General features: G+C 68.5%; 99 protein-coding genes (1 of these 99 cut by a window edge). 54 read left to right on the plus strand and 45 right to left on the minus strand.

Features of this window, described 5'->3' with window-relative positions:
• The first annotated feature begins 219 nt into the window (after positions 1 to 219).
• Together DTA15_RS22845 and DTA15_RS22850 are read left to right on the plus strand one after the other, a co-directional pair.
• On the plus strand, positions 220 to 1,893 hold the full coding sequence (locus DTA15_RS22845) for a phospholipase C (protein WP_006481710.1): 1,674 nt from the start codon (positions 220 to 222) through the stop codon (positions 1,891 to 1,893).
• Positions 1,894 to 1,988: 95 nt separating this feature from the next.
• Positions 1,989 to 3,407, plus strand: coding sequence for a cytochrome-c peroxidase (locus DTA15_RS22850; protein ID WP_006481708.1), 1,419 nt, complete (start codon positions 1,989 to 1,991; stop codon positions 3,405 to 3,407).
• Between the two features lie 53 nt (positions 3,408 to 3,460).
• Here the strand turns inward: DTA15_RS22850 and DTA15_RS22855 are convergent, their stop codons facing one another.
• From DTA15_RS22855 to DTA15_RS22875, 5 genes are all read right to left on the minus strand, one after another.
• Positions 3,461 to 4,729 carry a glycosyltransferase gene (locus DTA15_RS22855; protein WP_006481696.1) on the minus strand — a complete coding sequence of 423 codons (1,269 nt, stop codon included), beginning with the start codon at positions 4,727 to 4,729 and terminating at the stop codon, positions 3,461 to 3,463.
• Positions 4,730 to 4,948: 219 nt separating this feature from the next.
• Positions 4,949 to 6,259, minus strand: coding sequence for an NAD(P)/FAD-dependent oxidoreductase (locus DTA15_RS22860; RefSeq protein WP_012493322.1), 1,311 nt, complete (start codon positions 6,257 to 6,259; stop codon positions 4,949 to 4,951).
• A complete protein-coding gene (locus tag DTA15_RS22865) occupies positions 6,256 to 7,011 on the minus strand; it encodes an amino acid ABC transporter ATP-binding protein (protein WP_006482849.1) in 756 nt (251 codons plus the stop codon). Before DTA15_RS22865 ends, DTA15_RS22860 begins: the two co-directional genes overlap by 4 nt.
• Positions 7,008 to 7,664: an amino acid ABC transporter permease gene (locus DTA15_RS22870; RefSeq protein WP_006482843.1), complete on the minus strand. Its 657-nt coding sequence runs from the start codon at positions 7,662 to 7,664 to the stop codon at positions 7,008 to 7,010. Before DTA15_RS22870 ends, DTA15_RS22865 begins: the two co-directional genes overlap by 4 nt.
• Positions 7,665 to 7,752: 88 nt before the next feature.
• A complete protein-coding gene (locus DTA15_RS22875; RefSeq protein WP_006482855.1) occupies positions 7,753 to 8,529 on the minus strand; it encodes an ABC transporter substrate-binding protein in 777 nt (258 codons plus the stop codon).
• 159 nt (positions 8,530 to 8,688) lie between these two features.
• Between DTA15_RS22875 and DTA15_RS22880 the strand changes: the two genes are divergently transcribed.
• A complete protein-coding gene (locus tag DTA15_RS22880; protein WP_006482854.1) occupies positions 8,689 to 9,480 on the plus strand; it encodes an IclR family transcriptional regulator in 792 nt (263 codons plus the stop codon).
• A gap of 54 nt (positions 9,481 to 9,534) precedes the next feature.
• On the opposite strand, the gene DTA15_RS22885 is transcribed toward DTA15_RS22880, so the two are convergent.
• Positions 9,535 to 9,987: a type VI secretion system amidase immunity protein Tai4 gene (locus DTA15_RS22885; RefSeq protein WP_012493321.1), complete on the minus strand. Its 453-nt coding sequence runs from the start codon at positions 9,985 to 9,987 to the stop codon at positions 9,535 to 9,537.
• Positions 9,984 to 10,577: a type VI secretion system amidase effector protein Tae4 gene (locus tag DTA15_RS22890; protein ID WP_227743155.1), complete on the minus strand. Its 594-nt coding sequence runs from the start codon at positions 10,575 to 10,577 to the stop codon at positions 9,984 to 9,986. Before DTA15_RS22890 ends, DTA15_RS22885 begins: the two co-directional genes overlap by 4 nt.
• Positions 10,578 to 10,770: 193 nt before the next feature.
• Here DTA15_RS22890 and DTA15_RS22895 point away from each other — a divergent pair, with 193 nt between their 5' ends.
• The 4 genes from DTA15_RS22895 to DTA15_RS22910 all read left to right on the plus strand — a co-directional run bounded on the left by DTA15_RS22895 (position 10,771) and on the right by DTA15_RS22910 (position 14,881).
• Positions 10,771 to 11,481 (plus strand): GntR family transcriptional regulator, encoded by a 711-nt coding sequence (locus DTA15_RS22895; RefSeq protein WP_006482853.1) that lies wholly within the window; start codon positions 10,771 to 10,773, stop codon positions 11,479 to 11,481.
• 73 nt (positions 11,482 to 11,554) lie between these two features.
• Positions 11,555 to 12,361, plus strand: a complete 807-nt coding sequence (locus tag DTA15_RS22900) for an SDR family oxidoreductase (protein WP_006482840.1) — start codon at positions 11,555 to 11,557, stop codon at positions 12,359 to 12,361.
• A gap of 35 nt (positions 12,362 to 12,396) precedes the next feature.
• Positions 12,397 to 13,329 carry a 3,5-dioxohexanoate:acetyl-CoA acetone transferase gene (kce, locus tag DTA15_RS22905; RefSeq protein WP_006482842.1) on the plus strand — a complete coding sequence of 311 codons (933 nt, stop codon included), beginning with the start codon at positions 12,397 to 12,399 and terminating at the stop codon, positions 13,327 to 13,329.
• 223 nt (positions 13,330 to 13,552) lie between these two features.
• On the plus strand, positions 13,553 to 14,881 hold the full coding sequence (locus DTA15_RS22910; protein WP_006482829.1) for an MFS transporter: 1,329 nt from the start codon (positions 13,553 to 13,555) through the stop codon (positions 14,879 to 14,881).
• A gap of 64 nt (positions 14,882 to 14,945) precedes the next feature.
• Here the strand turns inward: DTA15_RS22910 and DTA15_RS22915 are convergent, their stop codons facing one another.
• The 4 genes from DTA15_RS22915 to DTA15_RS22930 all read right to left on the minus strand — a co-directional run bounded on the left by DTA15_RS22915 (position 14,946) and on the right by DTA15_RS22930 (position 19,545).
• Positions 14,946 to 16,268, minus strand: a complete 1,323-nt coding sequence (locus tag DTA15_RS22915; protein WP_012493319.1) for a TIGR00366 family protein — start codon at positions 16,266 to 16,268, stop codon at positions 14,946 to 14,948.
• Between the two features lie 218 nt (positions 16,269 to 16,486).
• On the minus strand, positions 16,487 to 17,812 hold the full coding sequence (locus DTA15_RS22920) for a chloride channel protein (RefSeq protein WP_006482850.1): 1,326 nt from the start codon (positions 17,810 to 17,812) through the stop codon (positions 16,487 to 16,489).
• A gap of 165 nt (positions 17,813 to 17,977) precedes the next feature.
• Positions 17,978 to 19,219 (minus strand): cytosine deaminase, encoded by a 1,242-nt coding sequence (gene codA, locus DTA15_RS22925; protein WP_006482832.1) that lies wholly within the window; start codon positions 19,217 to 19,219, stop codon positions 17,978 to 17,980.
• Entirely contained in the window at positions 19,216 to 19,545 is a 330-nt protein-coding gene (locus DTA15_RS22930) for a hypothetical protein (protein WP_227743154.1), read from the minus strand. The genes codA and DTA15_RS22930 overlap by 4 nt, the downstream gene beginning before the upstream one ends.
• Positions 19,546 to 19,559: 14 nt before the next feature.
• On the opposite strand from DTA15_RS22930, the gene DTA15_RS22935 reads away from it, so the two are divergent.
• On the plus strand, positions 19,560 to 20,702 hold the full coding sequence (locus tag DTA15_RS22935) for a porin (protein WP_006482831.1): 1,143 nt from the start codon (positions 19,560 to 19,562) through the stop codon (positions 20,700 to 20,702).
• Positions 20,703 to 20,932: 230 nt separating this feature from the next.
• Positions 20,933 to 21,235 carry a DUF4148 domain-containing protein gene (locus tag DTA15_RS22940; RefSeq protein ID WP_006482838.1) on the plus strand — a complete coding sequence of 101 codons (303 nt, stop codon included), beginning with the start codon at positions 20,933 to 20,935 and terminating at the stop codon, positions 21,233 to 21,235.
• A gap of 110 nt (positions 21,236 to 21,345) precedes the next feature.
• Here the strand turns inward: DTA15_RS22940 and DTA15_RS22945 are convergent, their stop codons facing one another.
• The gene (locus DTA15_RS22945) at positions 21,346 to 22,293 is read right to left on the minus strand and encodes a LysR family transcriptional regulator (RefSeq protein ID WP_012493318.1); all 948 of its coding nucleotides are present in this window, start codon (positions 22,291 to 22,293) and stop codon (positions 21,346 to 21,348) included.
• A 188-nt stretch (positions 22,294 to 22,481) separates the two neighbouring features.
• On the opposite strand from DTA15_RS22945, the gene DTA15_RS22950 reads away from it, so the two are divergent.
• Both DTA15_RS22950 and DTA15_RS22955 read left to right on the plus strand, forming a co-directional pair.
• On the plus strand, positions 22,482 to 24,665 hold the full coding sequence (locus tag DTA15_RS22950) for an FUSC family protein (RefSeq protein ID WP_006482844.1): 2,184 nt from the start codon (positions 22,482 to 22,484) through the stop codon (positions 24,663 to 24,665).
• Positions 24,666 to 24,801: 136 nt separating this feature from the next.
• The gene (locus tag DTA15_RS22955) at positions 24,802 to 25,014 is read left to right on the plus strand and encodes a hypothetical protein (protein WP_006482828.1); all 213 of its coding nucleotides are present in this window, start codon (positions 24,802 to 24,804) and stop codon (positions 25,012 to 25,014) included.
• Between the two features lie 138 nt (positions 25,015 to 25,152).
• Here the strand turns inward: DTA15_RS22955 and DTA15_RS22960 are convergent, their stop codons facing one another.
• Both DTA15_RS22960 and DTA15_RS22965 read right to left on the minus strand, forming a co-directional pair.
• Entirely contained in the window at positions 25,153 to 26,262 is a 1,110-nt protein-coding gene (locus DTA15_RS22960; protein ID WP_006482834.1) for a P1 family peptidase, read from the minus strand.
• 64 nt (positions 26,263 to 26,326) lie between these two features.
• A complete protein-coding gene (locus DTA15_RS22965; RefSeq protein ID WP_006482833.1) occupies positions 26,327 to 27,733 on the minus strand; it encodes an APC family permease in 1,407 nt (468 codons plus the stop codon).
• Between the two features lie 130 nt (positions 27,734 to 27,863).
• On the opposite strand from DTA15_RS22965, the gene DTA15_RS22970 reads away from it, so the two are divergent.
• Complete coding sequence (locus tag DTA15_RS22970) at positions 27,864 to 28,664, plus strand: helix-turn-helix transcriptional regulator (RefSeq protein ID WP_006482848.1); 801 nt, start codon at positions 27,864 to 27,866, stop codon at positions 28,662 to 28,664.
• A gap of 24 nt (positions 28,665 to 28,688) precedes the next feature.
• Here the strand turns inward: DTA15_RS22970 and DTA15_RS22975 are convergent, their stop codons facing one another.
• Complete coding sequence (locus tag DTA15_RS22975; protein WP_006482852.1) at positions 28,689 to 29,066, minus strand: nuclear transport factor 2 family protein; 378 nt, start codon at positions 29,064 to 29,066, stop codon at positions 28,689 to 28,691.
• A gap of 375 nt (positions 29,067 to 29,441) precedes the next feature.
• Between DTA15_RS22975 and DTA15_RS22980 the strand changes: the two genes are divergently transcribed.
• The 4 genes from DTA15_RS22980 to DTA15_RS22995 all read left to right on the plus strand — a co-directional run bounded on the left by DTA15_RS22980 (position 29,442) and on the right by DTA15_RS22995 (position 33,151).
• Positions 29,442 to 30,326: a LysR family transcriptional regulator gene (locus tag DTA15_RS22980; RefSeq protein ID WP_012493317.1), complete on the plus strand. Its 885-nt coding sequence runs from the start codon at positions 29,442 to 29,444 to the stop codon at positions 30,324 to 30,326.
• Positions 30,327 to 30,499: 173 nt separating this feature from the next.
• Positions 30,500 to 31,432, plus strand: a complete 933-nt coding sequence (locus DTA15_RS22985; RefSeq protein WP_195765983.1) for an AEC family transporter — start codon at positions 30,500 to 30,502, stop codon at positions 31,430 to 31,432.
• A gap of 128 nt (positions 31,433 to 31,560) precedes the next feature.
• On the plus strand, positions 31,561 to 32,493 hold the full coding sequence (locus DTA15_RS22990) for a DMT family transporter (protein ID WP_012493316.1): 933 nt from the start codon (positions 31,561 to 31,563) through the stop codon (positions 32,491 to 32,493).
• Between the two features lie 283 nt (positions 32,494 to 32,776).
• Entirely contained in the window at positions 32,777 to 33,151 is a 375-nt protein-coding gene (locus DTA15_RS22995) for a COG4315 family predicted lipoprotein (RefSeq protein WP_006479101.1), read from the plus strand.
• 128 nt (positions 33,152 to 33,279) lie between these two features.
• Here the strand turns inward: DTA15_RS22995 and DTA15_RS23000 are convergent, their stop codons facing one another.
• Together DTA15_RS23000 and aptA are read right to left on the minus strand one after the other, a co-directional pair.
• Positions 33,280 to 34,797, minus strand: a complete 1,518-nt coding sequence (locus DTA15_RS23000) for a CoA-acylating methylmalonate-semialdehyde dehydrogenase (protein WP_006482837.1) — start codon at positions 34,795 to 34,797, stop codon at positions 33,280 to 33,282.
• A gap of 49 nt (positions 34,798 to 34,846) precedes the next feature.
• On the minus strand, positions 34,847 to 36,202 hold the full coding sequence (gene aptA, locus DTA15_RS23005; protein WP_012493315.1) for an omega-aminotransferase AptA: 1,356 nt from the start codon (positions 36,200 to 36,202) through the stop codon (positions 34,847 to 34,849).
• Between the two features lie 105 nt (positions 36,203 to 36,307).
• Here aptA and DTA15_RS23010 point away from each other — a divergent pair, with 105 nt between their 5' ends.
• Positions 36,308 to 37,258 carry a LysR family transcriptional regulator gene (locus tag DTA15_RS23010; protein ID WP_006482841.1) on the plus strand — a complete coding sequence of 317 codons (951 nt, stop codon included), beginning with the start codon at positions 36,308 to 36,310 and terminating at the stop codon, positions 37,256 to 37,258.
• An 18-nt stretch (positions 37,259 to 37,276) separates the two neighbouring features.
• On the opposite strand, the gene DTA15_RS23015 is transcribed toward DTA15_RS23010, so the two are convergent.
• From DTA15_RS23015 to DTA15_RS23025, 3 genes are read right to left on the minus strand one after another with little or no spacing between them, the layout of a single operon-like run.
• On the minus strand, positions 37,277 to 38,518 hold the full coding sequence (locus DTA15_RS23015) for an MFS transporter (RefSeq protein WP_006493691.1): 1,242 nt from the start codon (positions 38,516 to 38,518) through the stop codon (positions 37,277 to 37,279).
• A complete protein-coding gene (locus DTA15_RS23020) occupies positions 38,515 to 38,850 on the minus strand; it encodes a hypothetical protein (protein WP_006482655.1) in 336 nt (111 codons plus the stop codon). Before DTA15_RS23020 ends, DTA15_RS23015 begins: the two co-directional genes overlap by 4 nt.
• A gap of 37 nt (positions 38,851 to 38,887) precedes the next feature.
• Positions 38,888 to 39,376, minus strand: a complete 489-nt coding sequence (locus DTA15_RS23025) for a MarR family winged helix-turn-helix transcriptional regulator (RefSeq protein WP_006482659.1) — start codon at positions 39,374 to 39,376, stop codon at positions 38,888 to 38,890.
• Between the two features lie 153 nt (positions 39,377 to 39,529).
• On the opposite strand from DTA15_RS23025, the gene DTA15_RS23030 reads away from it, so the two are divergent.
• Positions 39,530 to 40,021, plus strand: coding sequence for a 2,4'-dihydroxyacetophenone dioxygenase family protein (locus DTA15_RS23030; protein WP_006482651.1), 492 nt, complete (start codon positions 39,530 to 39,532; stop codon positions 40,019 to 40,021).
• A gap of 108 nt (positions 40,022 to 40,129) precedes the next feature.
• Here DTA15_RS23030 and DTA15_RS23035 read toward each other — a convergent pair whose 3' ends face one another.
• Together DTA15_RS23035 and DTA15_RS23040 are read right to left on the minus strand one after the other, a co-directional pair.
• Positions 40,130 to 41,278, minus strand: coding sequence for an epoxide hydrolase family protein (locus DTA15_RS23035; protein WP_006482661.1), 1,149 nt, complete (start codon positions 41,276 to 41,278; stop codon positions 40,130 to 40,132).
• A gap of 78 nt (positions 41,279 to 41,356) precedes the next feature.
• Positions 41,357 to 42,316: a GlxA family transcriptional regulator gene (locus DTA15_RS23040; RefSeq protein WP_006482657.1), complete on the minus strand. Its 960-nt coding sequence runs from the start codon at positions 42,314 to 42,316 to the stop codon at positions 41,357 to 41,359.
• A 132-nt stretch (positions 42,317 to 42,448) separates the two neighbouring features.
• On the opposite strand from DTA15_RS23040, the gene DTA15_RS23045 reads away from it, so the two are divergent.
• A complete protein-coding gene (locus DTA15_RS23045) occupies positions 42,449 to 43,249 on the plus strand; it encodes an SDR family NAD(P)-dependent oxidoreductase (RefSeq protein WP_006494925.1) in 801 nt (266 codons plus the stop codon).
• Here the strand turns inward: DTA15_RS23045 and DTA15_RS23050 are convergent.
• The 3 genes from DTA15_RS23050 to DTA15_RS23060 form a co-directional block, all read right to left on the minus strand.
• Positions 43,231 to 44,595: an MFS transporter gene (locus DTA15_RS23050; protein WP_006482653.1), complete on the minus strand. Its 1,365-nt coding sequence runs from the start codon at positions 44,593 to 44,595 to the stop codon at positions 43,231 to 43,233. The genes DTA15_RS23045 and DTA15_RS23050 overlap by 19 nt on opposite strands.
• A gap of 94 nt (positions 44,596 to 44,689) precedes the next feature.
• Entirely contained in the window at positions 44,690 to 46,042 is a 1,353-nt protein-coding gene (locus DTA15_RS23055) for an MFS transporter (protein WP_006482652.1), read from the minus strand.
• Positions 46,043 to 46,228: 186 nt separating this feature from the next.
• Entirely contained in the window at positions 46,229 to 47,188 is a 960-nt protein-coding gene (locus DTA15_RS23060) for an MBL fold metallo-hydrolase (RefSeq protein ID WP_006482658.1), read from the minus strand.
• Positions 47,189 to 47,365: 177 nt separating this feature from the next.
• Between DTA15_RS23060 and DTA15_RS23065 the strand changes: the two genes are divergently transcribed.
• Positions 47,366 to 49,021, plus strand: coding sequence for an IclR family transcriptional regulator (locus tag DTA15_RS23065; RefSeq protein WP_012493312.1), 1,656 nt, complete (start codon positions 47,366 to 47,368; stop codon positions 49,019 to 49,021).
• 797 nt (positions 49,022 to 49,818) lie between these two features.
• Here the strand turns inward: DTA15_RS23065 and DTA15_RS23075 are convergent.
• On the minus strand, positions 49,819 to 50,301 hold the full coding sequence (locus DTA15_RS23075; protein WP_006479115.1) for an Lrp/AsnC family transcriptional regulator: 483 nt from the start codon (positions 50,299 to 50,301) through the stop codon (positions 49,819 to 49,821).
• A gap of 284 nt (positions 50,302 to 50,585) precedes the next feature.
• On the opposite strand from DTA15_RS23075, the gene DTA15_RS23080 reads away from it, so the two are divergent.
• From DTA15_RS23080 to DTA15_RS23095, 4 genes are all read left to right on the plus strand, one after another.
• Positions 50,586 to 51,242: a LysE family translocator gene (locus DTA15_RS23080; RefSeq protein ID WP_006481932.1), complete on the plus strand. Its 657-nt coding sequence runs from the start codon at positions 50,586 to 50,588 to the stop codon at positions 51,240 to 51,242.
• Between the two features lie 116 nt (positions 51,243 to 51,358).
• Complete coding sequence (gene kch, locus DTA15_RS23085) at positions 51,359 to 52,534, plus strand: voltage-gated potassium channel protein (RefSeq protein WP_006481934.1); 1,176 nt, start codon at positions 51,359 to 51,361, stop codon at positions 52,532 to 52,534.
• A 61-nt stretch (positions 52,535 to 52,595) separates the two neighbouring features.
• Positions 52,596 to 53,027 (plus strand): YqaA family protein, encoded by a 432-nt coding sequence (locus DTA15_RS23090; RefSeq protein WP_006481928.1) that lies wholly within the window; start codon positions 52,596 to 52,598, stop codon positions 53,025 to 53,027.
• 139 nt (positions 53,028 to 53,166) lie between these two features.
• Positions 53,167 to 55,152 carry a methyl-accepting chemotaxis protein gene (locus tag DTA15_RS23095; RefSeq protein ID WP_012493311.1) on the plus strand — a complete coding sequence of 662 codons (1,986 nt, stop codon included), beginning with the start codon at positions 53,167 to 53,169 and terminating at the stop codon, positions 55,150 to 55,152.
• A gap of 35 nt (positions 55,153 to 55,187) precedes the next feature.
• Here DTA15_RS23095 and DTA15_RS23100 read toward each other — a convergent pair whose 3' ends face one another.
• Positions 55,188 to 56,840, minus strand: coding sequence for an acyl-CoA synthetase (locus DTA15_RS23100; RefSeq protein ID WP_012493310.1), 1,653 nt, complete (start codon positions 56,838 to 56,840; stop codon positions 55,188 to 55,190).
• Between the two features lie 168 nt (positions 56,841 to 57,008).
• Here DTA15_RS23100 and DTA15_RS23105 point away from each other — a divergent pair, with 168 nt between their 5' ends.
• The 7 genes from DTA15_RS23105 (at position 57,009) to DTA15_RS23135 (ending at position 66,778) form a co-directional block, all read left to right on the plus strand.
• The gene (locus DTA15_RS23105) at positions 57,009 to 57,752 is read left to right on the plus strand and encodes a Crp/Fnr family transcriptional regulator (protein ID WP_006481933.1); all 744 of its coding nucleotides are present in this window, start codon (positions 57,009 to 57,011) and stop codon (positions 57,750 to 57,752) included.
• 185 nt (positions 57,753 to 57,937) lie between these two features.
• A complete protein-coding gene (locus tag DTA15_RS23110) occupies positions 57,938 to 61,105 on the plus strand; it encodes an efflux RND transporter permease subunit (protein ID WP_006481929.1) in 3,168 nt (1,055 codons plus the stop codon).
• Positions 61,106 to 61,141: 36 nt separating this feature from the next.
• A complete protein-coding gene (locus tag DTA15_RS23115) occupies positions 61,142 to 62,371 on the plus strand; it encodes an efflux RND transporter periplasmic adaptor subunit (RefSeq protein ID WP_006492925.1) in 1,230 nt (409 codons plus the stop codon).
• Between the two features lie 5 nt (positions 62,372 to 62,376).
• On the plus strand, positions 62,377 to 63,882 hold the full coding sequence (locus DTA15_RS23120) for an efflux transporter outer membrane subunit (protein WP_012493308.1): 1,506 nt from the start codon (positions 62,377 to 62,379) through the stop codon (positions 63,880 to 63,882).
• A 32-nt stretch (positions 63,883 to 63,914) separates the two neighbouring features.
• Entirely contained in the window at positions 63,915 to 64,610 is a 696-nt protein-coding gene (locus DTA15_RS23125; protein WP_006485649.1) for a heavy metal response regulator transcription factor, read from the plus strand.
• Positions 64,607 to 66,091 (plus strand): heavy metal sensor histidine kinase, encoded by a 1,485-nt coding sequence (locus tag DTA15_RS23130; RefSeq protein WP_006485652.1) that lies wholly within the window; start codon positions 64,607 to 64,609, stop codon positions 66,089 to 66,091. The genes DTA15_RS23125 and DTA15_RS23130 overlap by 4 nt, the downstream gene beginning before the upstream one ends.
• A 99-nt stretch (positions 66,092 to 66,190) precedes the next feature.
• Positions 66,191 to 66,778, plus strand: coding sequence for a LysE family translocator (locus DTA15_RS23135; RefSeq protein ID WP_006485658.1), 588 nt, complete (start codon positions 66,191 to 66,193; stop codon positions 66,776 to 66,778).
• A gap of 12 nt (positions 66,779 to 66,790) precedes the next feature.
• On the opposite strand, the gene DTA15_RS23140 is transcribed toward DTA15_RS23135, so the two are convergent.
• Positions 66,791 to 67,636, minus strand: a complete 846-nt coding sequence (locus tag DTA15_RS23140) for a helix-turn-helix domain-containing protein (RefSeq protein WP_006485655.1) — start codon at positions 67,634 to 67,636, stop codon at positions 66,791 to 66,793.
• Positions 67,637 to 67,868: 232 nt separating this feature from the next.
• Complete coding sequence (locus DTA15_RS23145) at positions 67,869 to 68,426, minus strand: inclusion body family protein (protein WP_006485654.1); 558 nt, start codon at positions 68,424 to 68,426, stop codon at positions 67,869 to 67,871.
• A gap of 363 nt (positions 68,427 to 68,789) precedes the next feature.
• Between DTA15_RS23145 and DTA15_RS23150 the strand changes: the two genes are divergently transcribed.
• The 3 genes from DTA15_RS23150 (at position 68,790) to DTA15_RS23160 (ending at position 71,219) form a co-directional block, all read left to right on the plus strand.
• Entirely contained in the window at positions 68,790 to 69,344 is a 555-nt protein-coding gene (locus tag DTA15_RS23150; protein WP_006485650.1) for an AidA/PixA family protein, read from the plus strand.
• 122 nt (positions 69,345 to 69,466) lie between these two features.
• Positions 69,467 to 70,021 (plus strand): inclusion body family protein, encoded by a 555-nt coding sequence (locus tag DTA15_RS23155; RefSeq protein WP_006485653.1) that lies wholly within the window; start codon positions 69,467 to 69,469, stop codon positions 70,019 to 70,021.
• A 403-nt stretch (positions 70,022 to 70,424) separates the two neighbouring features.
• Positions 70,425 to 71,219, plus strand: coding sequence for an SDR family NAD(P)-dependent oxidoreductase (locus DTA15_RS23160; protein WP_006485656.1), 795 nt, complete (start codon positions 70,425 to 70,427; stop codon positions 71,217 to 71,219).
• Between the two features lie 38 nt (positions 71,220 to 71,257).
• On the opposite strand, the gene DTA15_RS23165 is transcribed toward DTA15_RS23160, so the two are convergent.
• The 5 genes from DTA15_RS23165 to DTA15_RS23185 all read right to left on the minus strand — a co-directional run bounded on the left by DTA15_RS23165 (position 71,258) and on the right by DTA15_RS23185 (position 76,370).
• Positions 71,258 to 71,632, minus strand: coding sequence for a hypothetical protein (locus tag DTA15_RS23165; RefSeq protein ID WP_006494939.1), 375 nt, complete (start codon positions 71,630 to 71,632; stop codon positions 71,258 to 71,260).
• 222 nt (positions 71,633 to 71,854) lie between these two features.
• Entirely contained in the window at positions 71,855 to 72,925 is a 1,071-nt protein-coding gene (locus DTA15_RS23170) for an AI-2E family transporter (RefSeq protein WP_006485660.1), read from the minus strand.
• A 138-nt stretch (positions 72,926 to 73,063) separates the two neighbouring features.
• Positions 73,064 to 74,173 (minus strand): NADH:flavin oxidoreductase/NADH oxidase, encoded by a 1,110-nt coding sequence (locus DTA15_RS23175; protein WP_006485651.1) that lies wholly within the window; start codon positions 74,171 to 74,173, stop codon positions 73,064 to 73,066.
• 141 nt (positions 74,174 to 74,314) lie between these two features.
• Positions 74,315 to 75,001 (minus strand): type 1 glutamine amidotransferase domain-containing protein, encoded by a 687-nt coding sequence (locus DTA15_RS23180; RefSeq protein WP_006481723.1) that lies wholly within the window; start codon positions 74,999 to 75,001, stop codon positions 74,315 to 74,317.
• A gap of 340 nt (positions 75,002 to 75,341) precedes the next feature.
• Positions 75,342 to 76,370: a substrate-binding domain-containing protein gene (locus tag DTA15_RS23185; protein WP_034178270.1), complete on the minus strand. Its 1,029-nt coding sequence runs from the start codon at positions 76,368 to 76,370 to the stop codon at positions 75,342 to 75,344.
• A 187-nt stretch (positions 76,371 to 76,557) separates the two neighbouring features.
• Between DTA15_RS23185 and DTA15_RS23190 the strand changes: the two genes are divergently transcribed.
• Together DTA15_RS23190 and DTA15_RS23195 are read left to right on the plus strand one after the other, a co-directional pair.
• Positions 76,558 to 78,120, plus strand: a complete 1,563-nt coding sequence (locus DTA15_RS23190) for a glycoside hydrolase family 68 protein (RefSeq protein WP_006481721.1) — start codon at positions 76,558 to 76,560, stop codon at positions 78,118 to 78,120.
• Between the two features lie 202 nt (positions 78,121 to 78,322).
• Positions 78,323 to 79,960 carry a glycoside hydrolase family 32 protein gene (locus tag DTA15_RS23195; protein ID WP_012493306.1) on the plus strand — a complete coding sequence of 546 codons (1,638 nt, stop codon included), beginning with the start codon at positions 78,323 to 78,325 and terminating at the stop codon, positions 79,958 to 79,960.
• A 64-nt stretch (positions 79,961 to 80,024) separates the two neighbouring features.
• Here DTA15_RS23195 and DTA15_RS23200 read toward each other — a convergent pair whose 3' ends face one another.
• Together DTA15_RS23200 and DTA15_RS23205 are read right to left on the minus strand one after the other, a co-directional pair.
• Complete coding sequence (locus DTA15_RS23200) at positions 80,025 to 80,774, minus strand: SDR family oxidoreductase (protein WP_006481722.1); 750 nt, start codon at positions 80,772 to 80,774, stop codon at positions 80,025 to 80,027.
• A 122-nt stretch (positions 80,775 to 80,896) separates the two neighbouring features.
• Complete coding sequence (locus DTA15_RS23205) at positions 80,897 to 81,811, minus strand: LysR family transcriptional regulator (RefSeq protein WP_006493277.1); 915 nt, start codon at positions 81,809 to 81,811, stop codon at positions 80,897 to 80,899.
• 165 nt (positions 81,812 to 81,976) lie between these two features.
• Here DTA15_RS23205 and pdxR (DTA15_RS23210) point away from each other — a divergent pair, with 165 nt between their 5' ends.
• From pdxR (DTA15_RS23210) to DTA15_RS23220, 3 genes are all read left to right on the plus strand, one after another.
• On the plus strand, positions 81,977 to 83,461 hold the full coding sequence (pdxR, locus tag DTA15_RS23210) for a MocR-like pyridoxine biosynthesis transcription factor PdxR (protein WP_006485811.1): 1,485 nt from the start codon (positions 81,977 to 81,979) through the stop codon (positions 83,459 to 83,461).
• Between the two features lie 95 nt (positions 83,462 to 83,556).
• Positions 83,557 to 83,994 carry a carboxymuconolactone decarboxylase family protein gene (locus DTA15_RS23215; RefSeq protein WP_006479143.1) on the plus strand — a complete coding sequence of 146 codons (438 nt, stop codon included), beginning with the start codon at positions 83,557 to 83,559 and terminating at the stop codon, positions 83,992 to 83,994.
• A gap of 10 nt (positions 83,995 to 84,004) precedes the next feature.
• Entirely contained in the window at positions 84,005 to 84,424 is a 420-nt protein-coding gene (locus DTA15_RS23220) for a cupin domain-containing protein (RefSeq protein ID WP_006485809.1), read from the plus strand.
• Positions 84,425 to 84,533: 109 nt separating this feature from the next.
• Here DTA15_RS23220 and DTA15_RS23225 read toward each other — a convergent pair whose 3' ends face one another.
• Complete coding sequence (locus tag DTA15_RS23225) at positions 84,534 to 85,733, minus strand: porin (RefSeq protein ID WP_006485807.1); 1,200 nt, start codon at positions 85,731 to 85,733, stop codon at positions 84,534 to 84,536.
• A gap of 479 nt (positions 85,734 to 86,212) precedes the next feature.
• Positions 86,213 to 87,280 carry a phytoene/squalene synthase family protein gene (locus DTA15_RS23230; RefSeq protein ID WP_006493278.1) on the minus strand — a complete coding sequence of 356 codons (1,068 nt, stop codon included), beginning with the start codon at positions 87,278 to 87,280 and terminating at the stop codon, positions 86,213 to 86,215.
• Positions 87,281 to 87,650: 370 nt separating this feature from the next.
• Between DTA15_RS23230 and DTA15_RS23235 the strand changes: the two genes are divergently transcribed.
• Positions 87,651 to 88,796, plus strand: a complete 1,146-nt coding sequence (locus DTA15_RS23235) for a glycerophosphodiester phosphodiesterase (protein ID WP_006490020.1) — start codon at positions 87,651 to 87,653, stop codon at positions 88,794 to 88,796.
• A gap of 70 nt (positions 88,797 to 88,866) precedes the next feature.
• Here the strand turns inward: DTA15_RS23235 and DTA15_RS23240 are convergent, their stop codons facing one another.
• On the minus strand, positions 88,867 to 90,492 hold the full coding sequence (locus DTA15_RS23240) for a rhodanese-related sulfurtransferase (RefSeq protein ID WP_012493305.1): 1,626 nt from the start codon (positions 90,490 to 90,492) through the stop codon (positions 88,867 to 88,869).
• A gap of 105 nt (positions 90,493 to 90,597) precedes the next feature.
• Entirely contained in the window at positions 90,598 to 91,164 is a 567-nt protein-coding gene (locus DTA15_RS23245) for a cysteine dioxygenase family protein (protein WP_006482085.1), read from the minus strand.
• 17 nt (positions 91,165 to 91,181) lie between these two features.
• Between DTA15_RS23245 and DTA15_RS23250 the strand changes: the two genes are divergently transcribed.
• A complete protein-coding gene (locus DTA15_RS23250) occupies positions 91,182 to 92,156 on the plus strand; it encodes a LysR family transcriptional regulator (protein WP_006482083.1) in 975 nt (324 codons plus the stop codon).
• Between the two features lie 61 nt (positions 92,157 to 92,217).
• On the opposite strand, the gene DTA15_RS23255 is transcribed toward DTA15_RS23250, so the two are convergent.
• Complete coding sequence (locus DTA15_RS23255; protein ID WP_006493077.1) at positions 92,218 to 93,558, minus strand: acyl-CoA dehydrogenase family protein; 1,341 nt, start codon at positions 93,556 to 93,558, stop codon at positions 92,218 to 92,220.
• A gap of 226 nt (positions 93,559 to 93,784) precedes the next feature.
• On the opposite strand from DTA15_RS23255, the gene DTA15_RS23260 reads away from it, so the two are divergent.
• The 8 genes from DTA15_RS23260 (at position 93,785) to DTA15_RS23295 (ending at position 101,897) form a co-directional block, all read left to right on the plus strand.
• Positions 93,785 to 94,870 carry an LLM class flavin-dependent oxidoreductase gene (locus DTA15_RS23260; RefSeq protein ID WP_006493076.1) on the plus strand — a complete coding sequence of 362 codons (1,086 nt, stop codon included), beginning with the start codon at positions 93,785 to 93,787 and terminating at the stop codon, positions 94,868 to 94,870.
• A gap of 23 nt (positions 94,871 to 94,893) precedes the next feature.
• On the plus strand, positions 94,894 to 95,733 hold the full coding sequence (locus tag DTA15_RS23265) for a class II aldolase/adducin family protein (protein ID WP_006482666.1): 840 nt from the start codon (positions 94,894 to 94,896) through the stop codon (positions 95,731 to 95,733).
• A 31-nt stretch (positions 95,734 to 95,764) separates the two neighbouring features.
• Positions 95,765 to 96,799 carry an ABC transporter substrate-binding protein gene (locus DTA15_RS23270; protein ID WP_006494956.1) on the plus strand — a complete coding sequence of 345 codons (1,035 nt, stop codon included), beginning with the start codon at positions 95,765 to 95,767 and terminating at the stop codon, positions 96,797 to 96,799.
• Between the two features lie 4 nt (positions 96,800 to 96,803).
• Complete coding sequence (locus DTA15_RS23275; RefSeq protein ID WP_006488659.1) at positions 96,804 to 97,901, plus strand: ABC transporter permease; 1,098 nt, start codon at positions 96,804 to 96,806, stop codon at positions 97,899 to 97,901.
• A complete protein-coding gene (locus DTA15_RS23280) occupies positions 97,895 to 98,716 on the plus strand; it encodes an ABC transporter ATP-binding protein (RefSeq protein ID WP_006488658.1) in 822 nt (273 codons plus the stop codon). Before DTA15_RS23275 ends, DTA15_RS23280 begins: the two co-directional genes overlap by 7 nt.
• Before the next feature lie 50 nt (positions 98,717 to 98,766).
• On the plus strand, positions 98,767 to 99,948 hold the full coding sequence (locus DTA15_RS23285) for a c-type cytochrome (RefSeq protein ID WP_012493303.1): 1,182 nt from the start codon (positions 98,767 to 98,769) through the stop codon (positions 99,946 to 99,948).
• Positions 99,949 to 99,981: 33 nt separating this feature from the next.
• Positions 99,982 to 100,935, plus strand: coding sequence for an ABC transporter substrate-binding protein (locus DTA15_RS23290; protein WP_006484257.1), 954 nt, complete (start codon positions 99,982 to 99,984; stop codon positions 100,933 to 100,935).
• A gap of 95 nt (positions 100,936 to 101,030) precedes the next feature.
• The gene (locus tag DTA15_RS23295; RefSeq protein WP_006484261.1) at positions 101,031 to 101,897 is read left to right on the plus strand and encodes an MOSC domain-containing protein; all 867 of its coding nucleotides are present in this window, start codon (positions 101,031 to 101,033) and stop codon (positions 101,895 to 101,897) included.
• Positions 101,898 to 101,921: 24 nt separating this feature from the next.
• On the opposite strand, the gene DTA15_RS23300 is transcribed toward DTA15_RS23295, so the two are convergent.
• From DTA15_RS23300 to DTA15_RS23310, 3 genes are all read right to left on the minus strand, one after another.
• Positions 101,922 to 103,343: a sensor histidine kinase gene (locus DTA15_RS23300; protein ID WP_034178471.1), complete on the minus strand. Its 1,422-nt coding sequence runs from the start codon at positions 103,341 to 103,343 to the stop codon at positions 101,922 to 101,924.
• Between the two features lie 79 nt (positions 103,344 to 103,422).
• A complete protein-coding gene (locus tag DTA15_RS23305; RefSeq protein ID WP_006484260.1) occupies positions 103,423 to 104,103 on the minus strand; it encodes a response regulator in 681 nt (226 codons plus the stop codon).
• A 127-nt stretch (positions 104,104 to 104,230) separates the two neighbouring features.
• The gene (locus DTA15_RS23310) at positions 104,231 to 105,466 is read right to left on the minus strand and encodes a multidrug effflux MFS transporter (protein ID WP_012493302.1); all 1,236 of its coding nucleotides are present in this window, start codon (positions 105,464 to 105,466) and stop codon (positions 104,231 to 104,233) included.
• Positions 105,467 to 105,567: 101 nt separating this feature from the next.
• Between DTA15_RS23310 and pdxR (DTA15_RS23315) the strand changes: the two genes are divergently transcribed.
• From pdxR (DTA15_RS23315) to DTA15_RS23335, 5 genes are all read left to right on the plus strand, one after another.
• The gene (pdxR, locus tag DTA15_RS23315; protein WP_012493301.1) at positions 105,568 to 107,046 is read left to right on the plus strand and encodes a MocR-like pyridoxine biosynthesis transcription factor PdxR; all 1,479 of its coding nucleotides are present in this window, start codon (positions 105,568 to 105,570) and stop codon (positions 107,044 to 107,046) included.
• 196 nt (positions 107,047 to 107,242) lie between these two features.
• Complete coding sequence (locus DTA15_RS23320; RefSeq protein WP_006490712.1) at positions 107,243 to 108,343, plus strand: ABC transporter substrate-binding protein; 1,101 nt, start codon at positions 107,243 to 107,245, stop codon at positions 108,341 to 108,343.
• Positions 108,344 to 108,450: 107 nt separating this feature from the next.
• Positions 108,451 to 110,223: an ABC transporter permease gene (locus DTA15_RS23325; RefSeq protein WP_006490713.1), complete on the plus strand. Its 1,773-nt coding sequence runs from the start codon at positions 108,451 to 108,453 to the stop codon at positions 110,221 to 110,223.
• Positions 110,216 to 111,283 (plus strand): ABC transporter ATP-binding protein, encoded by a 1,068-nt coding sequence (locus DTA15_RS23330; RefSeq protein WP_006490708.1) that lies wholly within the window; start codon positions 110,216 to 110,218, stop codon positions 111,281 to 111,283. Before DTA15_RS23325 ends, DTA15_RS23330 begins: the two co-directional genes overlap by 8 nt.
• A 154-nt stretch (positions 111,284 to 111,437) precedes the next feature.
• Positions 111,438 to 112,529: a porin gene (locus DTA15_RS23335; protein WP_006490700.1), complete on the plus strand. Its 1,092-nt coding sequence runs from the start codon at positions 111,438 to 111,440 to the stop codon at positions 112,527 to 112,529.
• A 144-nt stretch (positions 112,530 to 112,673) separates the two neighbouring features.
• On the opposite strand, the gene DTA15_RS23340 is transcribed toward DTA15_RS23335, so the two are convergent.
• Positions 112,674 to 112,752 carry the end of a quinone oxidoreductase family protein gene (locus DTA15_RS23340; RefSeq protein WP_006490703.1) on the minus strand. Its footprint extends 884 nt past the window's final position, so the window shows 79 of its 963 coding nt (coding positions 885-963); the start codon falls outside the window, past its right edge; its stop codon occupies positions 112,674 to 112,676.

The raw sequence follows: 112,752 nt of genomic DNA on the forward strand, positions 1-112,752 counted from the left end.
GTGGAGATTGCACACGGTCCGCCCCTTTCCGTTCTCTTTCGCATCGCCCTGCGTCGTAATGAAACCGATACCGGAGCGCAACCATCGCGAAATCACTCCGTCCCCATATCTTCATACGCGGCTGGTCCAATGCGCGTGCTCCCTCACGAGCTTCGCGCCGAACCGACACGGCGACGGGGCCGTTCTCCACCATCGAAGACCTTACCCTGGAGTTTCCCGATGTTCCGTCAAGCCTTGCTCGTCACTGCCTGCGCAGCCGCAGCGCTGGCGCTGTTCGCCTGCGGCGGCAGCGACGATTCCACGCCGACGCCCGCCGTGTCGTCGCAGGATGCGCTGCAGACCGCCACGCCGATCAAGCACGTCGTCGTGATCTACGGCGAAAACATCTCGTTCGACCACTACTTCGGCACCTACCCGAACGCGACGAACCCGTCGGGCGAACCGGCGTTCACCGCGAAATCCGGCACGCCGACGCCGAACGGCCTGACGGGCACGCTGCTGACCGCGAACCCGAACTTCACGAACACGGCCAACGGCACCGACGCCGCGAACCCGTTCCGCCTCGACCGCACGCAGGCCGCGACCGCCGACCAGAACCACGCGTACACGGCCGAAGAGCAGGCCGAGGACAACGGTCTGGCGGACCTGTTCCCGAAGTACACGGGCAAGGGCTCGTCCGGCGGCGCCGGCGCGTTCGGCACGAAGGGCCAGGTGATGGGCTACTTCGACGGCAACACGGTGACCGCGCTGTGGAACTACGCGCAGCGCTTCGCGATGAGCGACAACACGTTCACGACGTCGTACGGCCCGTCGACGCCGGGCGCGCTGAACGTCGTGTCGGGGCAGACCAACGGGATGCAGATCGTCAAGACGTCGAAGCAGCCGTCGACGCTCGCCGCCAGCTCGTACTACATCAATGACGGCCAGGGCGGCTTCACGATGATCAACGACGTCGACCCGGGCTTCGACGTGTGTTCCAGCCCGACCGACCAGGCGATGATGACCGGCAAGAACATCGGCGACCTGCTGAACGGCGCGAACATCACGTGGGGCGGCTTCATGGGCGGCTTCAACCTGTCGACGACCAACGGCAACGGCACGACGGGCTGCGCGCGCAGCACGGTCGCCACCGCCGTGAACGCCGCGACGGCCGACTACATCCCGCACCACAACTGGTTCCAGTACTACGCGTCGACCGCGAACCCGCAGCACACGCGCCCGAGCTCGATCGCGGCGATCGGTTCGAGCGTCGAGACCGACGGCAAGACTCCCGAACCGGCGAACCACCAGTACGACACGGACGACTTCTTCGCCGCCGTGAAGGCCGGCAACTTCCCGTCGGTCAGCTACCTGAAGGCGCCGGCCGCGCAGGACGGTCACGCGGGCTATTCGGATCCGCTCGACGAGCAGGCGTTCGTGACCAAGGTCGTCAACTTCCTGCAGCAGCAGCCGGACTGGCAGAACACCGCGGTGATCGTCACCTATGACGACTCGGACGGCTGGTACGACCACGTGTACACGGCGCCGACGCGCGCATCGTCGGACCCGGTCGATCAGCTCAACGGCGCCGGCAAGTGCGGCACGGGCGGCACCACCGGCGTGAACGGCGCGACCGTGAACGGCCGCTGCGGCCCGGGCGTGCGCATTCCGCTGGTCGTGATCTCGCCGTATGCGAAGCAGAACTACGTCGATCACACGATGCTCGACCAGTCGTCCGTCGTGCGCTTCATCGAGGACAACTGGCTCGGCGGCCAGCGTATCGGCGGCGGTTCGTTCGATGCGACGGCGGGCGACCTGCGCAACCTGTTCGACTTCACGTCGAAGCCGAACACGACGCCGCTGTATCTCGACCCGACGCTCGGCACCGTATTGAGCGCCGCACCGTCGATCTGACCGTGACGGCATGACCGCAAGGCCGGCGCGTCACGCGCCGGCCGTTTCCGTTTCAACGCGCCGCTTCGCGCGACGCCCGATTTTCGACCGACAGCATGACAGCTCGCCCCGCATTTCCGTCTCCCGATGCCGCCGGCACGCCCGCGCCGCGCCCCCCTTCCCGCCTGCTGCGCCGCGCGGCGTTCGTGCTCGGCGCGGCCGTGATCGGCTATGGCGCGTTCGCGATCGCGTTTCCCGCGCAGGTGCCGGCGGCGATCGGCACCGTGGTCGCCGACTGGACCGGCGCGAACCCGCATCCGGTCGTGCTGCAGCGGCCCGCCGCGCAGCCGCTGTCGGCGGTCGCGCAGCTCGGGCGCGCGCTGTTCCACGATCCGTCGCTGTCGGCGTCGGGCAAGCAGTCGTGCGCGTCGTGTCACAGCCCCGATCACGCGTACGGCCCGCCGAATGCGCTCGACGTGCAGCCGGGCGGCCTCGCGATGACGCAGCAGGGCTATCGTCCACCGCCGTCGCTGATGTACCTGTACCGCCAGCCGAACTTCAGCATCGGCCCCGACGCCGGCGAAAACGACGCCGCGCCGAGCGTCGCGCAGCAGGCCGCGGCGGCGGCCGGCGTCGTCAAGGCGCAGAAGGTGGCCGGCACGTCGGCCGCGCCGCAGCTCGTGCCGCAGGGCGGGATGTTCTGGGACGGCCGCGCCGATACGCTGCAGCAACAGGCGTTCGGCCCGCTGCTGAATCCGGTCGAGATGGCGAACGCGAGCGTCGACGACGTCGCGCACAAGCTCGCGCAATCGTCGCATCGTGCGCAACTGGAGCAGGTATTCGGCGCGCGCGTGTTCGACCGCCCGCAGCTCGCGGTATCGGAAGCGATGTTCGCGATCGCGCGCTATCAGGTCGAGGATCCGTCGTTCCATCCGTACGACAGCAAGTACGATCGCTGGCTCGAGGGCCGCGCCCGCCTGACGCAGGCCGAACTGCGCGGGCTGCGCCTGTTCAACGATCCGGACAAGGCGAATTGCGCGGGCTGCCACTTGTCGAAACCCGGCAAGGACGGGCTGCCGCCGATGTTTACCGATTACCAGTACGAGGCGCTGGGCGCGCCGCGCAATCGAGCGCTCGTGCAGAACCGCAATCCGGCGTTCTACGATCTCGGCGTGTGCGGGCCGTTCCGCGACGACCTGAAGGACCAGACACAGTATTGCGGAATGTTTCTGACGCCGACGCTGCGCAACGCGGCGACGCGCCACGTGTTCTTCCACAACGGCGTGTTCCACACGCTCGATCAGGTGATGGCGTTCTACAACGAACGCAGCATCTCGCCGCAGAAGTTCTACTCGCGCGGCGCGGACGGCAAGGTCGACGAATACGACGACATTCCGCCGAAATATCGCGCGAACGTGGACGTGACCGACGCGCCGTTCGATCGCAAGCCCGGCGACAAGCCCGCGATGACCGCGCAGGACATCAAGGACATCGAGGCGTTCCTGAATACGCTTACCGACCCGGCTGCGCGGTAAACGACACGCGCCCCGCCGAAGCGGGGCGCGTCACGCCGCCAGGACATCGGCCGTCAGCCGGCGCGCTGCATGCCCTCGCGCGATGGCGCCCGACACCGGCTTGCGCGTTTCACGCGAATCGCCTCGATGCACGCATCGAGCCGCCGGTTGCTTTCCGCAATGCCGAAGCGTGCCGCCCGCTCGAACGCCCGGGCGGCCAGGTCGGCACGCAGTCGGTCGTCGGTCAGCAATTGCGCCATCGCGCGGGCCAACGCATCGACATTCCCGACTTCCACCAGCAATCCCGCGCGGCCGTGGTCGAGAATCTCGCGCGGCCCGGTCGGGCAATCCGTCGATACGATCGCCTTGCCGAGGGCGAGTGCCTCGATCAGCACCATCGGCATCCCTTCGTTCTTCGAACTCAGCACCATGATCGACGCGCCCGCCATCAGCGGATGCGGGTTGTCCATCTGCCCCATGAAATGCACTCGCGCGCCGATGCCGAGCTCGTGCGCGAGACGCATGAGCTCGTCGCGATGGGCGCCGTCGCCGGCAAGCACGAGATGCTCCGCCAAATCGCGCTGCGCGACGAGTTGCGCATACGCGCGCAGCAACGTGCGGTGATCTTTCTGGAGTTCATCGAGCCGGGCGACGGAGACGATGTAAGGCACATCGCTTGGCAACGGGGGACGCGCGGCAGTCGCGTTCTCGCGAATGGCGTCGATGTCGATCGCGTTGGGCAGGACGGTGACTTGCTGCAGCCGGTCGCCGAACATCCGGTCGGCTTCGTCGCCCATCTGCGGGTTCAATGCGGCAATACTGTCGTAGCGGCTGTACTGCTCGAGCAGGCGGCGCATGCGCCGGCCGCGGCCGCCGAGCCGGGCGACGAAGCTGAAGTGGTTGACGCCGATCCAGGCCACCCCGAAGCGGCCGGCAAGGCGCCGCAGCGACAAGTCGTAGTCGACGATGACGTCTACGTCGCGCGCCAGTTCGGCGACACGCCGCCCGATGTACGGACGCACCGCGAGCGCGCCGTGAAGGTCACGAGCAATCCGGCCCACTTTGTCGAGCTTGCGTGCGTGGCGGCGGTCCTGGAAATAGCGCAGCCACTGCGGACGCACCAGGATTTCAATGGGAATGTCATCCGGAATCAGGGCGCGAAAGCGCTGCGCCAGCATCGGCGACGCGTACGTGACCGACAATGTGGCCCTGAAACGCTTGCGATCGAGGATGCGCAGCCACTGGATCAGAGACGATTCGATCCCGCCGTTCCCGAAATCGGTTACGTGAAACAACACGCGAACACGCGTGTCCGCACTTTCGGTATACCCCGCGTCGGCCATGATTTCTATTATGTTGTCTATTGTTGGACTATGCACCTGATTTGGGCGCGGCCTTTTATAACATAGGGTATTCCAATAGCCAAGCAAGGACGGGGCGCGGTCGATTTTTCCCTATTGCCGGAATCAGGTAGGGGCGACAGTCGCCGATTGCGAAGCCATCCGCCGGCATCTCGCGCAAACGTCGGAGCACGCGATGCGCGGTTCAACCGCCCACCTGCGTCAGGACAGGCTGTCGAGCAACCGATACCAGGCGACCCCGGCCGCGATATAGAAGCGCTGCAGCCCGTGCAACGGAATCGGCCGGATCGGCGACACGCGGAACGGCAGCGGCAATTGCGCATCGCCCGACAGATGCGCGGCCAGATGCTTGCCGAGCGTCGTCGCCATCGCGATGCCGCGGCCGTTGTAGCCGAGCGCGATCGTCACGCCCGGTGCGGGCTCGTGCACGTGCGGCAGAAAATCCGCGGTGATCGCGACGCGCCCGGCCCAGCGGTATTCGAACCGGACGCCCTTCAGTTGCGGATACAACAGCGTCGTCGCGCGTTCCAGATGGCGCCAGTCGCCCGGCGCGCGCGGTTCGGCGAACGGGCCGCGGCCGCCCATCAGCAGTCGCCCGGCCGCATCGCGGCGAAAGTACAGCAGCAGGCGCCGCGCATCGGATGCGACCTCGCCGCCGGCGAGGATGTCGCGACCGAGTTCCGGCGCGAGCGGTTGCGTCGCGACGATGAAACTGTTCGCGGCGATCACCGACTGGCGCAAGCCGGGCCATAGCCCATCCGTGTAGCCGTTGGTCGCGATCACGACGCGCGCGGCCGACAGCGTCGCGCCGCCGGACGTCGCGACCTGCCAGCGGCCGTCGGCACGCGTCAGTCCGACGGCGCGGGTCAAGCCGTGCACGACCGCACCGCTCGCCTGTGCGGCGCGCACGAGGCCGCGCGTATAGCTGAGCGGCTGCACGCTGCCCGCGCGGCGATCGATCCAGCCACCCGCATACGCGGGCGTGCCGAGCCGTCGCGCGACGTCGTCGCGGCCGAGCACCTCGACCGGCGCGCCGCGCGCGGCCCACTGCTGCGCGCGGCGGGCGACCGTGTCGAGCATCGCGGCGGTCGGCGCGGGCTGGATCCAGCCCTGGCGACGCGCATCGCAGTCGATCGCGTGCCGCGCGATCAGGTCGAACACGGTATCGGCCGCGCCGCCGACGATACCGGCAAGCTGCTCGCCGGCCGCGTCGCCGAACCGGCGAACGAGTTCGTCGGGGTCGTATTTCAGCCCGGGAATGACCTGCCCGCCGTTACGGCCGGACGCGCCCCAGCCCGGCTGCGCGCCGTCGATCACGCGGACGTTCACGCCGCGTTCGGCCAGGTGAAGTGCGGTCGACAGGCCCGTGAAGCCGGCGCCGACGATCGCCACGTCGCACGATACGGACGCGTCGAGCGCGGGCGTATCGGGTGCCGGCGCGGCGGTCGCCGCCCACAGCGAATCCGGCCACGGCGAGTCGGGCCATCCGGGTGCCGCGTTCGTTGCGCTCATGTTCGATCCGGGTTGTCGGCGCCGTCCGACGCCAGCAGGCGACGCAGGAATTCCTGCGTGCGGGGATGAGTCGGCTGCGTGAGCACGTCGCGCGCCGGTCCGCTTTCGCAGATCGTGCCGTCGTGCAGGAAGCACACGCGATCGGCCACCTCGCGCGCGAACGCCATTTCGTGCGTGACGACCACCATGGTCATCCCGTCGCGGGCGAGCCCGCGCATCACGCCGAGCACTTCGCCGACGAGTTCGGGGTCGAGCGCCGACGTCGGCTCGTCGAACAGGATCGCCTGCGGCTCCATCGCGAGCGCGCGGGCGATCGCGACGCGCTGCTGCTGCCCGCCCGACAGCTCGGACGGATACGCATTCATCCGGTGCGCGAGGCCGACCTTGTCGAGCAGCGCGCGGGCCTGCTCGCGCGCCTGCGCGACCGGCACGCGCCGCACGTGCACCGGCCCTTCCATCACGTTCTCGAGCGCCGTGCGGTGGGCAAACAGGTTGAAGCGCTGGAACACCATGCCGACCCGCATCCGCAGCTCGTGAATCCGCTTCGAATGCGCGTCGACCTTCACGCCGTCGATCGTGATCGACCCTTCGTCGTAGGTCTCGAAGCCGTTGATACAGCGCAGCACGGTCGACTTGCCGGAACCGGACGGCCCGATCAGGCACACGACTTCACCCGGCTGCACGTCGAGGCTCACGCCCTTCAGCACCGCGTGCTGCTGAAACCGTTTATGGATGGAATCGATCCGGATCATGCGCCCCTCCTCAGTGCGAGCCGCTTGCCGAGCCGGTTCACGCCGAACATCAGCGGCAGGCCGAGCGCGAGATACAGCAGCGCGACGAGCGTATACACGCTCATGTTCTGGAACGTCGACGACGCGATCAGCTGGCCGGCGCGCGTGATTTCCGCGACCGTGATCGTCGACGCGACCGACGAATCCTTCAGCAGCATCACGAGCGTGTTGCCGTACGGCGGCAGCGCGATGCGAAATGCCTGCGGCAGCACCACACGCCGCATGATCATCGGGCCGCGCATGCCGATGGCGTGCGCGGCTTCGATCTGGCCGCGGTCGATCGCCTCGATGCCGGCGCGGAAGTTCTCGGCCTGGTACGCCGAATACGCGATGCCGAGCCCGAGCACGCCGGCCTGGAACGCCGACAGTTGGACGCCGAGATCGGGCAGCACGAAGTACATGTAGAACAGCTGCACGATGATCGGCAGCCCGCGGATCACGTTGACGATCGTGCTGCCGGCGGTCGATACCGCCCGATTGCGCGACACCTTCAGCAGCGCGAGGATCAGCCCGAGCACCGAGCTGAGCACGAACGCGCATGCGGTGATCTCGATCGTGACCACCGCGCCCTTCAGCAGGATCGGCAGAAAATCGATCGCATTCTGGAAAAACATGAGGTCTCCTATGCGACGTCGGGACGGCGCGCCGCGGTAGATGCCCGCGACGCGCGGGCGATGCCGGTCGGGAATCGGGCGCCGGCGCTCAGCTCATGTGCCACTTCTGCAGGATCTGCTGCAGCGTGCCGTCGCCCTTCATCTTGCGGATCGCGCCGTTGAGCTGTTCGAGCGTCGCGGTGTCGCCCTTGCGCACGATGAAGCAGACCTGCCCCTTCACGACGCTCTGGTATTCGGGCACGAGCCGCACCTGGCGATTGACGCCGTGCTCGATCTGGTACGCGACGATCGGCTGGTCGGCGAAGCCGGCCTTGATGCGCCCGAGCGCGACGTCGCGCATGATGTCGGCGATCGAATCGTAGGTCCGCACTTCCTTGAAGATGCCCTTCTTGTTGAGCGCGTCGACGAACGCCGTGCCGACCTGCGCGCCGACCACCTGCCCCTTGAAATCGTCCATCGACGTATAGCGGCCGGGGTCGTCGGCCTTCACGATCAGGCCTTCGCCGAACGTGTAGACGGTGTCGGAGAAATCGACGACCTGCTGGCGCGCCGGCGTCTTCAGCATCGCGGCCGAGATGATGTCGATCTTCTGCGTGGTGAGCGACGGGATCAGCGCGGAGAACACGGTCTGCTGCACGTCGACGCGAAACCCGGCCGACTTCCCGGCCGCGGTGATCGCATCGACCATCATCCCCTGGATCGAATTGCTCTTGACGTCGAGAAACGTGAACGGCACGCCGGTGGCGGTCGCGCCGACCTTCAGCGTCGGCTCGGCCGCAACGACGCCCGCCGAGGCCGTGGAGAGTGCGATACAGGTGGCGAAACCGGCGGCCAGTGCGCCGAACCGCTTGATGAACGGAACCATGGTGTCTCCTTCTCGAATAATCCGGGCGCCGGCCGGTCGCTGATCGACACTGCGACGATGGCTCGATCTTAAAACGAATCAAAAATATCGTAAAAAGATTTTTCAGTATCGATATGCGATACGCTATGATGCGATATCGAATCGATCCCGCCTCATGCCATGGAAACGTCGCCCGATCAGTCAAACGACCTGCTGTTCAACCAGTCGCTCGAAAAAGGGCTCAACGTGCTGCGCGCGTTCAGCGCGAAGCGGCGCACGATGACGCTCGCGGAAGTGGCCGACGCGGCCGGGATGACGAAAAGCTCGGCGCAGCGGATGGTCTATACGCTCGAGAAGCTCGGCTACATCCGCAAGCATCCGGTCACGCGGCGCTACCAGTTGACACCGCACGTGATGCGGATCGGCTTCAACTATCTCGCGGCCGATACGCTGATCGACGTCGCGAATCCGTTCCTGTCCGAGCTCACGAACCTGACCGGCGAAACCACCAACCTGACCGAGCCGGACGAGGACGAAATGGTGTACGTCGCGCGTTTCGTGTCGACCAAGTTCGTGCCGATCCACATGCCGATCGGCAGCCGTATCCCGATGTACTGCACCGGCAGCGGGCGCGCGTTCCTGAGCGCGTTGCCGCCGGCCGACGCGCGTGCACGGCTCGACGACATGGTGCGCACACCGCATACGCCGCGCACGGTCACGGCGCTCGACGAACTCGTCGCGTTGCTCGACAGTGCGCGACGCGAAGGCTACGCGACCAACCAGGAAGAACTGTTCATCGGCGACATGTCGATCGCCGCGCCCGTGCTCGGCAGCCAGGGGCAGCCGGTCGCGGCCGTGCACGTGGTCGCGCCGACGAGCCGCTGGACGTTCGACGACGCGCGCCGCAAGCTCGCGCCGGCGGTGATCGACTGCGCGCGCGGGATCAGCAATTCGATTCGGACGCTCGAATAGCGTCGACGAAACGGCATGCGGCGCGCCGTTGCATTGCGTAGCGGCGCTTGATCGCTACCGCGGCTTCGGCGAATGCTCGGTTCGATAGGTACGGTTCGGACGCGATACGAGCTGCTTCGCTGCAGCGTCCAGTTCCTTGCCGTGATACAGATCGACGCACTTCAGGAAGTCGAACTTCACGTCCGCGACTTCCGATTCGACAACCGGACTCCGATAGTCGCGAGCCAGATACTTCGCGACCAGCGCGTGAATGACGTCCGGCGCACGTTCCATGTCGTAGTAGGTCCAGTCGCGCAAAGCGCTGATGCTGCTGCCGATGTCCTTGCTCGCGCCGGGCGCCTGCTTGTATGCGGTAGCCAGGCACTCCGCGAGCACCATGTCCTTGAAGTTCTGGAGGTAAGTTCGTGAGCCGGCCTCGGGCGAAGTTTGTGCGACGTCCTTCGCCACGGCCATCGCCGGTTGAAACGCGATGCACGCCAACGCGGCAGCGATCCGGACTCCCCTCATGACAGGCTCCAAAAATTTGCGCGATCGGTACGATACCGCGCGCCCGGTTCGTTGAAGTAACAATGGTCGTAACACGTCCGCCCATTGAACAGCGTGGCGTGGCCCTGTGCATCGCTCCACCCCGACACCTCGAACAGGATGACGCCCTGCCGACCCGCAAGCAGCCCTCCGTTCGACGGCGGGTATTTGACGCCCTCAGCCTTCCCCCAGCGTTGCTCGAGAAAACGAATCAAGTCCCGGACACGAAAAAAATATTGCCGATTGTCTCTGCCCGGGACCGTTTGCTCGGGGATTCTCGGTATCACCATACCGGCTTCACCCAGGATATAACTCATCCTCACCGCGCAAGTATTGCTCCATCGCTCTGTCGGATTCGGATTGTTGACGTTCTTCTCGACGTATCCACCTATCACTTTCGCAACGCGCTCACCGGAATTTGCCGGGTCGTAGATTCGCTGAGATGCCGCCCATGCAACGGCAAATGATGGACGTTTCACTTTGGCTCCTTGTTGTTGAGATGAATTCGACTCGAGGGCAAACGCATCGAAAACTCGCGACGGCTCATGTGCTCCGGGGACCTTCGAATCCATCGAATCAGGGCGTCATGATGCGTGATTTGAAAGTTTTTTGTAATGACGACGACTTCCCGGACGCCGCCCCTCTTCTATTGCCCCCCTCGTTTTCCCCAATCCCGTTCGCCTTGACTCCGCTCCTCCGATCGTCAAAACTTCGCATATCGTCAGTGTGATCACAGATCGCAGATCAAACCCAGGAGAGCCCGCCTTGCCGCCTCGTATCGCCCCGCCCGCATTGAAGGTCATCGAACAGGAAACGATGGCCGACAAGGTCTACCAGCAACTGCGCGAAGCGCTGATGAGCGGCCGCTTCGCGCCTGGCCAGGCGCTGAGCCTGCGCAGCGTGGCCGAGGCGGTCGGCTCGTCGACGATGCCGGTGCGTGCCGCGCTCACGCGGCTGCGCGCCGAACGCGCACTGGTCGACGGCCCGAATCGGGCGCTCGTCGTCCCGCCGATGACGCTCGACATGCTCGACGAACTGCGCGACGTGCGGATCGCCCTCGAAGGCTGCATCGCCGAGCGCGCGTGCGCACGGATGACCGACGCGCAGATCGCGGCCGTACGCAAGACCTGCGAGACGATGCAGGCACACGCCGAGGCCGGCCGCTCGCGCGCCTACCTGCAAAGCAATTTTGCGTTCCACAGCGCGATCTATGCGCACGGCGCCAGCGAAAGCACGCTCGCGATCGTCGAGAACCTGTGGATGCGCGTCGGCCCGTTCCTCAACATGGTCGCGCTCGACATCCCGCACATGCGGCGCTCGATGGATGCGCACCGCGCGATCGTCGATGCGCTCGAACGGCGCGATGGCGCGGGCGTGCGGGCCGGCATCGCGCTCGACATCGGCGGCGCCGCGCACGACCTCGCCGAGACGCTGCGGGCCGAACAGACACCGCGGACCGTGAACGCGAAGCCGTAGCGACCGCCTGCCACGGCCGCCCGATACCCAAGCGGCCGTCATCCCACAACATCAACGATGGAGACAACCCGGCATGACAGCTTCCGACCTGCTGAAACCCTATGACGGCCTGCGCGTCCTCGTGACCGGCGGCGCATCGGGCATCGGTCTCGAAATCGCCGACGCGTTCGCCGAATGCGGTGCGCGCGTGCACGTGTGCGACGCATCGCAAGCCGCGATCGCGGCGCTCGCCGACCGGCCGCCGCGTGCCGCGGCCGGCGCGATCAGCGCGACGCTGGCCGACGTATCCGACCCGGCCGCCGTCGAGCGTGTATTCGCCGACGTGTCGTCCCGGCTCGGCGGCCTCGACGTGCTGGTCAACAACGCGGGCATCGCCGGCCCGACCGGCGGCATCGACGAAATCGACCCCGTGCAATGGGAGCAGACCGTCGCGATCAACCTGAACGCGCAATTCCAGTTCGCGCGCCGCGCGGTGCCGCTGCTGCGCGAGTCGAAACACGGCGGCGCGATCATCGCGCTGTCGTCGGTCGCCGGCCGGCTCGGCTACGCGTTCCGCACGCCGTATGCGGCCACCAAATGGGCGGTGGTCGGTCTCGTGAAAAGCCTCGCGATCGAACTCGGGCCGCTCGGCATCCGCGTGAACGCGATCCAGCCCGGCATCGTGCGCGGCCCGCGGATGCGCCGCGTGATCGAGGCGCGCGCGCAGCAGCTTGGCATCGGCTACGACGAAATGGAGCAACGCTATCTCGAGAAGATCTCGCTGCGGCGCATGACCGATCCGGCCGAGATCGCCGCGACCGCGCTGTTCCTGTGCTCGCCGGGCGGGCACGGAATCACCGGGCAGGCGATCTCCGTCTGCGGCAACGTCGAAGTGCTCTGACGCCTCCTGCATCGTTCATCGAAAGGAATCCATCCGTGGCAAACGCTCGCAAAGTCATCATCACCTGTGCGCCGACCGGCGCGATCCATACGCCGTCGATGTCGCCGTACCTGCCCGTCACGCCGCACGAAATCGAGACGGCCGCGGTCGCGGCCGCGCAGGCCGGCGCGGCGATCCTGCATCTGCACGCACGCAACCCGTCGGACGGCAAACCGACGCAGGATCCGGCCGTGTTCGCCGAATTCCTGCCGCGCATCAAGGCACAGACCGACGCCGTGATCAACCTCACGTCCGGCGGCAGCCCGCACATGACGGTCGACGAACGGCTGCAGCCCGCGCTGCATTTCCAGCCCGAGGTCGCGTCGCTGAACATGGGCTCGATGAACTTCGGGCTGTACCCGATGCTCGAGCGCTTCCGCGAGCTGAAGCATCCGTGGGAGCGCGAACATCTCGAGAAAAGCCGCGATCTCGTGTTCAAGAACACGTTCGCCGACATCGAGACGATCCTCACGCGCTGCGGCGCGAACGGCACGCGGTTCGAATTCGAGTGCTACGACATCTCGCACCTGTACAACCTCGCGCACTTCGTCGATCGCGGGCTCGCGAAACCGCCGTTCTTCGTGCAAAGCGTGTTCGGCCTGCTCGGCGGGATCGGCGCGCATCCGGAGGACCTGATGCACATGCGCCGGACGGCCGACCGCCTGTTCGGCAGCGATTACGTATGGTCGATCCTCGGCGCCGGGCGCAACCAGATTCCGCTCGCGACGATCGGCGCCGCGCAAGGCGCGAACGTGCGCGTCGGGCTCGAGGATTCGCTGTGGATCGCGCCCGGCAAGCTCGCGGAATCGAGTGCCGCGCAGGTCCTGAAAATGCGTCAGGTGCTCGAAGGCCTGTCGCTCGAGATCGCGACGCCGGCCGAGGCGCGCGCGATGCTCGCGCTCAAGGGCGGCGACGCGGTGAATTTCTGATCGCCGGGTCGCCACCCCAACACCAGAATCCGCAAGCGCAGTGACAAGGCGCCGGCCCGAGCCGGCCGGCGCCAGGACGCCCTTCATCGCCCCGCTCCGTTCGAGCGCCGCCGGCGCGGCTCCGTCGTCTGCCCATCCGCTGCCCGCACCGCAGCGGCATTTGCCGAACGCGGCGCGCCGTGCTTGCCGTGCGCGCCGGTTCGCCCTTACCGGAGTCGTCCGCATGTCCACTCATCACGCTCAGGCCCTGTCGTCCGCCGCCGGCGACGCGAACGCGTCGCTGAACCGGCTGCTGTTCCGCAAACTCATGCCGCTGCTGATCGCCGCGTATGTGATCAGCTTTCTCGACCGCACCAACATCGCGTTCGCCAAACACTCGATGGGCGTCGATCTCGGCATCTCATCGGCCGCGTACGGACTCGGCGCGGGGTTGTTTTTCCTGACCTACGCGCTCTTCGAGATCCCGAGCAACCTGATCATGCATCGCGTCGGCGCACGCTTCTGGATCACGCGGATCATGATCACGTGGGGCGCGCTGTCGGTCGCGATGGCGTTCGTCAGCGGCGAAACGTCGTTCTACGTGATGCGCCTGCTGCTCGGCGTGGCCGAAGCCGGCCTGTTTCCCGGCGTGATGCTGTATCTGACGTACTGGTTCGGCCGCGAGGAACGTGCGCGCGCCACCGGCTATTTCCTGCTCGGCGTGTGCATCGCCAACATCGTCGGCGGGCCGCTGGCCGGCGCGCTGATCGAGCTCGACGGCACGCTCGGCTTCCACGGCTGGCAATGGTTGTTCGTCGTCGAAGGCATTCCGGCGATCCTGCTCGCGTTCGTCGTATGGATGCGATTGCCGGACCGGCCGAGCGCCGCGCCGTGGCTCGCTCCGGAAACCGGTCGTGCGCTCGAGCACAAGCTGGCCGCCGAACAGGACGCGGGCATCGCCGCGCACGGCGGCCATGCGTTCGGCGCCGCGCTGCGCGATCCGCAGATCTGGCTCGCGATCTTCGTGTACTTCTGCCACCAGTTGACCATCTACACGGTGATCTTTTTCCTGCCGGGCATCATCGGTGCGTCGGGGCGCCTCTCGCCGTTCGCGGTCGGGTTGCTGACTTCGCTGCCGTGGCTCGCCGCCGCGCTCGGGGCCGGCACGCTGCCGCGCTTCGCCCGTGAATCGCGTCATTCGCGCCGCATGCTGTGCGCGGGGCTGGTGGTCATGGCGGCCGGGATGGTCGGCGCCGCGCATGCGTCGCCGTTGGCGGGGCTGCTCTGCGTGTGCGTGGCGGCGTCGATGTTCTTCGTCGTCCAGTCGATCGTGTTCACGTTTCCGGCGTCGCGGCTGGCGGGCAGCGCGCTGGCCGGCGGGCTCGGGCTCGTGAATACGTGCGGGTTGCTCGGCGGCTTCGTCGGGCCGACCGTCGTCGGCGCGATCGAACAGGCGACCGGCAATGCAAAGAACGGGTTGACGCTGCTCGCGGCCGCGCTCGTGATCGCAGCGTTCGCGAGCCTCGCATTGCGGCACGGGCACGAGCGCGCCGACGTGCGGTCGCGCGGCTGAAGGCAGGCTGAAAAAATCCAGCGGACAGGATGCGGGCCTCGCGCCCGCCTCTCGTCTCACTTCGTCAGAACAGATACATCCCGGCGACGAACACCACGCCCGAGAACAGCAGGGTCGTCACGCAGTACCCCATGATGTCGCGTACGCCGAGCCCCGCGATCGCCAGCGCGGGCAGCGCCCAGAACGGCTGCGCCATGTTGGTCCACGCCTCGCCGTACGCGATCGCCATGGCCGCCTTGCCGAGATCGGCGCCGAGCGCCTGCGCGGCCGGCATCACGAACGGCCCCTGCACGACCCAGTGGCCACCGCCCGACGGCACCGCGAAATTGATCACGGCCGAGCTCAGGAATGCGAGCAGCGGGAACGTGTGCACGTTCGCGATATCGACGAACCACTTCGTGATCACGCCCGCGAGCCCCGAGTGATCCATCAGTGCCTGGATGCCGGCGTAGAACGGGAACTGGATCATGATCCCGGACGCGCCGCGCGCCGCGCCGGCCACCGCGCGTGCATAGGCCATCGGCGTCCGGTGCAGCAGGATGCCGGCCGCGAGGAACGCGAGGTTCACCGTGTCGATGTCGAGCGCGAAGCCCTTCTGCGCGAAACGCAGCACGAGGAACGCCGCGCACAGCGCCGCGACGAGCATCGACAGCACGCGGCTCTCCTCCATCCGCTCCGCGAACGTCGCGTCGGGCCCGAGCTTGCGCTCGACGCTCGGCGGCTCGGCGAGCAGCGCCGGATCGACGCTGACGACGTCGCCCGGCTTCGGCATCATCATTCGAGCGAGAAACGGCAGCATCACGATCAGCCCGATCGTGACGAACGCGTTGTAGCCGGTGAAGATCGTGTCGGACACCGGAATCAGGCCGATGGTCTTTTCCATCGGATTGCCTTTCGTCGCCGCGACGAGCGGGATCGAACCCGACAGCCCGCCGTGCCAGCTCAGGAAGCCCATGTAGGCGGACGCGACGAGCAGCCGGTAGTCGCTGCCGGCCACGCGGCGCGCGACTTCGCGCGCCAGCATCGCGCCGAGCACGAGCCCGAAGCCCCAGTTGATCGCACAGGCCAGCGCGCCGACGAACGCGACGAGCATCACGCCCTGGCCGGGCGTGCGCGCGGTGCTCGCGAGCGCGACGAGCAGGCGCCGCACGGGCGGCGAACTCGCCAGCGCGTGGCCGGTGACGAGGATCATGACCATCTGCATCGAGAACGCGAGCAGGTTCCAGAAGCCCGAACCCCACATCGTCGTGAGTTGCACGGGTGTGTTCGGCGTGAGGCCGAACGCGAGCGCGAACGTGACGATCGTCAGCAGGATCGCGAAAATCAACGGGTCGGGCAACACGCGGTGGACCACCTGCGTGAAGAAGCGGGAAATGCGCTGGATCAACTTGAGCTCCTCGTTTCCTGATAGGGACATCCGCGCGTATCGTTGTTGGTTGAGGCGCGGAAACGCGCGGATTCTTGCACAGAACCGGCGGACGCGCTTCGGCGCGCAAAATCACGATCGCGTCGTGTCAGGACAGGGAAACGGGGAAAAACGGAGAAAGGCGGCACGATCCGCGCCGCCTTCGAGGGTAATGGCCGCCGCGCGTCAACGCACCGTCGTCACTTCACTGGCTCGCTCAGCGTCGCCACGTCCGTCACCCGCCGCTCGGCGAGCCGCTGCGCGAACCGATACGCGACGAGCGATCCCGCCACCGCCAGCAGCATCGGCACGAGGCTGTCGTGATTCGCACGCGTGAATTCGAGCAGCAGCACGACGGCCGTGACCGGCATCTGCATCGATGCGGCGAGAAACGCGGTCGCGCCGATCAGCGCGCATCCGCCGAGCGATGCGCCGGGCCACACGGCGCTCCACAGCCCGCCGAGCACGACCCCGAGCAGCGCACCGTTCGCGAGACCCGGCGTCAGCAGCCCGCCCTCCGCGCCGGCCCGCAGGCTGCCGGCCTCGATCAGCACCTTCAGCACGAGCAGCGCCGCCGCGAGGCCGATCGTCAGCGTGCCGTCGAAACCCAGCGACGCCGGCCCCTTGCCATTGCCGAGCAATTGCGGAAACCGCATCGACAGCACGCCGATCACCGCGAAGTTGAGCAGCGCGAACACCGGCAGCCGCCAGTCCTTCGGCGCGTTCGCCCGCGCGCGGGTGGTGAGCCGCACGAACCCGTACGCGGCGAAGCCGAACAGCGGCCCGCAGACGACCGACCATGCGACGAGCGGCGTGCTCAGCACGAACGCCGGCACCGTGTACTGGTGTTCGTTGCCGAGACCGAGCCACGCGACGATCGCCGCGATCGCGGACGTCACGACCGCCACGACCAGCGCACGCAGTTCGAACGTGCCGAGCAGCACCTCGAGCACGAAGATCGCGCCGCCGAGCGGCACGTTGTAGACGGCCGCGAGCCCCGCGCCGGCGCCGCATGCGACCATCAGCCGGCAGTCGTCGGGCGTGAGTCCCGCCGCATGGGCAAGCCGCCCGGCGAGCAGCGAACCGATCTCGCGCGGCGCGACTTCGCGGCCGAGCGGCGAGCCGAGCGCGACGGTGACGATCTGCAGCAGCGCGTGAACCGTCGTGCTGACGAACGGCATCCGCGGATCGGCCGCGCGCACCGCGCGGCGGATGCTGACGAGCGGTCGGCCATACCGGTAAAGCGCCCACCAGCCGCCGCCAGCGACGATCCCGCAGACGACCAGGACCGCCAACCGGCGCAGCGGCTCGGCGCCGGTCACGCCATTGAGGAAGCTCTCGGCGCCGATCACGTGCGCGACGCTGTAGCCGTACGCGACGTGCTGGATCGCATGCAACAGCAACGCGAGCAGCATGCCGCCGAGCCCCGCGCCGATACCGGTCAGGACCGTGACGACGGCCACGCGCGCGAACGGGCTGGCGGTCGGCGAAGATGCCGCGGGAGCGGACGGAAGATCGAGGCGCATAAGGTCGGCGAACGGGAGATCGAAAAGACGGCATGCAACCCGCACGCCGTCGTCAGCACCGCATCGTAGGCCTGCACCCCTTATGAGGCAAACGTATTTTTCGAATCGACTCATGCATTTCATGAATGCACGGCGTCCGGCGGGCCGTAATGGCCCGCCTCCTCGTCAATCCGGATACGTGATCCGCTCCGGTTCGCGCCGCATGATGACCTGCCCGTGGCGCATCGACAGCGTGGCCTTCGCCTGCCGGCGCACGGCTTCGTAGTCGCTGTCCGCATCCAGCACGACGAGATTCGCCGGACGTCCGACCGCGATGCCGTACCCGTCGCCGAGGTGTAGCGCCGTCGCGCTGTGGTCGGTCACGAAGTCGAGGCAGCGCTGCAGGTCCTGGTAGCCCATCATGTGGCAGATATGGAGGCCCGCGTCGAGCACACGCAGGATGTTGCCGTTGCCGAGCGGATACCACGGGTCCTTGATCGAATCCTGCCCGAAGCACACGTTGAGGCCGGCACGGTCGAGTTCCGCGACGCGCGTGACGCCGCGCCGCTTCGGAAACGTGTCGAAGCGCCCCTGCAGATGGATGCTCTCGGTCGGGCACGAGATGAAGTTCAGCCCTGCCCGTTTCAGCAGCCGGAACAGCTTCGAGCAGTACGCGTTGTCGTACGAGCCCATCGCGGTCGTATGGCTCGCGGTCACGCGTGCCCCCATGCCGCGCACGCGTGCCTCTTCCGCAAGCACTTCGAGAAAGCGCGAATGCGGATCGTCGGTCTCGTCGCAGTGCACGTCGACGAGGCAGCCCGTGCGCTCCGCGAGGTCCATCAGGAAGCGGATCGAGCTGACGCCCTGCTCCCGCGTGTTCTCGAAATGCGGAATCCCGCCAACGACGTCCGCGCCGAGTTCGATCGCCCGCTCCATCAGCGCGCGGCCGCCGTCGAACGATTCGATGCCCTCCTGCGGGAACGCGACGATTTGCAGATCGATCAGCCCGCGCGCCTCGTCCTTCACTTCCAGCATCGCCTTCAGCGCGGCGAGCGTCGGATCGGTCACGTCGACGTGCGTGCGTACGTGCTGGATCCCGTGGTCGCGCAGCATGCCGATCGCCGCATGCGCGCGCGTTTTGGTGTCCTCGTGCGTGATTGTCGCCTTGCGCTCGGCCCAGCGCTCGATGCCCTCGAACAGCGTGCCGCTCATGTTCCACGCGGGCTCGCCGGCCGTCAGCACGGCATCGAGGTGGATATGCGGCTCGACGAGCGGCGGAATCGCGAGACGGCCGCCGCCGTCGATATGGTCCGGGTTCGTCGACGCAATCGGCGCGGCTTGCGCGTCGATGCGCGCGATCTTGCCGGCATCGATGCCGATCGTGAACAGGCCGTCGCGGCCGCGCAGGCGTACGTTGAACAGGTTCATGGGGAGGCCTCTTGTCGTGCATGCGTGAACACGGCCGCGCGATCTGCGTCGACGACCGTGCGGTCCGGGCAATCAGTATGGAGGAAAAGCGGCGACGCGCGCACCTGCCGCGCATGTTGCATCGACACGACAACCGGGCTGCGCGGGACGGCAGCCGCATGCCGGCCGTCACGCAGGAACGGCCGGCCCGACGCGCGCGCGACGCCGCGTGTCAGTTTTGTGAAGGACTCTTGCCGGATCAGGAACAGTGCGCTCGCGGCCCCAAGGCCCTTGCGCGTGCGGCGCATTCCTATACTTGCGCCGAACTTTGGTTTCCAGTCCCACACGCAGGAGCTTCCCGATGAAAAAAACCCTGATCGCCGGTGCGTGCGCCGCCACCCTGTTCGCGCCGCTCGCCCACGCGCAAAGCTCGGTCACGCTGTACGGCCTGATCGACGCCGGCATCGCCTATACCAACAACGTGAACGGCGCGTCGCAGTGGCGCATGGCGACCGGCACGATCAACGGCAGCCGCTTCGGCCTGCGCGGCACCGAGGATCTCGGCGGCGGCCTGAAAGCGCTGTTCGTGCTCGAAAACGGCTTCAACGTGAACAACGGCGGGCTCGGCCAGGACGGCAAGCTGTTCGGCCGCCACGCGTATGTCGGCCTGAGCCGCGCCGGCTACGGCACGCTGACGCTCGGCCGCCAGTACGACACGATGGTCGACTTCGTCGCGCCGCTGTCCGCGACGGCCGGCGATCTCGGCGATGCGGGCTTCGCGCATCCGTTCGACAACGACAACCTGAACCACTCGCTGCGCATCAACAACGCGGTCAAGTACACGAGCGACACGATCGCGGGCTTCAAGGTCGGCGCGCTGTACGCGTTCTCCAACTCGGCGAATTTCAGCGCCAACCGCGCGTACAGCGTGGCCGCGAGCTACACGAACGGCCCGCTGAAGCTGGCCGGCGCCTACCTGCAGATGAACGGCACGAAGGGCTCGACGAGCGCGAGCCCCGGCGCGACCGATTCGGCCGAGGCGAAGAGCCTGAACCAGGGGGGCTGGTCGATCGGCTCGGACCGCATGCGCACGTACGGCGGCGGCGTCAGCTACGTATTCGGGCCGGCGACCGTCGGCTTCGTCTACACGCGCTCGCAGTACGACAACACCGGCTCGTTCGGCTCCAGCGGCCAGATCGCGTTCAACAACTACGACGTGAACGTGCGCTATGCGGTCACGCCGGCCGTCAGCCTCGGCGCCGCCTATGTGTACACGGACGCCAGCGTGTCGAATCCCGACAGCAAGCACGGCACCGATCCGAAGTGGCATCAGGTCGACCTGCAGGCCGTGTACAAGCTGTCGCGCCGCACCGACCTGTACGCGGAAGCGATGTTCCAGCATGCGTCCGGCCGCGGCTACCAGGCGTTCATCAACACGTCGGGCGGCGCATCGAGCACGGCGAACCAGGTCGTCGGCACGATCGGCATGCGCACGCGCTTCTGACCGGCAGCGCGCAACGTCGCCCGCCTGTACCGAGCCCGTGTGCACGGCGCCCGTGTTTGCTCACGGGTCCGGCCGCGGCGGGCGACAGCGCCAATGTTGTTGCTTCTGGAACGCAGCCCTCCTGGAATCGGGGTGTTTGCGCATCGGCCCGCTGCGTAGACTGACGTCGAAGGTCGGAGCCGCGCGTCGCGCGTCGATCCGGCCACCCACCCCGTATTCAGGAGAACCTCGTGAAATCGCTCGTCGTTACCGCCGCCGCTGCCATCCTGCTTGCCGCACCGGCCCTGTCGTTCGCCCAGCAGGCGAAGTCGCCCGTCACGCGCGCGCAGGTGCTGCAGGAACTGATCGATCTCGAATCGGTCGGCTACAACCCGGCGCGCGGTGAAGTCGGCAACTATCCGGAGGACATCCTGGCGGCGCAGGAACGACTGCAGGCGAAGCGTCTCGCCGAGCGGAAAGCGGCGCAGGCCGCCTACGGCCCGGCCGGGGCGCCTGCAACCGAATCGGGCGCGGCGGCCAAGCCCGCGCTGTGATGACGTGCGTCGCTCGCATCGAGCATGCATGGCGAGCGACGCGTAGTGGATGTTTGCAGGAAACAACCCGCCGCGCGCCGATGCGCGCACGGGGTTCAGGCGGCCTGCGCTCAGGCGGCCTGCGGTTCGCGGTCGATCGCGTTCAGCATCTCGACGTCGCGCGCGATCATTCCCGGCACTTGCGCACGCAACATCTCGACCCAGGTCCGCACCTTCGCATCGACGAAACGGCGCGACGGGTACAGCGCATACACGTTCATCTTCTGCAGGATATGCGCGGGCAGCACACGGACCAGCGTGCCGTCGCGCAGCGCGTCGATCGCCGAATACAGCGGCAGCATGCCGATCCCGATGCCGTCGCGGATCGCGAGCGCGAGCGATTCGGCGGTATTGGTCTGCACCGGCCCGGCGACGTGGATCTGCTCGACGCCTTCGGGCCCTTCGAGCACCCATTCGTGCGTCGGAAACGCCGGCGTGCACAGCGTCAGGCACGCGTGCGCGGCGAGATCCTGCGGGCGGGCCGGCACGCCGTGCCGTTTCACGTAGTCGGGTGACGCACACAGAATGCTGAAGGTCGACCCGAGCAGGTGCGACACGAGTTCCGAATCGGGCAGCGACGACGCGGTGACGACGGCCATGTCGCTCGTGCCGTCGAACAGGTCGGGCATGCGCTGCGACAGCGACAGCTCGATCGACACGTCCGGGTACTGCGTGTGATAGCGCGTCAGCGCGGGCATCACGTAGTGGTGACCGACGCTCGCGAAGCTGTGCATGCGCAGCACGCCGGCCGGGCGCTCGTGCGCGCAGCTCGCTTCTTCTTCCGCGCGGTCGACGTCGGCGAGGATCTGGCGGCAGCGCCGCAGATAGCTTTCGCCGGCCGACGTCAGCGCGAGACGGCGGGTCGAGCGATTCATCAGACGGGTGCGCAGGCGCGCCTCCAGCTCCGACACCGCGCGCGACATCGCGCCGGTCGTCGAATTCAGCGATTGCGCGGCGGCGGTGAAGCTGCCCGTCTCGACGACGCGCGAAAACACCCGCATGTTTTGTAGGGTATCCATTCCTGTGAGCAACCTGTAGCGGAGCCGCCATTTTCCTCCACTGGATGCGACAGATTGTTACTTCGGCTGCAACTATCGTTTCCCCGCAACTGCGTTAATGCGCGGGCGCCGCGCTCCTACAATCGGCGCCTCACCAGTCGAACGGGCCGTTCGGACGCGCCGCGGCACCGCGCCGGCCCCCTCTTTTCATGAAGCCACAACCTGCGATCGAGCGATCTTCCATCGAACCGGCACGATGGAGGCCATGGCTCGATCCGCTCGGCAACGCGGCGCGCGACTGGGCCGCGACCGACGGGCTGATCTGGCTGCATCTCGCGAAAACGGTGCTCGCGGCGCTGCTGGCGATGGGCATCGCGATGCGTCTCGAGATGTCGCAGCCGCGCACCGCGATGACGACCGTGTTCGTGCTGATGCAGCCGCTGTCGGGCATGGTGTTCGCGAAGAGCTTCTATCGCGTGCTCGGCACGGCGGCCGGCCTCGTCGGCGCGCTCGCGCTCGGCGGGCTGTTCGCGCAGCAGCCGGAGCTGTACATGGCCGGCATCACGCTGTGGATCGGCGGCTGCATCGCCCTCGCGGTGCGCAACCGCCACTTCCGCTGGTACGGCTTCGTGCTCGCCGGCTACACGGCCGCGCTGATCGGCCTGCCGGCCGTGATGACGCCGCAGACGCTGTTCCAGTCCGCGCTCACGCGCGCCGCGGAAGTCGCACTCGGCATCGCGTGCTCGGGCGCGGTCAGCGCGCTGATCCTGCCGTTGAGTTCCGCGAAGGCGCTGATGCGCTCGTTGAGCGCGCGCCACGCGACGTTCGCGGCGTTCACGGCCGGCGCGCTGGCGGGCGACGTCGCGCGCGGCGATTTCGAACGGCGCTTCGCCGATTTCGTCGACGACATCGTCGGCTTCGAAGCCAACCGCGCGTTCGCGTCGTTCGAGGACCCGCACATTCGCGCGCGCAGCCGCCGGCTCGCGCGGCTGAACAGCGAGTTCATGAACGCATGCACGCGGCTGCATGCGCTGCACCAGCTCGTCAAACGGCTGCGCGCGAATCATTCGGACGCGGTGCTCGACGCGCTGGCGCCGCACGTCGACGCGCTCGCGCTGCGCTTCGCCGCGTTGCGCGACGAACGCCAGCACGGCATCGCACCGGCCACCGGCGCGCTGCTCGAACTGCGCCGCTTCCATGGTGCGTTGCCGAAGGCCGCGCGCGCGTCGCGACGGGCCATCGAGGACCATGCGGCCGGCGGCCTGCTCGACTTCGATACCGCGATCGAGCTGCTGTACCGGTTCATCGGCGAATATCTCGGCTACGTCGATACCTACGCGTCGCTCGATCAGGACGACCACGCATTCGAGCGCTCGGTCACGCATTACGCGGTGAAGACCAATGCGTTCTTCGTCGGCTTCGCCTTCCTGCGCACGGTGGTGGCCGTCGGTGCGATGAGCGCATTCTGGATCGCGTCCGAATGGCCGAGCGGCTCGCTCGCGGTGATCGCCACCGCGATCGCATGCGCGCTCAGCTCGACCTCGCCGCGCGCGCCGAAATTCGTCGCGCAGATGAGCGTCGGCGCGGCGTTCGCGACCGCGGTCGGCTACCTGTTCCTGTGCTACGTCTATCCGAACATCGACGGCTTTCCGCTGCTGTGCGCGGCGCTCGCGCCGGTGCTCGGCCTCGGCGCGTTCCTCGCGATGCGGCCGGGCCTGTCCGGCTACGGGATCGGCTTCGCGGTGTTTTTCTGTCTGCTCGCGGGCCCCGACAACGCGATCGCGTATACGCCGGAAGTGCTGATCAACAACGGGCTGGCGATCGTCGTCGCGATGCTCGCGTGCTCGCTCGTGTTCGCCGTCGTGTTCCCGACCCACATGCCCTGGCTCACCGGCCGGATCGCGCACGACTTGCGCCGCCAGGTGACGCTCGCATGCGAAGGCTCGCCGGACGGCCTCGCGCAGCGCTTCCAGTCGAGCACGCACGACCTGATGGCGCAACTGCGGACGCTGCTGGTACGCCGCACGCGGCAGCATCGCGATGCGATGCGCTGGATGCTGTCGACGCTCGAGGTCGGCCATGCGGTGATCGACCTGCGCGACGAACTGCACGCGTTCTGCGCGTCGAAACCGCCGCAGACGCTGCGCTGGACCGGTTCGATCGACGCGGTGCTGAACGAACTGCCACGCTTCTTCGACGATCCGACGCCCGGCCACCATGCACGCACGCTGAAATCCGTGAATCTCGCGATCCGCGCGGCGCAGCACACGCTGCAGGCGTGGTACGCGGTGCCCGACGCGCGTCGCAGCATGCAGCGGATCGTCGGCTGCCTGCACTTCATGCGCAGCGCGCTGCTCGACAAGGACGCGCCGTTCAACCGGCACCGCCATTGAAGGCCGATGCGCGCGCAACGGGATCGTTGTTCCGGATGGAAATAAGCTCTACAGCCGCGGTGATTAATCTTTAAGCAGTGCGAGCCTATAGTTTCCTCACTGCCAGCGAGACTGGCACTCACCCAGGAGAACTCAAATGAAACCGCTGCACCTCGCCCTCGTTGCCCTGTCGCTCACCGCTGCTGTCGCCCACGCACAGCCGGCGCCGGCAGACGTCGCACCGCAACAGGCGAACCGCGCCGAGGCGATCAAGGCCGCCGGCCGCGTCGATCGTGCGCAATCGAAGCAGGAAGACCCGAATGCCTGCGTCGGCCCCGTCAGCTTCTGCAACATCTATTTCGGCAGCTGAGCATGACGCCGCGTCGTCACGGCCAGGCCCGTATCGCCCGCACCGCGCGCATGACCTGCGCGGGCGGACGGCGGTCCGGCCGATCGCCGCATCGCCGTTCCGCCCCACGCCGCTTCGATTGAAGCGGCGCTTGCCGTTTCAGGCGCCGCGCCCCGGCCGCCAACCCACTTCGCGCAACGCATCCAGCAAGCGCGCCGGCCCGAGCCCCTCGACCCGCGCCCCGCGCGACGCGACGTCGCCGCCCGCGACCAGCGCATTCACGATCGCCTCCTCCACTGCTTCGGCCGCCGCGACGAACAACGCGGAAATATGGTCGTTGTTGACCATTTGCACGCCGGTGGTCGGCGTACCCTTGCTGCCGTAGTTCGCGGCCGGCAAGCCGTCGTTGCCGGTGGCGAACGCGAGGAAGATGTCGCCGCTCGAATCCTCGGTGCCGCCGCCGACGCGGGCGAGCCCGACGCTCGCGCGCTGCGCGAGACGCGTGCATTGATGCGGCAGCAACGGTGCGTCGGTCGCGATCGTGACGACGATCGAGCCCATGCCGGCCTCGCCTTTCGCGTCCGCGTCGCGGAACGGCGAATGCACGTGCCGCAGCACTTCGCCGACCGGGTAGCCGGCCACGCGCAGCATCTCGCGTACGCCGTAGTTCGCCTGCACGAGCGCGCCGACGGTCCAGCCGCCCGCCTCGTCCGCCAGCACGCGCGATGCGGTGCCGATGCCGCCCTTGAACTCGTGGCAGATCATGCCGGTGCCGCCGCCCACGCCGCCTTCGGCGACCGGCCCCGATTGCGCGGCGGCCAGCGCGCGCTGCACGTGCGCGGCGTTCACGTGCTGCCCCCAGATGTCGTTCAGCAGTCCGTCGTAGGTTTCCATCACGACCGGCATGCACCAGTACACGCGGCCGGCCGCCGCTTCGCGTTCGTTCGCGACCAGCGCGTCGCGTACCGCACCGACGCTGTGCGTGTTCGTATAGGCGATCGGCGTCGTCAGCAGGCCCGCTTCGCGGATCCATTCGAGCCCGGTCGCGTCGCCGTTGCCGTTCAGCACGTGCACGCCCGCGAAGCACGGCGAATCGTGCACGGCGCCCGCGCGCGGCTCGATCACGGTGACGCCGGTGCGGATCGACGCGTCGCCGTTCTCGACGTTCAGCGTGCAATGTCCGACCCGCACGCCCGGTACGTCCGTGATCGCGTTGAAGCGGCCCGGCGTGCCGAGTCCGATGCGGATGCCGAGATCCCTCGTGCGCATGATGCAATTCCTCCCGTCTTTCAATGGTTCGGTATATCGGTGCTGCAAGGTGTCGATCCGGTGCTCAGAGCGCGCGGAACGCTTCGCTGTGGCGCGCCCAGGCCACGTACATCACGAGTGCCGCGACCAGCAGCCCCGCGATGATGATCAGGTCGGTCGGCTTCGTCGCGGTGGCCAACGTCGTGACCAGCGTATACGCGGCGCCCGCCACCGCGACGAGCGGCGTCACGGGCCACAGCGGCATCCGGTAGTGATGTTCGACGTCGCGGCGCACGAACCGGCTCGCGAGCGCGGCCAGCCCGACGACGAGGTAGATCAGCAGCAACAGGTCGACCGTGAACGCGGTGAGCTCGTCGAGGCTCGACACGAACACGAGCCCGGCCGACGGTATCGCGAGCGCGATCGTCGCCAGCCACGGCGATTCGAGGCGCGGATGGATCGCCGAGAACGCGCGGTTGCAGGTGCGCGACCAGAGCGCATGCCGGCCGCTGCTGTACAGCAGGCGACCCATCGTGATCACGATCGCGATGATCGCGTTGAACACCGACAGGAAGATCCCGCCGCTGACCACCCGCGACACGGCCGGATTGCTCAGCGAGCGCACGACATAGCCGATCGGATCGGCGCTCTTCGTCAGTTCCGTCAGCGACGGCGCACCCAGCACGATCGCGGTGAGCGGAACCAGTTCGACGACGAGGATCACGAGCAGCGAATAGATCACCGCCTTCGCGACGTTGCGGTTGCCGCCGCGCAGGTCTTCCGCGAGATACGCGGCCGAGCCGAAGCCGTTGTAGCAGAAGATCGCGGTGCCGATCGCGGGCACGATGGCCGCGAGCGTCGCCGGCACGAGCGCATTGCCGCTCGCGACGACCGGTGCGATCAGCACTTCGGCGCCGCGATGCGGCGACCCGAAGCCGAGCCCCGCGATCAGCATCAGCACGCCGATTTCGACGACCAGGAACGCGCCGGTGATCCAGGCGTTCGTCTTGATGTTCAGCATGCCGAGCAGATAGCTGAGCAGCACGATCGTCAGCGCGACCGACTGGTTGCTGAAGTGCGTGCCGAGCGCGTTGTTCAGGTATGGCGCGGCGCCGCTCGCGAGCACGGCGGGGATGAACACGCTGACCGACAGCACCGTAATGAAGGTCAGGTAGCCGGGCAGCGTGCCGAACACGCGCTTGGCCATCACGTATTCGCCGCCCGCACTGCGATGCGCAGCGCTGAGTTCCGCATAGCAGAGCGCGAACGCGAGCGCGAGCACGCCGCCGAGCACGAACGACAGCACGGCGCCGCTGCCGGCCTGCTGGATCGCGAACGGCGCGATCACGAAGATCGAGCTGGCCGGTGTCACGCCCGATACGGTGATCATCACTGCGTCGCGCACGCTGAGCGTCTGCGACAGCGCGCGCGGCGCGTCTTCCATTGCGGGCGCCGCTTGCACGCTGCCCGTCGATTCCGACATCATCGCCATTTCGTTCTCCTGCGCCTATGCTGCTCTTTTTTGACAACCCATACTCGGGCCCGATTGATTGCGTGGCAGTCTAGGAAGCCAATTTCAGGACCGCTATTCCCCCTTCGTGTTACGCCCTTCCGGTGGTGGTATGGATCGTCTCTTTTCGGAAATCGCAATGCACCAGGCGCTTGGCCGCGCAATCGATCATCTCGGCCAGCCGCGCTTCTGGCGGTTCCTGGTGCTGCTGCTCAATGAAATGGTGCCGTTCGACAACGCGCTCGCGACCGCGGTCGGCAGCGACGGCGTGCCGCTCGTGCTCGACGAATACGACACCGGCGGCACCGACAGCGCGTCGCCCGTGCCGCTCTACCTGAACGGCGTCTATCTGCTCGATCCGTTCCTGCAGGCCGCGCACGACGGGCTCGCCGACGGTTGCTACCGGCTCGAGGAAGTCGCGCCCGACCTGTTCCGGCAGAGCGAGTATTTCCTCAGCTATTTCCGCGACGCGGTCGGCGACGACGAGATCCAGATTCTCGTGCGGCCGAATGCCGACACGCTGCTGTCGCTGTCGCTCGGTGCGTCGACGCGCTTCGACGTCGAGCCGCTCGGCAAGCTGACGGCCGCGATGCCGTGGGTGCTCGCGGCGATCCGGCAGCACTGGCGGCTGGTGGGCGATGCCGCGCGCGTGATGCCCGACGCCGATCTCGGCGCACGTGTCGAGCAGGCGCTCGCGCGCTTCGGCGCGGGCGTGCTGACCGACCGCGAGATGTCGATCGCGCGCATGGTGCTGCGCGGCAATTCGTCGAAGGCGATCGCCGAGCGGCTCGCGATTTCACCGGAAACGGTGAAGGTGCATCGACGGCATGTGTATGCAAAGCTCGGAATTTCGTCGCAACCGGAGCTGTTTTCGCGGTTCATCCAGGCGCTGGGCGAGGACGCGGCGGGATGAGTGCGCCGATGCACGCGACTGCCTTCACCCGCCCGCCTCGATGAACCCGCCATCGGGCGCCTGGTGCGGCACGTACCAGCCGAAATACACCTCGGCCTCGACGATCCGGCCGTCGCGTACGCGCAATCGCTCGGCGTTGCGAAACCGCCGTCCGGCGGTCGTGACGGCTTCGTATACGACGAACACGTATTCGCCATGCACCGCCACGTCGACGAACTCGAAGCCTGCGAGCATCGCGCTGTTCGGCCAGCAGCGCGCCAGATACGCGTCGCGGTCGAGCCGGTTGTCGAGCGGGCTCGTGAAATGGAAGTCCGGCGCGATCAGCGCTTCGATCGCGTCGCGGTTCTTGTCGACATACGCGCGATAGCTCGCACGCGCGACTTCACCGGGATCGTCTGGCATCGTCGTTACCTCCGCGAAGGGTCGGGGTGACCGCAACGGCTCGCGTCGCCCCGGCGCATCGATGAAACGGAAACGGGCGGCACGCACGGCCACGGCCGCTCACGCGTGCGCGGACCGGCGTGCATGTCCGGCACGACGGCATACATGAAGGCACGCACCGGCCGATCCGCCGGTCCCGCACCGCGCCTGTCGGCGCAGGCCGGGGTGCGCGTCGGTTGCCCGTTTCCGCACGCACGGGCATGATGTCCGCCAGCGTGCCGGCGCCAGCCGTCCGCTTCGGCGGTCGTCGACACCCCGAGCGGCATGCCGCCACTGCGCCACCGGCATCGTCGAGCAATCCGCGTGCCGTCCCCGTTCGTCCATCTCACCGAGCCCATGTCACTCCGCGCCTTCAGAACGCTCGTCGCCATCGCCCGCTACCGGACCTTCGCGCGCGCCGGCGAAGCCATCGGCCTCACCCAATCGGCGGTGAGCCTGCAGATCAAGACGCTCGAAAGCGAATACAACGTGCAGTTGTTCGACCGTTCGCGCCGGCAGCCGGTGCTCACCGAAGCCGGCAACATCCTGCTCGCGCAGGCCGAGCAGGTGCTCGCGATGGTCGACCGGATTCCCGATGCGCTCAGCGACGAGAAGAAGCTGGTCGGCCGGCTGCGGATCGGCGCGATCCAGACCGCGTTGTCCGGCCCGCTGCCCGACGCGCTGCTCGCGCTGCGTGCCGCGCATCCGTCGTTGCGCGTGCACGTGTCGGCCGGCATGTCGGTGGAACTCGCGAACCGCGTCGCGGCCGGCGAGCTCGACGCGGCGATCACGACGCGCCCGGTGCGCCCGCACCCGACGGAACTGACGTGGACCACGCTGTACGAGGATCGCTTCTGGCTGCTCGCGCCGCCCGGTCATGCGGAACGCGACGCGGGCGCGCTGCTCGATGCGCTGCCGTTCATCCGCTTCGACGCGCAGGCGTGGGCCGGCCGGATGATCGCCGCCGAGCTGCGCCGCATCGGCGTGCGCGTGCGCGAGGAGATGGTGCTGGACAGCGCGGAAACGATCGCGCGCATGGTGGCGCGCGGGCTCGGTGCGGCGATCGTCGCGCTCCCCGACGCGACGCTCGCGCGCCTGCCGCCGGTCACGCGCTTGCCGTTCGGCCGGCCGCAGATGGGCCGCGCGGTCGTCCTGCTCGAACACCAGTCGCGTCCGGCCGAACGTTTCGCCCGCGCGCTGGCCGCCGAAGTGACCGCGTCATCGATGAGAATTTCTCATTGAACACCCGATAATTCACCATTATTCCTGTTGCTTGCGCGTGTTAACTTGGCGGCATCGTCACTCTTTCGATTGCATGTCGCCATGTCGTCCGCCGGATGGATTCCCGCGTCGTTCCGCTGCGTTGCCTGCCGGCCGCGCCGGCGCTCCGGCACGACCCGCATGAAGGCGCGCCGATGATCGGCCCGATCCTGCTCGCGCTCGCGCCGGTCGCGCTGCTGGTCGCGTTCGGTCATGGCCTGCGGCGCACCGGCTTCATCGCCGCAGCGTTCTGGCCGCACGCCGAGCGGCTCTGCTACTACGTGCTGCTGCCCGCGCTGTTCGCGGACGGCCTCGCGAATGCGCGGCTGCAATCGTTGCCCGTTTTACCGCTCGCGGCGGCGCTGGTCGGTTCGACCGCATTCGCCGCGGCGCTTCTTCTGCTGGTCCGCCGGTTCGTGCGGGTCGACGGCGCCGGCTTCACGTCGGTGTTCCAGGGCGCCGTGCGTTTCAACAACTATGTCGGCACCGCGCTCGCCGCCGGGCTGTTCGGTGCGAAGGGCATTGCACTCGCGGCCGTCTGCGTCGCGGCGATCGTGCCGACCGTCAACCTGATGTGCGTGCTGGTCTTCGCGCGCTACGGCGACACGCGGCTCGGCGCGGCCGCGCTCGTGCGGCAGATCCTGTCGAATCCGCTCGTCGTCGCCTGCGCGCTCGGGATGGCGATGCAGGCCGGCGGCGTGGCGTTTCCGGCCGCCGTCGAGCCGGCCGTGCGGGCGCTCGGCGCCGCGTCGATGCCGCTCGGCCTGCTGTGCGTGGGCGCGGCGCTGACATTCGATGCGGCCCGCGCATGGTGGCAGCCGGTGTGGGTCGCATCGGCGTTCAAGTTCGTGGCGATGCCACTCATCACGTTCGCGGCCGGCCGGCTGTTCGGGCTCGGCGACGCGGCGCTGACCGTCGCGCTGCTGTTCCAGGCGCTGCCGACCTCGTCGGCGTCGTACATCATGGCGCGCCAGCTCGGCGGCGACGCGCCGCTGATGGCCGGCATCACCGCGTTCCAGACGATCGCCGCCGCGCTCGCGATGCCGGCCGTGCTCACCGCGCTCGCGTCGGCGCCCGCGTTTCGCTGACGACGCCCGCCCAGCCCCCCTTCCCTGAATCGGCCCGCAGGCCGGCCATCGCGCGGTTCGGCATCGTTTAGCCGCGCGCGGCCACGCACGCCTCGCGGCACACGCTTCCTTTCGAGATTGCACGCCACATGAATGCTCCCGCCCCGCCCGCCAGCGTCGTCGCCCCCCGGCCGCACGCGGCCATCTACGTGAAGCTCACGCTCGTCGCGCTGTTCTGGGGCGGCACGTTCATCGCAGGCCGGATCCTCGCCGCGACGATGTCCGCGACCTCGGCGGCCACCGGACGCTTCGCGATCGCCGCGCTGCTGCTGGTCGTGCTGACCTGGCAGGTCGAAGGCGGGCTGCCGACACTCAGCGGACGCCAGATCGTGACGACGTTCGGCCTCGGCGCGACCGGCATCTTCCTGTACAACGTGTGTTTTTTCGCGGCGCTCGCGCGGATGCCGGCCGGGCGCACCGCGCTGTTCGTCGCACTGAATCCGGTCGCCACCGCCGTGCTGCTGTCGGTCGTCGTGCGCGAACGCCTGTCGCTGTCGCGCTGGGCCGGCATCGCGGTCGCGCTGTGCGGCGCGCTGGTCGTGATCAGCCGCGGCGATTGGCTGCGCGTGCTGACCGATCTCGGCAATACGTTCGGCGCCGGCGAACGCTTCATGCTGTGCGCGGTGCTGAGCTGGGCCGCCTACACCGTGATCGGCCGGCGCGCGCTCGACGGGCTGTCGCCGCTCGCGGCCACCACGTACGCGGCGCTCTGGGGCCTCGCGCTGCTGCTCGTCACGCACCTGTTCGACGCGACGGCGACTGGCGGCACGCCGCTGACGTGGCAGGCCGTCGCATCGATGCTCTATCTCGGCGCCGTCGGCACGGTGATCGCGTTCGTCTGGTATTCGCAGGGCATCCGCCTCCTCGGGCCGGCCCGCGCGGCCGTGTTCACCAACCTGGTGCCGGTGTTCGGCGTGCTGCTGTCGGTCGTGCTGCTCGGCGAGCCGCTGTCGCCGTCGATGCTGGCCGGCGGCGCACTCGTGATCGCGGGCGTCGCACTGACCAATCGCGCGAACCGCTGATGCGTCGGCGTGCGCCGCGTTCGGGGACGGATGCCGAATACCGGATGCAGGCGCCCGCCATGCCGTTGCGTGCTGCATACGTCGGGCCGATACGCCCCCCGATCTTCTCGCAGCCCCGCCAAAAACCTCCTATCGTGAATGAAGCGCCCCCGTTTGCCGCCGTTCGACCGTGCGTCGCCCGCCGCGGCAACGGCCTTGCGTTCCGGCGCCATTCACCGCGGTCGTCGCGCACGCTCGCCCGTGCACGCGATCGCGCCCGCCCACCGACTACCAGGAGGCACACATGAAAGCTGCGCTGCTCGTCAGCTCCGTCCTGCTCGCCATGGCGTCCGCCTCGGCCTCGGCCCAAGGTTCGATCACGAAAGTCGAGAACGGCGCGCTCGTCGCCGCCAACGGCATGACCGTCTACGCATTCGACAAGGACAAGCCCAACGCCGGCACCAGCGCCTGTACAGGCCCATGCGAAACCCTGTGGCCACCCTACAAGGCCAGCGCGACCGACGTACCGGTCGGGCCCTACACGATCGTCAAGCGCGACGACGGCAGCCCGCAATGGGCGTACAAGGGCAAGCCGCTGTACTTCTTCTCGAAGGACATGAAACAGGGCGAGCGCAACGGCGACAACTTCAAGAACGTGTGGCACGTGGTCGCGCCGTAAGCCTTCTTTCGCCGCCTTCCGCGCATTTCGCGAGGACGTAAAAAAGCCCGCCCCCGATCGTCGATCGGGGCGGGCTCCGGCCGCTTCGCACGTCGCACCGGCCGCATGCAGCCGGTGCGCGCGTGGGCTCAGCGGCTCGACGGGAAGCTGAACACCGTCCCCTCGCGCACGCCGGCCGACGGCCAGCGTTGCGTGATCGTCTTGCGCTTCGTGTAGAACCGCACGGCGTCCGGACCATAGGCATGCAGGTCGCCGAACAGCGAACGCTTCCAGCCGCCGAACGAGTGGTATGCGACCGGCACCGGCAGCGGCACGTTGATGCCGACCATGCCGATCTGGATGTTGTCGCCGAAATAGCGCGCAGCCTCGCCGTCGCGCGTGAACAGGCACGTGCCGTTGCCGTACTCGTGCGCATCGATCAGCGCCATCGCCTCGTCGAGCGACTTCAGGCGGATCACGCCGAGCACCGGCCCGAAGATCTCGTGCTGGTAGATCGGCATGCCGGGCTTCACGTTGTCGAACAGGCACGGGCCGAGGTAGTAGCCGCCGTCATGGCCGTCGACCTTCACGCCGCGACCGTCGACGACGAGCGTCGCGCCGGCTGCCACGCCCGCTTCGACGAAACCCGTCACCTTCTCGAAATGCTGCTTCGTGACGAGCGGGCCCATGTCGACGCCCGCGCCGCTGCCCGGGCCGACCTTCATCTTCTCGATCTCGGCCTTCAACCCCGCGACGACCTTGTCGCCCGTTTCGTCGCCGATCGCGACGACGAGCGGAATCGCCATGCAGCGCTCGCCGCACGAGCCGTACGCGGCGCCCATCAGCGCGTTCACCGCATTGCCGATGTCCGCATCCGGCATCACGACCGCGAAGTTCTTCGCGCCGCCGAGCGCCTGCACGCGCTTGCCGTGCGCGCAGCCGGTCGAGTAGATGTATTCGGCGATCGGCGTCGAGCCGACGAAGCTCACGGCCTTCACGCGCGGATCGGTCAGGATCGTGTCGACCGCTTCCTTGTCGCCGTTCACGACGTTCAGCACGCCCGGCGGCAGGCCGGCCTCGAGCGCGAGCTCGGCCATGCGCAGCGTCGACGACGGCGTACGCTCGGACGGCTTCAGCACGAACGTGTTGCCGCAGGCGACGGCCATCGGCCACATCCACAGCGGCACCATCACCGGGAAGTTGAACGGCGTGATGCCGGCCGCGACGCCCAGCGCCTGGAACTCGCTCCACGAATCGATCGCGGGGCCGACGTTCTTGCTGTGCTCGCCTTTCAGCAACTCGGGCACGTAGGTCGCGTATTCGACGTTCTCGATCCCGCGCTGCAGTTCGCCCATCGCGTCGGCGAGCACCTTGCCGTGCTCGGCCGTGATCAGCGCGCACAGCTCGTCGGCGTGTTCCTCGAGCAGCGTCTTGAAGCGGCTCATCACGCGGGCACGCTTCAGCGGCGGCGTGTTGCGCCACGCCGGGAACGCGGCCTGCGCGGACGCGATCGCGGCTTCGACGGTCAGCTTGTCGGCGAGCGCGACGCTCTTGTGCGATTCGCCGGTGGCCGGGTCGAACACCGGCTGGACGCGGCTGCCGCCGTCGACGCGCTTGCCGTCGATCAGGTGGCCGACGGTGGAAGTCACATTGCTGTCGTGTTTCATGTTTCGGGCTCTTTCGTGAATTCGGTTATCGCTGCGGGCGAGCGGTGGCTCAGTCCACTTCGTTCAGTGCGTCGGACAGCGCGTTGACCAGGTTGTCGATCTCGCGCTTCTCGGCGATGAACGGCGGCGCGAGCTGGATCGTGTCGCCGCCGTAACGCACGTAGAAGCCCTTCGCCCAGCAGCGCATCGCGATCTCGTACGGGCGCCGTGCCGGCTCGCCCGGCAGCGCGGCGATCGTCAGGCCGGCCGCCAGCCCGTAGTTGCGGATGTCCGCGATGTGGCGCTGGCCCTTCAGCCCGTGCACGGCCGCCTCGAAATGCGGCGCGAGATCGCGCACGCGGGCCACCGCGTCTTCCTTCACCAGCAGGTCGAGCGCCGCGACGCCGGCCGCGCACGCGACCGGATGCGCCGAATACGTGTAGCCGTGCGGGAACTCGAGCATGTACTCGGGGCCGCCCGCGGCCATGAACGTGTCGTAGATTTCCTTCGTCGCGATCACGCCGCCGAGCGGCTGCACGCCGTTCGTCACCTGCTTCGCGAAGTTCATGATGTCCGGCACCACGCCGAATGCGTCGGCGCCCGTCATCGCGCCGGCGCGGCCGAAGCCCGTGATGACCTCGTCGAAGATCAGCAGGATGTCGTGCGCGGTACAGATGTCGCGCAGGCGCTTCAGATAGCCCTTCGGCGGCACGACCACGCCCGCCGAACCGGAGAACGGCTCGACGATCACGGCCGCGATGTTCGACGCGTCGTGCAGCGCGATCAGCTCGAGCAGGCGGTCGGCCAGCTCGGCGCCGTGCTCGGGCATGCCGCGCGAGAACCTGTTCTCGGCCAGTTGCGTATGCGGCAGGAAATCGGCATCGAGGCCCTGACCGAACAGCTTGCGGTTCGGTCCGATCCCGCCGACCGAGATGCCGCCGAAGTTCACGCCGTGATACCCCTTCTCGCGACCGATCAGGCGCGTTTTCGTGCCCTTGCCCTTCGCGCGCCAGTACGCGCGGGCCAGCTTCAGCGACGTGTCGGCCGCTTCCGAGCCCGAACCCGTGAAGAACACGTAGTCGAGGCCGGCCGGCGTCAGTTCCTTGATCTTGTTGGCGAGTTCGAACGATTTCGGATGGCCGAACTGGAAGGCCGGCGCGTAGTCGAGCTGCGCGACCTGGCGGCTCACGGCCTCGACGATTTCCGTGCGGCCGTGACCGAGGCCCGTGCACCAGAGGCCCGACAGGCCGTCGAAGATCTTGCGGCCTTCGGCGTCGGTGTAATACGCGCCCTTGCCGGACACGATCATGCGCGGATCGGCCTTGAACTGACGGTTGGCCGTGAACGGCATCCAGTGCGCATCGAGCCAGGCGGCGTCGGTGCGGAGGTTCGTGTCGTCGTGCTGGGCGGTGGTGATGTCGGTCATGTCGGTCGGCGCGGCGCGCCCCTCCTCCTTGTGATGATGTTGCACATTGTCGGGACGACAATTAGTCTTTTGAATATCGCAATATCAATGTTCACTTGCTCAACTATGCAAGCAAAGAAACCGAAGAGCCGCGCGCTGCTCGGGCAGCTCAGCGACATGGATCTCCGTCTGCTGCGGGTCTTCAAGGGCGTCGTGCAGTGCGGCGGGATGGCGGCGGCCGAACTGGAACTGAATATCGGCATCTCGACGATCAGCCGGCACGTGAAGGATCTGGAAACGCGGCTCGGCCTCGTGCTGTGCCGGCGCGGCCGCGCGGGCTTCACGCTGACGCCCGAGGGGCAGACGGTGTACGAGGAGACGCTGCGGTTGCTCGCGTCGATGGAAGCATTTCGCAGCAGGATCGACGGCATTCACGACCGGATGGGCGGAGAACTTCACATCGCGGTATTCGACAAGACGGCCACCAACGCGAATGCCCGCCTCGGCGACGCGATCCGCCAGTTCGCCGACGAAGCGCCCGACGTCACGCTGAACCTGCACGTCGCGTCGATCAACGAGGTCGAGCGCGGGATCATCGACGGCAGTTACCAGGTCGGGATCATTCCCGTGCACCGCAACTCGGGCAGCCTCGTGTATTCGGAGCTGTTCGACGAACGGATGCTGCTCTACTGCGGCCGCCAGCATCCGCTATTCGATGCGCCGCACGGCAAGCTTACGTGGACGACGATCCGCAACCACGCGTTCGCCGGGCTGGGTTTCCATTCGCCGAACATGGAGCTGAGCCATCGCGCGAAGCTCACCCGCAGCGCGACCGCATCGGACCAGGAATCGATCGCGACGCTGATTCTGTCGGGCCGCTATCTCGGCTTCCTGCCCGATCACTATGCGGAGAGTTTCGAAAACAAGGGGCTGATGCAGCCGATCGCGCCGCACCGGTTCAATTACCGTTGCCGGTTCGTGAGCCTGCTGCGGCGCTCGCCGCGGCCGTCGCGGGCGGCGCTGCTGTTCCAGTCGTGCCTCGACGCCGCGCATGCGGCGGCACGGCCGGCGGCGTAGCCGCGGCTTGCGGTCCGGTCAGGTGGCGTCGCCGCCCGTACGCGGCTGTGCCCGCTTGCGCGCGACGAAATGGGTCGCGACGAGCGCGGCCGCAAAGCCGGACGCCGCGCCGACGCCGAGCGCCCAGCGCGGGCCGAGATGGTTTGCCACCCAGCCGGCCACCGGCGCGCCGATCGGCGTGCCGCCCAACGCGACCGCGAGGCGCAGCGCCATCACGCGGCCGCGCATCGCCGGCTCGGTGGACAGCTGCATCAGGCTGTTGGTCGAGTTCATGAAGGTGATCGCGGCGATGCCCGTCAGCACCAGCGCCGCGGCGAACGACCAGTAGCCGGGCGCCAGCGCGGCGAACGTGCAGCCGAGCCCGAACAGCGTCGCGCCGATCCACAGATGACGAAACCGCGGCTGCTCGCGGCGCGCGGCGAGCAGCGCGCCCGAGATCGTGCCGACCGCCATCATCGACGACAGGAACCCGAACCCGCGCGCGTCGACGTGAAACACGCTGGCGGCCATCGTCGAAATGAACAGCTGGAAATTGAGCCCGAACGTGCCGATCAGGAACAGCATCACGAGGATCGCCGTCAGGTCCGGGCGGCGCCACACGTAGCGGAACCCGTCGAGCAGGCTGCTGCGCGCGCGATCCGCCCGCACGTTCGCGCGCAGCTCGTCCTCCCGCAGCCGCGACAGCGACGCCAGCACCGCGAAGAAGCTGAGCCCGTTCGCGAGGAACGCCCAGCCGGTGCCGACCGATGCGATCAGGAACCCGGCCGCCGCCGGGCCGACCATCCGCGCGGCATTGAACGACGTCGAATTGAGCGCGACCGCGTTCGCGAGCTCGCGGTCGCCAACCAGTTCCGCGACGAAGGTCTGCCGCACCGGCGCGTCGAACGCCGACGCGCAGCCGAACAGGAACGCGAACACATACACGTGCTCGAGCCGCACGGCGCCGGTGACCGTCAGCACGCCGAGCACGAGCGCCAGCGCGCCCATCAGCGCCTGCGTCGCCATCAGCAGCTTGCGCTGGTCGCAGCGGTCGGCCGCGTAGCCGGTCCACGGCAACAGCAGCAGTTGCGGCCCGAACTGCAGCGCCATCACCGTGCCGACCGCCGAGGCATCGTGATGCGTGAGTTGCGTGAGGACGAGCCAGTCCTGCGCGGTGCGCTGGATCCACGTGCCGATGTTCGACACCAGCGAGCCGATCGCCCACACGCGATAGTTGAAACTGCGAAGCGAGCGAAATACGCCCGCGGCCGGCACGCTCATGGCCGCTCCCGGTCCGGCTCGTTGCCGCCGTGCAGCGCGCCGAAGCGCCGCGCGAGGAACAGGCCGAGCACCAGGATGCCGAGGCCGAGCGCCGCGGCGTCGGCCGTGCGCTTCAGGTCGAAATCGCCGACCCGGCACACGAGCGCATACGCGATGACGAGGTTCACGACGCCCCACACCACGTTCACGGTGGACGACGACAGCCCGCGGCCGGGCGGATTCGCGAACGGCGTCTGGAACGGCTCGCCGCGCAGCCCGCTGACGAGATGCGGCACGACGTTCGCGAGAAACGCACCGCCGAAGAAGTACGACACGAGAGGCAGGAAGTTCATGCACGGATTGTCCTTGCGGCGAGTGGATCGGAGCGGTTCACGGACGCGCCGGGTCCTGGAATTCGGCGAGCCGCTGCAGCAGCTTCACGGCCGCCGCGAGCTCGGCCTGTTCCGCCACCGACAGTTGCGCGTGCAGCGCGCGGAACAGCCAGTCGTCCTTGGCCGCGCGGTTGGCTTGCAGCACCTTGCGGAAACCGGGCGTGAGCGCGATCAGCGTCTGCCGGCCGTCGCTCGGATCGGGCGCGCCGGCGACCGCGCCGAGCGCCTCGAGCGTCGCGACCGTCACGCGCATCGATTGCGGGCGCACGCTTTCGGCACGCGCAAGCGCCGACACGGTCGCCGGGCCGTCGCGGTCGAGCCGCAGCAACACCGATTTCTGCGAGGACGTGAGGTCGTTCGGATGGGTCTGTTCCCGCAGCCGCCGCATCAGCTTGCCGACCGAGATGCGGAGTTCGCCGGCGAGACCGGCCAGCGGGAGTGGGTCGGGGGGAGACGATGGCGCGTTCATGAATTCAAGATAGCACATCGACAGTCAAACTGTACAGTTTGACTGTATATTTCGGCGTGTAAGGATCGCCCCCGCCGTGCCGGCCTTCGCCGCGGCGCCGCCTCCGTTCGGCCGCGTGATCCGGCTCTGCGATAATGCGGGCTTCTTTCCGTTTCCGCTCCGCCTTCCGCCATGACGCAGCCGTCCGCCCCGCTCTCCACCGACCTGCCGCCGATCTCCTGCCTGCCCGGCGACGCGCTGCCGTGGCTGCCGATGAGCGCCGACCTGCCGGGGCTCGCGATCAAGTACCTGCACATCAATGCGGCCGAGGACACGCTGACCGCGCTGCTGAAGATGTCGGCCGGCGGCACGCTGCCGCGCCATCGTCACGACGGCGAGGTGTTCGTCCATACGCTGCAGGGTGCGTGGCGTTACCGCGAATACGACTGGATCGCGCACGCCGGCTCGACGGTGCTCGAACCGGCCGGCTCGGTGCACACGCCGGAAACCCTCGGCGCGCCGGGCGAGGACGTGATCACGCTGAACGTGATGCGCGGCGACCTCGTGCTGCTCGACGACGACGGCCGCGAAACGGCGCGCGAGAACTGCCGCGTCGCGCTGCTGCGCCAGCGCAAGCATGCGCGTACGGCGCCGGATGCGGCCACGGCGTTCGTCACGCGATAAGACACGCGGCGGCGGCGCGACGCGATTCGCATCGCGCCGGCTCCCGTCACGCCTGAACCGCGCGAGCGCCCTGCGGCCCAGGTTTCCGCCGAGCGGGCTGCCCGCCCGTTACCGGAAACGCCGGAAAAACCGCCGAATATCGTCGGCGAGCAAGTCCGGCTCCTCCAGCGCCGCGAAATGGCCGCCGCTCGGCATGTCGGTCCACTGCACCACGTCGAACACGCGTTCGAGCCAACTGCGCGGCGGACGGCTGATCTCCTTCGGAAAGCGCGCGAAGCCAACGGGCGCCGCCACGCGTTGCCCCGGCGCGAAGCGCATCGGCTGCAGCCGGTTTTCCCAATACATCTGCATCGACGAGCCAATGCAGCCGGTGAACCAGTAGAGCGATATGCCCGTCAGCAGCGTGTCGTGCGAAAACCGCCGCGCGACGTCGCCGTCGCAATCGCTCCACGTGCGGAATTTCTCGGCGATCCAGGCGGCCAGCCCGGCCGGCGAATCGTTGAGCGCGACGGCCAGCGTCTGCGGTTTCGTCGCGTGCACGTGCGCGTATCCGCCTTCCATCGCGACCCAGTCGGTGCGCTGCTTCAGGAATGCCTGCTCTTCGTCGGTCAGCGGCGCGGCCGGGTCGATCGCCGGCTCGTAGCTGCCGGGCAGGTAGTTCAGATGGACACCGTCCACCCTGTCGGCATGTTGCGCGCCGAGCGCCACCGACACGGCCGCGCCGATATCGCCGCCCTGCGCGCCGAAGCGTCGATACCCGAGGCGGGCCATCAACCCGGCCCAGCGATCGGCGACCTGAAACGCCGACATGCCGGGGGCCGCCGGCGCCGGCGAGAACAGGAAACCGGGCAGCGAGGGCACGACCACGTCGAACGCGTCGTCAGGATCGCCGCCGAATGCCGCCGGGTCGCACAGCCGATCGAGCAGCGCATCGAATTCGAACACGGAGCCCGGCCAGCCGTGCGTGATGACGAGCGGATAAGGTGTCGGTCCCGCGCCACGCCGATGGATGAAATGCACGCGCTGCCCGTCCACGTCCGCGACGAACTGCGGCAGCCGGTTCAGCGCACGCTCGAGCGCACGCCAGTCGAAGCCCCCGGCCCAGTACGCGACCAGCTCGCGCAGCCATGCGCCGTCCACTCCCTGCTGCCAGGGCTCGGCGGGGGTCAGCGTCGGCGGGCGCGCGTCGCGCAGGCGCCGGCGCAGATCATCGAGCGCTTGATCAGGTATCGCAATGTCGAACGGTACGGCGTGCATCGTGTCTCCTCGCGAAGCATGTCGACGAGATTCTGCGCGCTTTTTCCGACTCGCGCCGGCGGCGGGCGGCCGCGCTCGTCAGCCCGTTTCCCGCTCGTCCGCCCGCGCGTCGCGCCGCAGCGCCTGCGGCGGCACGCCGAACCCGCGCACGAACGCCTCGCGCATGTGCCGGCGGTCGCGAAAACCGTTCTCCTGCGCGATCACGTCGAGCGGATGGCGGCTCTGTTCGATCATCAGCCGCGCCGCTTCGAGCCGCAGCCGCTCGATCGCCTTCGCCGGCGACTGTCCGGTCTCGAGCGTAAATATGCGGCTGAACTGGCGCGGGCTCAGGTGCACGGCCTCGGCCAGATCCTCGACGGTCAGCGCGCGGCCGAGGTTTTGCCGCGCGTAGTTGAGCGCGTTCTGGATCCGGTCGGATTTCGGCGCGAGATCGAGCATTTCCGAATGCTGCGACTGGCCGCCGGCCCGGCGCTGGTGCATCACCAGCTTGTGCGCGACCGACCGCGCGGCATCGGCGCCGAGATCCTTTTCCACCATGGCGAGCGCGAGATCGAGCCCGGCCGTCATCCCGGCCGACGTCCAGATCGGGCCGTCGACGATATAGATCCGGTCGTCCTCGACGCGAATCTCCGGGTAATGCCGCTGCATGTCGCGGCCGAACGCCCAGTGCGTGGTCGCGCGACGCTGCGCGAGCAGCCCGGCCTCGGCCAGCACGAACGCCCCCGTGCAGATGCCGGCGATCCGCCGCGCACGCGTATTCGCGCGGCGCAGATAGGCGACGACGCCGGCCGGCGCCGGCGCGGCGAGCGGATCGTTGACGCCCGCGACGATCCACGTGTCGACGCCGATCCGCCCGCGCAGCGCGCGCGTGGCGACCGGCAGCCCGAGCGACGAGCGCACGTCGCCGCCGTCGACCGAATAGTTGTCCATCGCGTAGAACGGCTTCTCCAGACCCATGTTCGCGTACTCGAACACCGACTGCGCGGCGAGCGCCATGATCTGGAAGCCGTCGCTGATCAAAAAGCCGATTCGGTGCATGTGCGTCCTCCGGTCCCGTGTCGATCGCTGCGATGTCCGGAATCATACCCATCTACGTCATTTGTGTCGAAGCGCTTCGAGGCCAGAATGCTTTCACGCCATCCGGCCATCCTCATCGAAACGGAGTACATCATGACGCAAGCCCATCGCGGTACCGCCCTCATTACCGGCGCGTCGTCGGGCATCGGCGCCGTCTACGCGGACCGCCTCGCGCGCCGCGGCTACGACCTGATCCTGGTCGCGCGCAGCCGCGAGCGCCTGAGCGCCCTCGCCGAGCGCATCACGAACGACACGCAGCGCAGCGTCGAGATCGTCGACGCAGACCTCAACGACCGCGCGGCGCTCGCCGCCGTCGAGGCCAAGCTGAAACAGGACGCGAGCATCACGCTGCTGGTGAACAACGCGGGCATCGGCACGCATGCGCCGCTGCTCGACAGCGACGTCGACGCGATGACGCGGATGATCGACCTGAACGTGACCGCGCTCACGCGCCTGACCTATGCGGCGGTGCCCGGCTTCGTCGCACGCGGCCGCGGCGCGGTGATCAACATTTCGTCGATCGTCGCGATTTCGCCGGAAACGCTGAACGGCGTGTACGGCGGCAGCAAGGCGTTCGTGCTCGCGTTCAGCCAGTCGCTGCATCACGAGCTCGCCGGCAAGGGCGTGCAGGTGCAGGCCGTGCTGCCCGGCGCGACGGCCACCGATTTCTGGCAGACGGGCGGCCTGCCGCTCGAGCACCTGCCGAAGGAAATCGTGATGACCGCGCAGGACATGGTCGATGCGGCGCTGGTCGGGTTCGAGCGCGGCGAACTCGTGACGATCCCGTCGCTGCACGCGGGCGACGAATGGGACGCATACGAGGCCGCGCGCCGCACGATGGCGCCGCACCTGTCGGCCGATACGCCCGCGCCGCGCTACACCGCGGCGCGCTGATTGCCGGCGGGACCCGCGTCGCGCGGTGCGGCACGCACGCCCAGCAGCATCGCGACCGCGCACGCGGCCAGCAATCCGGCGATCATCAGCATCGCCGAATCCATGCTGCCGGTGCGCGTGCGGATCACGCCGACGATCCACGGCGTGATCATCCCGCTCGATACGCCGATGCTGCTGATCAGCGCAATGCCGCCTGCCGCACCGGCACCCGCGAAATACGCGGACGGCACGGCCCAGAACACCGGATGCGCGGCGAAGATCAGCATCGCCGCGATCGACAGCAGCGCCATCATCGCGACGATGCTCGGCAGATGCAGCGTCAGCAACGCGAGCGCCACCGCACCGCCGAACGCGCATGCGGCGAAATGCCGGCGGCGTTCGCGCTTGCGGTCCGAGCGCCGCGCGATCGCGATCAGGCCGGCCGCGCCGATCGCGTTCGGCACGATTGACAGCAGGCTGATGTGAACCACGTCGTGAATGCCGAATTCGCGAATCATCAGCGGCATCCAGAACAGCAGCATCAGCAGCGCGGTCGTCAGCGAGAAATAGATGAACGCGAACAGGTAGGTGCGCGGCTCGGCCAGCACCTGCCGCAGCGACGAAGCCGCGTGCGCGGGTGCCTCCGCGCGATCGGCGGCGAGGTCGGCCGCGAGCCGCCGCCGGTCGTCGTCGGACAGCCAGCGCGCGTGTTCGGGGCGATCGCACAGCCAGAACCACGCCGTCACGCCGAGCAAGAGCGCCGGCGCGCCCTCGATCGCGAACATCCATTGCCAGCCGTGCAGACCGAGCACGCCGGACATCCCGCGCATCAGCCAGCCCGACAGCAGTCCACCGACCATCCCGGCCACCGCGACGCCCGCATAGAAGATCGACAGCACCGACGCGCGACGGCGCGCGGGATACCAGTACGTCAGGTAGAACACGACGCCCGGGAAAAAGCCGGCCTCGAAAAGCCCGAGCAGGAAGCGCAGCACGTAGAACTGCCTTGCGCTGTCGACGGTGATCATCGCGACCGACACCGCGCCCCACAGGAACATGATCCGCGCGAACGTGCGTCTTGCACCGAAGCGGCGCAGCAACGCGTTGCTCGGCACCTCGAACAGCACGTAGCCGACGAAGAACAGCACCGCGCCGAGGCTGTACATCGCGTCGGTGAGGCCGAGATCCTGCCGCATCTGCAACTGCGCGAAGCCGATGTTGCTGCGATCGAGGATCGACACGATGTAGCAGACGAACAGGAACGGCACGATGCGCATGCCGATGCGGCGGTACAGCGCGTCGTGGTCTGACGCACGAGGGCCGGACGCTGCGGCATGCGCGGCGTCTGCCGGGAGAGGGGCTGACATCGATCGTCTCCTCCACGGAAGTCAACAGGGAGCGGGCAGGACGTGCAACGCCGGTCGCCGCCGCCCGCCGACGGCGACCGGCCGAAGCCGACGTTCAGCCGCGCCGCGCGCCCTCGCCCTTCACGCCGAGCATCAGCGCCACGCCGCTCGCCACCAGCAGCGCGGCCAGCAGGTACACGGCGAGATCCATGCTGCCGGTGCGCGTGCGGATCATCCCGATCACCCACGGGCTGACGATGCCGCTCGTGATCCCGATGCTGCTGATCAACGCGATCCCGGCCGCGGCGGCATTGCCGGACAGGTAGCGGGTCGGCACGGCCCAGAAGATCGGCAGCGCGGCGAAGATCAGCGTGGCCGCGATCGACAGGCACGCGAGCATCGCCGCGAAGCTGTGCAGGTGCAGCGTCAGCGCCGCGAGCGCGAGGCCGCCGCCGATCGTGCAGCACGCGAAGTGCTTGCGGCGTTCGCCGGTGCGGTCCGAGCGGCGCGCGATCAGCACCAACCCGACCGCGCCCACCGCATTCGGCACGACCGTGTAGAGGCTCACGGCGACGACGTCGGTCACGCCGAAGTCGCGGATCATCAGCGGCATCCAGAAGTTGAGCGTCAGCGACGCGCAGGTCAGCGAGAAATAGATGAACGCGAACAGATACACGCGCGGATTCGCGAGCGCGGTCATCACGCTGCGGCCGTCGTGCGCATTGCCGTGTGCGCGGCCTTCGGCGCACAGCGCGGCGACGCGCGCCTTTTCGTCGGACGTGAGCCACGGCGCGTCCTGCGGCCGGTCGACGAGCAACGTGAACGCAACGAACGCGAGCAGGATCGCCGGCGCCCCTTCGATCGCGAACATCCATTGCCAGCCGTGCAGCCCGAGCACGCCGCTCATGTCGCGCATGATCCAGCCGGACAACAAGCCGCCGAGCACACCGGCCACCGCGACGCCCGCGAAGAACACCGAGATCGCCGCCGCACGCCGGTTCGCGGGGAACCAGTAGGTCAGGTACAGCACGATGCCGGGGAAGAAGCCGGCCTCGAACACGCCGAGCAGGAAGCGCAGCACGTAGAAATGCGACGGCTGCGACACGAACATCATCCCGGTCGACGCGAGGCCCCACAGCAGCATGATCCGCGTGAACGTGCGGCGCGCGCCGAAGCGCGCGAGCAGCATGTTGCTCGGCACTTCGCAGAACACGTAGCCGACGTAGAACACCGCGGCGCCGAGGCCGTACATCGCATCGCTGAAGCCGAGATCGTGCTTCATCTGCAACTGCGCGAAGCCGATGTTGATGCGGTCGAGAAACGACACGACGTAGCAGAGGAACAGGAACGGGACGATCCGCCACGCGATCTTGCGGAACAGCAGCGCGTCGCTGAAGGCGGATGCGGAAGTCGGCGCCGACGCGCTCGCGTGCGCGAGCGTCGCTTCGGCGGGAAGCGATTGGGGCATGTCTCTCTCCAAACGGGCCGCGCGATGTCGAGCGCGCGGCAGTCTCCGAGGGCGTGCATGCGCCCTGCTTTCTTGTGAGACCGGATACGGTTGCCGGCACCGCGGCGCGATGCCGCCGCGACTGCCGCAACCTTCAGGGAAACGGCGAGGCGATCATGTGAGCGCCGCCCCGCCGCCGTGTGCCGCTCAGTCCTGCAGCGCGGCCCACATGTCCTTGTCGCGCTGCGCGGTCCAGATGCGCGGATGCGCGATGCCGCTCGCCTCGTCGAACGCACGCGACACGTCGAACGGCAGACAGTGCTCGTAGATGAACACGTGGCCGAACTTCGGGTCCATCGCTTCGCGCGTGAGCGCCATCGCGGCCTTCAGGTCGAGATTGCGCTCGACGGCCTTGCGGCCCTGCGCGAGCAGCGTCGTGACGAAATCCTTCGTGTAGTCGAGGCCCTTGTTCACTTCCGCCGGATTCAGCAGCGCGGGGCCGCGGCCCGGCACGAGCTTCTCGGCGCCGAGCGCGCGCAGCGCCTCGAGCGTGGCCGGCCACTGTTCGAGCTGCGCGTCGCCGCAATAGCACGCGGCGTCGTATTCGACAAGGTCGCCCGAGAACAGCACCTTCTGCGACGGCAGCCAGACGATCGTGTCGCCCTTCGTGTGGCCCGAGCCGACGTGCATGATCTTCACTTCGAGCTTGCCGAGGAACAGCGTGATCTCGCGCTCGAACACGAGCGTCGGCCAGGTCAGGCCCGGCACCGTCTCGACGCCGGCGAACAGGCGCGGGAAGCGCTCGATCTCCGACTTCATGTCGGCCTCGCCGCGCTCGACGATCATCTCGTACGTGCCGCGGCTCGCGATCACGTGCTGCGCGCCTTCGTCGAAATACGCGGACGCGCCGAGCACGCGCACCGCGTGGTAGTGCGACAGCACCACGTGCTTGATCGGCTTGTCGGTGACGCTGCGGATCTTCGCGATCAGGTCCTGCGCCATCGCGGGCGTCGCGGTCGTGTCGACGATCAGCACACTGTCGTCGCCGATGATCACGCCCGAGTTCGGGTCGCCTTCGGCTGTGTACGCGTAGGCGTTCTCGGACAGCTTCGTCCAGGTGACTTTCTTCTCTTCCAGATCGGCTTGGGAGGCGAATGCTTTGGCCATTGTGCGTTCCGTGGCTGCGAGCCATGTGTTGAGGGGTGTCAGCGGATCATCTGCTCGCGCCGAATATTTGTCAATGGCAAACGTGCTTGTTATTGTCTAATACGGGTAAACCTGCGGGCTGGCGCGAGAAATGGCGTCGGATACCATGCGGGGTTTCGTCAACGGAAGAATCATCGCGTGCAGAACCACGAAGTCAGCGCGGACGATGCGCCGCCCAAGGCGCAGCGCGGCATCCAGAGTGTCGAGGTCGGCGGCCGGCTGCTCGACGCGCTCGCGCGCCGGCGCAAGCCGCTCGGGCTGTCGGAGCTGGCCGCGGCGGCCGATCTCTCCACCGCTCAGGCGCACACCTATCTCGTGAGCCTGACGCGACTCGCGCTCGTGAAACGCGACGCGCTCACCGGCAACTACGAGCCGGGCCCGCTGTCGCTGCGGCTCGGGTTGATGTCGATCGAGCGCCAGCCGGCCTACCGCGCGACGCTTCCGCACGCGGTGCGGCTCGCGGAAACGGTCGGCCTGAGCGTCGCGCTGTCCGTGCCGGGCGTGCTCGGCCCGACGATCGTGCGCATCGAGCACGGCGGCTATCCGTTGCACGTGAACCTGCACGTCGGTTCGGTGATGTCGCTCGACACGACGGCGACCGGCCGCGTGTTCCGCGCGTTCGGCGACGCCGCGCAACTCGACGCGATGGCGGCCAGCCAGGCCGGCGCGGGCGATACGCTGGCAGGCGCCGAAAGCGCGCCGGTCGCGCCGGACGCCGGTGCGCAACCTGCCGAACTCGACGCGATCCGCATGCGCGGCATCGAACGCAGCATCGACCGGCCGAGCCCCGGCGTCAGCGGGATGTGCGTGCCCGTCTTCGATGCGCAGGGGCGCCTGCAACTCGCGTTGACGGTGATCGGTTCGACGGGATCGATCGATGTCGACTGGGACGGCCCGATCGCCGTGGCCTTGCGCGACGCGGCGCGGCAGGCGACCGCGTCGCTCGGCGCCGCAGGTGCGGACCCGGCGCCGGCGTCCGCGCCCGCGCCGGCCGCCGCGCGCGTACCGCCCGCGCTGGCCGACGACGCAAAAGCGCAGCGCGGGATCAATGCGCTCGACAGCACCGGCGAGCTGCTGCTCGCGCTGGTGTCGGCGGGCCGCGCGCTGCCGTTGCGCGATCTCGCGACGGCGGCCGGCATGCCGGCCGCGAAGGCGTTTCCCCATCTGGTCAGCCTGCAGAAGATCGGCCTGCTGAGCCGCGGCGACGCCGGCTGCTTCGACGGCGGCCCGCTCGCGCAGGCGCTCGGCCTGATCGCGATGCAGCGCGTGTCGCCGACCCGCGATGCGGAAGCCGAGATCGTCGCGCTCGCCGGCGCGACCGACATGAGCGTGGCCGCCGCGACGCTCGGGCCGCTCGGGCCGACCGTGATCCGGCTCGAAGAATCGGCGCGGCCGCAGCACGTGAGCCTGCAGGTCGGCACCGTGATGTCGCTCGTCAATACGGCGATCGGCCGGATTTTCGCGTCCGGCATGTCCGACGACGTGCTGGCCGACCTGCTCGCCAACGAACCGGTGCGCCTCGCCGGCGCGCACGCCGCGCCGGACGACGCGGCCTTCCGCGCCCGGCTCGCCGCGATCCGCGCGGACGAACTCGATTTCGCGTTCGACGCGCCGGTGCCCGGCATCGGGACGATCGCCGCGCCCGTGTTCGATCACACCGGCAGCATCCGGCTCGTGATCGCGATCATCGGCTCGTCGCGCGGCTTCCCGCGCGGGCCGGACAGCGCGCTGGCGCAAGCGCTGCGGGCCGCGACGCGGCGGCTGTCGTGGCGCTTCGGGTGGATCGGCCTGTAAGCGCACTTTTTTTCCTACGCCCGACTTCGTTGTTTCTCCACGCAAGGCCGTGCCGGCACGGCCTCGTCACGCCTGCCCGGCATGCCCGGGTGGCCGACATTCATGTTGCGCAGCAGCAACACAAATTGTCAGTAATTCTCATATAACGAAATCGCATTTCACAAGACGGTGCTGCTTCGCTATGATTAGGGTTATCCCTAACTCGCCACCTATATGGGGCTTCGTCATGCAAACGTCTAATGTCTCCGATCGTTCCACCCAATCCACTGGCTGGCTCGCACGTGTTGGCGAGCTGCTGGCAGAGGCCTGGGCGCTCCACCTCGAGAACTGCGAAGTCATCGCTGAAGCACACGCGCGTCTGCCGCGCTGAGCGAACGGCCGGCCGGCTGACGCGTTTGCGCTGACGCACGCCGACCGCGGCGGTCGCGCGGCGTACCCGACGGGCGCGCCGGGCATGCAGAAAGAGGCCGGGATTCGTCCTTCCCGGCCGGATACGCGCACCGCATCGGCAGCGTTTCAAGGTCGTCTCGAGGCCGTGTTTCAGGCCGAGACCGGCGCCGATTCGTGTCGGCGCGGACCGTCGTCAGCCGGTTGCGGCCCGGACGGGATGCCATTCTTCTCGACTTGCGCGCGCTTGCGCCGAGCCATGCCGGGCGGAAGACTGATCCGTTTTTGTGCCTCACGGGCCGTCTTCCCGGCACGCCCTTCCTGTCAACCGTTCGCCGGCTTTCCTCCGCGCCTGCGTCCGATCGCACGGCCGTCGCTGCAGCGACGGCCGTGCGCCGATCTCCGCTCCCTCACACCTGAATCGAAGGCACGTCCTTCATGCACCGCAGCGCGAACATCGAGCGGCTGTGGCGGATGCTCGAAATCCGGTACAGCTTTTCGCGCAGGAAGCGCTCGTAGCCGGCCGTGCCGTCCACCGCGACCTTGATCCAGTAGTCGTACTCGCCCGACACCAGATACGCCTCGAGCACCTCCGGCAGCGCCGCCAGTTCGGCGCCGAAGCGCGCCAGCGCGTCGTCTTCATGGCGATCGAGCGTGACTTCGAGGATCACGATGTCCGCGTAGCCGAGCTTGCGCTGGTTGACCAGCGCGACATAGCCGTCGATGTAGCCGTCGAGTTCGAGTTGCCGCGTGCGGTTCCAGCAGGCGGTGGTCGACATGCCGATCTGTTCGGCCAGTTCGGCGTTCGACAGGCGCGCATTTTTCTGCAATGCCCCCAGGATCTTGCGGTCCTGATTGTCGAGCGTTTTCGGCGTGCGTTCGCGGGTAGCCATGATGAGAAGAATCTTCTACTGAAAATCGGCATTCTATCTGAACGGGATTCCGGTTTCAGGCGCGTTTTGCTGGAAAACAGGAAGCCTTTTAACCGGGCCGCTTGATACATTTTCTCCATGCCTGCTGCCCGGCACGCTCCCCGCGACAACCCCTCGCAGCGGGACGCACGGCCGCAATCACGAGTTGCGGTGCCGGCCGGCAGGCATGCGATTCCCCGCCGCCCGCACGCCTATCCGACCGCGTGCGGGGCCGGTGCCTGCTTCCCCGTTCCTGCCCGTCCGTCATGTCGTTCAAGCTTTATCTGTCGTTCCTCGCCGCTTCCGTCGTCCTCATCTACGCGCCCGGCCCCGTCAACCTGCTCACGATGAACCAGGCGCTGCGCACCGGCTGGCGCCGCGCGCTGCCGTGCGTCTGGGGCGGCACGCTCGCCGTGCTGCTGCAACTCGCGCTGACCGCGCTGTGCCTCAATTCGCTGGTCCACCTCGACGAACACGCGCTGACCGTGCTGCGCTGGGCCGGCGCCGCGTATCTCGTCTGGCTCGGCGGCAAGCAATGGCTGAGCCGCGCGCCGGCCGGCGCAGCCGCGGCACCGGCCGACGTCGACGCGGGAACGGCGATCGCCGCGCCGGACGCCGACTCCGGACGCGCGCTGTTCTGGCGCGGCGTCGCGACTTCCGGGCTGAATCCGAAGACGCTGCTGTTCTTTCCGTCGTTCTTTCCGCAGTTCATCAGCCCGACTGCCGACTGGAGCCTGAACCTTCAATACCTGCTGCTCGCCGCGACGTTCGCGCTGCTGTTCGCGGGCGGCGTCGCGTCGATGGCGCTGTTCTCGCACCGGCTGAGCCGCGCGCTGCAGCGGCCGGCGCGGATGCGGGCCATGAACCGCGTGACAGGCGGGCTGCTCGTCGGGATGGGCGCGATCATGGTCGGCTGGAACTGAACGGCCGGCGTGCCGGCTCCGTGGCGGCAACCATCGGGCCCCGCGAAAAAGCAGCCGAACGCCGAATGCTTTAGGGTAGCGGCTGGTTCGTTGGACATGCCCTGCCGGGCGACTGAATGAAGCACGTCACTACCCGCCTGCGGCGCCTGTTCGCGCCGATCGGCCTGCACTGGTATCTCGCCCTCCTGCTCGCGCTCGATGCACTCATGGTGCTGCGCCCCGTCGTCGAACACGCGCGGCTCGGCCTGCATCGCGCCTGGCTCGCCGATGCGCTGAACCTCGTCGACAACATGGGGCTCGTCGTGCTGCCGCAGGTCGTCGTCGCGGCCGGCCTCGCGACGATGGCCATCGGCATCGTGCTGCGCGCCCGCGTCGCGTGGGTGCTGTCGATCCTGCTGCTGGTCGCGGCGGCCGCCATCAGCGTGCTCGGCGGCTATCGCAGCCACGCGGTGTTCGTCTATACGGCCGTGCTGGTCGTCGCGCTGCTGTACTACTGGCGGCACTTCGACCGCGCGAGCATCGCCGCCAGCAGCCTGTTCGCGTTGCTGAGCATCGTGTCGCTGCTGATCTACGCGACCTTCGGCGTGCTCTATCTCGGCGACGAATTCACGCCGCCCGTCCACGATCTCGCCACCGCCGTCTATTTCTCCATCGTATCGATGTCGACCGTCGGCTACGGCGACATCGTCCCGCACGCGCCGACCGCACGCCTGTTCACCGCGTCGGTGATCGTGCTCGGCATCACGGTGTTCGCGACGTCGATCAGCGCGGTCGTCGGCCCGGTGATCGGCGGCAATCTGAAACGGATCGTCAAGGGAGGCATTTCGAACGTGATCCGCAAGCATCATTTCCTGATCGTCGGCGCGACGCCCGTCGCGCATGCGGTGCACGACGGGCTGCGCAAGCGCGGCTACGCGGTGACCGTCGTCGTGCCGGCCGGCGTCGAGCACAACTATCCGGCCGCGACCGACCTGATCGTCGGCGATGCGACCGACCATGCGGTGCTGGAGAGCGCCGGCGCGGCGACCGCCCGCGCGGTGCTCGCGCTGCGTTCGGACGACGCCGAAAACGCATTCATCATCCTCGCGATTCGCGAGATCGCACCGTCGGTGCGCACGGTCGCGCTCGTGAACCAGCAGCGCAACCTCGAACGGCTGCGGCTGTTGAAGCCCGACATGGTGTTCTCGCCGCAGCAGCTCGCGGGCGAACTGCTCGCCAGCACGCTCAACGACGAACCGGTCGACAAGTCGGTGATCTCGCACCTGCTGTTCGGCACGACGGATGCCGCATGAGATCGTGAGCCGATGACCGCGTGACCGGAGCCGGCCGCCGCATGGCCGGTACAATCGCGCGATGTCCGAATTGCTCACTTACGGCGGCCTGTTCGCCGTGTCGATGGTCGCCGCGACCCTGTTTCCGCTCCAGTCCGAAGCCGTGCTCGCCGGCCTGCTGCTCGCCGGGCGCGAACCCGCGTGGGCGCTGGTGCTGGTCGCGAGCGTCGGCAACGTCGCCGGCTCGGCGATCAACTGGGCGCTCGGCCGCGGCATCGAGCATTTTCGCGAGCGCCACTGGTTTCCGGTCAAACCGTCCGCGCTCGCGCGCGCCGAGCGCTGGTATGCGCGCTACGGCCGCTGGTCGCTGCTGCTGAGCTGGGCGCCGGTGATCGGCGATCCGCTGACGATGATCGCCGGCGTGCTGCGCGAGCCGCTGCCGACCTTTCTCGTCATCGTGACGATCGCGAAAGTCGGCCGCTATCTGGCCGTCGCGTGGCTCGTCACGCACTGACCTCCGCTTCCCCTTCGCCCGCCTGCGGGCCCGTGATCCGCGACATCCGCTAAAGATTTCGCGAAAGTTGCCGTATTAACGGGACCACGAGCGGTGACGCGTGCGTTCCGCCTCCTCTCACTCCCACTCAGGATGTCTCATGAGAATGACCCAATTGGGCCGGGTGAGCGTCGGCGCGCGTCTGGCCGCGCTCGCGTGCGCGCTCGTCGCCTTGCTGTTTACCGTGTTTGCGTGGACGCTCGCCCATTTCGCCGGCCAGCAGCTCGCCGATGAAGCGCATCAGCGGATCGCCGACAAGGAGCAGTCGATCCGCGCGATGGTCGACCTGTTCGACCAGGCGTTGAGCGCCGAAGCCAACCGCTCGATGTCGCTGTTCGCGAGTTTCCTGCCGGCCGATTTCACGCTCGACCCGGCGCGCACCGTCGACATCGGCGGCGTGGCCGCGCCGACCCTCCTCGCGGGCGGCCAGCCGCTCGACCTCGATTACTCGATTCCCGACCAGTTCCTGAAGAAAAGCGGCGCGATCGCGACGATCTTCGCGCGCGACGGCGACGATTTCGTGCGCATCACGACGTCGCTGAAGAAGCAGGACGGCGCGCGCGCCGTCGGCACGAAGCTCGACCGCGCCGGCCCCGCGTATGCGCCGCTCGTCGCCGGGCGCAGCTACACGGGCCTCGCGAAGCTGTTCGGCCGGCCGTACATCACGCAGTACAAACCGGTGACCGATGCGGGCGGCCGCGTGATCGGCGCGCTGTTCGTCGGCCTCGACATCGGCGCCGAGCTCAAGCTCGTCGAAGACGGCATCCGCGCACTGAAGATCGGCGACAACGGCTACTACTTCGTGCTCGATGCATCGCAAGGTCCGTCGCGCGGCACCTTCGTCGTGCATCCCGATGCGGCCGGCCAGCGCGCCGACGACACGCGTGCGCCCTACGCGCAGATGCTGGCGGCCGGCGAAGGCCGGCTCGCGTACACGTCGACCGATCCCGCCGCGCACGACGGCGGGCCGAGCGCGAAATTCGTGTCGTTCACGACGATTCCGCAGTGGCAATGGCTCGTCGGCGGCGTTGCGCTCGACGACGAGCTGCTTGCCACCATGCGCGCCACCCGCAACCGCTTCCTGATCATCGGCGCCGTGCTCGTCGCGGCGTTCGCGACGCTGTTCGTCATCGTCGTGCGACGCGTGGTGAGCCGGCCGCTGGAAGCCGCCGCGCGCGCGTCCGAACGCTATGCGGCGGGCAACCTCAGCGTGCGCATCCGCGACGGCGCGGGCGGCGCGCCCGGCGGCACGGGCAACGACGAGATCGGCCGGCTCGTGCAGGCGGTCGACGGGATCGGCGACGGCCTCGCGCGGATCGTCGCGCAAGTGCGCAACAGCGCCGCCGACATCGCGCACGGCACGGTCGGCATCGCGGCCGGCAGCGGCGACATCGCCGCGCGGATCGCGACGCAGGCCAGCAGCGTCGAACAGACGGCCGCCAGCATGGAGCAGATCACCGCCGCCGTGCAGCAGAGTGCCGAGCACGCGGCGCAAGCCAACGCGCTGGTCGCGGACGCGTCGGCCGCCGCGACGAACGGCGACGCCGCGGTGCAGCGCGTGGTCGCGACGATGGACGACATCGGCCGCGCGACGCGCCGGATCGCCGAGATCACCGGCGCGATCGAAGGCATCGCGTTCCAGACCAACATCCTCGCGCTGAACGCGGCCGTCGAAGCCGCCCGCGCGGGCGAACACGGCAAGGGCTTCGCGGTGGTCGCGGCCGAGGTGCGCGCGCTCGCGCAACGCAGCGCGGCCGCGGTCAAGGAAATCGACGCACTGAGCACCGAATCGTCGACGACCGTCGAACAGGGTTACCGGATCGCGGACGCCGCGCGCGGCACGATGCGCGACATCGTCGCGCGGGTTGACCAGGTGCGCACGCTGATCGGCGAGATCAGCGCCGCGTCGCGCGAGCAATCGACCGGCATCGAGCAGGTGAACCTGGCCGTCACGCAGATCGGCGACGCGACGCAGCAGAATGCGCGGCTGATCTCGGATGCCGAGCGCGCGGCCGTCGCGCTGCGCGACCAGGCCGCGCAACTGTCGGACGCGGTCAGCGTGTTCCGGCTCGAACGCGACGCGTGACCGACGGCGGGCGATCGGCCGCGGCCGGGCCTCGACTACTTCTTGTCGCCGGCCAGGTCGATCGCCTTGTCCGAGCCGACCGCGTGGCGCAACTGGAACTTCTGGATCTTGCCGGTCGACGTCTTCGGCAGCTCACCGAAGCGCACGGCCTTCGGCACCTTGAAGCCCGCGAGCAGTTGCCGGCAGTGCGCGACGATCTCCGCCTCGGTCGCGCTCGCGCCTTCGCGCAGTTCGACGAACGCGCACGGCACCTCGCCCCACTTCGGGTCGGGCATCGCGACGACGGCCGCCACGGCCACCGCCGGATGCCGGTACAGCGCGTCCTCGACCTCGATGCTCGAGATGTTCTCGCCGCCCGAGATGATGATGTCCTTCTTGCGATCCTTGATCCGGATATAGCCGTCCGGCATCAGCACCGCGAGATCGCCGGTATGGAACCAGCCGCCGTGGAACGCCTCGTCGGTCGCCTTCGGGTTCTTCAGGTAGCCCTTCATGCAGATGTTGCCGCGGAACATGATCTCGCCGAGCGTCTCGCCGTCGGCCGGCACCGGCGTCATCGTGTCCGGGTCGAGCACCGTCGCGCCCGCTTCGAGGTGGTAGCGCACGCCCTGGCGCGCATTCAGCCGCGCGCGCTCCTCGTCGGACACTGCGTCCCAGTGCGATTGCTTCGCGCAGACGGTCGCCGGGCCGTAGACCTCGGTCAGCCCGTACACGTGCAGCAGGTCGAAGCCGATCTCCTTCATCTTCGCGATCACGGCCGGCGCGGGCGCCGCGCCCGCGACCATCGCGTGCACCGTATGGTCGATCCCCGCGCGGAACTCGGCCGGCGCGTTCGCGATCGCGCTCTGCACGATCGGCGCGCCGCAGTAGTGCGTGATGCGCTCGCGGCGAATCAGGTCCAACACGGTCTTCGCATCGAACTTGCGCAGGCACACGTTCACGCCCGCGCGCGCCGCGACGGCCCACGGGAAACACCAGCCGTTGCAGTGGAACATCGGCAGCGTCCACAGATACACCGCGTGCTTCGGCATGTCCCATTCGAGGATGTTGCTGATCGCCGCGAGGTACGCGCCGCGATGGTGGTAGACGACGCCCTTCGGGTCGCCGGTCGTCCCCGACGTGTAGTTCAGCGCGATCGCCTCCCATTCGTCGGCGGGCGGCGTCCACGCGTAGTCGGGGTCGCCGCCGGCGACGAACGTCTCGTAGTCGGTCGCGCCCGCGAAACGGTCGGGGTCGGCCGGCAGCGCGTCGGCCACGCTGACGATCTTCAGGCCCGGCACCTCGAGCGCCGCGCGCTGCGCGACCTCCGCGTATTCGGTGTCGACGATCAGCACCTTCGCCTCGCCGTGACGCAGCATGAACAGCACCGACGACACGTCGAGCCGCGTGTTGATCGTGTTCAGCACGGCGCCGGCCATCGGCACGCCGAAGTGCGCCTCGACCATCGCCGGGATGTTCGGCAGCAGCGCCGCGACCGTGTCGCCGCGCCCGACGCCGGCCTGCGCGAGCGCGCTCGCCAGCTGCTTCGCGCGCGTGCAGGTCTCGCCCCACGTGCGCCGCACGTCGCCGTGCACGATCGCGAGGCGCTCGCCGTAGACTTCCGCCGCCCGGATCAGGAAATCGATCGGCGTGAGCGGCACGTAATTGGCATCGCGGCGGCCGAGCCCGGCCTCGAACATCTGCGTCATGATCCTGTCTCCCGTGTTCTGTCGACCGGAGCGCACGCACCCCGGATCGTTTTGATGTGGTTCAATTGCCGACAGCCTAACGGGCGCTATTGTGAGCCGTCTGTCATCGAAACGACAGAGTGCCGCTCGAGCGCTGCGCGTTATCCCTATCCTCGCAAACCCGCACCCATGCACGACCATCCCGACGCGGCCGCCGCCCCGGCCGACCCGCCTCCCGCACCGGGCCCGCTGCCGCCGCTGGCGACACTGTTCGGCCAGTGCGCGTGGTTCCGCACGCTGGCGCCCGAGCACCAGGCGCTCGTGCTGGCCCAGTCGCACGTCGAACAGTGCGAAGCCGGCGACGTGATCGCGCACCGGCTCGCGCCTTCCGCATACTGGATCGGTGTCCATCAGGGGCTGCTGAAGCTCGCGATCTTCAACGTGTCGGGGCGCGGCTGCACGTTCTCCGGCGTGCCGTCGGGCGGCTGGTTCGGCGAAGGCAGCGTGATCAAGCGGGAGCTGCGCAAGTACGAGGTCGTCGCGATCCAGCGCTCGACCGTGCTGTTCGTGCCGGTCGACACGTTCCATGCGCTGCTCGACACGAGCCTGCCGTTCACGCGGTTCGTGATTCATCAGTTGAACAACCGGATGGGCGAATTCATCGCGTCGATCCAGAACAGCCGGCTGCTCGACGTCGACGCGCGCGTCGCGCAGGCGCTCGCGCAGCTCTTCAACCCCGCGCTGTACCCGGATACCGGCCCGTCGTTGTCGATCTCGCAGGAGGAACTCGGGATGCTCGTCGGCGTGTCGCGTCAGCGGATCAACCAGGCGCTGCAGCAACTCGAGAAGCTCGGCGCGTTGCGGCTCGCGTACAACCAGATCGACGTCGTCGATCTCGATGCGCTCGCCCGCTTCGGCATGGAGCAGCTTTGAGCGCCGCCCGATGCGCGAAACCGTCGCGATCGCGGCAGCGCATTCCGTCTGCGGAATCGGCCGACGGCCCGCGCGCCTCAACCTGACGATTCCGCCAGTTTCACGACAGTAACCCGTGCCGGGCCGACGCCTATCATTCGGGTTCCCTTCACCGCCGCCCGATCACCGCCTGCCCCGCCGCCTCCATGTGGATCGTCAATCTCGCGCTCAGGCGCCCCTACACGTTCATCGTGATGGCCATCATGATCGTGCTGGCCACCCCGCTTGCGCTGATGCGCACACCGGTCGACGTGCTGCCCGCGATCAACATCCCGGTGATCAGCGTGATCTGGAATTACAACGGCTTCTCCGCGACGGAGATGACGAACCGCATCACGTCCGTGCATGAACGGGTGCTGACGACGACCGTCAACAACATCCAGCACGTCGAATCGACGTCGCTGCCCGGCATCGCGGTCGTGAAGGTGTTCCTGCAACCGGGCGCGAACGTGCAGACGGCGATCGCGCAGACGGTCTCGTCCGCGCAGGCGATCGTGCGGCAGATGCCGCAGGGCGCGACGCCGCCGCTCGTGATCACCTATTCCGCGTCGAGCATTCCGGTGATCCAGCTCGGGCTGTCGAGCAAGACGCTCAGCGAACAGTCGCTTGCCGACATCGCGCTCAACTTCCTGCGCCCGCAACTGATCACCGTGCCGGGCGCGCAGATCCCGTTCCCGTACGGCGGGCGCCCCCGCGTGGTCGCGATCGACCTCGATCCGCAGGCGTTGCTCGCGAAGGGCCTCACGCCGGCCGACATCGTCAACGCGGTCAACGCGCAGAATCTCGTGCTGCCGACCGGCACCGCGAAGATGGGCCAGACCGAATACCGGATCGACACGAACGCGTCCGCCGATACCGTCGCCGACATCAACGACCTGCCGGTCCAGACCGTCAACGGCGCGACGACCTACCTGCGCGAGGTGGCGTCGGTCCGCGACGGCTTCGCGCCGCAGACCAACGTCGTGCGCCAGAACGGCCAGCGCGGCGTGCTCATCTCGATCCTGAAAAGCGGCGACGCGTCGACGCTCAAGGTCGTGTCGGACCTGAAGGCGCTGCTGCCGAAGGTGATCCCGACGCTGCCCGAGGGGCTCACGATCACACCGCTGTTCGACCAGTCGGTGTTCGTTAACGCGGCCGTCCAGGGCGTGATCCACGAGGCGCTGATCGCCGCCGTGCTGACCGCGATGATGATTCTGCTGTTCCTCGGCAACTGGCGCAGCACGCTGATCATCGCGATCTCGATTCCGCTGTCGATCTTCACGTCGCTGATCGCGCTGTCCGCGCTCGGCGAGACCATCAACATCATGACGCTCGGCGGGCTCGCGCTCGCGGTCGGCATTCTCGTCGACGACGCGACCGTCACGATCGAGAACATCGAGCGGCACCTCCATCTCGGTACGAACCTGCACGACGCGATCCTCGAAGGCGCGGGCGAGATCGCGGTGCCCGCGCTCGTGTCGACGCTGTGCATCTGCATCGTGTTCGTGCCGATGTTCTTCCTGACGGGCGTCGCGCGCTTCCTGTTCGTGCCGCTCGCGGAAGCCGTGGTGTTCGCGATGCTCGCGTCGTACGTGCTGTCGCGCACGCTGGTGCCGACGCTCGCGATGCTGCTGTTCCGCCCGCAGCAGGCGCACACCGGTGCCGACCATTCGGCGTCGCGCTTCGCCCGCATCCATCACGCGTTCAACCATGCGTTCGAGCGGCTGCGCGCGTGGTACATCGTGCTGCTCAGCATCCTGCTCGTGCGCCGCCGCTTCTACGCGCTGTGCTTCCTCGGCTTCTGCGTGCTGTCGACCGGCCTCGTGTTCATGCTCGGCCGCGATTTCTTCCCGAACGCCGATTCCGGCAACATCCGGCTGCACATGCGCGCACCGACCGGCTACCGGATCGAGGAAACCGCGCGCCTCGCCGACCAGGTCGAGCGCGTGATCCGCGAAACCGTGCCGCCCGACGAGCTCGGCGCGATCGTCGACAACCTCGGCCTGCCGGTGAGCGGCATCAACCTGTCGTACAGCAACGCGGGCACGATCGGCACGCTCGACGGCGAGCTGCTGATCGCGCTGAAGCCCGGCCACCGCGCGACCGGGCACTACGTACAGACGCTGCGCACGCTGCTGCCGCAGCGCTTCCCGGGCGTCGAGTTCTTCTTCCAGCCGTCGGACATCATCACGCAGATCCTCAACTTCGGGCAGCCGGCCGCGATCGACGTGCAGGTGCTCGGCAACGATCTCGCGAGTAACATGACCATTGCGAGCAGCCTGATGAAAAAGATCAGGCAAATCCCGGGCGCCGTCGACGTGCACGTGCTGCAACGCAACGACGAGCCGACCTTGCTGGCCGACATGGACCGTACGCGCATGCAGCAGCTCAATCTCTCCGCGCAGAACGTCGCGCAGAACATGCTGATCTCGCTGTCGGGGAGTTCGCAGACGACGCCGTCGTTCTGGATCAACCCGCGCACCGGCGTCCAGTACCCGCTGCAGATCCAGACCCCGCAATACAACCTGTCGTCGGTCGACGACCTGCTCGGCACGCCGATCTCCGCCAGCGGCCGCGCCGGCGCGCCGCTGCAACTGCTCGGCAACCTGGTGCAGGTCCGCAGTACCGTGAACCCGGCCGTGATCACGCACTACAACATCCGCCCGGCGATCGACGTGTACGTGAGCGTCGAGGGCCGCGACCTCGGCGCGGTCGCGGGCGAGATCGACCGCATCGTGTCCGACGCGCGCGCGACGCTGCCGCGCGGCACCGCCCTCGCGATGCGCGGCCAGATCGAGACGATGCGCACGTCGTATCTCGGCCTCGGCGCGGGCGTCGCGATGGCGATCGTGCTCGTCTACCTGCTGATCGTCGTCAATTTCCAGTCGTGGCTCGACCCGCTGATCATCATCAGCGCGATGCCGGCCGCGCTCGCCGGCATCGCGTGGATGCTGTTCGTCACCGGCACGCACCTGAGCGTGCCCGCGCTGACCGGCGCGATCATGACGGTCGGCGTCGCGACCGCGAACAGCATCCTGGTCGTGTCGTTCGCGCGGCAACGGCTCGCGGCCGGCGCGCCGCCGCTCACGGCCGCGCTGGAAGCCGGCGCGACGCGGATCCGGCCGGTGCTGATGACGGCGCTCGCGATGATCATCGGGATGGTGCCGATGGCGCTCGGTCTCGGCGAAGGCGCCGAGCAGAATGCGCCGCTCGGCCGCGCGGTGATCGGCGGGCTGCTGTTCGCGACCGTGTCGACCTTGCTGTTCGTGCCGCTCGTGTTCGGCGGCGTGCATGCGCGGCTGGCCCGGCGGCGTGCGCGCCAGGCCGGACACTGACTTTCGCCCCACTACCCGGTTGAATTGGTTGAATTCATGGAAGAGAAACATCACAGCGCCGTCGGCATCCAGGTAGACGAACACGGCATGCACCTGCCGGCGCGCGCGTCGGTGTCGCGACGCGGACGGATCGTCCTGATCGTGATCGGCGTGCTGCTGGCGGCGGGCGCCGCGCGCACCATCGTCGTCAACGTGCTGAACCAGCATCGCCTCGACGCGGTCGCCGAGCAGAACACGCGCCAGTACGTGAGCGTCGTGCATCCGGTCGACGCGGCCACCGGCGGCAAGCTGACGCTGCCCGGCACGCTTCGCGGCTTCGTCGAGGCGCCGATCCATGCGCGCGCCAGCGGCTACGTGCTGCGCTGGCAGGCCGATATCGGCGCGCACGTGAAACAGGGGCAAACGCTCGCCGAGCTCGATACGCCGGAGCTGAACCAGGAACTGGCGCAGGCCACCGCGCAACGTCAGCAGGCGCAAGCCGCGCTCGCGCTCGCGAAGACGTCGTTCGACCGCGCGCAGCAGTTGCGCCAGCGCGATGCGGTGTCGCAACAGGAACTCGACGACCGGCAAGGCGCGTTCAACCAGGGCACCGCGAACCTCGCGGCGGCCGATGCGAACATGCGCCGCCTCACCGAACTGAAGGGCTTCCAGCGGATCGTCGCGCCGATCGACGGGATCGTCACGCAGCGCAACGTCGACGTCGGCGATCTCGTCAATTCCGGCAACGCGGGCCGCGCGCTGTTCACGGTCGTGCAGGCCGACCGGCTGCGCCTGTACGTGCAGGTGCCGCAGGCGTATGCGCAGCAGGTGAAGGTCGGCCAGCACGTGAGCGTCGCGCAGGCCGAGCTGCCGGGGCGGACGTTCGACGGCACGATCACGCGCACGTCCGAGGCGATCGACGTCGCGACGCGCTCGCTGCAGATCGAGATCACGCTGCCGAACCCGGACGGGCGGCTGCTGCCCGGCGCGTACGTGCAGGCGACGCTGCCGATGACGCCGGTCGGCCGCCTGCAGGTTCCGGCCAATACGCTGCTGTTCCGCGCCGAAGGCCCGACGGTTGCGACCGTCGATGCGAACGGCCAGGTCCACCTGAAGCAGGTGACGGTCGTGCGCACGATCGGCCAGACGCTCGAAGTCGACGGGCCGATCACGCCGAACGACCGCCTCGTCGCGAACCCGAGCGACGCGCTCGCGAACGGCGACCGGGTCGTCGTGCAGGCGCCGGCCGCGCAGCCGGCCTCCGCGGTCGCGGGAGCGAAATCGTGAGCGCGATGCGCACGCGCGTGCGGCCCGTGGCGCTCGCCGCCATCGTTGCGGCCGCCGCCGTCGCCGGCTGCACGGTCGGCCCGGATTACCGGCGCCCGCCCGTCGATACACCGGCCGCGTGGCGGCTCGATCCGGCCGACCAATACTGGCAGCCGGCCGCGCCGGCCCGCGCGCCGCTCGATCCGGTCTGGTGGACCGCGTTCGGCGACGCGCAGCTCGACGCGCTGGAAGCCGACGCGCTGCGCAACAACCAGAACCTGAAGGCGGTGGCCGCGCGCTACGACCAGGCGAAGGCGACGCTCGCGTCGGTCGCGTCCGCGCAGTATCCGGCCGTCGGCCTGAACGCGAGCGGCCAGCGCTTCAAGATCTCCGCCGACCGGCCGCAGACCAACTACGCGACGCGCAGCATGTCGACCGTGCAGAACGAGATCCAGGTCGGCGCGGCGGTCAGCTACGAACTCGACCTGTTCGGCCGCGTGCGGCGCAACGTCGAAGCCGCGCAGGCCAGCTCCGAGCAGGCGCGCGACGATTTCGCGAATGCGCGCCTCGTGCTGAGCGCCGATCTCGCGTCGAGCTATTTCGCGTTGCGCGAACTCGACACCGAGATCGACGTCGTCAAGCGTTCGATCGATCTGCAGCAGAAGGCGCTGGATTACGTGAGCGCGCGCCACGACCTCGGCGCGGTATCGGGGCTCGATCTGCTGCAGCAGCGCGCGCAGCTCGACGCGACGCGCACGCAGGCGCAACTGCTGATCCAGCAGCGCGCGCAGGTTGAAACCGCGATCGCGACGCTGGTCGGCGCGCCCGCCCCCGAATTCTCGCTGCCGCCGCGCGTGGTGCCGATCAACGCGCCCACGCTGCCGACCGGCATGCCGAGCGACCTGCTGCAACGGCGCCCCGACGTCGCGTCGGCCGAGCGCGCGATGGCCGCCGCGAACGCGCAGATCGGCGTCGCGCGCGCCGCGTATTTCCCGCGCATCACGCTGTCGCCGGACCTCGGCTGGGACGCGACCCGCTTCGCGGGCCTGTTCACCGTGCCGGCGCTGCTGTGGTCGGTCGGCGGGTCGCTCAGCCAGCCGCTGTTCGAAGGCGGCAAGCTGAAGGCCGGCGTCGATTTCGCGCAGGCCGGCTACGTCGCCGCGCAGGCCAGCTACCGGCAGACCGTGCTCACCGCGTTCCAGGAGGTGCAAAATGCGGTGACCGGCCTGTCGGTGCTCGCGCAGGCCGCGCAGCAGGCCTCCGCGGCCGTCGACGACGCACGCAAGCTCGTGTCGCTCGCGCAGGATCGCTACGCGGGCGGCCTGACGCCGTTCATCGACGTGCTGACGGCCCAGCAACAGTTGCTGACGAGCGAGCGCCAGGCCGTGCAGATCCAGGGCCAGCGCGCGGCGCTCGTCGTGTTTCTCGCGAAGGCGCTCGGCGGCGGCTGGGACGGTGGCACCGAGAGTGGCCCGGCGCCGTCCGACGTCGCGTCGGCGGCCCCGCAGCGCGGCGCGGGTGTCGGCCCTTGACCCGCCCTTAACCGGTTACGCGGAAAACCAACATGAAAGTGCTGATCGTCGAAGACGAACCGAAAGTCGTCGAATACCTGAAGAGCGGCCTGACCGAGGAAGGCTGGGTCGTCGACACCGCGCTCGACGGCGAGGACGGTGCGTGGAAAGCCGTCGAATTCGACTACGACGTGGTCGTGCTCGACGTGATGCTGCCGAAGCTCGACGGCTTCGGCGTGCTGCGTGCGTTGCGCGCGCAGAAGCAGACGCCCGTCATCATGCTGACCGCGCGCGATCGCGTCGACGACCGCGTGCGCGGCTTGCGCGGCGGCGCCGACGACTACCTGACCAAGCCGTTCTCGTTCCTCGAGCTGATCGAACGGCTGCGCGCGCTGACGCGCCGCGCCCGCGTGCAGGAATCGACGCTGATCTCGATCGGCGACCTGCGCGTCGACCTGATCGGCCGCCGCGCGACCCGCGACGGCACGCGGCTCGACCTCACCGCGCAGGAATTCCAGCTGCTCGGCGTGCTCGCGCGGCGCAGCGGCGAGGTGCTGTCGAAGACGACCATCGCCGAACTCGTGTGGGACGTGAACTTCGACAGCAATGCGAACGTCGTCGAAACGGCGATCAAGCGCCTGCGCGCGAAGCTCGACGGCCCGTTCGCGGACAAGCTGCTGCACACGATCCGCGGGATGGGCTACGTGCTCGAAGCGCGCGAGGACGGCGACGCGGAGCGGCGCGCATGAAACGCTCGATCATCCTGCGGCTTTCGGCGATGTTCGGCATCGTGTCGCTGCTCGTGTTCACGCTGGTCGGCTGCGGGCTGTTCGTGATGATGGAGCGCCAGCTGTTCGCCGAGTTGCGCGCGACGATCGACACGCGCGCCAAGGTCGCCCAGATGATCGTGTCGCACGCGACCACGGCCGCGCGCGGCCGCCTGATGCAGGAAAAGCTCGCCGATCTCGAGCCGCCCGACGGCTCGACGCACTACCAGGTAATCAGCGACAACCCCGCGTTCCGCTTCGGCAGCCCTGTCGACGGCGTGCCGCTCGACCCGCCGTTCGGCGCGTTCCAGCGCTACCAGCTCAACGACAGCAGCTACGCGGTGATGACGAAAACCATCACGCTCGCCGGCGCCGGCGAGCGGCCGACGCTGCAACTGGTGGTCGCGACGTCGTGCGAACGGACGCAGCGGATGCTGCGCCGCTTCGGCTGGACGCTGGCCGCGCTGATCGCGACGGCCACCGTCATCACGCTGCTGCTGAGCCGCGCGGTCGCGCGCTTCGGGCTCGCGCCGCTCGACCGGCTGTCGCAGGACGCGGCGAGCGTGAGCGCGACGAACCGCCGCCAGCGGCTGCACACCGACGCGCTGCCGACCGAGCTGCGCGATCTCGCGACGTCGTTCAACGGCGCGCTCGAACGGATCCAGCAAACCTGCGCGCGGCTCGAAGCGTTCAACGCGGACGTCGCGCACGAGCTGCGCACGCCGATCAGCATCCTGATCGGCCAGACCCAGGTCGCGCTGACGAGCCGCGACCGCTCGGTCGACCGGATGCGCCAGACGCTGCAGTCGAACCTCGAGGAATTCGAGCGGCTGCGCGTGATCATCAACGACATGCTGTTCCTGTCGCGCAGCGACCGCGGCGAACGCGCGACCGACCTGAAGGACGTATCGCTCGCCGACGAGGTGCGGCGCATGCTCGACTTCCTCGAAATTCCGCTCGACGAGGCGCGGTTGCGCGCCGAACTGCACGGCGATGCGCGCGCGGCCGTCGATCCGTCGCTGTTCCGCCGCGCGATGACGAACCTGCTGATCAACGCGATCCAGCATTCGGCGCCCGGCGCGACGCTGAACGTGACGATCACGCGCCGCGACACGCTCGTCGAAATGGCCGTGTCGAACCCCGGCGAGCCGATCGATCCGGTGCTGCGCTCGCATGTGTTCGAGCGCTTCTACCGGCTCGAGGAAGCGCGCGCGAACAGCAAGGAAAACCACGGGCTCGGGCTGTCGATCGTCAAGGCCGTGGCCGAAATGCACGGCGGCGGCGTGTTCGTCGCGTGCTCGGGCGGCGTCAACACGTTCGGCTTCTCGGTATCGACGCAACCCTGCTCGGGCGGGCCGCTGCGGCCGGCCGATGTCGCCGGCGCGGTGGATTCGGCCGATTCGGCCAATCCGTCTGGTCCGCGCGACGCGCGGCCGGCGCACGCGCCGCGCGCGCTGCACTGACGGCGGTCGCGCGCCGCCGAGGGCAGTTTTCTTCAATACGGGCCGACGCGGCGCCCGTAGTCTCGATACGACTTTCGACATGTCGCATGGAGACACCTGATGAGCATGCTGGTTTCGATGGCCGCGTTCGCGCTCGCCTCGTCGATCACCCCCGGTCCCGTCAACATCGTCGCGCTCAGCGCGGGCGCCCGCCACGGCCTCGGCGCGAGCCTGCGCTACGCGGCCGGCGCGACGCTCGGCTTCGTCGCGCTGTTCCTGCTGATCGGCCTCGGCCTGCACGCGGCGCTCGCGCGCTGGCCCGTACTGACGACGGCCACGCAGTGGTCGGGAATCGCGTTCCTGCTGTACATGGCGCTGCGGCTCGCGCTCGACGACGGCCGGCTGTCGGCCGATCCGCACGTGGCCGGCCCGTCGGCGGCGTCCGGCGCGGCGATGCAGTGGCTCAATCCGAAGGCATGGCTCGCGTGCGTGGCCGCGATGGGCGCATATGCGGCCGATGGCGACCGCGCGCAGGTCTGGCAGTTCGCCGCGCTGTATCTGGTGATCTGCTTCGCGTCGATCGCATGCTGGGGCTATGCGGGCGCGTCGTTGCGGCACCGGCTCGCGAACGCACGGCGCATGCGCGTGTTCAACCGGCTGATGGCGCTGCTGCTCGCGGGCAGCGCGCTGTTCCTGCTGGACGTGTAGCGGCTTCGCCGGTCAGCGCATCGCGCTGCGATACTGTCCGGGCGTCGCGGCCGCGATCCGCCGGAATGCGCGCTGGAAATGCGCCTGGTCCGCAAAGCCGGCGTCGAGCGCGACTTCGGCGATCGGCCGGCCGCGGCGCAACTCGGTGCGGCCGTACTGCACGCGCCGATCGATCAGGAACGCATGGGGCGTCATCCCGTAACGCGCATTGAACGCGCGGATCAGGTACGACGGCGACAGGTCGGCCGCCGCGCAGATCGCATCGAGCGTGACGGACTCGCGGCAATGGGCGGCGATGTAGTCGGCCGCGCGCGCGAGTTTCGCGTTGTCGTCTCCCGGCCGCCGGTCGGGCAGTTCACGATCGAGCGCGCCGTGCAGCGCCGTGAAGAATTCGACCGCCGCACTTTCCTTGCCGAGCGCATCGATGCCGGGCGACACGAGCGTGCGATAGAAGCCGCCAAATTGCGCGAACAGGTCGCCGCGGTCGGTCCACTTCGGCGAAAACCCGTGGAAATCGCGGTTCGGATCATGCCCCAGCGAGTGTTGGAGCCGCGCGAGCCACGGCACGTCGACATAGACCATCCGGTATGCCCACGCATCCGGGCCGTAGGGATTGCAGGCGTGTACCTGCTCCGGATCGATGATCACGAGCACGCCGCGGCCGACGTGCGCGTTCGTCGCACCGTTTACGTACGTGCTCGTGCCGCCGACGATCGCGCCCACCGACAGCGTGTCGTGCGTGTGTTTCGCATAGCAGATCGCACGCCCGTCGTCGACCGTGCGCGCCTCGATGAACGGCAGCGCGGTATCGCGCCAGAACGGCGACGGTACGGTGGATCGGTTGGCGGTACGGTTCACGCGGCGGGCTCCGGTTCGGACGAATGCTCACCGTACAAGACTGTGCGGCGCCGCGCAACCGCACCGTCCGGCTTCGATGTTCGGTTGAATCGTGCCCACGACGATGATCGTGGGCACGATCCTGCCCGTCGCCGGCGCCCGACACGATGTCGCGCTTGGGCCGGGACATCGCGCCCTGTACCCGCCTACAGGCGTTTCCGCCTGCTCGGGCGCCGACGTCGAGACGATCGGGTCAGGCCGGCACGTAGATCTTCGGATCCCACCAGTAGTAGCCGAACAGTTCCTGGTTCTGCCCGCCGACGAGCTTGTAAAGCGCGAAGCAAACGCCGAAATATTCGGTGCCGCTTTTCCGGACCGACGAGTCGAAAGTCGCGAACGTGAGTTGCTTCTTCAGCGGCGGGAGGCCATTGCGGCTCCCCGAATCCGGGTTGGGTTCCACCGCGCCATTGCGGACGACGGTGTTGCAGACGAACGGGTTGAATACCTCGTCGCCTTGATAGCGCGGGATGTTGTAGATGATCACGGCATCGTCGGAGTTGTCGTAGATCGACACGCCGGTGAACTGGACGCGGTCACCCGGATATGCGGTGATTTCCAGGTCGGCCGTACCCTGCCCCTTGACGCCACGCGCGCCGGTGCAAATCAGGAACTGGCCATTGTGGGCGATGCCCGTCGGCTTGTTCGGATCCTGGCTCGGATTCGGATACGTTTTCTTGACCCATTCCGTATCGATCACCGCGATGATGTTGATGTCCTGTGCGCTCGATGCAAGAGTGACTTCGGTAGCCATGGCTGATCTCCATTCATTAAGCGTTATGAATTTAAATCCGACGACGCGTCATTGGCGCGTCAAGGACAATATCGTCCTCTTCGGCAATCGAAATCAATTACAGTCGATTACGCGGCGACGAACGTTTTAATTCACACCTGACAACCCGATTCCAGACCGAAAAAATCCATAAAAATCAATTACAGTCGATTACACCGCGACATCGACCCCATCTCGTCCGCGAAAAGCAATTTTCATTAAAATAAATCCCCCATCAAACCTGACAGGTACTAAAACCAATATAAATGGCCAATACTGGAAAAGCGCATCGCCGATGCGCCACGCGCACCGCACGGGCAATTGGCCCACCACGGAGGCATTCCAATGAAAGTCGATCCGAACAGTATCAATCTGGAAAAAGCCGCTCAGTCCATTCAAATTCTTGCAGTTATCGACACGAATTACATAAAGAGAAGTCACCCCAATCCGAGCCTGAACGCGCAGAACCCGACCAGCATCCCCAGCACTGCGTTGTTCATGCTCAACGGCCACGCGCCCGGCGTGAGCAGTTCGGAGGGAAACGGTAATCTGGGCCTGAAATTGAATGTCGGCGACAAGGTATCCCTGATGGGGACGTCGCTGGCCGACAATTCCGGAGACGCTGCGCTGATTTACCACGTCCAGCAATACTCGGGCGCTCAGGTGTTCGCTCCGTTTACCGCGGTGACCATCGAACAGGCTGGCGCGGCGAGCGCTGCCGAAACGCCGGACCTCATCGCGACCTCGGCGCAATCCCAGGTCTTCCAGGCATTCGAATCCGTCGCAAAATCCGCCGGATCCGAGTACCTCGCCACGTCTTTTGCGCTTTATACGCGGAGCCAGAACAGGAAATCCTTGTTCGGCTACTTCTTCTGGGTCTGGCAAGCCGCCGCTGCTTGACGCGAGCGCCGCCGACAACTCGCTCCGAAGCGATACGGGAGCGATTCAAGTCGGCAGATCTTGCGCGGCGCCCCGGACGGTGCCGCGCCTTTTCCGCGACAAAACCAAAATGGAGCACCCGTATGACAGCCGATCTTGGAAGCCTCACGCTCGACCCGAGCGCGCAGCAAATCGACATCCTTGCGGTAATCGACACGGAATACATCAAGTGGAGATACCCGCATCCGAGCAGGCAGCCCGAATTACCGATCTCCGTCGATCACCGCGCCGTGCGCCTGCTGTATACCGGTGCGCGGGGCGGGTCGATCGGAAACGGCCCGGCCGACCCTGTTCTGACGCTGTATCCGGGCGACACGGTTTCACTGAGGGCAGTCTCCCTCTATGGGAACGTGGACGACGCGGTGCTGATTTATCAGGTTTCGCACCTGTTCGGCCAGCAGGTATTCAACCCGTTTTCGCAGGACTTCCTCGACGTGAACGCCGTGCAACTGAATCCTGAAACGCGCGACGGCCTGCCGCCGATGACGAAGCCGCAGACTTTCGTCAGCATTGGCTCCAAGGCAAGAGAGAGCGGGATAGAAACGCTTGGCGCGTGCTTCGGGCTCTATACGCTGGAAAGAAGCACCCAGGAGCTGGTCGGATACTACTGGTGGGACTGGTTCGTCACGTGCTCCTGATATTCGCCTTCCGGCGTTGACGGCTCACCCGTTCCGCGGGCAATAGTCACGAAATGGGCTGGCGGCATGCACGGCATCCGCCAGCATCGGCAGTGGCGCCGACTCTTTCCGGCCGACATTCGACCTGCTGCCATCGCGGCCGGCGAATACGTCGTCGGTCGGGTACCGCGCGGGTGAAGCACGCGCGGTACCCGATCTCACGCGTGGTTGCCCCGAGCCGGCACGGATCTCTCGCGACCGAGATCCACGCCGGCACTTCACGACTTCCCTCCCCGGCATTCCTGCATGACCGCCGCCGACGCGCTCGCGAGATGGCCTATTGACCGGAATTTGCCTAAGCTTTGAATTCCGTCCGCCGCGGCACGCGCGGCGCTTCCCGTTCACTCTTCCCCCCGCCACGCTCATGCAGATCGATCTGAAAGGCAAGACCGCGGTCGTCACCGCTTCCACCGCCGGCATCGGGCTCGCGATCGCCGAAGGACTCGCGCGCGCCGGTGCGCGCGTCGTCGTCAACGGCCGCAGCGACACGTCGGTGCAATCCGCGCTCGAGAAACTGCGCGACACCGTGCCCGGCGCAAGCTTCGACGGCGTCGCCGCCGACCTGTCCGATGCGGCCGGCGTCGCGCGTGTCACGCAGCACACGCCGGATGCCGACATTCTCGTCAACAACGCGGGCATCTACGGCCTGAAGCAGTTCTTCGACATCGACGATGCCGAATGGGAACATTATTTCCAGATCAACGTGATGTCCGGCGTGCGGCTCGCGCGGCATTACCTGAAAGGGATGATCGAACGCAATGCCGGGCGCATCGTGTTCATTTCGTCGGAATCGGGCCTGAACATTCCCGTCGACATGATTCATTACGGGTTCACGAAAACCGCGCAGTTGTCGATCGCGCGCGGCCTCGCAAAACTCGCGGCCGGCACCAACGTGACCGTCAATTCGGTGCTGCCGGGGCCGACGATGTCGGAAGGCGTGCGCGCGATGCTGAAAGCGCAGGCCGACGAAACGGGCCGCAGCATCGACGACGTCGCGGTGGATTTCGTGCGCACCGAGCGCGCGACGTCGATCATCCAGCGGCCGGCGCTGCCCGAGGAAATCGCGAACCTGGTCGTGTACGTGTGTTCGCCGCTCGCCTCGGCCACGACGGGCGCCGCGCTGCGCGCCGACGGCGGCGTGCTCGATACGATCGCGTGACGCGTGCGTGACACGCTCGCGCGGCGCAGGCGGCCGCGCTAGCGCGATGCGGCCTTGCCCGGCTGGAGCGTGCCCTTGCGGTCGGCGTCCATGCACGAATCGAAGCCGTACTGCGTGACGACGCCGGCCTTGTCGAACACGACGAAGTACGACCGGTGATCGTTGCCGTGCTCGATGAAATAGTTGTAGCAGACACCGCTGCCGTTGCGGACCATCCAGACGCTGCGCGGGTTGCCGGCGGCGCGGACGACGTCGGCGCGCGTCGCGCCGTGCCTCGACGCGGCCCGTGCCAGCGGCGTGCGCGAATACGAAAACGGCAGCCACGAGTCGAACCACGCACAGCCATGCAACATCAGGCAGCTGGCGGCCAGGGACAGCGTCGCTGCGGGACGGGACATCGAAATCAATCGCATGCTCGGGGAATCTGCTGCGCCATGCCGGCGTGATCGAAAGCCCCATGCTACTCGACCTTTGGGTCCGGATCGAAAAGAAATGTAGAGATCGTTATCCGGATCCCTGCGATCGCAGGCGTCCTCGCCCGCCGAATCGTCAGCGATCGTTGCAGCCGTCACCCGCGTGCGTGTGCATCCGCGTCGTCGCACCGCTGCGTCGAGCCGACGCCACGGCATGCGCGCTCAAGCGATCCATTCGGCCCACAGCATCGTGAGCACCGTCATCAGCGCCGGGCCGACGAACAGCCCGATCAGGCCGAACGTCTCGGCGCCGCCGAGGATGCCGAACAGCACGAGCAGGAACGGCAGCCGTGTCGAACCGCCGATCAGCACCGGCCGCACGAAATGCTCGGCGACGAACACGACGATGAACCCGAGCGCCGCAACCACGACGGCCCACATGGTCGCCCCCTGCACGAACAGCCAGAGCGCCGCGCCGCAGAACACGACCGGCGCGCAGAACGGCAGCATCGCGGCGACCGCCGTGACGAGCCCGAGCAGCGCCGCATGCGGCACGCCCGCGAGCGCATACGCGACGCCGAGCAGCGCGCCCTCGCCGAGCCCGACGACGACGAGCCCCGTCACCGTGCCGTACACGGCCGCGACCATCCGCTCGATCAGTTCCGCGCCGTTGCGCCCGAACGCGCGCCGCGCGCCCTGCAGCAACGCACCCGACAGCTTGTGGCCCGCGCGCAGGATCACGAACAGCGTGACGAGCATGAAACCGAATTCGAGCAGCACGTGCGCGAGCTTCGTGCCGAATTGCCGGCCGAACGCGATGAATTTCTCGCTGTTGACGCCGTGCATCGCGGTGGCCGCATGCAGCGGATGGCCGAGATTGGCCTGCCACCATTCGGTGATCTGCGCCGCGCCGTACGGCAACCGGCTGACCACGTCCGGCAACGGAATGCCGTTGTCCTGGACCGTGTGCAGCCACTCGCGCAGGTCATGCGCCTGCGCGATCGCCTGGGTCGTCGCGACCGCCACCGGCAGCACGACGAGCAGCGAAATCGCCGCCGTGATGACGGTCGCGATCAGCGTCGGCCGGTCGCGGAACAGCCGGTGCGATTCGAAGCGCTTCAGCAGCGGCCACATCGCGATGGCGATCACGCAGGCCCACGCGATGGCGGGAATGAAGTCGCGGATCACCCACAGCGCAAGCACCAGCAGCGCCGCATACAACGCGACGCGGGCGATCTGTTGCGCGCGCGGCCGCGCGGCGGAATCGTGAGACGACGGCACATGTGCGCCCATGGCACCTCTGTCGAAAAGAAAAAATGGCGGTTCGCGCAGGCCATCGGCCTGGACGAACCGCCATTCTATCCATCGGCGCCCGACCGGCGCCGCGCGCGATGCGCGGACCGCCGCGGCGCGGCGTCGACGTGTCCCCGCTTACGCCACCTTGTCCGCGACCCGGTAGCGTTCGAGCCAGTGCGCGTACGGCGCGGGCAGCGTCCACGACGGACGCTCGACGCCGAGCTGCTTGGCCGCGTAGTACGGCCAATGCGGATCGGCCAGGTGCGCGCGGCCGACCATCACGAGATCGAGTTGCTGTTCCGCCACCACGCGGTTCGCCAGTTGCGGCGTGTCGATCCCCCACGCGGACGACACCGGCAGCCCGGCCTCGCGGCGCACGCGCTCGGCGATCGGCGCGAGGAACGCCGGGCCCCACGGAATCTGCGCGGTGGGCGTCGAGAAGCCGACCGACACGCTCAGCATGTCGAGCCCTTCCCGCTTCATCCGCTGCGTGAGCGCGATCGACTCGGCGAGCGTCTCTTCGTCGCGGCCGTCGTATTCGATCACGCCGAGGCGCGCGGTCAGCGGCAGATGCTCGGGCCAGACCTTGCGAACGGCGGCCAGCGTGTCGACGAGGAAACGGCCGCGGTTTTCGGCCGAACCGCCGTATTCGTCGGTGCGCTGGTTCGAATGCACCGAGAAGAAGCTCTGGCCGAGATAGCCGTGCGCGAAGTGCAGTTCCAGCCATTCGAAACCGAGGTCGCGTGCGCGCTGCGCCGACGCGACGAAGTCGGCCTGCACGCGGGCGATGTCGTCGTGCGTCATTTCACGCGGCACCTTCGGCAGATGCGCGCCGAACGGCACGGCCGACGGCGCGATGGTCTGCCATCCGCGCGGATCGCCGTCGGCGATATGGTCGTCGCCTTCCCACGGGCGGTTCGCGCTCGCCTTGCGGCCCGCGTGCGCGATCTGGATGCCCGGCACCGCGCCGGCCGCCTTGATCGCCGCGACCGACGGCGCGAACGCCTCGGCCTGCACGTCGTTCCACAACCCGGCGCAGCCCGGCGTGATGCGGCCTTCCGGCGACACGGCGGTCGCCTCCGCGATCACGAGGCCCGCGCCGCCGCGCGCGATGCCGGCCAGATGCACGTGATGCCAGTCGTTGACGACGCCGTCTTCGGCGACGTACTGGCACATCGGCGGCACCGCGATGCGGTTGCGCAGCGTGACATCCTTGAGTTTGAACGGTTCGAACAGGGCAGACATCCACGACTCCTTTGCTTGGTTCTGCAAAACGGCTGGGAATGCGCCGCGCGGTGCGCACGACGCAACGATGCGGGCCGCCGGCGGGCCGGCAGCGCCCGGCGACGGCAAGGACGCGGCGCCGGCCCGGCCGGCGCCATGCGGTTAGCGATGGCCGAGCTTCGCGAGCAGCGCCTCGGCCGCGGGCGCCGACGACGCGGGGTTCTGCCCGGTGATCAGCAGCCCGTCGGTGACGACATGCGGCGCCCAGTCGGCGCTGCGCTCGAATTCGGCGCCGTTGGTCTTCAGCATGTCCTCGACGAGGAACGGCACGACTTCGGTCAGCTCGACGGCCGCCTCCTCGCTGTTGGTGAATCCCGTCGCGCGCTTGCCGCGCACGACCGATTCGCCGGTCTGCGGGTTCTTCACGTGGCGCAGCACGCCCGGCGCATGGCAGACCGCCGCGACCGGCTTGCCGGCCGCGAGCGCGCGCTCGATCAGGCCGATCGAATGCAGATCCTCGGCGAGATCCCACAGCGGGCCATGGCCGCCCGGGTAGAACAGCGCGTCGTAGTCGTCCGCCGATACCTCGGCCAGCTTGCGCGTCGACGCGAGTTCGGCCTTGGCCGCCGCATCGGCGTCGAAGCGGCGCGTCGCGTCGGTCTGCGCGGTCGGATCGCTGCTTTTCGGGTCGAGCGGCGGCTGGCCGCCCTTCGGCGACGCCAGCGTCAACTCGACGCCCGCGTCCTTGAACGTGTAGTACGGCGCGGCCAGTTCCTCGAGCCAGAAGCCGGTCTTCTTGCCGGTGTCGCCGAGCGTGTCGTGCGAGGTCAGGACAACCAGGATCTTCATGATCGGACACTCCTTCGAAAATGAACGGGGGAACGGGGCCGCACGTCGGCGCGCCACGCCTGTCGGTTAGTCCGCCGGCGCGCGGCAACGTGCGATTCATTCATCCGCATGCGATATACGCCTATTAGACCAGTCGTCTAGAAGCGGCCGAAATAAAACGACGGCGTCCCCTGCTTGAGCCCGCCGGAGACGTCGCCGCACGCTTGAGGACGGATGATAGCGCCGGATTAGACCGGTCGTCTAGAAGAATGCGCGTTCGCCCCTGCCGTCGTCATGGCCTTTGCGACCGGGGCGCAGTCCGGTCGCGCCCGCCGTTGCCTCGCCGCCGTCGCCGGGCGGGCTACCCGCGCGCCGGTCCGTCCGTGTCGCCCGCCTCGATGGCCGGCGCCTCGAGCCGGTGGTCGTGCACACCGTCGTCCAGCAGCCGCAGCATCAGTTCCGCGAGCGCGCGCCCCGATGCATGCCCGGTCGGCTGCACGACCGCCGTGACGCGATACGGATGCGCGAGATCGGGCGGCACGCCGTCGTAGACGATCAGCGACATGTCCGCGCCCAGGCGCAGTCCGCCGTCGACCAGCGCGCGAAACGCGCCGCCGCCCGCGATGTTGTTGTCGACCAGCAGCGCCGTCGGCGGCTCGGCCCGCGCGAGCAACGCCCGCGCCGCCTGCAGCCCGCCGTCGTGCGTGAACGCGCACTCGACGAGCAGCGCCGGATCCGCGTCGATCCCGGCTTCGCGCAAGGCCGACAGATAACCGGCGCGCCGCTGCGCGGCGAAATTCAGCGCCAGCGGCGCGCTGATCATCGCGATGCGCCGATGCCCGAAGCCGATCAGCCGGCGCACCGCGTCGCGCGCGCCCGCCTCGTTGTCGAAGTCGAACCACGCATACGGGCCGGCCGTCTGCGTGCGGCCGTACGCGACATACGGAAACGCGCTCCCTTGCAGGTACGCGATACGCGGATCGTCGACCCGCGTGCGCGCGACGATCAGCCCGTCGACGAGCTTGCCGTCGACGATCCGCCGGTACGTGTCCAGCTCCGCGTTCGGCCGCGCGGACGCGATGATGAAATCGAGATTGCGCTCGGCGAGCCGCTCGGTGATGCCCGCGACGACTTCGCCGAACCGCGGATCGCCGAGATCGCCCGCGCCGAACGGATAGACGATCCCGATCATGTCGGCCCGCCCGGTCGCGAGCCGGCGCGCGGTCGGATCGGCCACGTAGCCCATTTCCCGCGCGGCCTTCGTCACGCGCTCGCGCGTCGCCTCGCTGACGTCGTCGTAACCGTTCAACGCGCGGCTGACCGTCGTCCGCGACAGACCGAGCGCGTCCGACAGCGCCTTCAGATTCACCTTCACCGTCATTCCTCGCATGCGTCGATCCGCCCGGCTGCCCGAAGCCCGGGACGCGCCGACCGGGTAATTATTTCCAATTGGTAACGATTACCGTCAAATAAATATCTTTTGCGTTCCAAACCGGTTTGAAATAGCATCCAAACCGGTTTGGACATCGATGCCCACTCAGCCGTTCACTTTCACCTTCCCAGGAAACGACGACGAGATGACATACTTTCCCCTTTTCCGTCCGGTCGCGGCCAAACGTCTGCTGCTCGCTGGCGGCGCACTCGCCGCCCTCGCGTCCGTCGCGCACGCGCAGTCCGGCGGCACGGGCGCGCCCGTGCCCACGCCCCATACCCAGCAAGCCTACGATCCCGAGGGCAACTTCACGATGCGCTGGACGCGGGCGGACATCCGCCAGATCGTCGCGCAATCGCACACTGCCGGCGCCGACAGGAACTCGCTGCCGCAGGCGCTGACGATGCCGGACATCCCGCAGGATTTCCCGCTGATCAATTCGAACGTGTGGGTGTGGGACACGTGGCCGCTGGCCGACCTGCAAGCGAACCAGCTCAGCTACAAGGGCTGGGAGGTGATCTTCTCGCTCACCGCCGATCCGCACGCGGGCTACACGTTCGACGACCGTCACGTCCACGCCCGCATCGGCTTCTTCTATCGCCGCGCCGGCATCCCCGCGTCGCAGCGCCCCGCGAACGGCGGCTGGACCTGGGGCGGCCACCTGTTCCCGGACGGCGCGAGCGCCCGGGTGTTCGGCACCGCGCCGATGACCAACAACGCCGAATGGTCGGGTTCCGCGCGCCTCACGAACGGCAGCAACGTCAGCCTCTACTACACCGCGACGTCGTTCAACCGCTCGGCGCCCGGCGGCGCCGACATTACGCCGCCGCAGGCGATCATCACGCGCGCCGACGGCCACATCCACGCCGACGACAAGCACGTGTGGTTCACCGGCTTCGACGATCACAAGGCGCTGCTGGAACCGGACGGCAACTACTACCAGACCGGCCAGCAGAACACCTACTTCTCGTTCCGCGATCCGTTCGTGTTCACCGACCCCGCGCATCCGGGCAAGACCTACATGGTGTTCGAAGGCAACACCGGCGGCCCGCGCGGCGCACGCACCTGCACCGATGCCGATCTCGGCTACGCGCCGAACGATCCGAACCGTGAAGATCTCAACGCGGTGATGAATTCGGGCGCAGTGTATCAAAAGGCCAATGTCGGCCTCGCGGTCGCGACCAACCCGCAGTTGACCGAATGGAAGTTCCTGCCGCCGATCCTGTCGGCGAACTGCGTCGACGACCAGACCGAGCGTCCGCAGATCTATCTGAAGGACGGCAAGTACTACCTGTTCACGATCAGCCACCGCACGACGATGGCGGCCGGCGTCGACGGCCCGGACGGCGTGTACGGCTTCGTCGGCAACGGCATCCGCAGCGACTTCCTGCCGCTGAACGGCGGCAGCGGCCTCGTGCTCGGCAACCCGACCGACTTCTCCGCGCCGGCCGGCGCACCGTATGCGCAGGACCCGAACCAGAATCCGCGCGAATTCCAGTCGTATTCGCACTACGTGATGCCGGGCGGGCTCGTCGAGTCGTTCATCGATGCGATCGGCCCGCGCCGCGGCGGCACGCTCGCGCCGACGGTGAAGGTGAACATCAACGGCACGTCGACGGCGGTCGACCGCGCGTATGGGCGCGCCGGCCTCGGTGGCTACGGCGACATCCCGGCGAACCTGCCGGCGACGGGGGCCGGTCACAACTGACGGCAACGGCCAGCGTAATCAGGCCAGACCACGATAACGATCGCCAATCAAGGCACGAGGTTCGGGAGGCGCGTATCGCGCGTGTCGCGTGTGCGCCTCCTCTTTTTCTTCCGCCGTTTCTTCTGACCTTTGCGCATGTCGTCGTCACAGGCGGCAGGTGCGCTCCTTACCCGCTTCGCCCGACGAAGCGCCCGGCCCCCGCATGAAATCGACGTCTTTCCGCTGTTCCGTCCGGCTCGTTCGCCTGTTGTTCGCCTGCCTGGCGTGCACGCAGGTCGTCGCCGCCCCGTGCCACGCGCCGCCCGAAACCGGCACGCCGCAATGGCGGCCCGCCCTCCACTACACGCCGCAGCGCAACTGGATGAACGATCCGAACGGGCTCGTCTACGAGAACGGCCGCTATCACCTGTTCTATCAGTACAACCCGCTCGGCAACGACTGGGGCAACATGTCGTGGGGGCACGCGACCAGCACCGATCTCGTCCACTGGCGCGAGCAGCCGGTCGCGATGCGCGCGAGCGCCACCGAGGAAATCTTCTCGGGCTCGATCGTCGCCGACACCCTGAACACGTCCGGCCTCGGCACGCCGGGTCACACGCCGCTCGTCGCGCTTTACACGAGCGTCTACAAGCCCGGCTCGGGTCACGCGCCCGGCATCCAGGCGCAGTCGCTCGCGTACAGCCTCGATCAGGGCACGACCTGGCAGCCGTATGCGCACAACCCGGTGCTGACGCTCGATCCCGAATCGAAGGAATTTCGTGACCCGAAAGTGTCGTGGTATGCGGCGGGCGGCTACTGGCTGATGACGACGGTCGTCGCCGATGCGCAGGTCGTGAAGCTCTATCGTTCCGACGACCTGATCCACTGGTCGTTCCTGAGCGACTTCACGCTGCCGGACGTGCCGCATGCGGGCGCGCTGTGGGAAATGCCGGACCTCATACCGCTGCCGCTCGACGGCGATCCGAAGCGAATCAAGTGGGTGATGATCGTCAACGTGAATCCGTGGTCGATCGCGGGCGGTTCCGGCGCCATGTATTTCGTCGGCGATTTCGACGGCCGCACGTTTACGCCCGACCGCGTCGCGCCGGCGGGCTCCGATCCCGCGCAATTCCGCTGGGTCGACCATGGCGCCGACTTCTATGCGGCCGGCACGTTCTCCGGCGCACCGGGCGCCCGGCCGGTCGCGATCGCATGGATGAGCAACTGGGATTACGCGGCCAAGGTACCGACCACGCCGTGGCGTGGCGCGACCACGCTGCCGCGCGAACTGTCGCTGAAGGCGATCGACGGCGAGCCGACCCTCATCGTCGCGCCCGCCGCCGCGTTCGACGCATGGGCCGACGGCCGGCCGGCCGTGCATGAAGGCGACCTGACGGTCGACTCGGCTACCCGACCGCTGTCGGCCGCCACACGCGGCGGCGTCCAGCGCATCACGGTGACGATCTCGCCGCAGCGTGCCGCACGCGCGGGCCTGATCGTGCGGCGCTCGGCCGATGGTTCGATCGGCACCCGGATCGTGTACGACACCGCGAAGCGCACGCTGACGCTCGACCGTGCGCGATCCGGCGAAGCGAATTTCGCCGGCACGTTCAGCCGCGAGCACATCGTCGATCTGCCGCTCGAACGCGGGCAACTGCGGCTCGAGATCGTCGTCGATCGCGGGTCGGTCGAAGTATTCGCGAACGGCGGCCGCGTCGCACTGACGGACCTGATCTTTCCGCCGCGCGATGCGGATCGCGTGGCCGTGTTCGCCGAGCAAGGCCGCGCGACGTTCGCGGGGTTGACGGTGACGCAGTTGCAAACCGGCGACGACTCGCGCGGCGCCTGCACTGCCCGATAGCCACGGGTGCGGGGCCGATCGCCCGGCATCGCAACGCCGGTGACGGCCCCGCCCGTGTCGCCCGTCAGAGCAACCCCATCCCGCCCGACGCGATGATCTCCGCGCCGACGATGAACGCGGATTCCGGCGCGCTCAGGTGCAGCACCGTCGACGCGATTTCGTCCGGCGTGCCGAACCGGCCGATCGGCACGAGGCCCTTGATCTTGTCGGCCGTCGCGTCGAGCGTCGCCGCATCGAGGCCGAGCTTGCCGTACAGCGGCGTCTGCACGGGCCCCGGGCTCACCACGTTCACGCGCACGCCGTGCGGCAGCAGTTCCGTCGACAGCGTCTTCGCGAACGAATTGACGGCCGCCTTGCTCGCCGCGTACACCGACGAGCCGGGCATCCCGATATGCGCGTTGATCGAGCCGTTGATCACGATCGATGCGCCGCGATTCAGCAGCGGCACGAGCGACTGGATCTGGAAATACGCGCCCTTCACGTTGGTGTTGAACACGAGATCCCACATCGCTTCGTCGCTGTCGGCGAACGGCGCGAGTTTCGCGACGCCCGCGTTGACGAATACGGCGTCGAGCCGCACGCCGGCGGCGGCGAGCGCGTCGGCCAGCGCGCGCGCCGACGCGACGCTGCCGGCTTCGTTGCGAATCGCGAGCGCGCCTTCGCCGAGCGTTTGACGGGCGGCTTCCAGCGTTTCGGCGTCGCGCCCGGTGATGACGACCCGCGCGCCTTCGGCCGCGAATCCCTTGGCGGCCGCCAGGCCGATGCCGCTGTTGCCGCCCGTGACGAGGACCGTCTTTCCTTCGAAGCGTTGCATGATGTTCTCCTGTGAACCGGTGAGTTGACCGTGAACACAGGATGCGCGCGGCGCGTGGCGTTGCCGTACGACGGGCGCGACGGACATGTTCGAAAACGTCGAACATGTTGGCCCGAGCGTGCTCAGCCGACCACGTCGATCCCGTCGAGCAGCCGCTGCGCGAGTCGCGGCTCGCGCAGTTGCTCCAGCCACCATTGCAGCGCGCGGCCGTCGCGGTCGCCGTGCCACGCGACGTACAGCCGGTTCGGCTCGCGCGGGTCGGCCGTCGGCTTCTCGACCAGTTCGCCGCGCGCGAGCAGCGACGCGACGCGCCGGCGCGGCACCCAGCCGACGCCGAGCGCATCGCGCTGCGCGAGGATCTTCGCGCGCATCGACGGCACCGCGAGCACCGCCTGCCCGCCGAGCAGACCATACGCGCGACCGGCCCGCCGCGACGAATCGGCGACGACGACCGCGCGGTGCGCGCCGATCGCATCGCGCGTCAGCACCCCGCTCGCGGCCCCCAGCGGGTGGCGCGGCGACACCGCGAACACCCACTCCATCGCGCCGAGTTCGAACCACTTGAAGCCCGGAATCGCCGGCGGCTCGTTGGTCGCGCCGACGACCAGGTCCGCGCGGCCGTCGCGCAACGCTTCCCAGGTCCCGCCGAGCACCTCGTGCGTGAAGCGCAGCGACACGCCGGAATCGAGCGCATCGAATGCGCGGACGACCGGCAGAAGCGTATCGAACTCCAGCACCTCGTCGCTGACGATCCACAGCCGGTCCTCCCAGCCGCTCGCGACCTGCCGCACGCGCTGCGTCAGCCGGGCGACGTCGAGCGCCAGCCGCGCGGCCTCGTCGGCCAGCAATTGCCCGGCCGGCGTGAGCTGCAGCCGGTAGCCGCGCCGGTCGAACAGCAGCGCGTCGAAGCGCGTTTCGAGCTGGCGCGCCGCGTGCGACACCGTCGACGGCGCCTTGCCGAGCCGTGCGGCGGCGCGCGACAGGCTGCCGGTGGCGCGGATCGCGTCGAGCAGCGCCAGTTCGTCTTCGGACAGCATGAGGTCGCTCCACGGTGACGGTGTCGTCGATCGTAAGGCAGCGGCGGGCGGCGGTCCAATCCGGCGAGGGCGACTGCGGCGGCGAGCCGTCGAACCGCCGCTAGCGCGCCGGACTTCCGGTATGCTGATCAACGCAAAATTACACGAACCGAGGTAACCACTGCGATGGACATCGCGATCCGCATCGAAGGCCGTCACGACCTGACGGGGCAAATCTTCCGGCAACTGCGCACCGCGATCGTCGACGGGCGTCTCGAAGGCGGCGCGCGGCTGCCGTCGACGCGCGACCTCGCGAAACAGCTCGGCGTGTCGCGCAAGACGACGCTCGACGCGTTCGAGCGACTGGTGGCCGAGGGCTTCCTGAATACCCGCGCCGGCGACGGTACGTTCGTCGCCGACGGCCTGGCGCGCGTGCCGCACGCCGCCGCGATGTCGGCGCCGTCGATCGTCGACGACGTGCCGCGCATCGACGCGGTCGATGCGCGCGCGCTGTGGAACGCGCTGCCCGACGCGCTCGCGATGCCCACGCCACAAGACTCGCCCGGCTTCGACTTTCGCGGCGGCGTGACCGACAAGACGTTGTTCCCGTTCGACGCATGGCGGCGCTGCCTGCATCACGCACTGCGCCAGCAGGCGCGCGGCCCCGGCCAGTATCACGATCCGGCCGGCGACCCGCAGTTGCGCGGTGCGATCGCGCGCTACGTCGCCTTCAGCCGCGCGGTCGCCTGCAGCTGGGACGACGTGCTCGTCACGCAAGGCGCGCAACAGGCGCTCGACCTGCTCGCGCGCGTGGTCGTGCGGCCGGGCGACGTCGTCGCGGTCGAGGATCCCGGCTATCCGCCCGCGCGCGCCGCGTTCGCGTCGCTCGGCGCGACGGTGATCGGCGTGCCGGTCGACGCGCAGGGCCTCGTCACGGACCGGCTGCCCGACGACGCGCGGCTCGTCTACGTGACGCCGTCGCACCAGTTCCCGCTCGGCATGCCGATGACGCTCGAGCGCCGCGTCGCGCTGCTCGAATGGGCGCAGCGCCGCCGCGCGGTGATCATCGAGGACGACTACGACGGCGAATTCCGCTTCGAAGGCCGGCCGGTCGAATCGCTGAAGAGCCTCGACCGCACGGGCCTCGTCGCGTACGTCGGCACCTTCTCGAAGACGATCTTTCCCGAGCTGCGGATCGGCTACGCGATTCCGCCGCGCGCGCTGCGCGGCGCGCTGGCCAAGGCGAAGCAGATCGTCGACTGGCACACCTGCACGCTCACGCAGGCGGCGCTCGCCCGCTTCATGCACGAAGGCGATTTCGCGCGGCACCTGAAACGCGTGCAGAAGCACTACGACGCGCGCCGCAAGATGCTGATCGCACACTTGCGCGGCGCGCTCGCGCCGTGGTTCGACGCGATCGTGCCGACCGCCGGCATCCATCTCGCCGCGCACCTGAAGCCGGGGCTCGACGAAGCGGCGCTGGTCCGCGCGGCGCGAGCGCAGGACGTCGGCCTGTACGGGATCTCGGCGTTCCACGTGGGCGTGCCGGTGCGCCCCGGGCTGCTGTTCGGCTATGGCGGGATCGACGCGCTGCGCATCGACACGGCGCTCGCGAAGCTGGCCGCGCTGCTGGATGCCGGTATCGCGGGCGGGTCGCCACTGGTCACCTGAATTTCGATGAAATTGGCTATTCAAGCAGGCCAGTGCACGACCTAAAGTAGGTCCTGTCGCGCCACCCTGCGCAACCCGACCGAAAAGGACCTGCCATGCAACCGCGCCTGAACTTCTATGCCGCCAGCCCGAATGCCATCAAGGTGATGCGCAATGCCGAGGAATTCCTCGCGAAAAGCTCGATCGAGAAGCCGCTCGCCGAACTCGTCCGCCTGCGCGCGTCGCAGATCAACGGCTGCGCGTTCTGCGTCGACATGCACACGACCGACGCGCGCAAGGGCGGCGAAACCGATCGCCGTCTCGCGACCGTCGTCACGTGGCGCGAAACGCCGTTCTTCACCGAGCGCGAACGCGCGGCGCTGGAATGGACCGAGGCGCTGACGCTGGTGGCCAGCAATCATGTGCCCGACGCCGTCTGGGAAGCCGTGAAGCCGCATTTCACCGACGAGGAACTGTTCGACCTGTCGATGCTGATCGCGACGATCAACTCGTGGAACCGCTTCGCGATCGCGTTCCGCAAGATGCCCGAGTGAGGAGCCGACGATGATCCGCTCTCCGCACCCTCGCGTCGCGCTGTACGCCGGGCTCGCGCTCGCTGCGGCACTGCCGGCCGGCGCCCACGCGCACGACGCCGGCGACAGCGTGCACGCGATCATGCAGCAGGCCGTGCCCGAAGCGCCGGCCAAGCGCGTCGTCGTCGCGACCGTCGACTATGCGCCCGGCCAGGCCTCCGACGCGCACAAGCATCTCGGCTCGGTGTTCGCCGTCGTGTCGAAAGGCGAAGTGCTGTCGCAGGTGAACGGCGGCCCGCTGCGCCGCTATCGCGCCGGCGAAGGCTGGTACGAGCCGCCCGGCTCGCGCCATCAGGTGTCGCGCAACGCGAGCGCGACCGAACCCGCGCAGCTCGTCGTGTTCGGGCTGACGGGCGAGCATCAGCCGCTGAAGTCGCCGATCGATCAGTGATCCGACACGACGCATCGTGCATCGGCTCGCGACGTAAACGGAAAAACCGGCCCGAAGGCCGGTTTTTTCATACCGCATGCCGTGAGCGGCGCTTGCGCGCCGCGCGACATCAGAAGCGGTGGATCATGCCGACGCCGACAGCGATCTGGTTCTGCTTCGAACCTGCCGCCACGCCGTCGCCGATTTGCGTCGTCGCTGCCTGGATGGTGCCAGCCTTGCTCAGCGTATTACCGGACGCGTGCTGGTAAGCCTCGAGTGCGTACAGGCCCGTGCGCTTCGACAGGCTGTAGTACTGCGACAGCGTGACCTGATGGTACTTGGCCGCGCTCGTGATGCCGTTCGACTGCGTCGCCGCCGTGTACGAGTAGCCCACTGCGAAGTCCCACTGAGCCGCTGCCTTCCAGTGCAGCACGGCGCCAGCCGTGTTGAAGATCGCACTGTTGTGGAACACCGAGCCGATGCCCGGCGTGTACTTGACGTTCGTGTACGACGCCGACACGTCCCACGCCGGCGTGAACTGGTAGCCGGCCGTCACGCCGATGCGCTGCTGCGACTGCGCCGTCTGATAACCGTTGTTGATCGCGGACACCGCCGGCTGGCCGCCGCTCGTGACCGTCGAGTTGTCGCCCCACGCGCCGCCGCCGAGCGTCGAGTTGTTGACCTTCTGGTAGCCGACCGCGATGCCTGCCGGGCCATTCAGGTACTGGACCGCCGCGCTCCACGTCGAGCCGCGATTCACGCTGCCCGGCACGCCGCCGAACGAGTACGAACCGCCGACCGTGAAGCCGTAGAACTTCGGCGACATGTAGACGAGCGAGTTGTTCGCGCGGTAGCTGGTATCCAGCGAATCGATATCGCCCGGGTGCGCGCCGTATGCGCCCGTCAGCCACGTCGTCGGGCTATACGGCGACAGCAGCGTGTAGTACGCCGTGTACTGACGGCCGGCCGTCAGCGTACCGTACGCCTGGTTCGTCATACCGACCCATGCCTGGCGGGTGAAGATACCGCCCGTCCATTGCGATGCACCGGTCGCGGAGTTCACGCCCGCTTCCAACTGGAAGATCGCCTTCGTGCCGCCACCGAGATCTTCGCTGCCCTTCAGGCCGAAGCGGCTGCCTGCCCATACGCCGCTGGACATCGACACCTTCGAGTGACCGCCGGTCGTCGCGCCCGTCGTCGGGGCTGCGTTGTTCTGGTATGCCAGACCGTTGTCGACGATACCGTACAGGGTCACGCTGCTCTGGGCGTGGGCGGCGGTAGCGGCTGCAAGGCCCACTGCCGTCATGGCGAAAGCGACGCGCTTTTTCATTGATTCTCCGTCCTCAAAGAATGATTTCTTTTCTGGTGTGGTTTTATGACTGACACATGTGCGAGTACATGCCGACGCGATTCTGACGGATTACCAATTGTTTCCCAATACGAGCAGTCGGTCATCGTATGATCGACGCAACGCGCGGGTTCACCAAACGGTTACATAACACCTCGAAATGCTTGTGCGGCGGGCCTTTCCGGCATTTCCCGGTGAAAACCCTAGCTTTACATTTTTACGGGTGCAACGCGGCCGTCCAATGTCGTCAGACGCCTTCGGCAAAAAATCATCTTACAAATGCGCGATCGAAGCTGACGCCGCGATTCACGCCGCCGCGCAGGATCGCTGACGTTCGTGACACCCACATTTCGAGACACGAAATCATGAAAACGTTTTAGTCGGCGTGCCGGAGACTGGACGGGAACGGCCCGGCGAACGCGGGCCGGAAGCGATGCCGGCGCCTGTCGCGCCGGCGCGCTTCAGTGCTGCGCTGCGGGGCGCGCGAGCCGCGCGGACACCGCATCGGCGAGCGCGGTCAGACGCGCGCGGATCGCCGTGTTCGAACCGGCCAGCGCAAGCGACGCCGCCATGATCCGGTAGATGCGCTTTCTCGGCACCTTGGCCGGCTTCGCCGGGTCGAGCCACGCATCGTGGCCGGCCAGCAGTTCGAGCGTTTCGAGGCCGATCATGATCGGCCACAGGCACGCGAGCCGCAGCCGCACGAAGCGGCGCGGGATCGCGAGCGTATACAGGCAGGCGTCGCGATACTGGTCGAGTGCGACGCGCAGCAGGTCGACCAGCACGCCGCGCGCACGTTCCGATGCTTCTGGCTGCATCAGGTCGGCCACGACGAGCCCGTGTGCGCGCAGCACGTCGTCGGGCAGGTAGCAGCGACCGATGCGCAAGTCCTTCGCGCAGTCGCGCAGGATGTTGGTCATCTGCAGCGCCTTGCCGAAACGAATGCCCTTCTCGCGCATGTCCGGCAGATCCCAGCCGCGCGCGGCGCGCGTGTGCGCACCCGTCATGTCGGTCCAGAACTCGCCGACGCAGCCCGCGACGAGATACGTGTAGCGGTCGAGCACGTCGCGGGTCGGCAGCGACGCGACCTGCCCCGACTGCTCGTCCGGAAACGTGCGCAGGTCGAATTCCATCCCCGCGGTGAGCGTCGCGACGACCTTGCGGATCGACGCGCGATCGGCCTCCGGTTGCGCGCGCAGCAGCGCGAGCATCGGCTCCATCGAGCCGAGCAGCACGTGCTCGTGCGAATCGGTCTGCAACCGCGTCACGTCCTCGAGCGAACGCGACAGCGCCACGCCGTCGCCGAGCCGCTCGATGTCGTCGCGCAGGTCGGTCAGCAGCGCCGCGCGGCGGTCGGGCGCGACGAGCGCCGTGTCGGCGATCGTGTCGGCCGCGCGCGCGAGCAGATACGCGAGGCCGACCGGGTCGCGCATGCCGTCGGGCAGCACGCGCAGCGTCAGGTAGAAGGAGCGGGAAACGTTCTTCAGCAGCTCGCCGAGCAGATAGGCGGGATCGGTATGGGTCGTCATGGGTCGGAAAAAATCGGCCGGCGCGGGCCCGGACGCACACGGGCGCCGGGCGCCCGCGCCGGCCCGCGAGTCGCCGCATCGTCGCGCCAGGCGGGCGTCGGCCCCGCGGCGGCGATGCAAAATTCCCGCAAGTTTAGTGCATCCGGCGCGCGGGCAGCCCGAGGCGGCCGGAATGCGGGGCGGGCAAGCCCCGGATCAACCGCCTGGCGCGTGCCTCGCCGCCGAAAAACGAACGGAAAGGTCGAAGTAATACATATGTAATCATTCGGTGCGACGATCGCGCACCGTTCGATTCCGCGTAGCCCGGCGCCCTGCCCGGCCACCGGCGCGAGCGCCCTCTTTTCCGACTCCGTTTCGAAGGTTCATCGACATGCTCCTCAAGCGCCCGACCTCCCTGCGCTACGTCCCGTTCGCCTGCGCCGCCGCGTTCCTGCTCGCCGCGTGCGGCGGCGACGACGACCTGACGCGCGATCCCACGCAGCCGATTTCCGCGAAGGTCCAGGTGGTCGGCCATCGCGGCGCGAGCGCGCTGCGCCCCGAACACACGCTGGCGTCGTACCGCAAGGCGATCGAGGACGGCGCGGACGTGATCGAGCCCGACCTCGTGTCGACCCGCGACGGCGTGCTGGTCGCGCGCCACGAGAACGAGATCTCGGGCACGACGAACGTCTCGACGCTGCCGCAGTTCGCGAGCCGCAAGGCGACCAAGACGATCGACGGCGCGCAGTTGACCGGCTGGTTCACCGAGGATTTCACGCTCGCCGAGCTGAAGACGCTGCGGGCGCGCGAGCGGATTCCGCAGGTGCGCCCCGCCAACACCGCGTACAACGACCAGTTCGAGATTCCGACGTTCGACGAGATCGTCGCGCTCGCGAAGCAGATGTCCGCGCAGACCGGCCGCACGATCCACCTGTATCCGGAAACCAAGCATCCGACCTACTTCCAGTCGATCGGCCTGCCGCTCGAGGACCGCCTCGTCGACGCGCTGCTGAAGGATGCGTACACGTCGCGCACGGCGACCGTCTACATCCAGTCGTTCGAAGTCGCGAACCTGAAGGCGATCCGCAACCGGATCAAGTCGAGCCAGCCGAACTGGAAGCTCGTGCAGCTGATGGACGAAGCACAGCAGCGCCCGTACGACTTCGTGAAGGCGAACGACACGCGCACCTACGGCGACCTGTCGACGCGCGACGGCATGCGCGAGATCGCGACCTACGCGAACGGCGTCGGGCCGTACAAGACGTCGATCATCGCGGTCGCCGCGGACGGCACGCTGCAGCAGCCGACGCCGTACGTGCGCTATGCGCACGAGGCCGGCCTCGTCGTACATCCGTACACGTTCCGTCCGGAGAACAACTTCCTGCCCGCGTCGCTGAAGGACGGCGGCACGCCGTCCACGCGCAACACGGCCGGCTCGGTGCGCGAGATCCAGGCGTACCTGCGCGGCGGCATCGACGGCTTCTTCACCGACGATCCGGCCGTCGGCCGCACGGCCGTCGATACGTTCACGCGCTGATACGAAGCGCCGATCCGCATCGTGACCGGGCGCGGCGCACGACGCGCCGCAGCCGGTCGCCTCGCGTCGGTCAGATCACGTTGAAGTGGTGCGTGCCGTCCCGCTTCAACTGGTCGACGAGTCCGTATTCCCAGTCGAGATACGCCTGCATCGCGGCGGCCGCGTTGTCGGTGCCTTCGTACGGGCGCCGGTAGCGGTCGACGCGCGGCGACGCGAGACGGGTCTCGCCGCTCTCCAGCGGCAGCCCGGCGTCGATCCACGCGGCCGTGCCGCCGGTCAGCACGCGGATGTCGGCCGACTCCGGCAGCAGCGCGCGCGCATCGTCCGCCGCGAACCGCGCCAGCAGGCTCGATCCGCACGTGAACACGTAGCGCTTCGCGGGCGGAATCGCGGCCAGCGCGTCGCGCAGCTGGGCGCGCACCGCGAACCACGCGCCCGGAATATGACGCTTCACGTAGTTCGCGCTGGCCGTCACGTCGACGATCGCGAGCTCGCCCGGCGCGGCCTCCTTCAGCCAGCCGGCGAGCGTCGCGGGCGACACGTCGGTCGCGGGCGGCGTTGCCGGCACGTCGCGCGGCGGCTGGCCGCGCTCGGCGAATGCCGCGGTGCCGGCCGGCTCGACGACGCGCACGTCCCAGCCCATCTGCGCGAGCCACGACGCGGTCATGTCCGCGCGCACGCCGTCGTCGTCGGCCAGCACGATCCGCGCGCCGCGCACGGCCGCGTGATGGTCGGTCTCCTGCACGAGCTGCCCGCCCGGCGTGCTCAGGAAGCCCGGCAGATGGCCGGCTTCGTATTCCTCCGGCGTACGCACGTCGAAGCGATACAGCGTGCGGCCCGGTTCGTCGAGCGCCGCGACGTCGGCCAGCGCGATACGCGGCACGCCGGCGCGCTCGGCCACCGCGCGGGCGGCCCGACGCGCATCGGCGCGCTGCGCCGCGTCGATCTCGTCCGGAAAGCGGCGCGCCGCGCCGCGCTCGAGCGTCTGGCCGGCCAGCGTCCAGCCGATCGTGCCGTTGCGCAGCGCGGCGACCGGATTCGGCAGCCCCGCGTTGACGAGCGACTGCGTGCCGATGATGCTGCGCGTGCGGCCCGCGCAGTTGACGATCACCTGCGTGTGCGGATTCGGCGCGAGCGCCCGCACGCGCAGCACGAGTTCCGCGCCCGGCACGCTGGTCGACGTCGGGATGTTCATCGTCTGGTATTCGTCGAAGCGCCGCGCATCGACGATCACCACATCGGCTTTCGCGTCGAGCAGCGCCTGCACCTCCTGCGCGGACAGCGACGGCGTATGGCGCTCGGCCTCGACCCATTCGCCGAACGACTTGCTCGGCACGTTCACGTCGATGAACAGTTCGCCGCCCGCCGCGACCCAGCCCGCGAGGCCGCCGTCGAGCAGCCGCACGTCGGTGTAGCCGAGCCGCGCGAGCGTGGCGGCCGCGCGCGGTGCGAGATCCTCGCCGCCCGCTTCGCCAAACACGACGATCGGCGTGTCGCGGCGCGGAATCCGGGTCCACGCGTCGAGTTCGAGCTTCGACAACGGAAAGTTGGCGGCCCACAACGGATGGCCCTGCGCGTACGGATCTTCCTCGCGTACGTCGATCAGCGCGATCTCGTCACGGGCCAGCAGGCGCGCGCGTACGTCCTGGTACGACGCGACGGGAAAGCGGGAAATGGAATCGGCGGATTGCGTCACGATGTCTCTATGTTGAATACGTTGAAGTCGGTGAATGAAGCGGAACGGCTCGATCTTCGCCCTGCCGGCGCGCACCCGCAACGGGCCACGCCAGCGGGCTGTACGTCAGGCATTCGAATAGCCCGACACGAACGGCTTCACGGTCCCGTCGTCCAGGTACACCGCGCGCTCGACCTTGCCGATGTTCGCGCCGTACACGTGGATGCTGATCGATACCTGGTCGGCGAACGCGTTGGTCACGCGATGCACGTCGCCGATGCGCGGCGACACGGCCTCGACCTCGCCCGGCTGCAGCCGCACGGCGTCGCCCGCGGGCACCGGCTTGCCGGCCGCGTCGAACCGGTACGGCTGCGAGAACTCGCCGCCACGCAGCATCCCGATCAGCCCCCACACGGTGTGGTCGTGGATCGGCGTCGCCTGGCCGGGCCCCCACACGAAGCTGACGACCGAGAAGCGCTCGTCCGGGTCGAGATGCAGCAGGTACTGCCGGTAACGCTCGGGATCGGGCTGCGCGAACGCGTCGGGCAACCAGTCGTCGTGTTCGACGAGCGCGGCGAGCAGCGCGCCGCCCTCGTCGAGAATGCGCGCCTCGTTCGCGCCGGACGCGAGCAGCGCATCCAGACCCTCGACGAACGGACGCAGCGGCGTCTGTTGCAACGAAAGCGTACTCATCGGCTGTCTCCTCGAATATGATGCCGAATATGATGGATCGTCATGATGCACCCGAAAGACCATGCAGAACAAACATGAAAATTAGCGATATCGACGCTTTTGCAGCGGTCGTCCGCTGCCAGACCCTGAGCCAGGCCGCAGCCGAGCTCGGGATGACGCAGCCCGCGATCACGCGGCGCGTCCAGAATCTCGAGGAAGCGCTCGGCGTGACGCTGCTCGACCGCAACACGAAACCGCCACGCCCGACCGACATCGGCCGGCAGGTATTCGACCAGTGTCGCGCGATCCTGCGCGAGGTCGATGCGCTGCGCGAACTGACGGCCGGCGGGCAACCGCCCGCCGGCGAATTCCGCATCGGGCTCACGCAAGGGCTCGGCGAGCTGATGCTGCCGGCGCTCATCGCGGATCTCGGCGCGCAGTGGCCCGCGCTCGCGACGCAGGTCACGACCGCATGGGGCGGCCAGCTCGTCGAACGCATCGCCCGCCGCGAACTCGAGGCGGCGCTGGTCTTCCTCGCGCGCGAGATGGTGCTGCCGGCGCAGGTCGAAGGCGTTCGGTTGCTGGCCACACGGCTCGTCGCGGTCGGCCGCAAGGGCGACTGGCCGCGCCGCAGCTACCGGCTCGCCGATTGCCACGCGCGCGGCTGGGTGCTCAATCCGGACGGCTGCGGCTTTCGTGCGGGCCTGCGGCGCGCGCTCGACGCGCAGGGCCTGCCGATGCCGGTCACGCTCGATGCGTACGGCCGCGACCTGCAACTGCAGAGCGTCGCGAACGGCTTCGGCCTCGGGCTGATGCCGTTGCCGCTCGTCGAAGGCAGCCCGCTGCGCGACGCGCTCGACATCGTGCCGCTCGCCGATTTCAAGCCGCAGATCGACCTGTGGCTGCTGCGCCGGCACGATGCGGCCCGCTTCGACGCGCCGCTCGCGGCCGTCGCCGCGCATGCGCGGACCGCGTTCGCGGTCGCCGAGCAGACGCACGATAAGGCTGCGTGACCACACCGGGCGGCGTCGGCAACGCGCCGCCCGAATGACCTGCGGGGCCACCCGACCCCGTTCACGCATCGCGTCGGCCGCGTTCGATCCCGTCGCGTGACGTTCCGCCCGCCGCCGCGTCGAGCGCCGCGCGCCCCGCCGCCACCGCGATCGCATCGTCCTGCGGCGTATGCACGCGGCTGCACAGCACGTCGCGATAGTGGCGTTCGAGCGGATTGCCGCGGCTCAGCCCGTGATTGCCCGACAGCTTCAGCGCCTGTTCGACCGTGCGGATCGCCTGCTCGGTCACGGTCCGCTTGACGAGGCCGCTGGTCGTCGCCGATGGCGCGTTGCCCGCATCGGTGCGCGCGATGTGATCGTCGAGCAGCACGCGATTCGCGTGCAGCCAGCCTTCGATTTCGCCGACCGCTTCCTGCACGCGCGGCAGCGTCGCGAGCGGCGCGCCGAGCCCGCTCGGCGCACGCGTCGTCGCGAATTCGACCAGCCAGTCGCGCGATGCGCGCGCCACCGCGTCGTACAGGCTGCCGAGCAACGCGACCATCCACGCCTGCTGATCGGCCTGCGCGTCGGCATCCGCGTGCGTGGCAGCCGACACGACCCATGCGTCCGGCGCACGCACGTCGACCGCATGATCGGCCGGCAGCGGCACGTCGTCGAACACGACTTCATGGCTGCCCGACGCGCGCAGGCCGAGGTGATTCCAGCTTTCGATCACGCGGATGCGATCGCCGTCGGTGTCAGGGTCGCGCGGCACGAGAAACACGCCGACGCGCGGCGTCGGCTCGTCGGTGCGCGCCCATACGGCCAGCCAGCGCAGCGCCGGAATGCCGGTGCTGTACAGCTTGTGACCCGAGAGCCGCCAGCCGTCGCCATCGCGGCGCGCGATGGTCGCCGGCAGCCCGCCGCGCGACGGCGAACCGAGCGCCGGCTCCACGCGCAGCGCATTGATCAGCGCACCGTGCGCGACCGCGCTGTCGAACACCGCGCGCCGCACCTGCGCCGGCCAGCGGTTGTCGGCGCGGCCGAGCGCGCGATGCTGCAGGTACGTCATCGTCAGCACCAGCGCGGTGGCGGGATCGGCCCGCGCGACGGCGGCGACGATCCGGCTCGCCTGCGCCAGCGTCGCCCCGGCGCCGCCGTGCTCGCGCGGCACGACCTGCGCGATCAGCCCGGCACGATGCAGCCGCGCGAGGTTCTCGTGCGGAAACCGGCCGTCGACGTCGTTGCGGGCCGCATCGGCGGCGAGTTCGGGGGCGAGGTGTTCGAGCCGCGCGGCGAGGCGCGCGTCGTTCGTCCCGTCGGCGTCTGCGTCCGCAACGTCGGCGGTGCCGGCGGCATCGGCAGGCAGAAGGCGCAGCGCAGGTTGCGGTGGCGGCGAGGAAGCGGCAAGGCTGGCGGACATCGAAACGGATTCCCTGGGTAGTTCGGACACGGCGACGAGAACGGCGCCAACGCGCGCCCGATCATTCGCGAGCCCACAGCGTATGCGCAACGCATGCGGCCCCAAACCATGCAAATCTGATATTCAAATCGGGATTGATTATTTCCATTCCGCATGATCCCGGCGTTAACCTGCGCTCCATTCCTGCCCGGCCGTGCGCCGGGACGTCCCTGCACCGGAGACCCAGATGAGCGTCGAATTCATCGGCATGATCCAGAGCCAGAAGCAGTCGGAAATCCACCCGGCGTCCGGCCCCGTGGTCGATCCCGACTATGTGCGCGACTTTGCCCGCGCCCACGAAACGGCCGGCTTCGACCGGATCCTCGTGCCGCATCACTCGACCGGCCCGTCGGCGACGCTGACGATCGCGTTCGCGGCGGCCGCGACCGAGCGCATCCACTTCATGCTCGCGCATCGCCCGGGATTCACCGCGCCGACGCTCGCCGCGCGGCAGATCGCGACGCTCGACCAGTTCAGCCGCGGCCGACTCGCCGTGCACTTCATCTCCGGCGGCTCGGACAGCGAACAGCAGCGCGACGGCGATTTCCTCGATCACGACGCACGCTACGCGCGCACCGACGAATACCTGGGCATCCTGCGGCGGATCTGGACGGAAACGCAGCCGTTCGATCACGACGGCGCGCACTACCGGTTCAAGCAGGGCTTTTCGGAAGTGAAGCCGTTCCAGCAGCCGCATGTGCCGATCTACTTCGGCGGCGCGTCGGAAGCCGCGCTCGCGGTGGCCGGCAAGCACGCGGACGTCTATGCGCTGTGGGGCGAATCGCTCGACCAGGTGCGCGACCTGACGACCCGCGTACGCGCCGAAGCCGCGAAGCACGGCCGCCAGGTGCGCTTCTCCGTGTCGTTCCGCCCGATCCTCGCGGCGACCGAGGACGAAGCGTGGGCGCGCGCGCACCGCATCCTCGACGAAACGCGCCGGTTGCGCGAAGCGGCGGGACTCGGCGCCGGCGGCCCGCAGCAGAGCGAAGGCGCGCGCCGCCTGCTCGCCGCGGCCGAGCGCGGCTCGCGCGTCGACAAGCGGCTGTGGACCGAGATCGCGAAGCTCACCGGCGCGCGCTCGAATTCGACGGCGCTCGTCGGCACGCCCGAACAGGTCGCCGACGCGCTGCTCGACTACTACGACCTCGGCGTGACGACCTTCCTGATCCGCGGTTTCGACCCGTTGGAAGACGCGATCGACTACGGCCGCGAACTGATTCCGCGCGTGCGCAACGCCGTCGCCGAACGCGACGCGGCACGCGGCGCCGCCTGAGCCCAACGGAGCCCTACGCGATCATGTCCGCCGTCCTTTCGCCCCCCAACCGTACCGCATCGGGCCTCGTGCTCGCCGACACCCCGCGCCAGCACTTCTGGTTCGATCCGCCCGCGCCGCGCATCGACGTGGCCGCCGAGCGCCGCCACCGGCAGGAGCGGCTCGCAGCCGCGTTCCGGCTATTCGCGCGCTTCGGCTTCGCGTCGGGCCTCGCCGGCCACATCACCGCGCGCGATCCGGAGCTGCCCGACCATTTCTGGGTGAACCCGCTCGGCGTGCATTTCTCGCAGATCAAGGTGTCCGACCTGCTGCTCGTCAACGCACGCGGCGAAACCGCGATCGGCCAGCGGCCGCTGAACAAGGCCGCGTTCGCGATCCATGCGGCGATCCACGAAGCCCATCCGCACGTGGTCGCCGCCGCGCACACGCATTCGACCTACGGCAAGGCCTGGTCGACGCTCGGTCGCCCGCTCGATCCGCTCACGCAGGACGCGTGCGTGTTCTACGAGGATCACGCGCTGTTCGACGATTTCACGGGGATGGTCGTCGACACCAGCGAAGGCGCGCGGATCGCCGAGGCGCTCGCGAAGCCGGACGGCACCACGCACAAGGGCGTGATCCTGAAGAACCACGGCATCCTGACGGCCGGCCCGACGGTCGAGGCCGCCGCGTGGTGGTACATCGCGCTCGACAACGCCGCGCACACGCAGTTGCTGGCCGAAGCGGCCGGCACGCCGCAGCCGATCGATCACGCGACCGCGCGCCATACGCACGGCCAGATCGGCGGCCCCGACGGCGCGCTGCATGCGTTCGACAGCCTGTTCGCGCGCGTCGTCGCCGACGAACCCGACCTGCTCGACTGAGCCGCCCTTGCGCTACCCCGGAGACCACACAATGACCCACACCACCGCACCCGCGCCCGCCGACGCGCACGACGACCAGCGCCGCCGGCTGCTGCGCGCGGCCGGTGCCGCCGCGCTCGCCGTACCGGCGATCACGCTCGGCCGCAAGGCCTGGTCCGCGCCGCCGCTGAAGAAGCTGACGTTCGCGTGGAACCAGAACGCGTTCTGCCTGACGCCGATCGTCGTCGCGCAGGAGCGCGGCTTCTTCGAGAAGAACGGGCTGAAGGTCGAGCTGATCAACTACAGCGGCTCGACCGACCAGTTGCTCGAATCGATCGCGACCGGCAAGGCCGACGCGGCGGTCGGGATGATCCACCGCTGGCTCAAGCCGCTCGAAGCCGGCTTCGACGTGAAGATCATCGGCAGCTCGCACGGCGGCTGCGTGCGCCTGCTCGGCGCGAAGGCGGCCGGCGTCACGACGCTGCAGGCGCTGAAGGGCAAGACGGTCGGCGTCAGCGATCTGGCCGCGCCCGGCAAGCACTTCTTCTCGATCCTGCTCGCGAAGAACGGCATCGATCCGGAGCGCGACATCACATGGCGACAGTATCCGGCCGACCTGCTCGGCGTCGCGGTCGATAAGGGCGAAATCCACGCGATCGCCGACGGCGACCCGAATCTGTATCTGCTCGAAAAACGCAGCAACGGCGCGTATACCGAACTCGCGACCAACCTGTCCGGCGAATACGCGCGCAAGGTGTGCTGCGTGATCGGCGCGCGCGGCGACCTCGTGCGCAACGACCGGCCGTCGGCCGCCGCGCTCGCGCGCTCGATCGTGCAGGCCACCGAGTACACGCACGACAACCCGAACGAAGCCGCGAAGGTGTTCGCGAAGTATTCGCCGAAGATCAGCCCCGAGGATCTGCGCAAGCTGTACGCGACGCTCACCTACACACATCACCCGACCAACGTCGACCTGCAGCAGGAAATCGCATTCTATGCGGACGATTTCCGCCGCATCAGCGTACTGAAGAAGAGCACGGACCCGCAGCGCTTCGCGCAGCAGGTCTATGCGAACGTACTGGGGTAACGCGATGTCGACGATCGAACACGCTTCCGCCGCACGCACCGCATCGGCTCCGGTCGGCGCCGCCGCCAACGCTACAGCTTCCGCGCGTCCGGCCTGCACGACGTGCGACGCCACGCTGGCCGCGCAAGCGCGGCGCGAGCGTACCTGGCCGACCGGGATCGCCGCCGCAGTCGCGTGGGCCGCGCTCGGCGCGCTCACGCAACTGTGGCCGAACCGGATCGTCGGCTTCAGCGACTGGGCGTACACCGACACGTTCGGCACGGCCGCGTGGACGATCGCCGCGCTGCTGCTCGTCGCCGCGACGCTCGGCCATCTCGTTGCGGCGACCCGCACGCGGCTCGCACGCGTGCGTCCGGCCGGCCCGTGGCTCGTCGCGCTGCCGCTCGTGCTCGCCGCGTGGGAAATCGTCACCGCGAAAACCGGCTGGCTGCCGACGCCGTTCTTCGCGCCGCCGCAGGCGCTGATCGAAGTCTACGTCGACGACTGGCCGCGCCTCGCCGGCAGCGCCGGCAACACGCTGAAGCTGCTCGCGCTCGGCTTCGCGTACGGCGTCACGGTCGGCTTCGCGGTGGGCGTGTCGATCGGCTGGTCGCGCCGGATCGGCTACTGGGTGCATCCGGTGCTGCGCGTGCTCGGGCCGGTGCCGGCCACCGCGCTGCTGCCGCTCACGTTCTACTTCTTCCCGTCGAGCTATTCGGCCGCCGCGTTCCTGATCGCGCTGGCGACGGGCTTCCCGGTTGCCGTCCTGACGTGGTCGGGCGTCGCGAGCGTGAACAAGCAGTACTACGACGTCGCGCGCACGCTCGGCGCGAACGCGCGCTTCCTCGTGCTGCGCGTCGCGATTCCGGCCGCGCTCCCACACGTGTTCGTCGGCATTTTCATGGGGCTCAGCGCATCGTTCACGGTGCTGGTCGTCGCCGAGATGATGGGCGTCAAGTCGGGGCTCGGCTGGTATTTGAGCTGGGCGCAGGGCTGGGCGTCGTACGTGAACATGTATGCGGCGCTGATCGTGATGGCGCTGCTGTTTTCCGGGCTGATCGCGCTGCTGTTCGCGCTGCGCGACCGTGTGCTCGCGTGGCAGAAAGGAACCGTCAAATGGTAAGCGCCGCCGTACTCGAACCGTCCGCGGCCATTGCCGCGGCGCCCGCCGTCACGCCGCCGCGCGGCGCGCGCATCGACATCCGCCGCGTCAGCCACGCGTTCGACGGCCCCGGCGGCGCGCTGCCGGTGCTCGACGACGTGTCGCTGTCGGTCGCGGCCGGCGAATTCGTCGCACTGCTCGGCCCGAGCGGCTGCGGGAAATCGACGCTGCTGCGCCTCGTCGCGGGGCTCGACGCCGCGCGGCAAGGCACCATCGCGCAGGACGGCGTGCCGATCGAGCGCCCCGATCCGTCGCGCATCGTCGTGTTCCAGGACCCGACGCTGTACCCGTGGCGGCGCGTGCGCGCGAACGTCGCGCTCGGCCTCGAAGCGCGCGGGGTGGCGCGCACCGCGCAGCATCGCGTCGACGATGCGCTCGCGCGCGTCGGGCTGCAGGAGTTCGCGAACGTGTTTCCGCATCAGTTGTCCGGCGGGATGGCGCAGCGCGTCGCACTCGCCCGCGCGCTCGTCAACGATCCGCGCCTGCTGATCCTCGACGAGCCGCTCGGCAAGCTCGATTCGCTGACGCGGCTCACGATGCAGGCCGAGCTGACCGCGCTGTGGCAGCGCGACGGGTTCTCCGCGCTGCTCGTCACGCACGACGTGGAAGAAGCGCTGTTCCTCGCGCAGCGCGTGATCGTGTTCGGGCCGCGGCCGGCCCGGATCGTCGCCGAACTGCGCGTCGACCTGCCCTACCCGCGCCATCGCGGCGACCCGCGCCTCGCCGCCTTGCGCCACGACGCGCTGCGGCATCTCGGGCTCGATGCGAGCTGGTAGATGCCGGATGCCGTTCGACGTTTGATTGCCGTCCGGCGGAGACGCGCGCGATGAATGCGCCGCCGTTCGCCGACTGGGCCATCGCGTTCCTGCAACTGCTGTATCGCGCGCAAATCGCGCTGGCGCATGGGCTCCACGCGATCGGCCTGACCGGCGACGCCGATGGCCAGGCCGCGTGGCCGTGGGCGCATCGCATCGCGCTCGAAACGCTGCGCATCGACGCGGGGCTCACGCGGCAGCTCGCGCTCGCCTGCGGCGTGACGGCGCTGGCCGTCGTGCTCGCGTGCACCGCGCTCGCTTCGCGCAAGTGGCGTATCGCATCGGCCATCGCCGCACTGGCCGTCGCGTGGTTCGCGCCGTGGCCGCCCGCTTCGCTGTGGCTCGCGCCGGCCGTGCCGACGAGCTTCCAGCGCGATCCCGCGCCGTTTTCCGTAGCGAACGTGATGCGCGGCGCGCACCTGTATACGCAACATTGCGCGGCCTGCCACGGCGCGGACGGACGCGGCGAAGGGCCGCTCGCCGCCACGCTCGCGCACTGGCCGCCGACCTTCGCCGGCGCGCTGCTCGCGCGTCGCCTCGACGGCGAACTGTTCTGGCGCGTGCGCCACGGCACGCAGGACGAGCACGGCGCGTCGACGATGCCCGGCTTCGCGGCGACACTCGGCCCGCAGGACACCTGGGCCGTGCTCGACTACCTGAAAGCGCTGGCCGCCGGCAGCGGCGCGCAGGCGGAAGGCGCGTGGCTGGTGCCGGTCCCGCTGCCGGCCCTCGACGTGCGGTGCGGCGGCGCCGCGCCTCAAGCGCTCGAGCGCTGGCGCGAAGGCCAGCGCGTGCGCGTCGTCGCGCTCGAGCCGGGCGCCACGCCACCGCCGGAAGACGCGCGCTGGCAGACCTTGCTCGTCACCGAAAACGGGGGGTTGGTGCCGCCGTCGACCGGCTCGCGCGCGAACTGCGTCGCGACGACCGCCGATGCGTGGCGCGCGTTCGCGACGATTGCCGGCGTCGCACCCGAGGCACTCGCCGGCACGCAACTGCTCGCCGATCGACGCGGGTGGCTGCGGGCGCGGGCGTTGCCGGGCAGCGCCGGCTGGTCGGACGCCGACCTGCTGTGCCGCTCGGATGCGGTGGCCCGGCCGGCCGCGCGCGCCACCAGCGGCGACGCCCTGACCGCGCTGCTGCTGCGTGTCGACAACGAACCCGTGCGCGACGTACAGGCCGGGCTCCCGCATTGAACCCACGAATCCTTCCTTCAACCGAACTTCACGATGAATCCGACCCGACGCCACTTCCTCGCGCAGGCGAGCGCCCTTGCCACGATCGCCGCCGCCCCGACTGCGCTGCGCGCGCAATCCGGTACACGGCCACTGCTGCGCGCCGGCGACCAGAAAGGCGGGCTGCGCGCGCTGCTCGAAGCGGCCGGCGAACTGAACGGCCTCGCGTACGACATCGCGTGGACCGAATTTCCGGCCGCCGCGCCGCTCGCGGAAGCGCTGAACGCAGCCGCGGTCGACTGCGGGCCGATCGGCGACGCGCCGGTGATCTTCGCGCTCGCATCGGGCGCCCGCATCAAGGTGATCGGCGCGAACCGTTCCGATCCGTACGGCACGGCCGTGCTCGTGCAACCCGACGCCGCGCTGAAAGGCGCGGCCGACCTGAAGGGCAAGCGCATCGGCACCACGCGCGGCTCGATCGGCCATTTCGTCACGCTGAAGGCGCTCGATGCGGCCGGCCTGCCGCCCGATGCCGTGTCGTTCCGCTTCCTGCCGCCGGCCGACACGATGCTGGCGCTCGCCACCGGTTCGATCGACGCGTGGGCGACCTGGGAGCCCTACACCGCGCTCGCCGAAACGAGCGGCCGCGCGCGCGTGCTGGTCAACGGCCGCGGACTGTGGTCGGGCCTCAGCTATCTCGCGGCAACCGACGCGGCGATCGCCTCGAAGCGCGACGTGCTGCACGATTTCCTGCGACGCGTCGTGCGCGCGCAGGCCTGGTCGTACCGGCACGCCGACGCGTATTCGGCGGCGCTCGCGCGCATCATCGGCATTCCGCCGGCCGCCGCGAAGCTGCAATTCGAGCGCCGCGGCACGCGCTGGCTGCCGATCGACGCGACGGTGATCGCCGAACAGCAGCGCACGGCCGACTTCTACCTGAAGGCCGGGTTGCTGCGCCAGCCGCTCGACGTGCGCACGACCTTCGACACCGGCTTCCCGCTCGGCTGACGGATGCGTGGCGGTAGGCGGTACGCGGCCGCCCAAACGGCTTCGGCCCGATCTGGCACAATCGCGATTCGATCATCCCGCCGTCAGCCAGCGTCATGCCAGCCATCACCGAACTCTTCGTCTACCCGATCAAATCCTGCGCCGGCATCGCGCTCACGCGCGCGCAACTGCTTGAAACGGGCCTCGCCTACGACCGCCACTGGCTGATCACCGATCCGCGCGGGCAGATGCTCACGCAGCGCACGCATCCGCGTCTCGCGCTGATCCGTCCGACACTCGACAGCGATGCGCTCGTGCTGAACGCGCCGGGCATGCCGGCACTGCGCACGCCGCTCGACGGCGACGCGACGCCCGCCACGCCCAAGATGGCGGCGACCGTGTGGCGCGACACCGTCGACGCGATCGACACGGGCGCCGAAACGGCCGCGTGGCTCACCGAATTCCTCGGCGTGCCGACGAAGCTCGCGCGCTTCGGCCCCGATGCACGCCGCGGCTGCAATCGCAAATGGACCGGCGAGATCGATACGCATACGCAGTTCGCGGACGGCTATCCGCTTTTGGTGATCGGCCAGTCGTCGCTCGACGACCTGAACGCGCGGCTTGCCGCGAAAGGCGCGCCGGCGATCCCGATGAACCGCTTCCGGCCGAACATCGTCGTGTCGGATCTCGACGCGTACGAAGAGGATTTCGTCGAGCATCTCGACACGCAAGGCGACACGCCGGTGCGACTGCGACTCGTGAAGCTGTGCACGCGCTGCCCGATGCCGACGATCGACCAGGCGACCGGCGCGCCCGATCCCGCATGGCCGCACGAGCCGACCGACACGATGCAGACCTATCGCGCGAATCCGAACTACGACGGTGCGCTGACGTTCGGCATCAATGCGATCGTCGTCGAAGGTGCGGGTGCGTGGCTCGAAGTCGGGCAGCCGGTCGAAGCGGAGATCGGCTTCGGCGATTGAGCCGGATAGCACTATCCGTTCCCTTCACGCGGCGCGCGGCATCGCATCACTCACCGCCGCCGGCAGCCGGATCGTCACGATCAGCCCGCCGCCGGCCGCATCGGCCAGCGTCACGCTGCCCTGATGCACACGCGCGATTTCCCGCACGATCGACAACCCGAGCCCCGTTCCTTCGACCGTCTGCGTCTTGCTGCCGCGATGGAAGCGCTCGAACACCGCGTCGCGTTCGTCGGCCGGAATGCCGGGCCCGTTGTCGATCACGTCGAGCCGCGCGTCCGCGCCGTCGCGCGAGACGCGCACCGTGATCACCGCACGGTCGCCCGCATAACGGATCGCGTTGTCGATCAGGTTGCCGACCATTTCACCGAGCAAGTCGGACTGCCCAAGCACGTCGACGTCGGCCTCGTGCTCGAAGCCGAGATCGATGTCGCGTGCGCGCGCGACGGGCGACCAGTCGAGCGTCACGCTGCGCGCGAGCCGGTGCAGCGCGACCGGCTTGTGCGCGACCGCATGGCCGCTGTCCGAATCGAGCCGCGACAGCGACAGCAATTGCTGGACGATCTTCGCGGCCTGCCGCACCGCGCCGTTCGCGCGCCGCAGGTGCACGTTCGCGCGCGGCTGCTCGTCGGGCCGCAACGCGAGCTCGACGCCCGCCTGCACGGCCGCGAGCGGCGTCTTCAGCTGATGGGCCGCATCGGCGAAGAAACGCCGCCGCGCCACCTGCATCCGCTGCGTGCGGCCGATGTACTGGTTGATCGAATCGACGAGCGGCGCGAGCTCGCTCGGCATCGCGCCGGTGTCGAGCGGCGTCGTGTCGTCCTCGCTGCGCGCGGCGACGGTGGCCGACAGCCGGTTCAGCGGCCGCAGCCCGCGGCCGACGCCGAGCCACACGATCCCGAGCGCCAGCACGACGAGCAGCCCTTCCTGCAGCAGCGACCCGATCAGGATCTCGCGCGCGAGCGCCTGGCGCGCCTCGATCGTCTCGCCGACCATCACCCAGACGATGCGCGACTGCGCGGTCGGCACGTCGTGCACCGGAATGCGCAGCGCGGCCATCCGCAATTGCTCGCCGCGATACACGACGTCGTAGTAGCGCGTGACGAACGGCGCGCCGTCGCCCGCGTCGCGCCCCTGCGGCAGCGGCAGGTCCGGATAGCCGGTGATCGTGTGGCCGTTGTCCTCGCGGATCAGGTAGTAGATCTTGCCGCCGTCGCTCGATTCGAGCATTTCGAGCGCGAGATACGGCAGGTCGACCTCGACCTCGCCGTCGTTGAGCCGCACGCCTTCGCGGATCGACTTCAGCGACGACGACAGCGTGCGGTCGAACGCGACGTGCGCGGCGCTCATCGCACGCTGGTACGTGAGCCACGAGTCGAGCGCGAGCAGGCCGAGCAGCGGCAACAGCAGCCACAGCGCGACCTGCGTGCGCAGGTTCGGGCGGGTCATCATGCCTGCCGCCGCGCCGCCCCGAGGAACGCATGCGCTCCCTCGGGAGGCAGCGAATGACCGTGAGCGCGGGGGCCGCTCATTCAGCCGTCTCCGCCTTCGCTTCGAGCAGATAGCCCAGGCCGCGCAGCGTGACGATCGCGACGCCCGTGTTCTCCAGCTTCTTGCGCAACCGGTACACGTAGATCTCGATCGCGTCCGCGTTGACCGATTCGTCGAGCCCGAAGATCTTCTCCGACAGCGTGTCCTTGTTGATCGCGCGACCGTTACGCAGGATCAGCACCTCGAGCACCGAGCGCTCGCGCGGCGTGAGCGACAGCGGCTCGCCCGCGAGATGGAAGCTGCGGTCGATACTGTCGTACGAAAGCGGCCCGCATTCGACGCGCGAATGCTCATGACCGAGGCTGCGCCGGATCAGCGCGCGGGCGCGCGCCTCCAGTTCGGTCAGCTCGAACGGCTTCGCGAGGTAGTCGTCGGCGCCGAGATCGAGCCCCTTCACGCGGTCCTCGACCGACCCGTGCGCGGTGAGGATCAGCACCGGCACCGGATTGCGGCGCGCACGCAATCGCCGCAGCACCTCCAGCCCGTCGAGCTTCGGCAACCCGAGATCGAGGATCACCAGCGCGTAGTCCTGCGTGCGCAGCACGTGGTCCGCCGCCTCGCCGTCGGCCATGTGATCGACCGCGAAGCGCGCGGCGCTCAGCGCGTCGTTCAGCGACTGGGCCAGGTTCGGGTTGTCTTCGACGAGCAGCACACGCATGGGGGTTCCGGTAAGGTCAGCGAACAGCCCGCTACATTACATGATCCTTTCCGTCTCCACGCCTCGCGGAAACACGGGTTGCGCGGGTGTCGCGAACCCGCCGCGCGTGATGCCGGCCGGCTGCGCCTCAGCGTTCGGCCGCCGCACGGTTGCGCGCCACGATGCGCGCCTCGCCGGCCACGCCGCGCTCGCGAAAACCGGCCACCACCGCGACGAACGCGATGCTCGCGCCGGCCGTGACGACGATCATCGGGTGCGCGGTACCGTCCGACAGCCACACCAGCACGCCGCCGCACGCGGCCGTGATCGCCATCTGGATAAAGAAGAACAGCCCCGACGCGGTGCCGGCGATCTGCGTGTACGGCTGCATCACCGCGAACTGGCAGGCCGGAATCGCGATCCCGACCGCGATCATCACGACGAACATCGGCACGACGAGCGCCGTCACCGACGTCGGAGCGATCGCGCCGCCGACCCACAGCGCGGCGGCGCCGGCCAGATTGGCGACCGCCGCCGCCGCGATGACCGAATCGGCGGACCAGCGCGCGCTGGTCCGCGCGAACGCATTCGAGCCGATCAGGTAGCCGAGCACGGTCACGCCGAAGATCGCTGCATAGACCGGCCCGGACACGCCGATGTGCCGCTGGAACAGCGTCGACGATTCCGCGATGAACGGATAGTAGGTGCAGTAGGCAAAGCTGATCGCGAATGAATAGCGCAGGAAACGCCGGTCGCGCAGCAGGCCGGCGTAGGTCCGCAGCAGCCCGGCGCCGGCGGGCGGCCGCGCGTCGCGTTCACGGGTTTCAGGCAGGTAGCGCAGCACCATCGCGGTCGCGACCAGCCCGCCCGCCGCCAGCCAGCCGAACACGCCGCGCCAGCCGAGCCACTCGGCAATCGCGCTGCCGGCCAGCGGCGCGACCACCGGCGACAGCGCCATGCCGGCCGAAATATGCCCGAGCATCGTGGCCTGCGTCGCGGCCGGAAAGCGCTCGCGCACGATCACGCGGCCGATCACCGTGCCGCTGCAGCCGCCCAGCGCCTGGCACACGCGCGCGGCGATCAGCGCCGGGATGCTGGTCGACCATGCGCACGCGACGCTCGCGACGACGTACAGGCACAGGCCGCCGAGCAGCACCGGGCGTCGGCCGTAGCGGTCGGACAGCGGCCCCGACACCAGCATCGACAGCGCATAGCCGACCATGTAGAGGGTCAGCGTGAGTTGCAACTGCGCGTCGGTGCCGTGCAGCGCATCTGCCATCGCGGGCAGCGACGGCAGGTACGCATCGATCGTGACGCGCGGCAGGCACACGACGAGCATCAACAGGAACAGCCAGCCCCGGCGGGGTAGTGAGCGCGTCTTCATGCGGTAGGTCCGTGTGGGTCGGATGAGTGGGGTCGACAGCAATCTAAGGCGAAAGTGATATAAGCTGAAGGACCATTAAATCGCCCATTGACTGGACCACTATGCCGCGAGGCAAAGCCGCGATTCCGCTGGACCTGCCGCGCCCTGCCGGGCTGTCGGGCGGCAGCCCGCAGTCGAAGCAGGAATGCATCGCCGACACGATTCGCGACGCGATCCTGAAACGCCTGCTGCCGGGCGACAGCCCGCTGCCGTCGAGCCGGACGCTGGCCGCGCGCTGGGATGTCGCGCGCGGCACCGTCGAAGCGGCGTACGACATCCTGTGCGCCGAGGGTTACATCGCCCGTACGCAAGGGTCCGGCACGCGCGTGTGCGCGGTCGTGCCGGACAGCTATCTGCGCGCGACGGCTCAGTCGCGCGGCGGCGCCCCGCGCCCCATCCCGGCTTCGCCGGCGCCGGCCGCCCCGGCCGAGCCCGAGCACGGCGTGCGCCCCGGCGTCCCGTTCGTCGCGCGGCTCGCCGATCCCGGCCTGCTGCCGATGCAGCAATGGAAGAAGGCGCTCGGCGCCAGCCTGCTCGCCGCGACGGCGGACGATCTCGGCGCGACGCCGGCGCAAGGCGTCGAGGGCCTGCGCGCGGGAATCGCCGCGTACCTGCGGGAATACCGCGGCATCCCGTGCGGGGCCGCCGACATCGTCATCACGACCGGGATCCGCCACGCGATCGACCTCGTCGCACGCACGCTGCTCGCGCCCGGCTCGACGGTGCTGATGGAAGACCCCGGCTATGCGTCGGCGTGGCAGATCTTCACGTTCGCGGGCGCGACCGTGATCGACGTGCCGGTCGACCGGGAAGGAATCGATACCGCGTCGCTGGAGCGCCATCCCGATGCGCGCGCCGCGTACGTGACACCCGCCCATCAGGCGCCGCTCGGCGTCACGATGTCGGTCTCGCGCCGGCTCGAACTGCTCGACTGGGCGCAGCGCCACCGCACGTGGATCATCGAGGACGACTACGACGGCGAATTCAGCTACCAGACCGCCCCGCTGCCCGCGCTGAAATCGCTCGACGCGTGCGACCGCGTGATCTATTGCGGGTCGTTCAACAAGACGCTGTTTTCCGGGCTGCGCATCGGTTTCATGGTGGTGCCGGCGGCACTGCGGCCGGCGCTGTCCGCCGTCTGGCACGCGACCGCGCGCTCGGTCGGCGTCGCGCCCCAGCTGGCGCTGGCCCGCTTCATCGGCCACGGCGATTTCGCGAAGCACCTGCGCGCCGCCCGCCACGCGTACCGCCAGCGGCGCGACATCGTGCTCGACCAGTTGGCCAAACATGCCGGCGGCCGGTACACGGTGACCGGCGAGCACGCGGGCTTTCATTTCGTGCTGTGGCTGCCGCCCGGCCTCGACGACGCGGGCTGGGTCGCGCAAGCCCGCGCGGCCGGCATCGCGCTGCAGCCGATCCGCGGCTTCTGTCGAAGCGCCCGGTGCGAAGCGGGCGTCGTCGTCGGCTATGCCGCGCTGACGGCCGCGCACGCGCGGCATGGCGGCCGCGTCCTCGGCCAGTTGCTGGCCGCCTCCGCATAGCGCGCGACCACGCGCCGCGTCCTCCCCCTTCTCGCCCCGCCTCACGCCGCGCAACCCGCGGCGGCGGCCGCGTCGACCTCGGGAAATCCATGACACGGACGGCGCGATTGCGCATCGGAATGAAAGCAGGCTGAAAGTGCCCCGCAATTAACATCCGCGTCACTCGAACAAAACCCACGCATCACTGGAGGAAGACATGCCGTTTGCACCGAAGCAACTCGCCGCCGCGCTCGCGGTCGTTCTGGGCACTGCCGCCGGCAGCGCCGTCGCGCAGGTTCCGGCCGGCTACCCGGGGAACTACCAGGGCGTGATCGACGCCGCGAAGAAGGAAGGCAAGCTGATCGTCTACTCGACCACCGACACGGGCCTCGTGCGTCCGCTGATCAAGGACTTCGAAAGCCTGTACGGCGTGAAAGTCGAGTACAACGACATGAACAGCACCGAGCTGTACAACCGCTACATCAGCGAGAACGCAGCGAGCAGCACCAGCGCCGACGTGCTGTGGAGCTCGGCGATGGACCTGCAGGTCAAGCTCGTCAACGACGGCCTGATGGCGTCCTACGATTCGCCCGAAAGCCCGAACGTGCCGCAATGGGCGCAGTACCAGAAGCAGGCGTACGGCACGACGTTCGAACCGCTGGCGATCGTCTACAACAAGCGCCTGATCCCCGAGAACGAGGTGCCGAAGACCCGCGCCGACCTGATCAAGCTGCTCACCACGCAGGCCGACAAGTTCAAGGGCAAGGTCACGACCTACGACATCGAGAAATCGGGCGTCGGCTTCAACTACCTGACGCAGGACGCGCACGTGAACGAGAAGGTCACGTGGGAACTCGTGAAGGCGATCGGCGCGACCGGCCCGAAGCTGCAGTCGAGCACGGGCGCGATGATGGAGCGCATCTCGTCGGGCGAGAACCTGATCGGCTACAACATCATCGGGTCGTATGCGTACGCGAAGGCGAAGAAGGACAAGTCGATCGGCTACGTGTTTCCGAAGGACTACACGCAGGTCGTGAGCCGCCTCGCCACGGTATCGAAGAAGGCGAAGAACCCGAACGCCGCGAAGCTGTGGGTCGACTACCTGCTGTCGAAACGCGGCCAGACGCTGATCGCGAACCAGGCGAACCTGTACGCGATCCGCACGGACGTGAGCGGCGAAACGTCGGCCGCGAGCCTCACGAAGGAGCTCGGCGATTCGCTGAAGCCGATCCAGATCGGCACCGGTCTGCTCGTCTATCTCGACCAGTCGAAGCGCCTCGCGTTCCTGAAGCAATGGCAGCAGGCGATCAAGCGCTGATGCGCTGAGCCGCTGACCTCGGCCGCCCGCCGCACGTCGCGCGGGCGGCCCCTTCCCCTTACCGACTTCCTTGAGGCGGCCATCCGGATGGCCGCAGGGGCGAACTCATGCTTTCAACCAGCACCCGCGGCACGGCACCGGCCGTTCCGCCCGCCACCGGCCCGCGCGACGCGATTCCCGCGCTGCCGGTCAGCAGCCTGCAGCCGCTCGCCGGCATGCTGCGCTGGATCGTCGTCGCGGTCCTGACCGTCGCGGTCGCGCTGCCGCTCGGCTTCATCCTGTTCCAGAGCCTGCTGTCCGCGCCGTTCTTCGATGCGAACAAGACGCTCGGCATCGAAGGCTTCCGCTTCATCTTCAGCGATCCCGACTTCTGGTCGGCCGTGAAGAACTCGTTCATCATCGCCGGCGGGATGCTGTTCATCTCGATCCCGCTCGGCGGCATCCTCGCGTTCCTGATGGTGCGCACCGACCTGCCCGGCCGCCGCTGGCTCGAACCGCTGCTGCTCACGCCGGTGTTCGTGTCGCCGATGGTGCTCGCGTTCGGCTACGTGGTCGCGGCCGGCCCGGTCGGCTTCTACTCGGTGTGGTTCAAGGAACTGTTCGGGGTGCAGAACGTGCCCTGGAACGTGTATTCGATCTTCGCGATCACGGTGATCGTCGGCCTCACGCACGTGCCGCACGTGTACCTGTATTCGTCGGCCGCGCTGCGCAACCTCGGCTCGGACGTCGAGGAAGCCGCCCGCGTGACGGGCGCCCGCCCGTTCCGCGTCGCGCTCGACGTGAGCCTGCCGATGACGATGCCCGCGCTGCTGTTCGCCGGCGTGCTGGTGTTCTTCCTCGGCTTCGAGGTGTTCGGGCTGCCGCTCGTGCTCGGCGATCCGGAAGGCCACCTCGTGCTCGCGACCTACCTGTACAAGCTGACCAACAAGCTCGGCGTGCCGTCGTATCACCTGATGGCCGCGGTCGCGGTGTGCATCGTCGCGATCACGTTCCCGCTCGTGCTGCTGCAGCGCCGCCTGCTGAAGACCGCGAACCGCTTCGTCACCGTGAAGGGCAAGGCCGGCCGCGCGACGGTGCTGCCGCTCGGCGTGTGGCGCTGGGTCGCGCTCGCGATCGTCGCGCTGTGGCTGATGCTGACCGTGATCGTGCCGATCTCGGGCATCGTGCTGCGCGCGTTCGTGACCAACTGGGGCGAAGGCGTGCCGCTCGCCGACGTGCTGACGCTGTCGAACTTCATCGAACTGTTCGAGCAGGACAACCTGGTGCGCGCGATCGTCAACACGCTCGGCATCGGCGTGATCGGCGGCGCGCTCGCGATCGGCTTCTACTCGCTCGTCGCGTTCGCCGGCCACCGCCGCCCCGACTGGGCGACCAAGCTGCTCGACTACCTCGTGCTGCTGCCGCGCGCGGTGCCGGGTCTCCTCGCCGGTCTCGCGTTCCTGTGGATCTTCCTGTTCGTGCCCGGCCTGCGCGAGCTGAAGAACTCGATGTGGAGCATCTGGATCGCGTACACGGTCGTGTGGCTCGCGTACGGGATGCGGCTCATCCAGAGCGCGCTGCTGCAGGTCGGCCCCGAGCTCGAGGAAGCCGGCCGCAGCGTCGGCGCGACCCGCAGCCGCGTATCGCTCGACGTGACGCTGCCGCTCGTGCGCTTCGGCCTGCTCGCCGCTTGGCTCCTGATCTTCATGATCTTCGAGCGCGAATACTCGACGGCCGTCTACCTGCTGTCGCCCGGCACCGAAGTGATCGGCGCGCTGCTCGTGTCGCTGTGGGCGACCGGCGCCGTCGACCAGGTCGCCGCGCTCTCTGTCATCAACATCGCGATGGTCGGCGCCGGTCTCGGCGTGGCCCTGCGCTTCGGAGTGAAACTTCATGGATAAGCTCATCGTCGACGACCTGCATCTCAGCTACGGCGCCAACCCGATCCTCAAGGGCGTGTCGTTCGAACTGAAGGCCGGCGAAGTCGTGTGCCTGCTCGGCGCGTCGGGCAGCGGCAAGACCACGCTGCTGCGTGCGGTGGCCGGCCTCGAACAGCCGTCCGACGGCCGCATCCAGCTCGACGACCGCGTGTTCTTCGACGGCGCGCAGCGCATCGACCTGCCGGTCGAACAGCGCTCGCTCGGCCTCGTGTTCCAGTCGTACGCGCTGTGGCCGCACCGCACCGTCGCCGACAACGTCGGCTACGGGCTCAAGCTGCGCCGCGTCGCACCGGCCGAACAGAAGCGCCGCGTGCAGACCGCGCTCGACCAGCTCGGCCTCGGCCATCTCGCGGAACGCTTTCCGCATCAACTGTCGGGCGGCCAGCAGCAGCGTGTCGCGATCGCCCGCGCGCTCGTCTACAACCCACCCGTGATCCTGCTCGACGAGCCGCTGTCGAACCTCGACGCGAAGCTGCGCGAGGAGGCACGTGCGTGGCTGCGCGAGCTGATCGTGTCGCTCGGGCTGTCGGCCCTTTGCGTGACGCACGACCAGACCGAAGCGATGGCGATGTCCGACCGCATCCTGCTGTTGCGCAACGGCCGCATCGAGCAGGAAGGCACGCCGGCCGAGCTGTACGGCGCGCCGCGCTCGCTGTACACCGCCGAATTCATGGGCAGCAACAACCGGATCGACGCACGCGTCGCCGCGATCGACGGCGAATGCGTGACGCTCGCCGGCGACGGCTGGCAACTGCAGGCGCTTGCCCGTGACACGCTGGCACCCGGCCAGGGCGCCCAGGCCGTGATCCGCCTCGAACGCGTGCAGGTCGCCGACGGCCCGGGCGCGAACCGGCTGCAGGCCGACCTCGTCACGTCGATGTATCTCGGCGACCGCTGGGAGTACCTGTTCCATTGCGGCGAGATGCGCCTGCGTGCGTTCGGCCATGTGCCGCGCGCGCCCGGCAAGCACTGGATCGAATTCCCGACCAACGACTGCTGGGCGTTCGCGAAAGCGGGCTGACCCGGGCGCGGCGGCTCGCCTGCCGCCGCGCATGTCGCGCGCCTCGCGCCACGCAACGGCCTTCCGTCCGGCGGACGCTTCCCGGCGTCCGCCGCGGGCGGTCGCGCGCCGTATCCGTTTCACCCAACCCACAAGAACCAAGGAGACACCGCCAATGAAGTCATGCGCACACCGTTCCCTTCGCGCCGCCGTCCTGACCGGGTCGGCCGCCGTGGCCGGCCTCGCGGCAGGCGCCGCGCACGCGCAGTCGTCGGTCACGATGTACGGGATCATGGACGCCGGCATCGAATTCACGAACCATGCGGCGCCGCAAGGCGGCAATTCGGTCAAGCTCAAGTCGGGCAACAAGAACACGTCGCGCTGGGGCCTGCGCGGCGTCGAGGATCTCGGCGGCGGGCTGAAGGCCGTGTTCCGCCTCGAAAGCGGGATCGACCTCGCGAACGGCGCGTCCGACGACGGCCCGGACTCGATCTTCGCGCGCCGCGCGACGGTCGGCCTGAAAGGCAAATGGGGCGAACTGTCGCTCGGCCGCAACTTCACCGTCACTTACGACTACATGCTGCCGTTCGACCCGATGGGTTACGCGCAGAACTACTCGTGGGCGACCTCGTCGATGGCGACCGGCGGCCGCAAGGACGGCCTGTTCACGCGCTCGTCGAACGCGGTGCGCTACGACGGCGAATTCAGCGGCTTCAAGTTCGGCGCGCTGTACGGTTTCGGCAACGTGCCGGGCAGCATGAAGACCAGCTCGAAATACGATTTCGCGGTCGGCTACGAGACGGGGCCGTTCGCCGCCGTCGTCACGTTCGACCGGCAAAACGGCGCGGCCGACAGCGTCACGCCGGCCGATACCGTCAACTACATCCAGGGCATCCATGCGGGCCTGAGCTACGACTTCGGCAACCTGAAAACGATGGCCGGCTATCGCAACTATCGGCGCACGTTCCACACCACGGCCGCGAACCAGTTGAGCGACATGTATTGGCTCGGCGGGTCGTACCAGTTCACGCCGACGTTCTCGCTGATCGCGGCCGTCTATCACCAGAACATCAAGGGCGGCACGGACGCCGACCCGACGCTGGTGTCGGTGCGCGCGAACTACGCGCTGTCGAAGCGGACGGTGCTGTATGCGGCCGGCGCGTTCGCGATCGCGAAACACGACCAGAAGGTCGGCGTGTCGCGCGATTTCGCCGGGTATGGCACCACGCAGGTCGGGGTCACGGCGGGGATTCAGCAGCGGTTTTGAAGCTGACGCGACGAGCGGCAGCGGGTGATCGGCCGCCCCGACTGCTTTCACGTTACGCGCGGCGGCATGACGGCGAATGGCCCGATGCCGCCGCGCAATCCAACGCTCACGCTAGATCCGGCCCGCCACGTGGCGATCCGCCGCTCACTCGCCACGCATCGTGAACACCGGACGCACGACGCTGCTCGAATCGCCCCAGTGTTCGCCGACGGCCGACAGCGGC

The organism is Burkholderia cenocepacia (assembly GCF_900446215.1).
Lineage (GTDB): Bacteria > Pseudomonadota > Gammaproteobacteria > Burkholderiales > Burkholderiaceae > Burkholderia > Burkholderia cenocepacia.

What these genes read in the sequence shown, in the direction of transcription:
- DTA15_RS23185 (WP_034178270.1), bottom strand. Translation starts at nt 76,370, where the DNA reads ATGCGAGGAATGACGGTGAAGGTGAATCTGAAGGCGCTGTCGGACGCG.
- DTA15_RS23055 (WP_006482652.1), bottom strand. Translation starts at nt 46,042, where the DNA reads ATGCCCCAATCGCTTCCCGCCGAAGCGACGCTCGCGCACGCGAGCGCG.
- DTA15_RS23015 (WP_006493691.1), bottom strand. Translation starts at nt 38,518, where the DNA reads ATGAGCGTGCCGGCCGCGGGCGTATTTCGCTCGCTTCGCAGTTTCAAC.
- DTA15_RS22985 (WP_195765983.1), top strand. Translation starts at nt 30,500, where the DNA reads ATGATCGGCCCGATCCTGCTCGCGCTCGCGCCGGTCGCGCTGCTGGTC.
- DTA15_RS23135 (WP_006485658.1), top strand. Translation starts at nt 66,191, where the DNA reads ATGAGCATGCTGGTTTCGATGGCCGCGTTCGCGCTCGCCTCGTCGATC.
- pdxR (WP_006485811.1), top strand. Translation starts at nt 81,977, where the DNA reads ATGGACATCGCGATCCGCATCGAAGGCCGTCACGACCTGACGGGGCAA.
- DTA15_RS22980 (WP_012493317.1), top strand. Translation starts at nt 29,442, where the DNA reads ATGTCACTCCGCGCCTTCAGAACGCTCGTCGCCATCGCCCGCTACCGG.
- DTA15_RS23180 (WP_006481723.1), bottom strand. Translation starts at nt 75,001, where the DNA reads ATGAAGATCCTGGTTGTCCTGACCTCGCACGACACGCTCGGCGACACC.
- DTA15_RS23310 (WP_012493302.1), bottom strand. Translation starts at nt 105,466, where the DNA reads ATGAAGACGCGCTCACTACCCCGCCGGGGCTGGCTGTTCCTGTTGATG.
- DTA15_RS23170 (WP_006485660.1), bottom strand. Translation starts at nt 72,925, where the DNA reads ATGGGCGCACATGTGCCGTCGTCTCACGATTCCGCCGCGCGGCCGCGC.
- DTA15_RS22910 (WP_006482829.1), top strand. Translation starts at nt 13,553, where the DNA reads ATGTCCACTCATCACGCTCAGGCCCTGTCGTCCGCCGCCGGCGACGCG.
- DTA15_RS23330 (WP_006490708.1), top strand. Translation starts at nt 110,216, where the DNA reads ATGGATAAGCTCATCGTCGACGACCTGCATCTCAGCTACGGCGCCAAC.
- DTA15_RS23010 (WP_006482841.1), top strand. Translation starts at nt 36,308, where the DNA reads ATGCAAGCAAAGAAACCGAAGAGCCGCGCGCTGCTCGGGCAGCTCAGC.
- kch (WP_006481934.1), top strand. Translation starts at nt 51,359, where the DNA reads ATGAAGCACGTCACTACCCGCCTGCGGCGCCTGTTCGCGCCGATCGGC.
- DTA15_RS23335 (WP_006490700.1), top strand. Translation starts at nt 111,438, where the DNA reads ATGAAGTCATGCGCACACCGTTCCCTTCGCGCCGCCGTCCTGACCGGG.
- DTA15_RS22960 (WP_006482834.1), bottom strand. Translation starts at nt 26,262, where the DNA reads ATGCGCACGAGGGATCTCGGCATCCGCATCGGACTCGGCACGCCGGGC.
- DTA15_RS22880 (WP_006482854.1), top strand. Translation starts at nt 8,689, where the DNA reads ATGGAAACGTCGCCCGATCAGTCAAACGACCTGCTGTTCAACCAGTCG.
- DTA15_RS22990 (WP_012493316.1), top strand. Translation starts at nt 31,561, where the DNA reads ATGAATGCTCCCGCCCCGCCCGCCAGCGTCGTCGCCCCCCGGCCGCAC.
- DTA15_RS23105 (WP_006481933.1), top strand. Translation starts at nt 57,009, where the DNA reads ATGCACGACCATCCCGACGCGGCCGCCGCCCCGGCCGACCCGCCTCCC.
- DTA15_RS23115 (WP_006492925.1), top strand. Translation starts at nt 61,142, where the DNA reads ATGGAAGAGAAACATCACAGCGCCGTCGGCATCCAGGTAGACGAACAC.
- DTA15_RS23215 (WP_006479143.1), top strand. Translation starts at nt 83,557, where the DNA reads ATGCAACCGCGCCTGAACTTCTATGCCGCCAGCCCGAATGCCATCAAG.
- DTA15_RS23300 (WP_034178471.1), bottom strand. Translation starts at nt 103,343, where the DNA reads ATGACCCGCCCGAACCTGCGCACGCAGGTCGCGCTGTGGCTGCTGTTG.
- DTA15_RS23030 (WP_006482651.1), top strand. Translation starts at nt 39,530, where the DNA reads ATGACGCAGCCGTCCGCCCCGCTCTCCACCGACCTGCCGCCGATCTCC.
- DTA15_RS22850 (WP_006481708.1), top strand. Translation starts at nt 1,989, where the DNA reads ATGACAGCTCGCCCCGCATTTCCGTCTCCCGATGCCGCCGGCACGCCC.
- aptA (WP_012493315.1), bottom strand. Translation starts at nt 36,202, where the DNA reads ATGACCGACATCACCACCGCCCAGCACGACGACACGAACCTCCGCACC.
- DTA15_RS23220 (WP_006485809.1), top strand. Translation starts at nt 84,005, where the DNA reads ATGATCCGCTCTCCGCACCCTCGCGTCGCGCTGTACGCCGGGCTCGCG.
- DTA15_RS23050 (WP_006482653.1), bottom strand. Translation starts at nt 44,595, where the DNA reads ATGTCAGCCCCTCTCCCGGCAGACGCCGCGCATGCCGCAGCGTCCGGC.
- DTA15_RS23165 (WP_006494939.1), bottom strand. Translation starts at nt 71,632, where the DNA reads ATGCGATTGATTTCGATGTCCCGTCCCGCAGCGACGCTGTCCCTGGCC.
- DTA15_RS22945 (WP_012493318.1), bottom strand. Translation starts at nt 22,293, where the DNA reads ATGGATACCCTACAAAACATGCGGGTGTTTTCGCGCGTCGTCGAGACG.
- DTA15_RS23270 (WP_006494956.1), top strand. Translation starts at nt 95,765, where the DNA reads ATGACCCACACCACCGCACCCGCGCCCGCCGACGCGCACGACGACCAG.
- DTA15_RS23245 (WP_006482085.1), bottom strand. Translation starts at nt 91,164, where the DNA reads ATGAGTACGCTTTCGTTGCAACAGACGCCGCTGCGTCCGTTCGTCGAG.
- DTA15_RS22975 (WP_006482852.1), bottom strand. Translation starts at nt 29,066, where the DNA reads ATGCCAGACGATCCCGGTGAAGTCGCGCGTGCGAGCTATCGCGCGTAT.
- DTA15_RS23120 (WP_012493308.1), top strand. Translation starts at nt 62,377, where the DNA reads ATGCGCACGCGCGTGCGGCCCGTGGCGCTCGCCGCCATCGTTGCGGCC.
- DTA15_RS22865 (WP_006482849.1), bottom strand. Translation starts at nt 7,011, where the DNA reads ATGATCCGGATCGATTCCATCCATAAACGGTTTCAGCAGCACGCGGTG.
- codA (WP_006482832.1), bottom strand. Translation starts at nt 19,219, where the DNA reads ATGAACCTGTTCAACGTACGCCTGCGCGGCCGCGACGGCCTGTTCACG.
- DTA15_RS23100 (WP_012493310.1), bottom strand. Translation starts at nt 56,840, where the DNA reads ATGACGCAGATGTTCGAGGCCGGGCTCGGCCGCCGCGATGCCAATTAC.
- DTA15_RS23080 (WP_006481932.1), top strand. Translation starts at nt 50,586, where the DNA reads ATGTCGTTCAAGCTTTATCTGTCGTTCCTCGCCGCTTCCGTCGTCCTC.
- DTA15_RS22950 (WP_006482844.1), top strand. Translation starts at nt 22,482, where the DNA reads ATGAAGCCACAACCTGCGATCGAGCGATCTTCCATCGAACCGGCACGA.
- DTA15_RS23045 (WP_006494925.1), top strand. Translation starts at nt 42,449, where the DNA reads ATGACGCAAGCCCATCGCGGTACCGCCCTCATTACCGGCGCGTCGTCG.
- DTA15_RS23295 (WP_006484261.1), top strand. Translation starts at nt 101,031, where the DNA reads ATGCCAGCCATCACCGAACTCTTCGTCTACCCGATCAAATCCTGCGCC.
- DTA15_RS23035 (WP_006482661.1), bottom strand. Translation starts at nt 41,278, where the DNA reads ATGCACGCCGTACCGTTCGACATTGCGATACCTGATCAAGCGCTCGAT.
- DTA15_RS23290 (WP_006484257.1), top strand. Translation starts at nt 99,982, where the DNA reads ATGAATCCGACCCGACGCCACTTCCTCGCGCAGGCGAGCGCCCTTGCC.
- DTA15_RS22875 (WP_006482855.1), bottom strand. Translation starts at nt 8,529, where the DNA reads ATGGTTCCGTTCATCAAGCGGTTCGGCGCACTGGCCGCCGGTTTCGCC.
- DTA15_RS23095 (WP_012493311.1), top strand. Translation starts at nt 53,167, where the DNA reads ATGAGAATGACCCAATTGGGCCGGGTGAGCGTCGGCGCGCGTCTGGCC.
- DTA15_RS23145 (WP_006485654.1), bottom strand. Translation starts at nt 68,426, where the DNA reads ATGGCTACCGAAGTCACTCTTGCATCGAGCGCACAGGACATCAACATC.
- DTA15_RS22970 (WP_006482848.1), top strand. Translation starts at nt 27,864, where the DNA reads ATGGATCGTCTCTTTTCGGAAATCGCAATGCACCAGGCGCTTGGCCGC.
- DTA15_RS22900 (WP_006482840.1), top strand. Translation starts at nt 11,555, where the DNA reads ATGACAGCTTCCGACCTGCTGAAACCCTATGACGGCCTGCGCGTCCTC.
- DTA15_RS22935 (WP_006482831.1), top strand. Translation starts at nt 19,560, where the DNA reads ATGAAAAAAACCCTGATCGCCGGTGCGTGCGCCGCCACCCTGTTCGCG.
- DTA15_RS23275 (WP_006488659.1), top strand. Translation starts at nt 96,804, where the DNA reads ATGTCGACGATCGAACACGCTTCCGCCGCACGCACCGCATCGGCTCCG.
- DTA15_RS23020 (WP_006482655.1), bottom strand. Translation starts at nt 38,850, where the DNA reads ATGAACTTCCTGCCTCTCGTGTCGTACTTCTTCGGCGGTGCGTTTCTC.
- DTA15_RS23155 (WP_006485653.1), top strand. Translation starts at nt 69,467, where the DNA reads ATGACAGCCGATCTTGGAAGCCTCACGCTCGACCCGAGCGCGCAGCAA.
- DTA15_RS23225 (WP_006485807.1), bottom strand. Translation starts at nt 85,733, where the DNA reads ATGAAAAAGCGCGTCGCTTTCGCCATGACGGCAGTGGGCCTTGCAGCC.
- DTA15_RS23255 (WP_006493077.1), bottom strand. Translation starts at nt 93,558, where the DNA reads ATGTCCGCCAGCCTTGCCGCTTCCTCGCCGCCACCGCAACCTGCGCTG.
- DTA15_RS23090 (WP_006481928.1), top strand. Translation starts at nt 52,596, where the DNA reads ATGTCCGAATTGCTCACTTACGGCGGCCTGTTCGCCGTGTCGATGGTC.
- DTA15_RS23305 (WP_006484260.1), bottom strand. Translation starts at nt 104,103, where the DNA reads ATGCGTGTGCTGCTCGTCGAAGACAACCCGAACCTGGCCCAGTCGCTG.
- DTA15_RS23195 (WP_012493306.1), top strand. Translation starts at nt 78,323, where the DNA reads ATGAAATCGACGTCTTTCCGCTGTTCCGTCCGGCTCGTTCGCCTGTTG.
- DTA15_RS22995 (WP_006479101.1), top strand. Translation starts at nt 32,777, where the DNA reads ATGAAAGCTGCGCTGCTCGTCAGCTCCGTCCTGCTCGCCATGGCGTCC.
- DTA15_RS23060 (WP_006482658.1), bottom strand. Translation starts at nt 47,188, where the DNA reads ATGGCCAAAGCATTCGCCTCCCAAGCCGATCTGGAAGAGAAGAAAGTC.
- DTA15_RS23110 (WP_006481929.1), top strand. Translation starts at nt 57,938, where the DNA reads ATGTGGATCGTCAATCTCGCGCTCAGGCGCCCCTACACGTTCATCGTG.
- DTA15_RS23000 (WP_006482837.1), bottom strand. Translation starts at nt 34,797, where the DNA reads ATGAAACACGACAGCAATGTGACTTCCACCGTCGGCCACCTGATCGAC.
- DTA15_RS23280 (WP_006488658.1), top strand. Translation starts at nt 97,895, where the DNA reads ATGGTAAGCGCCGCCGTACTCGAACCGTCCGCGGCCATTGCCGCGGCG.
- DTA15_RS23075 (WP_006479115.1), bottom strand. Translation starts at nt 50,301, where the DNA reads ATGGCTACCCGCGAACGCACGCCGAAAACGCTCGACAATCAGGACCGC.
- DTA15_RS23025 (WP_006482659.1), bottom strand. Translation starts at nt 39,376, where the DNA reads ATGTGCTATCTTGAATTCATGAACGCGCCATCGTCTCCCCCCGACCCA.
- DTA15_RS23190 (WP_006481721.1), top strand. Translation starts at nt 76,558, where the DNA reads ATGACATACTTTCCCCTTTTCCGTCCGGTCGCGGCCAAACGTCTGCTG.
- DTA15_RS23260 (WP_006493076.1), top strand. Translation starts at nt 93,785, where the DNA reads ATGAGCGTCGAATTCATCGGCATGATCCAGAGCCAGAAGCAGTCGGAA.
- pdxR (WP_012493301.1), top strand. Translation starts at nt 105,568, where the DNA reads ATGCCGCGAGGCAAAGCCGCGATTCCGCTGGACCTGCCGCGCCCTGCC.
- DTA15_RS22870 (WP_006482843.1), bottom strand. Translation starts at nt 7,664, where the DNA reads ATGTTTTTCCAGAATGCGATCGATTTTCTGCCGATCCTGCTGAAGGGC.
- DTA15_RS22920 (WP_006482850.1), bottom strand. Translation starts at nt 17,812, where the DNA reads ATGCGCCTCGATCTTCCGTCCGCTCCCGCGGCATCTTCGCCGACCGCC.
- DTA15_RS22855 (WP_006481696.1), bottom strand. Translation starts at nt 4,729, where the DNA reads ATGGCCGACGCGGGGTATACCGAAAGTGCGGACACGCGTGTTCGCGTG.
- DTA15_RS22890 (WP_227743155.1), bottom strand. Translation starts at nt 10,577, where the DNA reads ATGGATTCGAAGGTCCCCGGAGCACATGAGCCGTCGCGAGTTTTCGAT.
- DTA15_RS23285 (WP_012493303.1), top strand. Translation starts at nt 98,767, where the DNA reads ATGAATGCGCCGCCGTTCGCCGACTGGGCCATCGCGTTCCTGCAACTG.
- DTA15_RS22885 (WP_012493321.1), bottom strand. Translation starts at nt 9,987, where the DNA reads ATGAGGGGAGTCCGGATCGCTGCCGCGTTGGCGTGCATCGCGTTTCAA.
- DTA15_RS23265 (WP_006482666.1), top strand. Translation starts at nt 94,894, where the DNA reads ATGTCCGCCGTCCTTTCGCCCCCCAACCGTACCGCATCGGGCCTCGTG.
- DTA15_RS23320 (WP_006490712.1), top strand. Translation starts at nt 107,243, where the DNA reads ATGCCGTTTGCACCGAAGCAACTCGCCGCCGCGCTCGCGGTCGTTCTG.
- DTA15_RS23130 (WP_006485652.1), top strand. Translation starts at nt 64,607, where the DNA reads ATGAAACGCTCGATCATCCTGCGGCTTTCGGCGATGTTCGGCATCGTG.
- DTA15_RS22845 (WP_006481710.1), top strand. Translation starts at nt 220, where the DNA reads ATGTTCCGTCAAGCCTTGCTCGTCACTGCCTGCGCAGCCGCAGCGCTG.
- DTA15_RS23125 (WP_006485649.1), top strand. Translation starts at nt 63,915, where the DNA reads ATGAAAGTGCTGATCGTCGAAGACGAACCGAAAGTCGTCGAATACCTG.
- DTA15_RS22965 (WP_006482833.1), bottom strand. Translation starts at nt 27,733, where the DNA reads ATGGCGATGATGTCGGAATCGACGGGCAGCGTGCAAGCGGCGCCCGCA.
- DTA15_RS23160 (WP_006485656.1), top strand. Translation starts at nt 70,425, where the DNA reads ATGCAGATCGATCTGAAAGGCAAGACCGCGGTCGTCACCGCTTCCACC.
- DTA15_RS23250 (WP_006482083.1), top strand. Translation starts at nt 91,182, where the DNA reads ATGATGCCGAATATGATGGATCGTCATGATGCACCCGAAAGACCATGC.
- DTA15_RS23325 (WP_006490713.1), top strand. Translation starts at nt 108,451, where the DNA reads ATGCTTTCAACCAGCACCCGCGGCACGGCACCGGCCGTTCCGCCCGCC.
- DTA15_RS23205 (WP_006493277.1), bottom strand. Translation starts at nt 81,811, where the DNA reads ATGCTGTCCGAAGACGAACTGGCGCTGCTCGACGCGATCCGCGCCACC.
- DTA15_RS23150 (WP_006485650.1), top strand. Translation starts at nt 68,790, where the DNA reads ATGAAAGTCGATCCGAACAGTATCAATCTGGAAAAAGCCGCTCAGTCC.
- DTA15_RS22860 (WP_012493322.1), bottom strand. Translation starts at nt 6,259, where the DNA reads ATGAGCGCAACGAACGCGGCACCCGGATGGCCCGACTCGCCGTGGCCG.
- DTA15_RS22955 (WP_006482828.1), top strand. Translation starts at nt 24,802, where the DNA reads ATGAAACCGCTGCACCTCGCCCTCGTTGCCCTGTCGCTCACCGCTGCT.
- DTA15_RS23235 (WP_006490020.1), top strand. Translation starts at nt 87,651, where the DNA reads ATGCTCCTCAAGCGCCCGACCTCCCTGCGCTACGTCCCGTTCGCCTGC.
- DTA15_RS23040 (WP_006482657.1), bottom strand. Translation starts at nt 42,316, where the DNA reads ATGCACCGAATCGGCTTTTTGATCAGCGACGGCTTCCAGATCATGGCG.
- DTA15_RS23230 (WP_006493278.1), bottom strand. Translation starts at nt 87,280, where the DNA reads ATGACGACCCATACCGATCCCGCCTATCTGCTCGGCGAGCTGCTGAAG.
- DTA15_RS23175 (WP_006485651.1), bottom strand. Translation starts at nt 74,173, where the DNA reads ATGTCTGCCCTGTTCGAACCGTTCAAACTCAAGGATGTCACGCTGCGC.
- DTA15_RS23200 (WP_006481722.1), bottom strand. Translation starts at nt 80,774, where the DNA reads ATGCAACGCTTCGAAGGAAAGACGGTCCTCGTCACGGGCGGCAACAGC.